Genomic DNA, 115,343 nt, shown 5'->3' on the forward strand with positions numbered 1-115,343 from the left:
TGGGGAGGCAGAAGGTGATGATGCTTCCAATAGTTAGCAGCCATGCGTTTCAAATGTTTTTCATTGGGGATAGTATCTACATAGTTTATCCAGGAACGTCCATCGCTCTCAATGCAATGTACTGCTGGGCAACCGCGCACATTATAAAAGACCAGGCTCGTCCGGGGACGATCTAGCCAATAGATTGTTGCATGATAAGTCCCCAGTAATAAGATAGAAAAAAGACAAATCAATAAATTCCGGTATCGACGGTTCATAAAATAATAGGTTAACAAAGAGCCAACGATATAGATACCCAATATTTCTGACTGATAAAGCCAGATTCCATCTATAGAAGCGTAAGGAAGCTGTTCCACCCATCGGACGAAGAAATTAAGTCCTTCCAATAGTTTCTTAACACCTTCGGCCACTACGGTCTGAAGCCACGAAAGAGGAGTCAGAAGAAGCATAATGACAGCAGCATACAGGATAATCGTAATGAAAGGAATAACAACCAAGTTCGTCAATAGAAAATGTACAGAGAACCGGGAGAAATAAAACATGACAAGCGGAGCTGTTCCTACCTGTGCAGCAATAGACACACTCATCAGTCCCCAAATATATTTCCCTATTCTACCTTTCACCGTAATCAGGTGATAAACTGGCTTTTGAATCAATAGGATGGAAGCAACAGCAAGGAAAGAGAGCTGGAAACCAACATCAAACAACCATGCCGGATTACAGAATAGCATCAACCATGCAGCTGCCGCCAATGTATTTAAAGATAGCGGTTGGCGACCAACCATATCTGCCATTGCTAAAATCGAAAACATACTGACCGAGCGTACTACCGAAGGGGAAAGTCCTGTGAAAAAGGCAAAAGCCCATAATAGGATAAGAAGAAGAACAGAACGTATAGCTCTACCTATATTTCCTCTTCGGGCAACAGGTTTCAGAATGAAGAAGAGCAATGTATATAAAAGCCCGATATGCAAACCGGATAAAGCTAAAATATGACTTGCTCCGGCTACCGAATAACTCTCACGAACCGAATCACTTAATTCCGTTTTGTCTCCTATGGTCAGTGCTGAAAGTACAGCCAGTTCATTGCCGGAAAATCCTAGTTCCCGATAAAGTGAAATCATCTTTCTTCGACAAGAACCGGCTATACTTTTGAGACCAAGGTTATTCATTCCGTCCTGTTTTGCCCATTTCCCGGATGCAACATATCCTGTTCCGCTGATTCCTTTCCGCATCAGGAAGCGGGCATAATCAAATTCATCAAAGTTCCGATTGTTGAGAGGAGGAGAAATACGGGCAGAAACCAGCAGTTCATCTCCACTTTTTAATCGGGTGACGGCCGAATCTTGCTGTAGATAAAGGATTGCAGCACGTTCTATCGGATATGTGCCGGCAGTATCACGACGTCCCTTTAATAATGTCTGGCAGAGGTAGATATGTTCTTTCACCTGAGGTGCATCCGTTATAAAAACCCGATACACTGTTTCTTCTTCCGGAAAAGAGTAGACAGCGTGCTGTAATTGCCAAGTTATTCCAAGCCACCCTCCTATAAAACAAAGGATAGAGACAGCTAATCCAAAGCACCATCGCAATGAATGGCGTTTCAGGAAATAAAGAACAAACAATAAAGCAATACAAAGTCCAAGAGCTAGAACACTCCCAAAAGGTTCCCATGAACGGTCAAAAAAATGATCTCCACAAAAAACGCCTGTTATCCAAGGGATAATCAGGCGTATATAGGGATATCGATGGATGTAAAAAGTACTCAACAGATGAGTTACAGTTCGTGCAACTGACGAATCATCGCTTCCGGATCCGGTGCCGCAAAGACAGCATTACCCGCCACTAACGCATCGGCTCCCGCCTCAACCAAACGGGCACCTGTTTCCAGATTTACCCCACCGTCTACTTCAATCAGCGCTTTCGAACCTGTCCGTTCAATCAGGGCACGCAGCTCACGAACTTTTTCTACTGAATGTTCGATAAACTTCTGTCCTCCAAATCCCGGATTCACGCTCATGATAAGCACCATATATACATCCCGGATAATATCTTGTAAAAGAGCTACAGGAGTGGCCGGATTGATAGTTACAGCAGGCTGCATCCCGGCTTCTCTGATTTGTTGAATCACCCGATGCAGATGCGGGCAAGCTTCATAATGCACATTCATCGTATGAGCGCCCAACGCTTTTACCTCCGGAATAAACTTTTCCGGATTCACAATCATCAAATGCACATCCAACGGTTTCCGGCTTAACTTCGCTACATATTTCAGTACCGGAAAGCCAAATGAAATGTTCGGAACAAATACTCCGTCCATAATATCAATATGTACCCACTCCGCTTCACTGCGGTTTACCATTTCAATATCCTTTGCCAAATATCCAAAATCGGCAGAAAGAATGGAAGGAGCGATAATCGGTTTCATAATTCTTCTATTTTAAGTTCTAGCCGTCTCTTATTCGGGACGGTTTTATTCTATTTATAATCTAATGGCTTGCTCGTTTTAATCTGTTTATCCGATTAATTACTTCATCAGACAACCATCTTCCAAGTGATATCCACGAAGCAATTCATCTATTTTCAAACGTTTTTTACCGGGAAGCTGTAAAGAAAGAATAGATACAAATCCATCCGGTATAGCTACTTTCATGAATTTCTTCCCATCGGTCACAATTGTTCCTATAGCTAATTGATGTGATTCATAAATCTTCTCACTTTCAAAGATCTTCACGGCCACTGGTGCTCCTTTTTCAGAAGTAATCAGTTCACTCCAAGCAGCAGGATAAGGTGATAATCCACGGATAAAATCGTATATCTTCTTCACCGACTGATTCCAGTCAATCCGGCAGGTTTCTTTAAAGATCTTCGGAGCAGGACGAAGTTCACCGACAACCGCCATTTCTTCTTGAGGAATCGGTTTTACCGTTCCATTCAATATAGCGTCTACCGTTTCAAGAACCAGTTTTCCTCCCAGCATCATCAACTTATCATGTACCACTTCCACATTATCCGTATCTGCGATAGGCACACGCACTTGCTGAATGACTTCTCCGGTGTCTATCTCGTGTTTCAAAAAGAAAGTAGTAATTCCGGTTTCCGTATCACCATTGATTACTGCCCAATTAATGGGGGCAGCTCCACGGTATTGAGGAAGCAAAGAAGCATGAAGATTGAACGTACCCAGTCGTGGCATATTCCATACCACTTCCGGCAACATACGAAAAGCAACTACAATCTGTAAGTCCGCCTTCCATTCACGCAATGCTTCTACAAAAGCTTCATCTTTCAACCTTTCCGGTTGAAGTAACGGCAAATTTTGTTCAAGCGCATATTGCTTTACAGGAGAATACTGAATCTTATGTCCTCGTCCGGCAGGCTTATCGGGCATTGTAATCACACCCACTACATTATAACCGCCTTCTACTAATTGACGCAGGGCCTCTACCGCAAAATCGGGAGTCCCCATATATACTATTCTTAAATCTTCTTTTTTCATCATTCAATATGTTATCGCTACTTAGGCACGGATTACACGGATTTCACGGTTTCCTGAATTAGGTCTACATAAAACAACAGCGTAAGCTGTGTAATCCGTGCCTAATAAATTATCCCTTACGGTTGTTAGTCTTCAGAGAAATGTACCAATACTTGCCGGTATGAATTAAATATCTTCGATTTAGAGACAAATCCCTGGTATCGCCCTTCTTCATCCACTACCGGAAGATTCCAGGCTTTCGTATCATCAAATGTCTGCATCACCTGTTCCATTCCATCCGTATCGAATATCTTGGCAGGGGCAGATGTCATTAATTTATTAACAGTGAAACGATGATAAAGTTCTTGTCGGAACATGATGTTACGAATGTCGTCGAGAAGTACAATTCCCAGCAATTCACCCGTTTTCTTATCTGTCACCGGGAACACATTTCGATGGGAAGCAGCTATTGCTTTCACTAATTCGCCCAAATCCATTTCCGGATGTACGACAACGAAATCTTTCTCCACCACATTTTCCATTTTCATCAACGTCAACACGGCTTTATCCTTATGGTGTGTAAGCAACTGTCCCTTCTTGGCCAGACGCATCGAATAGATACTATGAGGCTCGAAAGCAATAATGGTCAGATATGAACTTACGGATACAATCATCAACGGAAGGAATAAATCATATCCACCAGTCAGTTCGGCTATCAGAAACACCCCTGTCAAAGGAGCGTGCATAACGCCACTCATCACTCCCGCCATTCCCATCAACGCGAAATTCTTCTCCGGCAAATAAGCAGAGAAAGCAAAATCATTGCTAAAATGAGAGAAAACAAACCCTGCAATACACCCCAAATAAAGAGAAGGTGCAAAGATTCCACCACAACCGCCACCACCGTTCGTTGCACTGGAGGCAAATACTTTCAACAAAATTATCAGCACCAGATAAACCAGCAGCAGATTACCATAACCATAAAACATAGAATTGTTCATGACCGTATCCCACTCTGCCGCAGACGTTCCGTTCAGCAAAAGATCAATCGTATCATATCCTTCACCATAAAGAGGCGGAAAAAGGAAAATCAGCACACTCAACATCACACCACCGAAAGCCAATTTCTTATAAGGGTTATTAAGTTTACCAAAGACGCCTTCCACCGAATTCATGGCACGCGTAAAGTATAGCGAAATCAGTCCGCAAAAGATTCCCAACAAGATAACGAAAGGAATACGTTCCAGTTCGAATGCCTGATCAAGATGAAACTTAAACATAGCTTCCGTACCGGTAGTGATATAAGATACGGTAGCTGCGGTCACTGCAGAAATCAGCAGCGGAAGCAAAGAAGACATAGTCAGGTCAATCATCAGGACTTCCAATGTAAACACGAGTCCGGCAATCGGAGCTTTGAAAATACCGGCAATGGCACCTGCCGCTCCACATCCTACGAGCAGCATCAGCGTGCGGTGTTCCATCTTGAAGACGCTACCCAAATTGGAACCGATAGCTGAACCAGTCAGTACAATCGGCGCCTCCGCCCCGACCGATCCTCCAAATCCGATAGTAATAGCACTGGCGATAGTAGATGACCAAATATTATGTCGTTTGATACGTCCCTGCCTGCGGGAAATGGCATATAAAATCTTGGTGACTCCATGACTGATGTCGTCCTTGACTATATTGCGCACAAACCAGCCTGCCAAAAAGATTCCGACTACCGGATATACCAAATACAGGTAGTTGGCCTGCGTCGCACTGAAGTTATCGGTCAGAAAATTCTGTATCTGATGGATAAAGAATTTCAATATTAATGCGGCAAACGCTGTAAAGATCCCAACAAGAAAACTTAATATCAGGATAAATTGCTTCTCCTTTATATTCGCTTCCCGCCATTTGATGCAACGCTGTAATAAACTAAGTTTTTCTCCCTTCATTTATTCGCGAATTATCTTTATCACTCCACCTTTTTCCAACTTAATAATACTTGAGGGTCTCGGCCGGCTCATATCGTCCTGGCGAAAGCCAACGATATAATCTACCGCCGATTTGATTTCATCACTGATTTCACTAAAATTAGCCGCACCCGGCTGCCCGCTGACATTAGCCGAAGTAGAAACGATTGCTTTACGGAACTGCTGACAGAGTCGTCTGGAAAAGTCTTCATTCGTCACCCGAATCCCTACACTGCCATCCTCGGCCAGCAAATTCGATGCTAAGTTACGTGCTCCGGAATAAATAATCGTCAACGGCTTGTCGGCAACTTCAATCAAATCCCATGCAACATCTGGCACATCCTGTACATAAAAATCTACTTTAACCGGAGAGTCTACCAAGACCAGCATAGCCTTGCTATCAGCGCGTTTCTTAATCTCATACACGCGGCGTACAGCCTCTTCATTAGTCGCATCACAGCCTATACCCCATACGGTATCGGTGGGATAAAGGATCACTCCTCCTTCATTCATCACCTGACAGGCTTTTTTAATATCTTCTATCATTTCTTGATTAATTTCCGTTAAGAACAAGACGCAAAAATAACACTTTTATTCCATTTAGTGAAATCTATCCTGACGTTTTTAAGTCCCTCAAAAATATAGATTGACACAACAAACCATACAAAAAAGAAAGAACGATGTAAATTAAGAGATAACCTACATCGTTCTATAAAAAACAGATCATTCAAAAAATCAACCCCTAACGCTATTTGTTCTTCCAACTATTATCCAGATTCGGGTTCAAAATCACATCTTCATAGGGATAAGGAACATACATCTTACTGTCATCCCAAGTTCCGGTGACTGCTACTGCTTCTTTCCTGAAAACTCCGGGCGCCACTTCAATAGGCTCATTTTTCTTACGGAATTCAAAATGATCCTTATACCGGTACATTCTGAACATATCCCTGGCTCTGCTCGCAATACCGCCCCAATAATAACCGGCCATTTCCCAACCATGTTCATTGTAGGCTGCTTCCGCCAGTTCATCAGGAGACATATCCGTCGTATATCTATTTGTTTTTTCACCGTCTGCCCTGTTGCGCACTTCGTTCAACACTTTAACCGCCTGTTCATTGATTTCTCCTGCACGACCTGTTGCTTCGGCATACCAGCAATATACTTGCGAAAGACGTAATAACTGGAATGTTTTCTCCCCCGATGCATTGACTACGGCAGGATTTGTATAATCAAATTCAGTTCCGCGTACAGCACCTTCCACGGTCTTCATAAAGACAGGCGCCACTACTTCGCGGGAAGCAGGATCGGTATCATACCACCAATCATATAGTTTCCCGTCGCTAAGCATGATTTTCGGGAAATACGTAGCATCTTTACGAGGACCTTCGGGGAAGTTCATCCAGAAATTAATTTCTCCATTCGTATCTCCCCAACCGGCCTGTTTCATATCTTGCAGGAAATCGGTCAAGGGAGCGGATTGTCCTGCTGCATCCCTATTATAATAGATACCCAACAGAAGTTCCGTATTCTTATTATTGTATTCCCATGAATATACCTGGCTATATTCCGGCAGCAGTTTATAATAGTAGCTACCACCATCTGCACCGTCTATCACTTCTTTGGCTTTGGCGGCAGCCAGTTTGTAATATTCTACTCCTTTATTAAGCGGCCATCCTGCCATACACATATAGACATAAGCCATCGTTGCTTTTACGGCTCCCTCACTTACAGCAATGTTCATTCCATTTCTGCCATACGGTTCCTTCGTGTACAATGCGGGGCAATCGGTTTCTGCTATTTTCAGGTCAGACAGAATCAATTCGTACACTTCTTCTTCCGTCTTCAACGGAGCATTATAATCTATTTCTTCTTTCAGCATGATGGGAACCCGTCCCCAAGTGGTCACCAGATAAAAATAAGAGTAGGCCCTCCAATAATGTGCTTGTGCAATAGCCACTTTTATATCGTCTTTTGATACCTCCGGCGTACGCTCCGCATTATTTATGATAAAATTGGCAGCCTTGATGACTTTGAAACGCTGCTCCCACATACTGGACAACCACGAGTTATTGTCTTTCACATCAAACTGGTCGTGTTCACGAAGAGGTTGTTTATTACTGGAAGGATGAGTGGAGATATCATCTCCCACCAGGAAGTTCGTTCCACAAAGATTATTACTAGCCTGTGAACTTGCGATCACGGAATAGAGAGCCGTCAGCGAAGCGTCCAAGTCTTCTTTATTACTGAAATAGGTATCCGAAGGTAACTGCCCTTTCGGATCTTCTTCCAGAAAATCACTACACGAAGTCCAACACAAAGCTGTCAGAAGCACAGGCAAGGCTTTCATTATAAAGGTATATGCTGTTTTCATACGGTTATTGTCTTAATACACGGTTTAAAATCTGAATTTGGCTCCAAAGGTGATTGTCCGAGGAATCGGATAAGCACCGTAATCCAGTCCGTCATAACTGGTGTACACTTCAGGATCCATTCCTTTGTAGCGGGTGATTGTAAAGAGATCCTGTGCGCTGACAGACAGTTGTACACTTGCAAACTTCAGTACACGGCGAGGAATGCGGTACGAGAGGCTGATATTCTTCAACTTGATAAAAGAAGCATCTTCAAGCCAGAAATCCGAATTAGCATAACTCTTGTTGTCGGTATTGGTAAGGCTCGGATAAAGAGCGTCCGCTTTGTTGGCAACATGATCCCATCCTTTGAAGTAGGCATCACGCAAGGTTACGAAACGAGAAACACCAGTCATGGATGCCGCCATAAAACGGCTGATATTCAACCGGTCATATCCGGTGGCAGCATTGAAAAATACATTCAGCGTCCAGTTTTTCCAAGTAACAGTGTTGTTCCAACCTACTGTCCATTTGGGACTTGCCTGTCCTTTCACAACCAAATCATCGGAAGTCGGATTCGTTGTCAGACTACCATCTGCTTTCTGATAAAGATTAGCGCCTTTATCATCGAATCCTTTCCATTGATAGACATAGAAAGATCCCATAGGATAACCGGGCTTCATAATCTGCAGAGGACCTCCCAAATCGCTATAGTTAGCAGTGAGTACAAAGTCATCTCCTGCGAGGTCTGCTACTTCATTCTTCACATAAGAAGCATTCAGGCTGGTTTCCCATGTCACAGCTCCCTTTACAGGGAAAGTGGTAAGGGATAATTCGACTCCGGTATTGTTCAGTTTTCCTTGATTCACCCAATAAGTACCACCTCCGTTATATTTAGGCACCTGTTTCTGAAAGAGCAGATCTTTCGTTTGTTTCTTGAACCAGTCCACTGTAATATTAAAGCCTCCGATACTCATATCCAATCCCAAATCATATTGGTAAGTCTTTTCCCAGGTAATGCCGGGTGTAGCAAACTGATATCCCCAATATCCTGTAGAGGAAGTGGAAGTTCCCCAGCCGTAAGATGCTCCCGACAACATACCCAATGTGCTGTAAGCAGCAATATCCTGATTTCCGGTGACACCAAAGCTGGCACGCAGTTTCAACTGATCGAGCACATGCTGGTTGCTCATGAAAGATTCTTGTGCAATATCCCAAGCCACAGCTGCGGAAGGGAAATATCCCCATTTGTTGTCTCCCTGAAATTTAGAAGAACCGTCAGCTCTTAATGCAGCAGTAATAAAATATCGTTTCTTATAATCGTAATTAGCACGCACGATACCGGAAGCCAAAGAAAATTCCGTGTATGAATTGCTCGCATCTCTGATAGCAGCATTGCCAAGATTCCAGTACCCAACACTCTCATTGTTCAGATTGGAACCGGTTCCCTTTAGTTGTGAGTCCCACGAACGACTTATTTCCCATACGCCCATGGCAGTGAAGCTATGATCTCCGAATTGCTTTTGCCAGGTCAGATTGTTAGTATTCTGCCAATAGTTATGCAATGCGTTGGCATTGCTTGCGCTATTGATAGCACCCGGTGAATCCAGTTTCGACCGGAAAGAATAAGAAGGACTATTATCGTAGTCATAACCTCCCTGAACGGAAAGCGTCAGTCCTTTCATGATCTTAAACAGCAATGTCAGGTTGGCGTTTAAATTATAGCTATAGCTATCGCTATTGTTCACTATCATTTCACCGTAAGGGCTGGAACCGATCATATTATACGGGTCTGTATTGTACACGCCGGTTTCGGGATCTTTCAGCTCCATGGTAGGCGAAAAGTTAGTGACATGCAACCAGTTCGCCCCACCTTCATTGTGTTTGTGAAGACTGGATGCGTTTAATTTTGCAGAGATTGTCAACCAGGGTTTCACTTCCGAGTCGATGTTTGCCCGAATTCCATAGCGTTTATAATCGGACATGATGGTGATGGCTTCCTGATCGAGTACATTTCCCGAAATAAGGTATTTCACTTTTTCATTTCCTCCGGATATGGCGAGCCGATAATCCTGGGTGATACCTGTACGAGTCAGAAGATCAGTCCAGTTAATTCCTTTCGTTCCATTTTTATAAGCCTCAAGATCTTCGGCGGAGATAGTAGACGATCCGCGAATGTCATTCAGTGCAGTTGCATATTCGTAAGCGCTCAACAGGTCATACTGTTTTCTGACAGTCGAAAGCCCTACCGATGCATCGAACGTTACCTGTGCTTTTCCCTCACTACCCTGTTTGGTGGTTATCAGGATAACGCCATTCGAACCACGGGAACCGTAAATGGCAGTGGAGGAAGCGTCTTTCAGTATTTCCATCGACTGGATATCAGAAGGGTTAATACCGTCCAAGCCACTGGAAGAGATGATACCATCAATCACATATAAAGGATCACTGCTTTTATTAATAGAGGTAGTTCCACGAACGCGCACCTTCATACTTGCTCCGGGCATACCACTCGTAGCAGTGACTTCTACACCGGGAGTACGACCCTGGAGTATATTTTCAACCCGTTGTACAGGTTGATTTTTGTATTGTCTGTTGGATACACCGGACACAGCACCCGTAAGGTCACTCTTTTTGACGGTTCCGTATCCTACCACTACCACTTCATCCAATAACTGATTGTCTTCTTTCAACACAACACGAAGAAGAGATCTCTTTCTGACTTTCACTTCCTGCGTATGATAGCCGATATAAGAGATCACTAAAATCGCTCCTTCCGGAGCTTCGAGAGTAAACCTACCATCCATATCACTGGTAGTTCCGGTATCTTCGCCTTTGATAATGACGGAAGCACCAATGATTGTCTCTCCCTGTTCATCGTTAATCACTCCTTTGATTGTCTTTCCAGCATCCCCGTCGGTGGTAGTATCGCTGTTTATCGTAACTTCATTGTTATTTTCCGGGGCTTCCTGTATTTCTGTCTTCTGTTCTTCAAGAGGAGGAGCAACCTGCGCGAATAATCCGAAAGGCAGAAACTGCATTAAAAAAATGCATAATAGCCATTTGTTTTTCATTATTACTTCCATTATTGTTCTAAAATTAGAATAGTTATTAGGATAGATTACCATCAATATTAGGCAATTTATGTGCCAAAAGCATAACAAAAGACTGATACATCGAGACTTATCGAGTTTAATCAAAGAGAACATATCATTCATTTTCAAACACATAAATAATTTGTAATAAAGAAAAAAGCATTAATAGCCAGATTAAGTTTCAAGCACGATCCTGTGCAAAAATTCCACAAAAATGTGGATATATTCCACAAGATAATAAGTTAAGAATAATCCGTATTTAAAAGTCCCTTTCCATCCTTCTGATTGTTTCCACACATCAGAAGTCAGAATAAACGTCCCAAGACTACAGTTTAAACGATTATTAACTAATTTCTCCCCCGTCTCCAAGAATAGAATCGTCAGAAATATCTATCTTTGCCCCAATTTCAAGCAAGAAAGTAAAAGTGCTATTTTTGTGTCGAATTTAAAACGTTTAAGAGAAAACAATGGAAGAAATCGTATTTCATCACACATTACCTATCCAATTGCGATTCAATGATGTAGACAAATTTGGTCACGTCAACAACACGGTTTACTTCTCCTTTTACGACTTGGGAAAGACTGAATACTTCGGTTCGGTATGCCCGGGAGTAGATTGGGAAAAGATTGGTATTGTCGTTGTTCATATCGAAGCGAATTTCGTTAAGCAAATTTTCGCATCGGACCACATAGCTGTACAAACAGCCGTCTCTAAGATAGGTACCAAAAGCTTTCATCTGGTTCAACAAGTCATTGACACGAAAACCAATGAAGTGAAATGCGTTTGCAAGTCCATCATGGTTACTTTCGATCTTGAAAGACATGAGTCCATGCCACTGACCAAGGAATGGATAGAAGCGATCTGCAAGTATGAAGGACGGGATTTGCAAAAAGCATAGATTGATTTTTCTCCCCACCGATGAAGACACCCTCCGGCACCAATGAAGGCATCGAGCGGTACCGGGGAACAAATCTCCCACGAATGAGAAACAAAACAAGCAAAACCAACTTCTCTGAAAAAGTTTTATCCTGATTCATGTCCGCTATATAACAGAAATTGCCTATTTTTGCATCTTATTATTAAGGCATAAAATATCTAGTACAGAAAATGATAGCTGAGAAAAGTATAAATTTAGATACCCTTCATAAAGTATTGTTTGATAATGAAAAGCTGGAACTCTCTGAAGAATGTATTCGAAAAGTAGAGGAAAGCTTCGATTTTCTGCAATCCTTTTCCAGCGATAAGATTATTTATGGTATCAATACGGGATTCGGCCCAATGGCACAATACAGAATAGAAGATCAGTCATTGATCGACCTTCAGTATAATATCATCCGAAGCCATTCCACCGGTGCCGGCAAACCGCTTCCCGAACTTTATGTAAAAGCAGCTATGATTGCCCGTTTGTACACTTTTCTACAAGGGAAGTCAGGAGTGCATCTGGAACTGGTTTCTCTCCTCTGTGAATTTATCAACCGCGGAATTTATCCGTTCATACCCGAACACGGAAGTGTAGGTGCCAGCGGCGATCTCGTACAACTGGCCCATATCGCCCTGACGTTAATAGGGGAAGGGGAAGTTTTTTATCAGGGTAAATTGTGTAACGCAGCTACGGTACTTCAGGAAAACGGCCTGAAACCTTTTTCCATGCGTATTCGTGAAGGTTTATCCGTTACAAACGGTACTTCTGTAATGACAGGCATCGGTATTGTCAATCTGATTTATGCAAAAAAACTACTCCGTTGGTCGGTGGCTGCCTCTGTAATGATGAATGAGATTGCCGCCTCTTATGATGATTTTATGGCACAGGCATTAAACGAGGCCAAGCATCATAAAGGTCAACAAGAGATAGCTGCTATGATGAGAGAATGGGTGGCAGGCAGTAAATGCGTGCTTCAAAGGGAGAACGAGCTATACAACCAGGTGCATAAAGAGAAAATCTTCGAACACAAAGTACAGCCCTATTATTCCTTGCGATGTGTTCCGCAAATACTCGGTCCTATTTACGATGAACTGGAGAATGCGGAAGAAGTATTAATAAACGAAATAAATTCCGCCTGTGACAATCCGATTGTCGATCCGGATACACAAAATATTTATCATGGCGGCAACTTCCACGGAGATTACATTTCTTTCGAAATGGACAAGTTGAAAATTGCCGTGACCAAACTGACTATGCTTTGCGAAAGACAGATTAACTATCTGTTCCACGACCGTATCAATGGCATCCTGCCTCCGTTTGTAAATTTGGGAGTGCTTGGATTGAACTATGGTTTACAGGCTTCGCAATTCACTGCAACCTCCACCACAGCGGAATGTCAGACATTATCAAATCCGATGTATGTACACAGTATCCCCAACAACAATGATAATCAGGATATTGTCAGCATGGGAACCAACTCGGCTCTATTAGCAAAAACAGTCATTGAGAATTCTTATCAGGTGATGGCTATCCAGTTCATGGGAATAGCACAAGCTATCGACTACCTGAAAATACAGGATCGCCTAAGTTCCAAAAGCAGGCAGGTTTATGAAGAAATACGCAGTTTCTTCCCTGTATTTACCAATGACACACCTAAATACAAAGAGATAGAAAGGATGATAGGCTATCTCAAAAAAGAAGAGATATAAAATGAAATATGCATTAGTAACCGGAGGAAGCCGAGGTATCGGCCGTGCTGTCAGTTGTAAACTGGCGGAAATGGGCTACTTTATACTGATAAATTATCAGAATAACGACGCAGAAGCGGAGAAAACGTTGCAGTTAGTACAGGAAAAAGGAAGTAATGGCGAGTTGATGAAGTTCGATGTGACCGACCCTGCCGCTATCACACTTGCTTTGGGCAACTGGGCTTCCCAACACCCTGATGAATATATCGAGGTACTGATAAACAATGCAGGTATCCGCAAAGACAACCTGATGCTCTGGATGACAGGAGAAGAATGGAGCAAAGTACTCGATATCAGCCTGAACGGATTCTTCAACGTGACACAGCCTTTATTGAAGAATATGCTGGTCAAACGTTATGGACGTATCGTAAATATCGTGTCATTGTCGGGCATTCAGGGAATGCCCGGCCAAGCCAATTACTCCGCAGCCAAAGGTGGCGTAATAGCCGCTACCAAAGCACTGGCACAGGAAGTTGCCAAGAAGAAAGTAACAGTCAATGCAGTAGCTCCGGGATTCATCCGTACGGATATGACGGAAGGAATTGATGAGAACGAATGGAAGAAACATATTCCCGCGGGACGTTTCGGCACTCCGGAAGAGGTTGCCGACCTGGTCGGTTTTCTGGCATCCCCAGCTTCATCCTACATCACAGGAGAAGTGATTTCCATCAACGGAGGACTATATACTTAAAATAAAAGCATAGAATAGACAAAATAATGAAAAGAGTTGTTATCACGGGAATGGGGATTTACTCTTGCATCGGCAAGAATCTGGATGAAGTAAAAGACTCACTATATCATGGGAAATCGGGAATTGGCATAGACCCGGTACGGAAAGAATTGGGCTATTTTTCTGCATTAACGGGGATATTGGAACGTCCCGACTTGAAGAAGTTGTTGGACCGCCGTAAACGTCTCTGTCTACCGGAGCAGGGAGAATATGCTTATCTCGCTACATTAGAAGCTTTCCGTAATGCCGGTATTGATGAGGATTTTCTTGAAGCCAATGAAGTGGGTATCTTGTATGGCAATGATAGTAGTGCCGCTCCTGTTATTAATGCAGTGGACATCATTCGTGAAAAGAAAAATACAGCGCTAGTGGGTTCCGGTTCTATTTTCCAGTCGATGAATTCCACCGTGACAATGAACCTGTCGGTTATTTTCAAACTTAGAGGAGTCAACTTCACCATTGCCGGGGCCTGTGCAAGCGGTTCTCACGCTATTGGCATGGGCTACCTGCTTATAAAATCGGGATTGCAGGATTGTATTCTTTGCGGTGGCGCACAAGAAGTCAATCCTTATGCAGTAGGAAGCTTCGACGGACTAAGCGCATTTTCCACCCAGGAAGCAGTCCCCGAGAAAGCCTCGAAACCTTTTGATAAACGACGTGACGGACTGATTCCGAGTGGAGGAGCCGCTAGTCTGGTATTAGAGAGTTATGAATCGGCTGTAAAAAGGGGAGCTCCCATTCTGGCCGAAGTCATCGGTTACGGTTTTTCATCCAATGGAGATCACATCTCCGTGCCTAATGTGGACGGTCCGAAACGTTCTCTTCAAATGGCTATCAAAGATGCAGGGATTGCACTCGAACAGATCAGTTATATCAATGCACACGCCACCTCAACTCCGGTAGGTGACTTGAACGAGGCGAAAGCCATTGCGGAAGTATTTGAAGGGCATCACCCGTATGTGACTTCCACGAAGTCTATGACAGGACATGAAATGTGGATGGCCGGGGCCAGTGAAGTGATTTATTCCACCCTCATGATGAACAACGGTTTCATCGCTCCCAACCTCAATTTCGAGGAACCGGACGAGGCCTCTGCACAATTAAATATACCTACCCAACGGGTAAACCTGGAATTTGATACGTTCCTTTCCAACTCATTCGGATTCGGAGGAACCAATTCCACGCTAATCATACGCAAAATCAATCCATAATTTACTAAAGAAAACAGATATATGACAAACGAAGAAATCATCGAGAAAATAAGAACCACTCTGGCAGAAGAGTTTGAAGTAGACATCGACGTTATCCAGCCGGATGCACCGTTAATGGAAACTCTTGAACTGGACAGCCTGGACTTGGTCGATATGGTGGTACTGGTAGAAAAGAACTTCGGTTTCAACGTAACCGGACAAGATTTTGCGGGTATCAAAACCTTCCAGGACTTCTACGATCTCGTTATCACCCGTATGCAGGAAGCCAAGTAAATATGTCGACGTGGAAAGGCAAAACCCGGGGAGGAACATTCGGATATTTATTCTTTATTTACCTGATTAAGTATCTGGGCATTACTGCCGCTTATATATTTCTAAGTCTGGTAGTATTGTACTTCATACCGTTTGCTCCGAAAGCCACCAAAAGCACCTGGTTTTATGCCCGCCACATTCTGAAATACAACCGAATACGCTCTTTGGGTATATTGCTACGCAACTATTATCGGTTAGGGCAAATCCTGATTGACAAAGTAGCTATTGGCAACGGAAAAGTCGATCAATACCGGTTCGAGTTCGAACGGTATCCGGAATTTCTGCAATTGCTGAACAGCGAACAGGGAGTGATTATGATTGGCGCCCATGTGGGAAACTGGGAAATAGGCGTTCCTTTCTTCGACGATTACGGAAAGAAAATCAATATCGTGATGTATGATGCCGAACATCGTAGAATCAAAGAGATATTGGAGAAAAATGGTCAGGACAAGGATTTTAAGATTATCCCCGTCAACGAAGATAACCTGACACACGTTTTCCGTATTACCGAGGCGTTAAACAAGAAAGAATATGTATGCTTCCAGGGCGACCGTTATCTGAATAAAGAGAAACTGCTGACAGGAACACTCCTGGGACAGAAAGCTCCTTTCCCTGCCGGTCCTTTCCTGCTTGGTTCGCGAATGAAAGTTCCAGTAGTATTCTACTTTGCCATGAGAGAGCCGGGCAGAACCTACCGTTTTCATTTTATAAGGACGGAACCAGTCATACGAACCAAAGAAAAGAAAGCAGAGACAGCTCTGCTCGAACAATATACGGCCGCTTTGGACCAGATACTGAAACGCTATCCGGAACAATGGTTCAATTATTACTCATTCTGGGAAACCACAAGTGACGGTTCGCTCTCAAAGGATTAAAATAGAAAGATATAACAAAATAAAGATGCAACAGAATCAATATGATAAGGAACCGTTGACCGCGATAGAAGCACAACGCCTGGCACAAGAAATAGCTTTCGGGCCCGTCGTGTTTCAGGTATCACGCCTTATGCTCAAATTCGGTATTTTTCAGTTACTGGCCGACGAACGCGCTGGCATGACACAAGAAGAAATCAGCAAGGCTTGTGGGTTGTCTTCCTATGCGACACAAGTTTTGTTGGAAGCCTCATTAACCATCGGTACCGTATTGCAGCACGAAAACCGTTACCGCCTTGCCAAAGCCGGATGGTTCCTGCTCAACGACAAGATGGTACGTGTCAATATGGATTTCAACCACGATGTCAACTATCTGGGAATGTTCCATCTTGAAGAGGCTCTCACCAACGGACGTCCCGAAGGGCTGAAAGTATTCGGCGAATGGAGTACCATCTATGAAGGACTGTCAAGCTTACCCTCACAAGTACAAAAGAGCTGGTTCGGTTTCGATCATTATTACTCGGATTGCTCGTTTGACGAAGCTTTGGCGATTGTTTTCGCCCGTCATCCCACGACTTTACTGGATGTGGGAGGTAATACCGGTCGATGGGCAACCAAGTGCGTAAGCTATGACAACGCGGTGGAAGTAACTATTATGGATCTTCCGCAACAATTGGAGATGATGCGTCAACAAACTAAAGGACTGCCTGGGGCAGCACGTATCCACGGGTATGGCGCCAATCTGCTCGATCCCGAAGTACCTTTCCCGACAGGGTTCGATGCTATCTGGATGAGCCAGTTCCTTGATTGTTTCTCGGAAGAAGAAGTAACCAGCATACTGACCCGTGCAGCCCGCTCTATGAACCGGGAGAGCCGCCTCTATATCATGGAAACTTTCTGGAATCGGCAAAAGTTTGACACAGCCGCTTATTGCCTGACACAAATCAGTCTTTATTTCACAGCCATGGCAAATGGTAACAGCAAAATGTATCATTCGGATGATATGGAACGGTGCATCAAAGCAGCGGGATTGGAAGTCGAAAAGATAGATGACCATTTAGGAATGGGACACAGCATTGTACAATGTAGATTGAAATGAACAACAGGGAAGTTATCATACAAGGAGAAGGAATACTCAATCTGATTCCACAGCGTCCGCCCATCGTGATGGTGGACAGTTTCTTTGGTATCGAAGAGAATCATTCTTATTCCGGACTGACTGTTACTGCTGATAATATTTTCTGCGAAACCGGAGAACAGCAAGAAGGAGAGCAACCGGAAACCGGAAAACTGCAAGAGGCAGGAATTATTGAACATATCGCTCAATCAGCAGCAGCACGTATCGGATTTCTTTATACCCGGCAGGGTGAAAAAGTACCGTTAGGGTTTATCGGCTCGGTGGACAAACTTAAAATCTACGATTTGCCAAAGAACGGGATGAAACTATTTACGGAGATTACCGTTGTACAGGAGGTATTCGACATTACATTGATTTCTGCACAAGTGAAAGTGGAAGACAAGCTGATAGCTGAATGCAGGATGAAAATATTTATAAAAAAAGAATGAAACGGAAAACGAATCAACAGGTTGCAGCTTTGACTAACCGGACTACCTTCAGAGTGCGGTTCAGCGAAATAGACTCCATGCAGATTGTATGGCATGGTGAGTATGTGCGCTACTTTGAAGATGGAAGAGAAGCTTTTGGCAAACAGTATGGTTTGGATTATATGAGTATTTACCGGGAGGGATACATGGTTCCTATCGTGGATCTCACCTGTCAGTTCAAACAATCACTATCTTTTGGTGAAGAAGCGATTGTCGAGACGCGCTATATTGCCTGTGAGGCAGCCAAGATAAAATTTGAATACGTTATCTACCGGGCTACCGACCAGAGTATAGTAGCTACCGGAAGCACCATACAAGTGTTCCTGAACCTGAATAAAGAATTGGAGCTTATGAATCCTCCGTTTTATCTGGAATGGAAAAAGAAATGGAATATCCTTTAAATATATACATCACAGCCCATACGCTGATTAGTTCGTTAGGTTTCGGCATCCCGGAAAATCTGGAGGCCATCCATAACTACCGAAGCGGAATCCGTATGCAAGAAGCCGGCCTAATTTCCGATCATCCCCTATTGGCGGGAATGATTGATTCTGTGGAATTGGAAAAACGGGCGAAACTGATGCAGATTACGGATTATACCCGGATGGAGCAATTATTCATACTGGCTATCCAAGAGGTTATTTCTCAATCGGGAGCCGACTTGCGGGAGCCGGATTGCGCCTTGTTATTATCTACCACTAAAGGAAATATAGATTTATTGAGTGACCGGACAAAACAATCGGCCTTTCCACAGCAAATCTCTGCTGACAGTCCGGTTTTTCTTTGGAAAATGGCGGAACGAATCGGAGATTTCTTTAGAGCGACAAATCAGGTAGAGGTCATCTCTAATGCCTGTATATCAGGAGTCTCGGCACTAATCGTCGCTAAGAGATGGATAGAATCAGGACGTTACAAACGAGTGATTGTGGCAGGTGGGGATATTCTTTCTCATTTCATTACCAGCGGCTTTCTATCGTTCCGTTCTGTAAGCGTACACCCCTGCCGACCATACGATATACAACGGGATGGATTAAGCCTGGGCGAAGCCTGTGGAGCTGTTCTTTTAGAAACTCAAGGAAACGCGAATCATATTATTCTCTCCGGAGGAGCAATCAGTAATGACGCCAACCATATATCCGGTCCTTCCCGAACAGGGGATGGTTTAGCTCTAGCTATTAATCAGGCAATGGAAGAAGCCGGAGCACTCCCCGAAGACATTAGCTTTATCAATGCACACGGAACAGCCACGGTTTACAATGACGAAATGGAATCCAAAGCCATACATCTGGCGGGATTAGCCACAGTCCCGGTGAATAGCCTTAAACCCTATTTCGGTCATACATTAGGGGCTTCGGGCATTATTGAAACCATACTTTGCATAGAACAACTAAAAGAAGGAAGATACTACGGAACTTTAGGGTATGAAACACTCGGTGTTCCCATGCCTATCACTGTCTATGCCACTCATCAACCGATGCCGATGAAATGCTGCATCAAAACCGCTTCCGGTTTCGGAGGCTGTAATGCCGCACTGGTATTATCCCTCCCCGATGCTCATCTGAAACAGAAAGCAAACTTGCAGGCCACAGACAAAGCGAGTACTCCGCCAGCTTGCAAAGCAGTGGTGGAATCGGGCAACACGGTCACAATCAGACCGGGAGCAATAGAAAGTAAAGGAACAACTGTATTCAGTTCTTTGGAAACTGACTTTGCACCATTCATCCGGGAAGCATACAAACATCTGGGAGAAAACAATATGAAGTTCTATAAGATGGACAACCTCTGTAAGCTGGGATATGTAGCTGCCGAATATTTACTGAAAGATACACACTACCGTCCGGAAGAGATTGGAATCATTCTTGCCAATGCTTCTTCCTCTCTGGATACGGACTGCAAACATCAAGCGATCATCAGTAAAGAAGGAGACAAAGCAGCCAGTCCTGCCGTGTTTGTCTACACTCTCCCCAATGTAGTATTGGGAGAAATCTGTATCCGGCACAAGATTCAGGGAGAGAATACATTCTTTGTCCGTCGACAATCCGATACTGCCTCATTAGAGGATTATGCAAGGATTGTGATGGCGAAAGGCAAGTTACATACCTGTATCATAGGCTGGTGCGAACTACTGGACGGACATTATCAAGCAGAATTTAAACAACTTAATAATATATCAACGATTTATGGATAATTTAGATCAAACCAAAAGAGAACTGATGAACGAAGTGAAAGGGAAACTAATCGAAGAGTTGAACCTTGAAGAAATCACTCCGGAAGATATTGACAATGAAGCCCCTCTGTTTGGCGACGAAGGTCTTGGCCTTGACTCCATTGACGCACTCGAAATCATCCTGATTCTGGAACGCGAATACGGTATAAAGATAGAGAACCCCAGTGAAGGAAAACAAATCTTCTACTCGGTACGTACACTGGCAGACTACATCATTGCTAATCGCAAAGCTTAACCGATGAAGATATACGTCACCGGATTGGGAGTTGTTTCGGGCATCGGTATCGGAGTTTCCAAAAATATAGAAGCGTTGAGACAAAGAAAGCATGGCATCGGAAAAGTAACTCTTTTTCCGACTGCTCTCGATGTGCCCGTATCCGAAGTGAAACGTAGCAATGAGGAACTGAAACAACTATTATCTTTACCTCCACAACGCACTGTATCACGTACGGCCTTGTTGGGAATGATGGCAGCCAAAGAAGCAATGGATGACGCGGGATTAAACTTGCGCATATCGCCCAACCGACCAGAAAATCAGCTACTAAATCAGCCGCTAACCTCGCAAAAAGACCAGCGATCATTACGTATCGGTTTTATTTCCGCCACTTCCGTTGGCGGTATGGATTTGAGCGAGCACTTCTATGAATCTTTCAAGAAAAACCCAGGACAGGGACGATTACGGGAAGTGATTTCACACGACTGCGGAGCCAGTACGGAATTGATTGCTTCGTATTTAGGTATCAATGATTTTATAACCACCATCAGTACAGCCTGTTCGTCAGCAGCCAATGCCATCATGCTGGGAGCAAGAATGATTAAACACGGGCTACTGGATGCCGCTATCGTGGGAGGCACAGATGCACTTTGCCGGTTTACGCTCAATGGATTCAACTCCCTGATGATTTTGGACAAAACACATTGCCGTCCCTTTGACCGCTCACGTACCGGATTAAATCTGGGAGAAGGCGCCGGTTACTTAGTGCTTCAACCGGAAAGTTCACTCCAAAGAACTCCTTATTGTGAACTTAGCGGTTACGCCAATACGAATGAGGCTTATCATCAAACAGGAAGTTCTCCCGAAGGGAACGGTGCTTTTCTGTCAATGAGCGAAGCTATCGCTTCCAGTGGCGTTTCTCCTGAAGAAATCGATTATATCAATGTACATGGAACAGGTACTCCCGGCAATGATGCGTCAGAAGGTATGGCACTCCGAAGAATCTTTGGAGAACACGTTCCTCCATTTAGTTCGGTAAAAGCCTTTATCGGACATACCTTAGGAGCTTCCGAAGGAATTGAAGCTGTTTACTCCGTTCTTTCAATAGATAAAGGTATGATTTATCCTAATCTGAATTTTACGGAGGCGATGCCGGAAACGGAACAGAAATCAGGAATAGGACTGATACCGGAAACTTCTTTTCAAGAAGGAATCCCCATCCGACATGTGTTATCCAACTCTTTCGGTTTCGGAGGAAATGATTCATCGCTCCTCTTTTCCGCAACGAATTTTCCAGCATGAACGCACCTTTAAGTATTTAAGCCTATGCAGCCAGTTTATATTCAACGCATCGCTTCCATTCATCCGCAAAAGGATCATTCACCAGAAAATAATCGCCCTTATCTTCAGGCTTGCGAACCCGATTATAAGGATATTATCACCAATGCGACCTTGCGCAGACGCATGAGCCGTATCGTAAAAATGGGGGTGGCCTGCGGATTGGAATGTATGGGTGAACTATCTCCTGAAAAGATACAAGGAATCATCACAGCAACAGGATTGGGCTGCCTGACAGACACGGAAAAATTCCTGAACAACCTATTGGATAATGAAGAGCGGATGCTGAATCCTACTCCTTTCATCCAGTCGACATTCAATACAATCGGTGCACAAATAGCTCTGATTCATCAAATACATGCCTACAACATGACTTATGTCCACCGTGGACTTAGTTTTGAAAGTGCTTTATTGGACGCTATGATGAAAATAGGAGAAGGAAGCGAGAATATACTTGTGGGAGCCATCGATGAAATGACAGAAACCAGTTACACGATTCAGCAACGGCTGGGAATGCTGAAAGGGATAGCAGCCGGAGAAGGTGCTCAATTCTTCCTGTTAAGTCGGGAAGCCGGAGAGCATCCGTTGGCTGAAATACAGGGAATCGAAACTTTCATCGGGAAACAGACTACAGAAGAAATCAGCTCCCGAATCATCCGTTTTTTGCAACGAAATGGTTTAGAATGTCAGGATATTCAGTGGTTGGTTACCGGGAAAAACAAGAAGCAACACAATCAAGATGACTCTCACGAGCAAACTGTCGACAATGACAACTCTATTTATGAAGAGCTTGAAACAAACCTTTTCCCGGAAAGTGTTCATCTTAGTTTTAAGAATGAATGTGGTGAATATCCTACCGCAACATCGTATGCGGTATGGAAAGCAGTGAACGAATCGGTCAACTGCACTACCTCGACCCATATATTGATTTACAATCATCACCACTCCATCAATCATTCATTGATTCTAATCCGGAAAAGCGTATGATAATCGTTTGCCTCCTTCTTTGCTTGCTCTTGCTCCTGTCTTTTCTCGTTTATGCTTCTTATAGCATTCAATCGGGAATTTACCTCCGGTCATTTTGCAAAAAGCATACTGCGGAAAAGATTGTCGCCCTGACTTTTGATGACGGCCCCGACTCCCTACAGACTCCCAAAGTTCTTCAGGTACTAAAAGAATATCAGGTAACCGCCTGTTTCTTCTGTATCGGTCAAAAGATAAAAGGGAATGAAGCAATCTTGCAAAAAATGGTAGCAGAAGGTCATCTGATTGGAAATCATTCGTATACCCATTCCGGTTTATTCCCACTATACGGGCTCTCCAAGATGAAAAAAGACTTGCAAACTTGTCAGTGTGAACTAGAACGAGTAACTTCGCAACCGGTTAGTTTGTTTCGTCCACCGTTCGGTGTCACTAATCCAACGATTGCGAAAGCCGTTCGACAGCTAGGATATACCTCTATAGGATGGAGCATCCGTACACTGGATACACAACAGTCAACACCGGATAAAGTCCTTGCCAGAATTCGGAAACGTCTTGAACCGGGAGCCATCATTCTGTTGCACGACCGGATGCCGGACAGCGACCAGCTAGTGAAACAAATCTTGGATTTGCTGAAAGAACAAGGATATACAGTTGTTCGTCCGGACAAACTATTGGCATAAAATAAAAAAAGGTATGAGAACTTTATTAATATATTTATCGCTTATCTTCTTGTCTATAGCCTCTATCCATGCCCAGAGCATGAAAAAGATGCCACAAAAGACAGAGTTTGAAAGCCGCCTGGCAAAGGAGGCGCAAACCGTAGAGTCCATCGAAAGCGATTTCACCCAAGTGAAATATCTCGATGTATTCGATGAGAAGGTTACTTCCAAAGGGAAGTTCTACTACCAAAAAAGCAATAAAATCTGCATGGAATATTTCCGCCCGATGGATTATCTCATCGTGATAAACGGCAGTAAGCTCAAAATCGTTTCAGATGGCAAGAAAAGCATCATGAACCTTAGTTCGAACAAAATGATGGCACAGATTCAGGATATGCTGACCGCGTGTATGATAGGCGACCTGTCTAAAATGTCGTCCAACTACCAGCTGGAGTATTTTGAAGATGCACGATACTATCTGGTTAAAATAAAACCGACCAACAAAGCAGTACAAGCCTATATTGCCGGTATAGAAATCTATCTGGACAAGAAAGACATGTCGGTACACAAACTCCGTCTGTCCGAAACAGCCACAAACTATACAGAATACGAATTCTATAATAAAAAGTTCAACTCCCTGAAGAATGAGACGAAGTTTGCGATTCGTTAGTCTGACGGTTCTGCTATTCTTATGGATACAGATCCAGACTTCCTGCTCTCCACGAATGGGCGGGGAAGGCAGCACCGTACCTCCCGCTATCGAACTGACACAAGGAGAAAGCTCGCAAAAATACAATATCCAACTGGATTTCATGAAACATCACATGAGCGGTATGCTAATAGTACGCCGTATGCCTGATAACGAAATCCGGATCGTAGCGTCTACCTACTTCGGACTAAGCCTTTTCGATTTTTCTCTTCGCAACGATCAGTTTACTGTCAACAGTTGCATTGAACCCATGAAAAAGGAAAAGGTGCTGAAACTTCTGGAGATGGATTTCAGACGTCTGTTCTTAAGTGGGAAAGATATTCGTGTGAAAGCGACCAAAGACAGTGCTACTGAAAAAAGAACCAGTGGAAAAGGCTTTGGAAAGTCAGTGGTCTACATCACTGGCAATACTCCGGGCGATCCCGCACAAATAAAAATCAAACATCCGTGGATTCGGTTAACGATCCGTCTGGACAAACTATCTAAAGAGATTTAATATATGCTACTTGATAACTTCTATACCATCCTTTCCTCCGAATCATCGGACTCAACGATCTGGACTATCCAGATAAAGTTGAATCCCGGGCATCCTGTTTATCAGGGACATTTCCCCGAACATCCGGTAGTTCCGGGAGTTTGCCTGTTACAACTTATCAAGGAATGTGTAGAAGACATTCGCCAGCAAAAGTTGCAAATAGCACAAGTGTCTTCCTGCAAGTTTCTTTCGGCTATCAATCCTATAGAAACACCGTACATTTCGGTTGCACTGACTTTTAAAGAGACAGAAGAAGGTACACTTCAATTGCAGGCGGAGGGGAGTGTAAAAGAAGGAGCTGTGAAAAAGAACATTGTAAAAGAAAGCAGTATAAAGGACAGCAGTATAGAAGAGAACTGTGCAGAAGGGCATACCGTAAAGAGCGAATATTTCATTAAACTAAAAGCTGCACTTACCCCGAAAGCATGAAAGAACAAATAAGTACAGCCTATTGGCACGAGAAGTTGAACCAATTAGGGAGCATCGTTATCATCCCAAGTTACAACAATGGAAAGACACTGGCGGACGTCATAGAAAGTGTACGTTTCTACGCCCCCGATATCCTTGTTGTCAACGACGGTTCTACAGATGAAACTGCCGGAATACTTAGCCGGGAATCTAACTTACATATCATCACCCACCCTGTCAATCAAGGAAAAGGAGTAGCTTTGAGACATGGACTATCCTTTGCCAAAAAGCAAGGATTTCGGTATGCAATCACCATTGATTCTGACGGACAGCATTTCGCTTCGGATATTCCCGCATTGATCGAAGCCATAGAAAAGGAACCGGACACATTATTGGTAGGTGCCCGTAACCTCGCCTCGGACAATATGCCGGGAAAGAATACATTTGCCAATAAGTTTTCCAACTTCTGGTTTACCCTCGAAACAGGTATCAAACTGCAAGATACACAATCCGGCTACCGCCTGTACCCCATCCAACGAATGAATGTAGACAAGTGGTATTACACCGCCAAATACGAATTTGAGTTGGAAGCACTTGTCTTTGCAGCCTGGGGCGGCATTACCGTTAAAAACATTCCGGTACATGTTTATTATCCGCCACAGGAAGAGCGGGTTTCTCATTTCCGACCGTTCCGTGATTTCACCCGTATCAGTATCCTGAATACAATATTGGTACTCGTCACTTTCCTTTGGATCATCCCCCGAAACTTCTTCCGTAAACTGACCTGGAAGAACTGCAAGCAGTTTTTCTCGGATCATGTCACCCACTCCCCCGAATCTAATCTGCGGATCACGGCTGCCATCACACTCGGCGTATTCATGGGTATCGTTCCGGTATGGGGATATCAAATGCTAATCACGTTATTTCTGGCACATTTGTTCAGACTGAATAAAGTCATAGCTATTGTAGCAGCCAATATCAGTATCCCTCCGATGATTCCATTTTTGCTGTACGGCAGTTACGTAACCGGCTGCAAAGTGCTGGGAGATCCTGTCAATCTGCATTTAAACGAACTTTCTTTTGAAAATGTAAAATCAGTCATAGAGCAATATTTAATAGGAAGTGTTATCTTTGCAGTCGTATGCAGCATACTGGCAGGAACCATCGCGTTCATTCTGCTCACGGCGTGTAGGAAAAAAAAGATATGACCCAGTTTTTTATCGGACTATATGATTATTTCGAGAGGCACAAGATTCTGTTCTATTTGTCACTCATCAGTTGTGTCCTGTTAATGGGATTCTTTGCCCTGCAAGTAAGGTTCGAAGAGAACATCACACAATTTTTCCCCGACACTAAAGATTCCCAGAACACAATCAAAGTGTTCGACAATCTCAAGATTAAGGATAAGATTATCATTATGTTATCCTCGGCAGATACCTGCCACCGCGTAGAACCCGACTCCCTGATAGAAGCAGCCGGACAACTGCAACAAACCCTGACTGAAAAAGCCGGAGGAAAACTGATTAAAGGAATTTTCGCACAGGTAGACCAAAGCCTCATCCAAGGAGCCACAGACTTCGTTTATGAACATCTTCCGCTTTTCCTGACCGATACGGACTATCAACGCTTCGATTCCTTACTGACGGATAAAGGGATACAGGCTGTCATGCAGAAGAATTATACCAACCTCCTCTCTCCTGCCGGAATTGCATTAAGAAGCTATATTCTCCGGGACCCGCTCGGACTGGGAAGCGAAACCTTGAAACATTTGCAAGATTTCCAGTTGGAAGCCAACTACGAGATTTATGACGAACATATCTTCTCCAAAGACGGTTCCACCTTACTTATGTTCATTACCCCGGTATTCAGTACAGGAAGTACCGGAAAGAACGACGAACTGATAAAGATACTCGAAGAAGAGCTCAAACACGTACAGGGAGCATCTCCTACCATTCGAGCTGAATATTTCGGCGGTCCCTCCGTGGGAGTCTACAACGCCCGTCAGATTAAGAAAGATACCATCCTGACTTCCTCCCTGGCACTGCTTATCATCATTGTATTTATCTCACTCGTTTTTAAACGAAAGAGATCGATACCGTTGATTATTACTCCGGTACTGTTCGGAGGATTATTCGCCCTGTTTCTCATTTTCTTTATTAAAGGAAGTATCTCCGCCATTGCAGTGGGAGCCGGTTCGGCAGTGATGGGTATTGCACTAAGCTATTCCATTCACATGCTGGCACATCAGAACCATGTTTCCACCGTGCAACAACTTATTAAAGAGATAGCCTATCCGCTTACGGTAGGTAGTTTCACCACCATCGGCGCATTTCTGGGATTGATATTCACCAGTTCCGATCTGTTACGCGACTTCGGTTTGTTTGCCTCTCTGGCATTGGTGGGCACTACCCTCTTCTGCCTCATTTACCTGCCTCATTTTCTGAAAGGACAGGCAGACGTCAAACAGGGACGCATACTACGCATCATCGAGAAAATAAACGCTTATTCTTACGAAAAGAATAAATGGCTGGTAGGCGGCATCCTACTCATTACAGTGATCTGTTTGTTTACTTCGCAAAAGGTAGGCTTCAACAACGATATGATGAGTCTCAACTATGAGCCCCGCCATCTCCAACAATCGGAAGAAAAATTACTGCAACTCTTCGACAACGACGAAAAGACCGTGCTTTTTGTCAGTGTGGGCAAAGACATGAATCAGGCTACCGAAACTTATGCAACGACCAATCAGAAGTTATCGGCACTGAAAGAGCAGGGACTCATCAAAGAGTATGCCTCCGCCTCACAGTTTCTGATCTCTCCGCAAGAACAGCAGAAACGCCTGAAGAAATGGAAAGATTACTGGACGGATGAAAAACAGCAACAAGTCCGGGAACAGCTGGAAACAGCTGCTGCCGAATATCGTTTCCGTCCGGGAAGCTTTGATTCTTTTTATCAATGGATGAACCAACCTTTCGATGAATATCATTACACCGCGCAAGGAGACGATTTATCCGGCAAGCTATTGAATGAATGGCAAACCTCTGCCGATTCCATCACCATGCTTATCAGCCAGATACGGATCAGCGAACCGAATAAGGAAGCTGTGTACCAGAACTTTAATAAAGATCCGAATGTAGTCATCTTCGACCGTTCCTACTTTGCCAACAAATGGGTATCGGCCATCAATGACGACTTTTACCTGATTCTGTACATCTCTTCTTTCCTGATATTCTTTGCACTATGGTTCTCCTACGGACGTATCGAGCTTACCTTGATGAGTTTTCTCCCGATGCTAATCAGCTGGGTAATCATCTTGGGATTGATGGGAATTCTGGGAATTGAGTTCAATATTATCAACATCATCCTGTCCACCTTTATCTTTGGCATTGGAGATGACTTCAGTATCTTCATTATGGACGGGCTACAAAACAAATACCGTACAGGTCAGAAGGTGTTGAATTCCCATAAAACAGCCATCTTCTTCTCCGCCTTCACCACAGTGGTCGGTATGGGAGCACTTGTGTTTGCCAAACACCCGGCTTTGCAATCCATTTCACTGATTTCCATTCTGGGTATGATAGCAGTGGTACTGGTGGCCTATACTATTCAGCCACTCATTTTCCGATTCTTCATCGCAGGCCCCGCTTCCAAAGGATTGCCGCCTTATACGCTTATCGGATTGATACGTACCGTATTGCTCTTCCTGCTTTTCTTTATCGGCTGCATCGTCCTCCGTATATTGATTATCCTGCTTTATCCGGTGCCTGTGCGCAAAAGCAGCAAGCAGCGTTTGGTATGCCGCCTGATACAAATCACCTGCAAAGGAATTTTGCTACTGGCCACTGCCGTCAAAAAAGAACATATCAACAAAGCCAACGAACGCTTCCGGCATCCGGCAATTATCATTGCCAACCACCAGTCGTTCATCGACATTCTGGTATTGCTGTCTCTTTCGTCTAAAATCCTGATGGTAACCAATCATTGGGTATGGCACTCTCCTTTCTTCGGAGCCATCATTCGTTATGTCGACTTCTATTATATAGGCGAAGGATACGAGCAATATATGGAACGGATGCGGAAAAAAGTGAAGGAGGGCTACTCCATCGCCATTTTCCCGGAAGGCACACGTACCTATAACGGAAAGATGAAACGTTTCCACAAAGGAGCATTCTATCTGGCAGAAGCATTGAAACTGGATATTCTCCCGATCCTGCTTTACGGTAATAACAAAATCATTGCCAAAGCACAACCTTTCAATATCCGGAAAGGAATCATCTATACGGAAATACTTCCCCGTATACCATTAGACGACCTGTCTTTCGGAAGTACTTATCAGGAGCGTACCAAACGCATATCCGCTTACATGAAAGAGGTTTATGCCCGTATCTGCCGTGAACAGAACACGACGGACAATCCGGCGTTCTACGAAGCTCTTATCCAGAACTATATCTATAAAGGTCCCGTCGTAGAATGGTATATCCGTATCAAAGTAAAGATGGAAAAGAATTACCGGCTATTCAACCGGTTGATTCCCGTCCAAGGGCAAATCACAGACATCGGTTGCGGATTCGGCCCGTTATGCTATATGCTGTCTCTGCTTTCCGAGGACCGGGAAATCCTGGGTATTGATTACGATGAAGACAAGATAGCGCTGGCGCAGCACGGATGGTTACGCAACGAGCATCTCCAGTTCAAGCATGGCAATGCATTGGAATATCCCCTGCCGGAAAGTGATGTCTTTATCCTGAACGACATGCTTCACTATATGAGCTACGAACATCAACAAACCCTATTGTTGAAATGTGCCGGTCGCTTACGTTCAGAAGGAATGATTATCATACGCGACGGAAATTCAGCCAACGCTTCCAAGCACCGGTTAACCCGGTTCACGGAATTACTATCCACCCGTATTTTCAACTTTAACCGGACGGTCGGAGAATTACACTTCACCACCGAAACTCAACTACGGGAAATAGCAGTCGCCTGTGGAATGGATGTCGAAATCATTCCTAATGACAAATATACATCGAACACTATTTACATATTCAGAAAACCGGACTAGTATGAGCAAATATGATATCATCATTATCGGCAGTGGCCTTGGCGGACTGGAATGCGGAGCGATTCTTAGCAAAGAGGGATTCAACGTATGCGTAGTAGAAAAAAATGCGCAATTCGGTGGATGCTTCCAGACTTACCAACGAAAAGGGCATTTGTTGGATACGGGTATTCATTATGTAGGAAGCTTGGATGAGGGTCAAGTGATGAACCAGTATTTCCGCTATTTCGGTATCATGGACAAGCTGAAAATTAAACGCTTGGACGATGCTGCTTTTGATACGATCTACTATAAAGGAAAAACATACGATTATGCAATGGGATACCCGCAGTTTATTGAAACCATCTGCCGGTCCTTCCCGCATGAGAAAGAAAACTTGAAATGCTATGCCGAACAGCTTCAGGCTGTCGGAAACCTGATTAGCGTAGACCACCTGAAACAAGGCACACTCGCTTTAGAGGGTATGAAATACTTTTGTACCTCTGCCGCCCACCTGATTGCGGATATCACTCCGGACCCCGCCTTACGAAATGTACTGGCAGGTTCAGCTTTACTCTACGGAGGTTTGAAAGATGTCTCCACTTTCTACCAGCATGCCATGATTAACCACTCTTATATTGAAGGGGCCTACCGTTTTGTAGACGGAAGTATGCAAGTCAGTCTGGAGCTAATCAATGTAATCCGGGCAAACGGAGGGACCGTGCTCAATAACAGTGAAGCCACCCGCATCATCGTTGAAAATGAAAAGGTACAGGGGGTTATCATCAACGGAGAAGAGCGACTGGAAAGCGACTTCGTCATCTCCAATATGCATCCCCAACGGACATTGGAGATACTGGATAAAAACCGTAGCATCAAGAATGCCTATATTTCCCGCATCCGTTCGCTGGAAAACACCTACGGCATCTTTACGCTCTACCTGGTAATGAAGAAAAAAAGCACTCCCTATCAGAACCGCAACCTGTATCTGCATGCGAACAATAAAGTGTGGTATGATAAACTGCTCTATCCGGGACGGACCACCAACTGTATGATTTCCATGCAAGCGTCTTCCGAGGACAGTCAATATGCCAGTGTCATTTCCATCCTGACACCGATGTATATGGATGAACTGTCTGCCTGGAAGGACACGACTCCCGAACATCGGGGAGAAAGCTACCAATCCTTCAAAAAGGAGAAAGCAGAACAGATTCTCCGCTTCATCCGAGGACATGGCATTGATCTTTCAGAAAACATAGAAGAGATGTATACCACTACTCCATTAAGCTATCGGGACTATACAGGAACAGTGGATGGTTCCGCGTATGGGATTATCAAAGATTATAAATGTCCGCAAATTGGCTTCGTATCTACAAGAAGCCGCTTGGGAAATCTCTTTCTCACCGGGCAAAACCTGAATGTGCATGGTGCATTAGGGGTAACACTAACTGCCATGCTGACTTGTGCGGAGTTTGTAGGACAAGAATATCTGGCTAAAAAAGTAGGAAATGCATAGAATAGTCAAAAAAACAATCAAGTACGCAGGTTACATTTTCTTGTTACTCATCATCGGATTGATAGTCGGCATCAGCTACCTCTACTTTTCTGCGGATATGATGCAACCCAAGCATGAGCCCATGATACCCTTGAGGGAAATGCCTTATGCAGACACTATCATCATGGCTCCGGCAGAGGTTATCTACAACGACACTCTTGACCTCCGGTTTTATGCCGACAACTTCCTGCGTCACAGCGAAAGCGGGCTGTGGGAATTGTTCGTTAGAGGGGATGCTCTTGAAAGGGGGGATGCCATCGGCAAACTGTCTGCCGATCTGCTCCATCATCAGGAGAAAGTATTTATCGACCAGATTCGCGAAATTATTCCTTCGGACAGTTATCTGAAATTTCTGCGGTTCTTCATTGTACTATTCAACCGTAATCTGGGTGCGAATGTCCCTGAAGAATATCGAGAAGAGATTTATGGAATATCGCAATCGTGTACCCATGAATACGATTTTATCGGCACTCCTTACGAACGCCAATTAAATTATCATTCGGCACATGATCTGGGACATGCCATGCAAGATTATATGTTAGTGGGATGCAGTTCATTCGCTGTTTGGGGAACACAAAGTGCAGATTCATCCCTGCTCATCGGACGTAATTTTGATTTCTACGTAGGAGATGCTTTTGCAGAAAACAAGCAAGTTGCTTTCTATGCACCGGAGAAGGGCTATAAGTTTGCTTCCGTCGGATGGCCCGGCATGATAGGTGTACTGTCCGGTATGAATGAAGCAGGGCTCACCGTCACGATTAATGCAGCAAAATCCGCTGTCCCCACAGGCTCCGCCACCCCTATTTCCATCCTGACCAGAGAAATCCTGCAATACGCATCAACGATTGAAGAAGCCTTTGCCATCGCCGAAAAGCGGAAAACATTCGTCTCCGAATCTATATTGATAGGTTCTGCCAAAGACGGAAAAGCCGCCATTATCGAGAAATCGCCCGAGAAGACCGTACTTTTCACCGGTAAAGAGCCCGACCGCCTCATCTGCACCAATCACTATCAATCGGAAGCATTCAGCGAGGACGAACGGAATCTCGAGAATATCCGTACTTCCGACAGCCCTTATCGTTTTGCCCGATTGGAGGAACTCATCAACGAGAATCAGCCTCTGGACACCAAGGCAGCCGCCTCTATCCTGCGCAATCGCAAAGGTCTGCAAGATATCGATTTGGGACTGGCCAACGAAATGGCTGTCAACCAGTTTATAGCCCATCACTCCGTTATCTTCCAACCGGAAAAGCGGTTGATGTGGGTTTCCACCTCTCCTTGGCAATGTGGAAAGTATGTAGCTTACGACTTGAACAAGGTATTCAAAGACTACATCCTGCTGAAACAAGAAATATTCATCCCGGAATTAACTATTCCGGCAGATAAATTCATCGACACACCGGAGTTCCAGCATCTTCTCACTTATAAGAAACTGACTCCGCTTTTATTGAAGAAAATCAGAAAAAAGGAAAAGATAGAGGAATCTGTTTTAAAAACATACCAAGCCTCCAATCCTTCCTTATACTATGTATATGAAGTAATAGGAGATTACTACGAGGCCATGCAACAACCTCACCAAGCTATTGCATACTGGCAACAGGCATTGAAGAGACCTATTCCCAAGTTGCAAGAGAAAGAACGTATCCAGCAAAAAATTCAAAAACAATCCAAAGATGGAAAAGAATCCTGAAATTCAGTTCCGCTCACCGGAAGATATCAAAAGCTATCAGGAAGAACAGTTAGCCAAAGCGTTAGCCTACCTGCAAGCACATTCCAAGTTCTATCAACAGATGTTTGCCGAACATCACATTGATATCAATCAAATAAAGACGATTGAAGACTTGCAACAGATCCCCGTCACTACCAAGACGGACTTGCAACTCCATAACGATGATTTCATCTGCGTAGACAAAGAGGAAATTATCGACTATGTGACGACTTCGGGCACATTGGGAGATCCGGTCACTTTCGTTCTCACCTCTGAAGACCTGGACCGTCTCTCTTACAACGAATACCTATCTTTCACCACCACCGGATGCACCAAGCAGGATATTCTTCAATTGATGACTACCATCGACCGCCGTTTCATGGCAGGCTTGGCTTATTATATGGGAGCCCGCGAACTGGGTATGGGAGTGATCCGTGTAGGCAACGGCATCCCGGAACTGCAATGGGACACGATTCGACGGATACATCCGACTTGTGGAATGGTGGTTCCCTCTTTCCTTATCAAACTGATAGAGTTTGCCGAAAAGAATCATATCGACCATAATACCTGTTCCATGCAGAAGTGTATCTGTATCGGAGAAGCATTGCGCAATCAGGAATTCCAGTTGAATACGCTCGGACAGAAGATACACGATAAATGGCCTGCCTTGCAGTTGTATTCCACTTATGCCTCCACCGAAATGCAGTCGTCCTTTACCGAGTGTAATGAATTCCACGGAGGACATTTGCAACCGGAACTTATCATTGTAGAGTTTCTGGATGATAACAATCGTCCCGTGGAAGAGGGAGAAGCAGGGGAAGTAACGATCACGACGCTCGGAGTCAAAGGGATGCCGTTGCTCCGTTTCAAAACAGGCGATATTTGTTACCACCACACCGAGCCCTGTGGTTGCGGGAGAAATACCATCCGCCTAAGCTCCATCCTCGGCCGGAAAGGACAAATGATTAAATACAAAGGAACGACGTTATATCCGCCTGCATTATTCGACATTCTGGATAATATACCTTCGGTAAAAAACTATATCATTGAAGTTTATACCAATGAATTGGGAACGGATGAGATTCTGATTCGTATCGGAAGCGAGAACCGTAGCGAAGCCTTTGCCAAAGAGATTAAAGATCTGTTCCGTTCGAAAGTCAGAGTGGCGCCAAGCATCAATTTTGAATCGGCAGAGTACATTGCCAAGATACAAATGCCTCCAATGAGTCGAAAAACGATAAAATTCATTGATTTACGATAATTATTTTCTACTTTTGGAAGTTAGTAACCAACTATATCACTTTAACATTAACGTATATGAAAAAACTTATTCTATTCTTATTCTTGAGCACGAGCCTGTTCTGTTTCGGACAAGGCAAGAGTGCATTAAAAGACATTCAGTCTATTAAGTTCTATGGGGTAGACTACTCCCAAGTAAAAGTTTTCGGTGCAGATGAATCACCGGCACAATTCAAAGATGCTTTCAGACGTATCAATGAGCTGTTCATCACAGAAGCTAAGAAGTATAACGTAGGAAAACAATTGAAAAAAGAAGTGACAGAGATTTCACTGGATGCCGTCAATCAGGTGAACGAAAACATCGACCTGGCCGAGCTAATGACTGCTAAAAGAGAATATACTCTTAGTAAAGAGCAAATCAAAGCAGCCATCAACGCATTGCCTATCCAAAAAACACCCGGAGTAGGTATGGTGTTTATCGCACAGTTCCTGGACAAATCAAACAATAGAGGTACGTATGAAGTCGTATTCTTCAATACCGAAACAAAGGAAATCATTGAAGAATGGATCACCGACGGCAAGGCACGTGGTTTCGGATTGCGCAACTATTGGGCAGGCTCTATCTATAGCGCACTCAAGAAACTATAAACAATAAAAATACAAGTATGAGGTTATATGGAGTAGGTATTAGATTCGGATTTGAATTCTAAGTCTGTTTGCAATACAGATAAATTTCTTGCCCTACTATTGCTTTTCACTAATTAATTTTGTATCTTTAGTAATTTTCATCCTTTTGGAGATAGCTAGTCACCTTATAGAATGATAAATGTCACCTTATAAGGTGACATTCGTCTTTTTACAAAGTGCCCATTGTCCCGTTACAACGGGACGACTACCCGACTGCACAAAAAGTCACTAGTTTCTGCACTGAAAAGTCTTAATCTATGCACTGAAAGACCTTAAATACAATGAAGAATAATGGAAACGTTATTGATGCGTTATATAAAGAATATTAGGAACTTTCCGTTCTCCGGCATGGTCAAACCGCCCATTGTCACAAGGATAATTAACGACTCCATTATCCGATGCACCGTACAACCAAAGAGTAGTAGATCCACCTCCATCCAAATTTAATGCATCCTCACCTCCTAAAACCCGGATCAGATGTGCCAATTCCGGGATATTCACTCCTCCTGCTTGTTCAGGAAAACGTCCGTCTACCGTTATCAACAGTATTTTTCCATCCTTAGTAGTAGCAACAGCACTGCGAGGATGCTTGTTTCGGATAAAATTCGCATTACAGGAGCTCCAGTCGCAAACCTGTCCGTCTTTCAACATTAACGGACCGGAAGCTAATACTGTACCCGTTTCTTCCTTATATTCCTTTTCTATCTGCCTGTTCCAGAGAATTAACTTCATTTTTCCCTTATGTAGATGTATGGCTCCAGTAACACGCCATTTAGATTCACTCAAAGTGGTCGTATCAACGACCTGGTCACCAACTTTCAGAAAACAAACCGAATTTCCCCGCTTCATATCAAAGTAAGAACCATTAATGGCTGCAATGGCATGATGTTCAGAAGCAATCCGACTCGTCTCCTTCATTTCACCCGAAACCGCTACATCAACTTTCAAGCCTGCGCCGGGATCAACTTCTATTAGACTAACAGACTGGGGTCCCTGATACAATCGGGGGATAGAAGCATACTTATGAATAAGTCCTTTTTGAGGACTTTCCACCTTCCATTGGGCAGAGACAATTGCCAGTGAATCCGATACTGTTTGCCCTTTTATTATTCCGATAGAGCATAAAATCAAGATAGCAATTAACAGGTTTCTTTTTATCATAGACAGAGAAATGAATCATTTAAGCCGCTAAAGCTAGTCAATAATCAACATTCATCCAAAGATTCCCGTACTTTTCCACTCTCTCACTCCATTTTCTCTATCGGTCCTTCTCTACTATCCAGATAATCAATATCCTCCGACGACTTCCGATACAGAATGACCAGTAGCCCCTTAAGCCAACTTTTGGCAGCTTCTTACTTTTAATATGGTGGCGTTTTTCCTGTCTTCGTTTTCTATGGTCTTGAAATATTTTCGTCTTATCTACTATACACTTCCGCTTTTTTTCGTACTTTTACCCCTTGTTGGAAAGAAGTGCCTTTCCGACCCTTGAGAAAAGAAAAAGAAAAAACAATATATAAAATGAATCACAAATGGAATTATCGACCCATTACACCCGAACAGGCAGAGACAAGCCAGACATTGGCCCAGGAACTAGGGATTAGCCCGATACTTGGACAACTTTTGGTGCAGCGGGGAATTACGAAGGCAGCAGATGCCAAGAAGTTTTTCCGCCCGCAATTGCCCGACCTGCATGATCCGTTCCTGATGAAGGATATGGATATTGCAGTGGAACGTCTGAACAGGGCGATGGGAAAGAAAGAACGTATTCTAATTTATGGAGATTATGACGTAGACGGTACTACTGCCGTAGCATTGGTCTACAAGTTTATTCAACAGTTCTATTCGAACCTTGATTATTACATACCCGACCGATACAATGAAGGGTATGGCATTTCTAAAAAAGGAGTGGACTATGCCGCAGAAACCGGTGTAGGACTGATTATTGTACTCGATTGTGGAATTAAAGCAGTAGAAGAAATCACTTATGCCAAAGAGAAAGGGATTGATTTCATCATCTGCGATCATCATGTACCGGATGATGTGCTTCCGCCTGCCGTAGCTATTCTGAATGCCAAACGCCTGGACAATACGTATCCGTACACTCACCTTTCCGGTTGTGGAGTCGGTTTCAAGTTTATGCAGGCATTCGCTATCAGTAACGGTATCGAGTTCCACCACCTGATTCCTTTGCTGGATATTGTAGCTGTGAGTATTGCATCGGACATCGTTCCGATTATGGGTGAAAACCGTATCCTCGCCTACCACGGTCTGAAGCAACTGAACAGTAACCCGAGCATTGGTATGAAGGCTATTATCGACGTATGCGGACTTTCTGAAAAGGAAATCACCGTCAGCGATATTGTGTTTAAAATCGGACCGCGCATCAATGCATCAGGACGTATTCAAAACGGAAAAGAAGCCGTAGACCTGCTGACGGAAAAAGATTTCTCGGTAGCACTTGAGAAAGCCGGACAAATCAACCAGTACAACGAAACCCGGAAAGACCTCGACAAGAGTATGACGGAAGAGGCAAACAACATCGTTGCCAATCTGGAAGGATTAGCGGATCGCCGCTCCATCGTGCTCTACAACGAAGAATGGCACAAAGGCGTGATCGGCATCGTAGCTTCCCGTCTGACAGAAGTGTACTACCGCCCTGCCGTGGTACTGACCCGGACGGATGATATGGCAACAGGTTCCGCACGTTCAGTTTCCGGCTTCGATGTATATAAAGCAATCGAGCATTGCCGCGACCTGCTGGAAAACTTCGGGGGACATACATACGCCGCCGGACTGTCGATGAAAGTGGAAAACGTGAATGCCTTTACCAAACGGTTCGAAGAATACGTTTCACAGCATATCTTGCCGGAACAAACCAGTGCTGTGATCGAAATTGATGCTGAAATTGATTTCAGGGATATTTCGTCAAAGTTCTTCAACGACCTGAAAAAGTTTAATCCTTTCGGTCCTGATAACACGAAACCTATTTTCTGCACTCACCATGTCTATGACTACGGAACAAGTAAAGTGGTGGGACGCGATCAGGAACATATCAAACTCGAACTGGTCGATAATAAATCGAATAATGTAATGAACGGTATCGCGTTCGGACAGAGCTCACACGTACGTTATATCAAAACGAAACGCTCGTTCGACATCTGTTACACCATTGAAGAAAACACGCACAAGCGTGGTGAAGTACAACTTCAAATCGAGGATATAAAGCCGATTGAATAAGTATCAGGAGATATTAAAACAATATTGGGGATATGACTCCTTCCGCGACTTGCAGGAGGAGATCATCACCAGTATCGGCGAAGGCAAAGATACACTGGGACTTATGCCGACCGGAGGCGGTAAGTCCATCACTTTTCAAGTGCCTGCTCTCGCCCAGGAAGGGATTTGCATTGTCATTACTCCTCTCATCGCCCTGATGAAAGATCAGGTGCAAAACCTGCGTAAACGCGGCATCAAGGCGCTTGCCGTCTATTCAGGCATGACACGGCAGGAGATTCTCACTGCTCTTGAAAATTGCATCTTCGGTAATTATAAATTCCTCTATATTTCTCCGGAACGTCTGGACACGGACATATTCCGTGCCAAACTGCGATCAATGAAAGTCTCCATGATTACGGTCGACGAAAGTCACTGTATCTCACAATGGGGATATGACTTCCGTCCTGCTTACCTGAAAATTGCCGAAATACGGACATTGCTACCGGGAATTCCGGTACTGGCACTTACGGCGACCGCCACTCCGGAAGTAGTGAAGGATATTCAAGCTCGCTTGGATTTCCGTGAAGAGAATGTTTTCCGCATGAGTTTCGAACGGAAAAACCTGGCGTATATCGTCCGGCAAACGGATAACAAAACTCAAGAACTGTTGCATATCTTACGAAAGATACCCGGCAGTGCCATTATCTATGTACGCAACAGACGACGCACCAAAGAAATCACCGAGTTACTGGTAAACGAAGATATTACCGCCGACTTCTATCACGCCGGACTGGATAATGCCGTAAAAGACCTCCGGCAAAAACGCTGGCAAAGCGGAGAAGTTCGTGTAATGGTAGCGACAAACGCCTTTGGAATGGGGATTGATAAACCCGACGTGCGCATCGTATTGCATCTCGATCTCCCCGACTCTCTCGAAGCTTACTTCCAGGAGGCCGGTCGTGCAGGAAGAGACGGTGAAAAAGCGTATGCTGTGATCTTATACACCAAAACGGACAGAACGACGCTGCACAGGCGCGTTGTGGATACTTTTCCCGACAAAGAGTATATTCTCAGTGTCTACGAACATCTGCAGTATTACTATCAGATGGCAATGGGCGACGGTTTCCAATGTGTCCGCGAATTTAATCTGGAAGAGTTTTGCCGGAAGTTCAAATACTTCCCGGTTCCGGTGGACAGTGCACTGAAAATACTGACTCAAGCCGGTTATCTGGAATATACGGACGAACAGGATAATGCCTCCCGTATTCTTTTCACGATTCGCCGGGACGAACTATACAAATTGCGGGAAATGGGAACGGAAGCCGAAGCACTGATACAGACGATTCTCCGCTCTTACACCGGAGTATTCACCGACTATGCCTATATCAGCGAAGCAACCCTGTCCATACGTACCGGACTGACCCGTGAACAAATTTACAATATACTGGTCACGCTTACCAAACGTCGCATCGTGGATTACATCCCGCACAAAAAGACACCTTATATTATATACACCCGCGAACGACAGGAACTTCGTTTTGTGCATATTCCTCCTTCCGTCTACGAAGAACGCAAAGCCCGGTATGAAGCCCGCATCAAAGCGATGGAAGAGTATGTCACTTCGGAGAATGTGTGCCGGAGCCGGATGCTGCTCCGTTACTTCGGAGAGAAGAACGAGCACAACTGCGGACAATGCGATGTTTGTCTTAGTCACCGTGCAACTGGTGCCCTGACCGAGAATTCTTTCGATTTCGAGGAACTGAAAAAGAAAATATCAGAATTACTTACCCAGAAACCGCTGACACCGGTAGAAATAGCCGATAAGATAGAAGCGGAGAAAGAGAGCATCAGCGAAGTCATCCAATATTTATTGGAGGAAGGTGAATGGAAGATGCAGGATGGAATGATACATATTTCAAAATAAGTTACTACCTTTGCAAGGTAACTCAAAAATAACACACCATGCCGAACTTTTTTAAATCTTTCTTCTCCGGTAAGTCGGAAACTCCGGAAAGTGAAAAACAGAAAAACGATCAGAAAAATTTCGAGATCTTCAAATACGACGGTTTACGTGCGCAACGCATGGGACGTCCGGATTATGCAGTAAAATGTTTTATTGAAGCTCTTGCCATCAAGGAAGAGTTTGAAACAATGGGCTATCTTAGCCAACTCTATATCCAGATGGGGGAAACGGCAAAGGCCCGCGAGCTATTGGAAAAGATGGCTGCTATGGAACCTGATGTCACAAGTACTTTCCTGACACTGGCCAATGTATGCTTCATCCAGGAAGATTATCAGGCTATGGAAGAAGCTGCCAATAAAGCGATTGCCATCGAAGAAGGAAATGCCGTGGCTCATTATCTGTTAGGAAAGGCCCGCAAGGGACAGGATGACGACCTGATGACTATTGCCCATCTCACCAAAGCAATCACTTTGAAAGATGATTTCATTGAAGCTCGCCTATTACGTGCGGAAGCATTGATGAACCTGAAACAGTATAAAGATATGATGGAAGATATAGATGCTGTGCTCGCCCAGAATCCGGAAGAAGAGACAGCCATGCTCCTGCGCGGAAAAGTGAAAGAAGCAGACGGCAAGGACGAAGAGGCAGAAGAGGACTACAAACTGGTGACGGAAATAAACCCGTTCAACGAACAGGCATACCTTTATTTAGGGCAACTTTATATCAACCAGAAAAAACTGACGGAAGCTATCGGCCTGTTTGATGAAGCCATCGAGCTGAATCCGAACTTTGCAGAAGCCTACAAAGAACGTGGACGTGCTAAATTACTGAATGGTGATAAGGACGGTTCTGTAGAGGACATGAAGAAATCTCTGGAACTGAATCCGAAGGATGAAGCTAACCTGAACGGTGAATTCAAGAATCTGGGACCAAAGCCTGAAGCACTTCCCGGCATCTTTTAAGTATCCTTTTCATGTATTTTAGGCAAGAAAACAAAAAAAGTATCGTTTTTTGTTTGCATCTAACAGAAAATTATTACTTTTGCCCCAGAATTAAAAACCAAAGCAAAAAATAAAGATTCGAATGAAATCATTTACTTATGCATATTACTTCTTTTTTTACTTTTACTTTAGCAACAAAGTAGAGCGGGAGTTTGTATGTATCAAGTGACAGTGATGCTTAAGGACTGAATAGAGAAATCAATCATATGAATCCCGCTCCAATATGGACGCGGGATTTTTTTATATAATATATTTAGAACAATGAAAAAGATAGCAATTCAAGGAACACTCGGCTCATATCATGATATCGCCGCACACAAGTACTTCGAGGGAGAAGAAATAGAGTTAATCTGTTGTGCCAACTTCGAAGACGTGTTTACTTCGATACGGAAAGACAGCCAGGTTATCGGAATGCTAGCCATCGAGAATACGATTGCGGGAAGTTTGTTGCACAACAATGAATTGTTGAGACAAAGCGGCACACAGATTATCGGTGAATACAAACTGCGCATCTCGCACAGCTTTGTCTGTCTCCCCGATGAGAACTGGGAAGATCTGACAGAAGTCAACTCCCACCCTATCGCCCTGATGCAGTGTCGCGAATTTCTGAATCAACATCCGCAGTTGAAAGTGGTGGAAGGTGAAGATACGGCCCGCAGCGCAGAAATCATCAAGAATGAAAATCTGAAAGGACACGCTGCCATCTGCTCCAAAGCAGCAGCCGAACGTTACGGCATGAAAGTCCTTCAGGAAGGTATCGAAACGAACAAGCACAACTTCACCCGTTTTCTGGTTGTTGCCGATCCCTGGCAAGTAGACGAACTCCGCCAACATCATGCCAATGCAACCAACAAGGCAAGTATTGTATTCACTCTTCCACACACGGAAGGCAGCCTGTCACAGGTTTTATCCATTCTATCGTTCTATAATATCAATCTGACCAAAATTCAATCGTTGCCTATCATCGGACGGGAATGGGAATACCAGTTTTACGTAGATGTAGCTTTCAACGATTATCTAAGATACAAGCAGTCTATTGCTGCAATCACTCCATTAACCAAAGAACTTAAATTATTAGGCGAATATGCAGAAGGAAAGTCAAACGTATAAAATCGCTCCTGCCGACAGATTGGCAAGTGTTAGCGAATACTACTTCTCAAAGAAGCTAAAAGAGGTAGCACAGATGAATGCAGAGGGAAAGGATGTTATCAGCCTCGGCATCGGAAGTCCTGATATGCCTCCCTCAAGGGAAACCATCGAAACATTGTGCAACAATGCTCATGATCCCAACGGACACGGTTATCAACCGTATATAGGTATCCCCGAACTACGCAAAGGCTTCGCTGCCTGGTATCAACGCTGGTATGGAGTGGAACTGAATCCGAATACGGAGATACAGCCTTTAATCGGCTCGAAAGAAGGAATTCTCCATGTTACGCTGGCATTCGTCAATCCGGGTGAGCAGGTGCTAGTCCCGAATCCGGGATACCCGACCTATACATCTTTGAGTAAAATACTCGGAGCGGAAGTTATCAACTACGACCTGAAAGAAGAGGATGGCTGGATGCCTGACTTCGAGGCACTGGAAAAAATGGATCTTAGTCGCGTAAAACTGATGTGGACCAATTATCCCAACATGCCGACGGGAGCCAATGCAACTCCGGAAATCTATGAACGTCTCGTTGATTTTGCCCGTCGCAAGAATATCGTAATTGTGAATGATAATCCATACAGCTTCATTCTGAACGAAAAGCCTATCAGTATCCTAAGTGTACCGGGAGCCAAAGACTGTTGCATCGAGTTCAATTCTATGAGTAAGAGCCACAATATGCCGGGCTGGCGTATTGGTATGCTGGCATCGAATGCTGAATTCGTACAATGGATATTGAAGGTGAAAAGCAATATCGACAGCGGTATGTTCCGTGCCATGCAACTGGCTGCAGCTACCGCCCTTGAGGCTGAAACAGACTGGTATGAAGGTAATAATAAGAATTACCGCAACCGTCGTCATCTTGCCGGTGAGATCATGAAAGCATTGGGATGCACCTACGATGAGAAACAAGTAGGCATGTTCCTCTGGGGGAAGATTCCTGCTTCCTGCAAGGATGTAGAGGAACTGACAGAAAAGGTGCTGCATGAAGCAAGAGTGTTTATCACTCCGGGATTTATCTTCGGCAGTAACGGAGCAAGGTATATTCGTATCTCACTTTGTTGCAAGGACAATAAGCTGGCGGAAGCACTGGAAAGAATTAAAAGAATCTAACCTCTTCCAAAGAGAGGACGACAGCAAGATGAGACAGAATAAGTTCAATAAAAACAAGTTATTAAAAGAATAAAAAACAAATAAGAATATGGAACTCGAATCAATTTTATTACCGGGCATTGAGGCTAAAAGACCAATTGTCATTGCCGGCCCATGTAGCGCAGAAACGGAAGAACAAGTAATGGATACAGCCAAACAACTGGCTGCTAAAGGACAGAAAATATATCGTGCCGGAATCTGGAAGCCGCGTACCAAACCGGGAGGTTTCGAAGGTATCGGTGTAGAAGGTCTTGCCTGGTTGAAAGAGGTGAAGAAAGAAACTGGAATGTATGTTTCTACGGAGGTAGCAACAGCCAAACACGTTTACGAATGTCTGAAAGCGGGAATCGATATTCTTTGGGTAGGTGCACGCACCACTGCCAATCCTTTCGCCGTACAGGAAATCGCTGACGCACTGAAAGGTGTTGATATCCCTGTGTTAGTCAAGAACCCGGTGAATCCGGATCTCGAATTGTGGATCGGAGCACTGGAACGCATCAATAACGCAGGATTGAAGCGTCTGGGTGCTATCCATCGCGGTTTCAGCAGTTATGACAAAAAGCTCTACCGGAATCTTCCCCAATGGCATATTCCTATCGAACTGCGCCGTCGCATCCCTAATCTTCCGATTTTCTGTGATCCGAGCCATATCGGTGGAAAACGTGAGTTAGTTGCACCGCTTTGCCAACAGGCTATGGACTTGAATTTCGACGGTCTGATTATAGAAAGCCACTGCAACCCGGATTGCGCATGGAGCGATGCTTCTCAACAGGTTACTCCGGACGTACTCGACTATATCCTCAATCTGTTGGTAATCCGTACGGAAACACAATCTACCGAAAGTCTGGCACAGCTCCGTAAACAGATTGACGAATGTGACGACAATATCATTCAGGAATTAGCAAAAAGAATGCGTGTGGCACGTGAAATCGGTACTTACAAAAAAGAGCACGGAATCACAGTTCTTCAAGCCGGACGTTACAATGAGATTCTGGAAAAACGTGGCGCGCAGGGCGAACAATGCGGTATGGACAGCGAGTTTATGAAGAAGATTTTCGAAGCCATCCACGAAGAATCAGTTCGTCAACAGATGGAAATTATTAATAAGTAGTTAGAGTGAAGGTGTGTCATAATGAATAATAAAACGCAGATTAACGCAAATTATCGCAGATTATTTCAATTATATTGATATATTAATCAACGACTTATAAAATTATTTCTGCAATAATTTGTGTTAATCTGCGTTTTGACACACTCTCACTAAAAATAAACATTATGAGAATATTAATCCTTGGAGCCGGTAAAATGGGCTCCTTCTTTACTGATATTTTGAGCTTTCAACACGAGACGGCCGTGTTCGACGTCAACCCGCACCAGTTGCGTTTCGTCTATAACACGTATCGTTTCACCACATTGGAGGAAATTAAGGAATTTGAGCCGGAATTGGTTATTAATGCCGCTACAGTAAAGTACACGTTGGATGCCTTTCGCAAAATACTGCCTGTACTACCGAAAGACTGCATCATTAGTGACATTGCCTCTGTAAAAACCGGACTAAAGAAGTTCTACGAAGAGAGTGGTTTCCGCTACGTTTCCAGTCACCCTATGTTTGGCCCGACTTTCGCAAGTCTTAGCAATCTAAGCAGCGAAAATGCCATCATCATCAGTGAAGGCGACCACCTGGGAAAAATATTCTTCAAAGACCTCTATCAGACATTGCGTTTGAACATCTTCGAATATACATTCGATGAGCACGACGAAACAGTAGCCTACTCGCTTTCTATTCCGTTCGTATCGACTTTCGTATTTGCTGCCGTAATGAAACATCAGGAAGCCCCGGGAACTACGTTCAAAAAGCACATGGCAATCGCCAAAGGGCTGCTAAGCGAAGATGATTACCTGCTTCAGGAAATTCTGTTCAACCCACGCACTCCGGGACAAGTGACTAATATCCGGACAGAGTTGAAAAACCTTCTCGAAATCATCGAAAACAAGGATGCGGAAGGTATGAAAAAGTATCTGACGAAGATTCGGGAAAAGATTAAATAATCAATACCGGTGCCAAGATTTAACGATCCCCTGCAAAAAAGTTCTTTGCAGGGGATTTTTTTATGTGTACCTTTGTATCCGCAAAAACGGATTCACAGGAGAAAGAATGATAGATCAAATTACCATAGACCGGATATTAGATGCGGCACAAATTATAGATGTCGTTTCAGATTTTGTCACCCTGCGCAAACGTGGTGTCAATTACGTCGGTTTGTGTCCGTTCCACAGTGATAAAACCCCTTCTTTTTATGTCTCTCCCGCCAAAGGATTATGCAAGTGTTTTGCTTGTGGAAAAGGTGGAAATGCCGTGCATTTCATTATGGAGCACGAGCAGATGTCTTATCCGGAAGCATTGAAGTACCTTGCCAAGAAATATAATATCGAAATCAAGGAACGGGAATTAAGTGACGAGGAGAAGTTTGTGCAAAGCGAACGTGAAAGTCTGTTTATTGTCAACAACTTTGCACGCGATTATTTCCAGAATATACTAAAGAATCATATAGACGGCCGTAGCATCGGTATGGCCTATTTCCGTAATCGTGGCTTTCGCGATGACATTATTGAGAAATTCCAGTTAGGCTACTGCACCGAAAGTCATGATGCATTTTCCAAAGAGGCAATCCAAAAAGGATATAAGAAAGAGTATCTGGTAAAGACCGGACTTTGTTATGAAACGGATGACCACCGGTTACGGGATCGTTTTTGGGGACGTGTTATCTTTCCTGTCCACACGCTTTCCGGCAAAGTGGTGGCTTTTGGCGGACGTGTACTTGCCAGTGCAACGAAAGGGGTTAAAGTTAAATACGTCAATTCGCCCGAATCGGAAATTTACCACAAAAGCAACGAATTATACGGTATATATTTCGCCAAACAGGCTATTGTAAAGCAAGACCGCTGCTTTCTAGTTGAAGGTTACACGGATGTGATCTCCATGCATCAATCCGGCATAGAGAATGTGGTTGCTTCTTCGGGAACAGCCCTCACGCCAGGACAAATCCGTATGATCCATCGGTTCACCAACAATATGACGGTGCTTTATGACGGTGACGCAGCAGGTATCAAGGCTTCTATCCGGGGAATTGATATGTTATTGGAGGAAGGGATGAATATCAAAGTCTGTCTTCTTCCCGATGGGGACGACCCGGACTCTTTTGCCCGTAAACATAACTCTACGGAGTTTCAAGCCTTCATCTCGGAACATGAAACGGACTTTATCCGCTTCAAAACGAACTTATTGCTGGAGGATGCAGGAAAAGACCCTATCAAGCGTGCGGAACTGATTGGCAACCTGGTGCAAAGTATCTCTGTCATTCCGGAAGCGATTGTTAGAGATGTCTATATCAAAGAATGTGCCCAACTACTTCATGTAGAAGACAAACTGCTTGTATCGGAAGTTGCCAAGAGGCGGGAAACTCAAGCGGAAAAGCGAGCTGAGCAAACGGAACGGGAACGCCGGATGGCTGAAAGAACAGCTATGATGTCACAGGGTAGCACACCTCCTGAAGATGTTCCAATGCCTAATGGAGATATCCCGTTGCCTCCTGAAGTGGATGGCGGATATACAGATGTTCCTCCTGCTCTGCAGGAAGACAGCTATGCTTCCTTTATTCCACAGGAAGGAAAGGAAGGGCAGGAATTCTACAAATTCGAACGGCTGATATTACAGGCGGTAGTTCGTTATGGAGAGAAAATCATGTGTAACCTGACCGATGAAGAAGGAAATGAAATTCCGGTAACCGTCATAGAATATGTGGTTAATGATCTGAAAGAGGATGAATTGGCCTTCCATAATCCGCTGCACCGCCAAATGTTATCGGAAGCTGCCGCACACATGCACGATGCCAACTTCATTGCCGAACGTTATTTCCTGGCACATCCTGATCCGGTAATCAGTAAATTGAGTGTAGACTTGATTAATGTGCGTTATCAGCTTAGTAAATATCACTCCAAGTCCCAAAAGATCGTGACGGATGAAGAACGGCTCTATGAACTGGTTCCGATGTTAATGATTAACTTCAAGTATGCAATCGTAACAGAGGAATTAAAACACATGCTTTATGCCCTACAAGATCCTGCTCTTGCCCATGATAATGAGAAATGTGACTCACTTATGCAACGCTATAATGAGTTGAGAACCGTACAAAGCATCATGGCAAAACGCTTGGGAGACCGGGTTGTTCTGCGATAAATCTTCATCGGTGCGAAGCCATGCCTTCACCGGTGCCGCACACCCTCCTCATTGATGCCGAAGCCTACGTTCCCCGGTGCTGGAACAAAATCGCATTTTTTAGAGGTTTTCTCTATAAAGTTCCGTGTTGAATCAGATTCATAAACTCTTCACGAGTCTTTGCCTGATTGAAAGCTCCGGTAAAGTCAGAAGTAGTAGTAATAGAGTTTTGTTTTTCTACACCACGCATCTGCATGCACATGTGTTTGGCTTCCACCACTACCATTACACCCAGTGGATTCAGGGTTTCCTGAATGCACTCTTTGATTTGCAGTGTCATGCGTTCCTGCACTTGCAGACGATGAGAGAATATATCGACTACACGGGCAATCTTACTCAACCCCGTGATATAGCCGTTAGGAATATAAGCCACGTGCGCCTTTCCGTAGAACGGCAACATATGATGTTCGCAAAGAGAGAAGAAATCGATATCTTTCACAATCACCATCTGACTATATTCTTCCTGGAATTTAGCGGAACGAAGCACTTCATGAGGATCCATATGATACCCTTTCGTCAAGCTTAACATTGCCTTAGCCACCCGTTCCGGAGTTTTTAATAACCCTTCCCTTTCGGCATCTTCACCCAACAAAGTTATAATACTACGATAATGACTCTTCAACTCCTCCAGATTCGGAGAAACAATTTCTTCTTTTTCTAACATGATACAATTATAAAGGGATATTGATCTGGTCTCTTACAATAGAAACCTCTTTGAACACACCGGTAGCTTTCAACCGACGCATCATTGCGTCCGCTTCTTCAATGCTACGGAAATCACCTACACGACAAAGCCAACGAGGTGGATTGAACGAAGTATATACCGTCAATTCAGGAAAATACTCTTTCACACGTGATGCCACATGATAAGCATCATTCTTCGCCTGACGAGTATTGTTACCGGCATACGCCTGAATTCTGAACCCGGAAGTCTTTATTACTTTCTGTTCACCTGTTGCAGGACGTTCCATACCTATGAGAGCCTCAATGCGGGGGTCTTGATGGATAGTCACCTTTCCTTGCCCCGGAATGTTACGTTCCAGACTCTTGATAATACTTTGCGCTTGTATGCCAACACTTGCCAAAGCCAGCAACAAAGTAAGTAAGGCTATTTTCTTCATTTAATAAACAGTATTTAGGCACGGATTACGCGGACTACACGGTTTTTAAGATTTCATAGACAAAAACACCGTGTAATCCGTGAAATCCGTGCCTGAAAAAAGTTTTAATTATGCGTTGAAGGCATCAATGATACCTTTGAAATCAGATACTTTCAAAGCAGCACCACCAATCAAACCACCATCAACGTCCGGGTTAGCGAACAGTTCTTTAGCGTTAGAAGGTTTACAGCTACCACCGTAAAGGATAGAAGTATTGTCTGCGATTTCTTTACCATACTTGTCAGCTACGATAGAACGGATGAAAGCATGGATTTCCTGTGCTTGTTCAGGAGAAGCAGTTTTACCTGTACCGATAGCCCAAACCGGTTCGTAAGCCAATACAATCTTAGAGAAGTCTTCAGCAGACAGAGAGAATACAGATTCCATCTGTGCAGCTACCACTTCGTTCTGCTTGTTAGCTTCGCGTTCTTCCAACACTTCACCGATACAGAAAATCGGAGTCAGGCCGTTAGCCAAAGCCAATTTTACTTTTTCTTCCAGGATAGCAACTGTTTCACCGTAGTATGCACGACGTTCAGAGTGTCCCAGAATTACATATTTTGCACCTGTAGAAGCAACCATTTCAGCTGAAACTTCACCTGTATATGCACCTGATGCTTTGTCTGCACAGTTTTCAGCACCTACACCGATCTTTGCAGCGTCTACCAACGGAGTAACAGAAGCCAGGTGGATAAACGGAGTACAGATGATTACATCACAGTTAGGCTTTTCGTTAGCCAATGCTTCGTTCAGTTCTTTAGCCAAAGCGATACCCTCTTGAAGGGTTTTGTTCATTTTCCAGTTTCCTGCAACAATGTTCTTTCTCATTTTGTTTTTTATTTTAAAGGGTTAATAAATTTACGATTGGACGATTGACGATTGAACGATTGAAATTAGTGTTCGTTACAGAGGGTCGATCGTTATCATTCATTTCTTATTCTCGTTCTTCTATTCCTTGGTTCTTTATTTCCATTTCTTTGTTTTTCACCTCTTCCTCTCGTTGCTTCCGCTCCGCGTTTTTCCGTTCTCTGCGGCGAACGACCAAAACATCCACTCCAAGCACTAACAACAACGGAATGACAAACCATAAGAATACATATCCCACCGTATGAGTATCACTGCTCACTTTCTGCTTTCCTAACGGCAGATTTTCCAGCTTGTCCGTCAGCACATATTCATCCGGTATATCCTCATCGCTCCATTTATTCAGAATTGTTCCGTTCTTAATCAGTATCAATCCCGGATTGGAACGAACCATCGTCTTTAATGTAATATCATCCATCTGACAGAAAGGATATTCGGCTCCCGTCTTGTCCTTCCACAATTCGATCTGCTCTTCCGGTGAAGAAGTGAGGCAGTAAAACTTATAGCCATGCTCCACCGAATAGTCATATATCTCATTAATCAAATCAATGTTACTATCATCCGCCTCTTCAATCCGATGGGCAACCAACAGGAAGGTGTATCCTATATCCGTCAAGACATCGTCTGTTATATCTTCACCCGTATTCAGATCAATCATAGAGAAATCGTGAATAGCCGGTTCATATCCTTTTTCCTTTAAGACTGTCCGCGTGTCGATAAATGTCCAGGTACTATCCGGATAGTTATCCAACGTAAATTCTTTCTTCTCTCCGTTCTTTTCCAAGATAAAGATGCTTTCATATACACTCGGTTTCGCTCCTTCGGGCATTGTCATCCCTTCCAGAATATTCTTTCCGATCTTGTAAGGACGAAAATCTAAAACAGGCAGACGGTCCAAACAATAGAATGACAAAGTAAACACAAAAAACAGCGTATAGAGAGAAACCAACCATTCCATCTTCACACTGATAAAACGAATCAGCATCCTTCTGTGACGGAAAGCCATCATTGCTGCAAACAGCAGAACTATATTCTTCCCGAATGTCTCCCAGTTTGTCAACACCCAGGCATCTCCAAAACAGCCACAATCCGAAACCGGATCAAAGATGGCAAGATACAAAGTCAGTGGTGTCATGAAAATCATCAGCATCAAAGCCAATGAAGTAGCCAAGGTTCTTCTGGTAGCAAAGAATAAGGAGATACCGATAAAAAACTCAATAGCTGATAAAGTGATGCCTCCCAATAAAGGGAAGAATGAAGGAAACCAGGAATCCATTCCGAATGCGGTCAGATAATCCTGTATCTTATACTGGAACCCCAGTGGATCAACTGCCTTTACAAATCCGGAAAAGATGAACGATGCCGCCAAAAGAAAGCGACACATATTCGCCACTACCTCCTGAATGATATGTAAGTTCTTATCCTTCAAATTCTATCTTAATCAGTCCGAAAACAGAGTAATTAATCATATCCATATAATTGGCATCAATTCCCTCTGACACCAATGTGTTGCCGGCCAGGCTCTCAATCTGCTTGGTACGGTAAATCTTCATCAAGATCAAGTCTGTGTAAGAGCTGACACGCATGCTCCGCCAGGCTTCATCATAATCATGGTTTTTGGCAAGCATCAGGTCTAATGCCTCTTTTGCATACTTATCGTATAAAGCCATCGCTTCTTCATTGCTGATGTCGGCAGATTCGGCATACCCCAGCTCCAACTGGATGAGTCCGACAATGCCATAATTGACAATCGCAATAAACTCTGCACGGATTCCCTCATCAATCAAGGTCACTCCTTTGGTTTCAATACTACGAATCCGATTGGCTTTAATAAAAATCTGGTCAGTCACCGAAGCCGGACGCAGGATACGCCATGCAGGCCCGTAATCGTGCAGCTTCTTAGAAAATAAGTCACGGCACAAGGCGATGACATGTTCAAATTGTTGCTTGGTATCTTTCATCTTCTTCCAAATAGTGCGCAAAGGTAACAATAATTAAGTAAAAACAGAAAGAGGGCACTCTAAATTATATTAAAGTGCCCTCTTCTAAAGATATTGTATTACTGTTTTATAAGCTATCTATTTTATGAACAACGCAAAACCTGTCCGATACGCAAAGTCGTGGTCGGTTTGATGCGGTTCAGTTTGCAAAGCGTGCTGACTGATACGCCGCGTAACTTAGCAATGCGGGACAATGTATCGCCACTCTTCACCTTGTGATAACGGATAGCACCGTCAGCCACCTGAGTGTCATGAGAACCTGCACGATTCACGCCTTTTGCTTTGCGGAACGTATAAGTATCGGCAACGATATCCTGTTTCGGGAAGTCGAACATATAAATCGGATTAATGGCAATTCCCAGGAAGCGGGTTTCGAAATGAAGATGCGAACCAGTAGAACGTCCGGTGTTACCACCCAGACCAATCGGTTCACCGGCTTTCACCAGCTGATTATCTTCAACCAATTGTTTAGACAAGTGTCCGTATACAGTTTCCAATCCATTATCATGACGGATAACAACGTACTTACCATAACCTCTGCGCTCATACTTCACTACACGCACTTTACCGTCAAAAGCAGCAACGATTGTATCACCGATATTAACCTTCAAGTCGAGGCCATTATGCATTCTTCTCCAACGAGGCCCGAAAGGCGAAGTAATTTTAGTACTCGGAGTTGGCATATGGAAACCAGTCAGGTCAATTGTATACGTTTCAGGGATAATAGCATTTCCGTAAGCATGCACATACTGGTTGTTCCAGTTTGGATAAAGACTTAGGGCGGGATATTCGGACTGTTCGGCGCGGATTTGCTTCTGCAAGGCCAAAGAGTCTACTGATTTTAATTTCTTGTCTATCGGTGCTTGGCGGGCAATCAGGTCTTGCGAGAAAGAGCTCAGACTGACCATAGCCGCAACAGCGACCAATCCTGTTTTAATAATGCTAAAATTCATTCGTTCTTTGTCAATTCAATTAATATTCGTCGTTTGCGTACAGGTAGTCAAATGTTGCCTGCTTGTAATCGAATATTTCTTCCGGTTTAAAAAATCTCGTTAATTCAATAGCTGCCGTCTCCGGAGAATCGGATGTATGAACTATATTCTCTTGAAAGCTCATACTATAATCCCCACGAATGGTGCCTGGGGCAGCTAAACGTCCATTAGTCGGTCCCGCCAACGTACGGACTGTTTGAATAGCATCCACACCTTCGAAACAACAAACAATGACAGGAGCTGTCATCATCGAATCTTTCACACGCTGAAAGAAAGGTTTGCCGCTAAGGTGGGCATAATGTTCGCTTAACAATTCATCAGTCAGTTGCACCATCTTCATGCCGGCCAACCGCAATCCTTTACGTTCAAAGCGGTGAGTAATCTCACCAACCAATCCCCGTTGAAGGGTACACGGTTTTAAAATGACCAGCGTTTTTTCAAGCATAATACTCGACTTTACAAATGGTTAAACAATACATTTACTAAAAAAATTCCTCCAAAGATAGTATTTTCCAATGAAAAGGCAAGGGAGTTATTAACTATTTTTCAGATGCTTAGTACGGAAAGAAGGGACAATCAGGGCGTTAAACTCCTATAAATAGGGAGGATAGAGACGAAATATGTTTTGCAACACATTTACGCAAATAAACTGCATGTTTAACCGTTTTTCAACTTATGGCAGCCCAGTTAACATTCGTTTTCCGTAAGGCTTTAAGCTGTCGCCATAAGATTTCGTTCTCCGGACTTTGTGCTGCAGGGTCTTGTTCTACAATACTTTCAGCTATAGCACGAACGTATTGCAACAGTTGCCCGTCGCGGACAATATCCGCAATCTTCAAATCGAAAGCAATGCCACTTTGCTGTGTACCTTCAAGATCACCGGGACCACGCAATTTCAAATCGGCTTCTGCTATTTCAAAGCCATCATTGGTGCGCACCATGATTTCCAATCGCTTCCGGGTGTCCTCCGTCAACTTGTAATTCGTCACCAGAATACAATAAGACTGTTCTGCTCCACGCCCCACCCGGCCGCGCAACTGATGTAACTGCGATAACCCGAAACGTTCTGCATTTTCTATAATCATCACCGAAGCATTCGGAACGTTCACTCCCACTTCGATGACGGTGGTAGCTACCATGATCTGTGCTTTACCCGAAACAAAAAGTTGCATTTGTTCGTCTTTCTCGGCAGGCTTCATTTTGCCATGCACTTTGCAAACCGTACACTTCGGAAACTCTTCCAGAATATGCTGATATCCTTCTTCAAGATTCTTCAAATCAATCTTTTCGCTCTCTTTAATCAGCGGATAGACAATATAAACCTGACGTCCTTCGTCGATCTGCTTACGCACCGAACGATACATGCTTTCCCGGCGATTGTCGAATTGATGGATGGTAGTAATCGGTTTTCTTCCGGGAGGAAGTTCATCAATCACAGACACGTCCAAGTCGCCATACAAGGTCATCGCCAACGTACGGGGAATGGGAGTGGCAGTCATTACAAGTACATGCGGAGGTTGAACATTCTTACTCCAAAGACGGGCACGCTGAGCCACGCCAAAACGATGTTGTTCGTCAATCACAACGAAACCTAAAGAGGAGAAATTGACAGTATCTTCAATAACGGCATGGGTTCCTATTAATATCTGCACATCTCCGGTCAGCAATCCGGTCAGAATCGCTTCTCTCCTTTTTCCTTTAATAGAACCTGTCAGTAGCTCAACACGAATGTCCATGCCAAAAAGCAATTCCTTGATGGTTTCGTAGTGCTGGTTTGCCAGGATTTCGGTAGGTGCCATCATACAAGCCTGATAGCCATTATCCAATGCCAGCAACATACTCATCAAGGCAACCAGTGTTTTTCCGCTTCCTACATCTCCCTGCAAAAGACGATTCATCTGCCTGCCACTGCCGACATCGTTCCGTATCTCTTTCAATACCCGTTTCTGCGCACCCGTCAGTTGGAAAGGAAGATTCTTTGCATAAAATGTATTGAACACATCTCCCACTCTTTCAAAGATGTATCCACGATACCTTTTCTGCCTGTCTTTGGCATATCGGAGAATGTTTAACTGAACATAAAACAGTTCTTCAAATTTAAGACGGTATTGTGCCCGACGAAGGACATCGGGATTGGTCGGGAAGTGGATATTCCGGAGCGCTTCCGTCAAAGGCATCAAATGATGCTCCGTCAGCAACTTGGGAGAAAGTGTTTCAGGCAGAGGTTCCTGTATCTGCTGAATCACCGTTGCCATCATCTTCTCAATCGCGTGAGAGTTGAGGAAACTGCGTTTCATCTTCTCCGTCGTACTGTAATAAGGTTGCAGTCCCACCGAGGAAAGTTTCAAATCATCCGGTTTATCTATATCGGGATGCGCCACATTGATACGTCCGTTAAAAACAGTCGGTTTGCCAAAGATGATATATTCCTCGTGAAGTTTATACTTTCCCAAGATGTACTTTATGCCTTGAAACCACACCAAATCAACGACTCCTGTGCCATCCGAAAAATGCGCTGTCAGACGGCGTTGCCGTCCTTCACCAATAGTCTCAAAACCGAGGATTTCTCCTTTCAACTGAATATACGGCATATTGCCATCTATTTCATGAATGTAATAGATGCGGCTCCGGTCAATATATTTATAAGGGAAATAATAAATTAAATCGTGCAAGGAGTAGATTTCCAACTCCTTATTTAATACAGCGGCTTTTTGAGGGCCTACACCGGAGATAAATTTTATGTCGCGTGTGGCTAAATCAAACATTTATAAAAGAGCACTCCCCACTTTTAAATCGAAAGGAGTTGTTATTTTTATATTTTCACGGTTGCCTTCTGCCAGATAAACGGGCATTCCCATCGCTTCCACAACGGAAGCATCATCTGTAAAGAAGGGGGTAAATTCCTGTGCGTAGGCTTGTTTCAGCAACTCTACATCGAACACTTGCGGCGTTTGCACCAGTTTGTAATCCATCCGGCTGACTGTTTCACTTCCGGCATCTGTCAAATGGCGAAGTGTCTCTACTACATCCACCACAGGAATCACGGCTTTCTGCACCTCTGCCAACTCATAACAACGGCGAATCACTTCTAGTGATACAAACGGGCGTACTCCATCATGCACCCCCACCAATCCCGGCTCTTGCACCAATGCCAGCCCATTCTTTACGGAATGGAAACGTGTTTCACCTCCTTCCGCAAGGACATGTTTCACCGTAAAATGATGTTTATCACAAAGTTGCTTCCAGAAACTTTGTTGCTCCTGCGGAAGCACCAATATGATTTGAAGTGTCTCGTCATATCTCCTGAAGACTTCCAGGGTATGCATCAACACAGGTTTATCACCCATGGGAAGGAATTGTTTGGGGAGATCACTTCCCATTCGCAAGCCCTTTCCACCGGCGACAATGATTACATATTTCTTCATGGGCGGTTTAGCGTTTAACGCACATCGCTTCTACCAGTTCGCCTACTTTTTCTTTACCTGCCAACAGATCAACGATTGCCAAGGCAAATTCCATAGCAGCACCCGGTCCCATCCCCGTAATGATGTTTCCATCACGTACGACATGTGCATTTACACATTCGGCGCCATCCAGATATTGTTCGAAACTCGGATAACAGGTAGCCTTCTTTCCTTTCAGCAGCCCCAGTTTACCCAACACCATCGGAGCAGCACAAATGGCAGCAATAGGTTTACCTTTTGCAGCAAAATCAAGAATCAATTTACGCAATCCTTCGTGCTTGTCAAGTGTAGCAGCTCCCGGCATTCCTCCCGGCAACAACAAAAGTTCAGCATCGAAGAAATCGCAATTCTCGAAATTGATATCGCAAAGAACAGATACATCATGTGCTCCCACTACAATTTCATCCGGTGTAACGGATACGATTTCTACATTCAGTCCGGCACGTCTCAACGTGTCAATAGCAGTAAAGGCTTCAATTTCTTCAAAACCATCTGCAAAAAAAGCGTATACAGTTCCCATAATGCTTAATATATTTGGTTAATGATACTATCTCAAGTTAAAATAATAGGTGATTGTCCCTGTCTGGTTATTCACTCCATCGATCGTATTAAAACGGGCTTTCTTAGCTGCATCCTCCGCTGCTTTACGTAAAGCAGAGTTTACAGTGTTCGTTTGAGGGCTAATGCTGGTCGACACTACTTGTCCTGCGGGATTCACGGTGATATTCACCACTACACGTCCTTCTTCCTGCACGTTATATACAGGCTTCGGCAAACTACCCGTACCTAAAGAACGTCCGCCAAGGTCAAATGTTCCATAACCACCAGTTCCGGTCTTCGCTCCGGTAGAAGAATTACCTTCTTTGCTACCTTCGGTTCCCGTGCCACTATCTGCTGTTCCTTTATTACCTGTCATTTGCGCTCCTTTTCCGAACGCACCGGCCACCCTCTTTTTAGCAGCCTCTTCGGCAGCTTTACGTTCACGTTCCGCTTTTTCCTCCGCCAGTCGTTTCGCCTCCGCAGCTTTTTCCGCTTCCGTTTTTTCCGGCTTCTTCACCGGCTCTTTCGGCTTGACCACCTCTTTAGGTTTCACCGTTTCTTTTTTCGGTTCTTCCGCTTTAGGTTTCAAAGTGACCGTTTCCTCTTCAGTCTGTGTCAGTAAATCCTGTTCCGAAGGAAGTTGCGGTTCTGTTTCTGCAGGCGGTGCTGCCGCATCTTCATCCATAATATCCACATCTACCAGAGAAGGATCATCAAAACCGCTCGCTGCGTCCACATTCCCCAGCATCACGGGCACTCCACCTGCATCTTCATCCGGTTGGGGGACAGTAAAGCTCACCAGAATCAAAAGAGCAATCACTGCCACATGCACCAATAGTGCACCGAGCGCTCCTATGTATTCACCCTTTTTTCTTCTGTCCATTGTTTCTTATTTTTTTTCAGGCGGGCGGGTAGCCAGCACCATCTTAAAATGATTCTCGTTTGCAATGTTCAATACCCTTACAATCTCACGGTAAGGTACCGATTCATCCGCATACAATGCCACATACATTTCCGGTTCCTTCTCTGCACAACTCTGCAAAAAAGAGGTCAGATCGTTCAGCGCCACCGGCTGCTCTTTTTCATTGCCGAAAGCGGCATAGAAATTCAAGTCCTTATCGATAACCACTCTTGTCAGCGGTTTGGCCGAAGTCTGCTGCTTGCCTTGAGGCAACAATACCTTGATGGCATTGGGCGACACCACCGTAGAGGTTATCATAAAGAATATCAGCAACAGGAAAATGACGTCCGTCATGGAGGCCATGCTGAAATTGGGCGATACTCTATTTCTTCTTTTTAATCCCATCTGCCAATTATTTTGCAGGCTCGTTCAACAGGTCCATGAACTCCATTGTACGAGATTCCATTTTATTTACCACACGGTCTACCAGCATCACCAGATAATTGTAGGCAAACATAGCGATGATACCGACAATCAGACCACCGACCGTTGTAATCATAGCTTCATAGATACCTCCGGAAAGCAAAGTGATATCAATGTTTCCGCTTCCGGCATTCGCCATTTCGTAGAAAGCACGTACCATACCGGTCACCGTACCGAGAAATCCGAGCATCGGAGCGCCTCCGGAAATAGTTGCCATCACAGTCAGTCCTTTTTCCAGCTTTGCAACTTCAATATTACCCACATTCTCAATAGCTACCTGCACATCGTTAATAGGACGTCCCAAACGGCTGATTCCTTTTTCTATCATACGTGCCGAAGGAGTATTCATCGTGCGGCAATAGTTAATAGCCGCTTTGATCTCTCCACTATGAATATAGTCTTTAATCCGTTCCATAAACATGGGGTCCTCTTTTCCTGCCTTGCGAATCATGTAGTTACGTTCAAACAGGATATAGAAGCAGACAACCGACAGTACGCCCAACACAATCATAATCCATCCACCCTTGACAGCCATATCAAGCATGTTCATTTCAGGAGTGTTTACCTCCGTCAGCACGGGGTTGGCAGTAGCCAGTGAGTCGGCCATATTCATAGCCCCTTGGGCTAACAAGATCATTGCATTCATGAGCGTAGACAGTTTTTATATTCCTGAATGGTACGTTCGAGTCCCAGATACAGTGCATCGCTAATCAACGCATGTCCGATAGACACTTCATCCACCCAAGGAATGTTTTTATAGAAATAATTTAAATTCACCAGACTTAAATCATGACCGGCGTTCAATCCGATCCCCAGTTTACGGGCAGTCTTCGCAGCTTCGATAAAAGGAGCGATGGCCGCTTCCGGATTCTTAGGATAGTTTGTTGCATAAGGTTCTGTATACAGTTCGACACGATCCGCCCCTGCTTTTGCCGCATATTCCACCATTCCAGGATCAGCCGCTACAAAAACGGAAGTACGGATGCCGGCACTGTTAAATTGATCGAGAACTTCAGTCAGAAATTCCAGATTTGCTTTCGTATCCCAACCGGAATTGGAGGTGATCTGTGAAGGATCATCGGGAACTAAAGTAACCTGATGAGGTTTTACTTTCAACACTAAGTCAATAAATTCCGGGGACGGATAACCTTCAATATTGAATTCTGTCCGCAACAGAGGACGCAAATCATATACATCCGAACGACGAATGTGACGCTCGTCAGGACGGGGATGAACGGTGATACCATCAGCACCAAAAGATTCACAATCAAGCGCCACCTTTACTACATCGGGCACATTTCCCCCGCGAGCATTTCTTAGTGTAGCAATCTTGTTTATGTTTACACTTAATTTAGTCATAGTTCTACGTTATATTTGCCGCAAAAATACAAATATTATTATTAGTTGCCTAATAATACGAAACGCATTCTCTACTCTTTTTTGGTTATTTAAAGTAGAAATCCAAGAAAAAATGCCAAATTTGCATCCTGAACTAATGATGTTGCTTATGAAATTTGCCATTTTCGGAAATACTTATCAGGCTAAAAAGTCTTCTCATGCTGTCACCTTGTTTAAACTTTTAAAGAAACAGGGAGCAGAGATTGGTATGTGCAGGGAATTTTACCAATTCCTAGTTTCAGAAAATATGGATATTGAAGCAGATCTATTATTTGATGGTGATGATTTTACTGCCGATATGGTAATCAGTATCGGAGGCGACGGAACATTTCTGAAAGCTGCCCGCCGCGTAGGAAGAAAAGGGATCCCTATTCTGGGAATTAACACAGGACGTCTAGGGTTTCTAGCTGATATTTCACCGGAAGAAATGGAGGAAACATTCGATGAAATCCAAGCCGGAAGATATAGTGTAGAGGAACGAAGTGTACTTCAGTTGATCTGCAACGACAAACATCTTCAAGATTCTCCGTATGCCCTCAACGAAATTGCCATTCTTAAACGGGACAGTTCATCAATGATTAGTATCCGAACAGCTATTAATGGTGCGTATCTGAATACTTATCAGGCTGACGGGCTGGTAATTGCGACTCCTACCGGCTCCACAGCCTATTCTTTGAGTGTAGGTGGTCCGATTATGGTTCCCCATTCCAACACGGTTGTCATCACTCCGGTAGCTCCGCATAGTCTCAACGTCCGCCCTATCGTTATTCGGGATGATTGGGAGATTACATTAGACGTAGAAAGCAGAAGTCACAACTTCCTCGTCGCCATTGACGGGAGGAGCGAAACCTGCAAAGAAACGACTCAACTAACCATTCGCCGGGCAGATTACAGTGTAAAGGTGGTGAAACGTTTTAATCACATTTTTTTCGATACACTCCGCAGCAAGATGATGTGGGGAGCTGATGGAAGACGGTAAGCAGTTCACATTATACAACCGTTATTCCTCATCGCCTGATTCAACTATACGGTACTTAAAAATAGAACTTCTAAAAAAAGGGACATTCAAGCTGTTGAGAATGCAACAATTTGGGTATAGGATTCCAACTAAAGACAAAAAAGGCCGGGATTTACTATCTTCAGAAATCACATTGACATTATTTTCCCCTATATTTACCCGATAAGATTAAAATACCCTGATTGCATTTACAAATCATTCTTTTATAGACAAGAGTCATTCATTTTATCAGTTTCTCCTTATCTTTATTCGCATACAAACTAGAGAAAAAAACAGTTTCCAATCATTCCTATATGAATTCCTCACCGAGAAAAGAGATGTCCCTCACCGAGGAACTTATCCTTCCTCGGTGAGGGACATCTCGTTGGTTTTAATCCAATGAAGGCTTCTATGATTAAAAAGCGGCATATTGTATGCAAATTCATGCTACGCTCGCCCTATTTTCTGTATATTATTGCAATTATTTATGCAGTTCTTTCTCCAGTTCATCCATAAAAGAACAACTGTTACCCGAAGAAATATTAAAAACAGACCATCGGGTTAGTTAATATAGAAGGAAATTAAAATATCGGTAGAGAGAAAAATACCCCGATATTAATTTAATGTAAACGACTGCGAACCTATCAGGTTCCCGCCTTCAAAAATATCTACCCGATAATTTCCGGCATATAGAAACTCTTCTACATCCCAAAACACATTGATATTCTGTTCTTCTCCATTATATTCAATATACTTCTTAATTGAATAAACCAATGTACGGTTTTCATAAGGGAAAGTATTGGATGCACTCTTGGTCAGTACATCATTATCGGGTTTGGTAATACGTATATAGATGGTACGTTCACCGTTTTCAGCGGTTATATTCTTCACGACCGTGAAACTGATAGCCAGCTTCACCACGTCTTTCACTTTCTTTGCAGCTTTGCCACGTTTATTGCGTGGTTCGATACGAATATTAGTTGCATCGAGTTGTGCGGCTAACGTCACCTTTTTATTCAGATTCTTCTTTTCTTCAGAAAGGTTATCGATCTGTCGTGAAGCCTGATTATACTTTTGAGTCACTTCAGCTATGACCTGTTTCTGCTGTGCAGTCAGTTTATTCAAAGAGTCGATCTGATTGATATAGCCAACCATTACCTTACGCAAAGTAGCCAATTCTTTCTTTAAACGACGAATCTCTGTCGCATTCGAGCTCTTCACAGTACGAAGTTCCTCCAATAGACGTTGAGTTTTCAATTGTTCCTGTTCCAGTAATTGAGATAAAGAGTCATTAGAAATCGTCATCTTTAACTCATCATATTGTTGTGCAAAACGGGCATATTCGTTTTCCAGATCTTCCTTGTCTAATTGGAATTCCTGCACTAACTCCCGGTTAGCTTGTTTTTCGGTAAACAATAAATAAGTAATACCAATAATAGCTATCACCAAGATAGCCACGGCCGCAATAAGAAGGCTTTTTTTACTCATAGTTTCAGTTGTGAATTGATAACGTGCGCAAAAGTAATCATTTCGCAACAGAAGTCAAGTATAAAAAGTGAGAGTTTTTGAAATAATCTGCGAAAATCTGCATTAATCTGCGTTTCAATAAATATCCATTCAGCTCATGTCCGTACGCTAAGCGGTAGCCCGAGAAATAATATAGCATTTACCTAACGGACAAACGTATGTTATCTACCGTGTGAATGTCCGTTACCCACCGGACGAGCATCAACAACCTACCAGACGAAAGCCGGTCATCTGCCGGACGAACAACTCATGAGGGACGCGGGAACAGAAACAGCACCGGCGAAGTGATCCGAACCGACAGCGGCAGCAGCAAAAGCTGTCTTCTCTGCCCAGTATTATTGCTGTTGTTTATAACAGAAATAATACTTTTACTTACTCTTCTTTTCTCTACTCTTCTCTACTCTACTGGTTTCCATTGGGTTTTCCCCCTTTACTGGCGGGCGTTTCAGCGCTTTGTGCACCCCTCTTCGGACACCCTCGTTTTTGTATCGTTTTCGTTGCTTATTCTCCGCTTCTTTTCCACGCTTGCCAACGGCTTGTCCGACCACTTTTTTTCCATTATAGCTGTCCATTCGGGAGAACTTAGACCTTTAACTAAAATTATTACGGAAAAATTTCTTTAATCAGGATTATCGTTGTAATTTTGTCGCGCTAAAAGATAAAACAAATTATCAACTTTTTAAATATATAGTATTATGTCAAAAGTAACCGTAGTAGGCGCAGGTAACGTAGGTGCTACATGTGCAAATGTACTTGCTTTTAATGAAGTAGCAGACGAAGTAGTAATGCTGGACGTTAAAGAAGGCGTTTCAGAAGGTAAAGCAATGGATATGATGCAGACAGCTCAATTGTTGGGTTTCGACACTACATTGATAGGCTGCACGAACGACTATGCTCAGACTGCTAACTCTGACGTTGTTGTGATTACTTCAGGTATTCCTCGTAAACCGGGTATGACTCGTGAAGAACTGATCGGTGTGAACGCTGGTATCGTTAAATCGGTAGCAGAAAACCTGTTGAAATATTCTCCTAACGCTATCATCGTTGTTATCTCTAACCCAATGGATACAATGACTTATTTGGCATTGAAAGCTCTGGGCCTGCCGAAAAACCGTGTTATCGGTATGGGTGGTGCTCTGGATAGCTCTCGTTTCAAATATTTCTTGTCTCAAGCTATCGGTTGCAACGCTAACGAAGTAGAAGGTATGGTTATCGGCGGTCACGGTGATACTACTATGATTCCTTTGACTCGTTTCGCTACTTACAAAGGTATGCCTGTATCCAACTTCATCTCTGCCGAAAAACTGGAAGAAGTTGCCGCTGCTACAATGGTAGGTGGTGCTACACTGACTAAATTGTTGGGTACTTCTGCATGGTATGCACCGGGTGCAGCGGGAGCATTCGTAGTTGAATCTATCCTTCACGACCAAAAGAAGATGGTTCCTTGTTCTGTATTATTGGAAGGTGAATACGGCGAATCAGATCTTTGCATCGGCGTTCCTGTAATCCTTGGCAAGAACGGTATCGAAAAGATCGTTGAACTGAACCTGAACGAAGACGAAAAAGCTAAGTTCGCAGCTAGCGCAAAAGCTGTTCACGGAACGAACGCTGCTTTGAAAGAAGTAGGTGCTCTGTAATTAAAATCCCCTTACTTTATATATCAAGAAAGGCTGTTCCTCGTCATGAGAAACAGCCTTCTTTCTTTTCAACAGAATCCAACCCCACTATATTTCTAAAAAAAGCTAATTCGTTTTGAGTTCTCACAGAAAGCATATACATTTGCATCGTTGTTTATGCAATTATTGTTTAAGTAAACAAGTACAAAAAAACTGACTACTTTAATAAACAAATTACATAAGAACAGGGTTATTTAAAATAGAAGTATCACCTTATTAATATGCAAGATGCGATGAAAAAAGTTTTTTTTCTGACATTTCTGTTAAGTTTCACTTTTACAGTAAAAGCGCAGAGCTTTCTAAGTCTGGATAGTTGCCGCGCATTAGCTCTTGCCAACAACAAAGATTTGTTGATAAGCAATGAAAAAATAAATGCTGCTCATTATCAACGGAAAGCTGCATTTACAAATTATTTGCCAAATTTCTCGGCAACGGGAGCTTACATGAGGAACCAGAAAGAGTTTTCATTATTAAATAATGACCAGAAAGCTGCGCTTTCAGGATTAGGAACGAATCTGGCTGTGCCTTTCCAACAGGCCGCACACGAGATTGTAACAGCATACCCAGACTTGGCGCCACTTATTTCTTCTTTAAGTGGAGCTCTACCCGCTCTCGATCAAGCGGGAAACTCTTTAGTGGATGCGCTCCGCACAGACACCCGAAATGTCTATGCAGGTGCCATTACATTGACACAGCCCTTATATATGGGTGGGAAGATCCGTGCATACAACAAAATTACAAAGTATGCCGAAGAGTTGGCCCAAGAACAACATCACGGCGGTATGCAGGAAGTGATCATGAGTACGGACCAAGCCTACTGGCAAGTTATTTCGCTGGTTAACAAAAAGAAGTTGGCGGAAGGTTATCTAAAGCTTTTGCAACAGCTGGACAGCGATGTAGAGAAAATGATTAATGAAGGAGTAGCTACGAAAGCAGACGGTTTGTCTGTACGCGTCAAGGTAAATGAAGCGGAAATGACACTGACTAAAGTGGAAGACGGATTGAGTCTTGCGCGAATGTTGTTGTGTCAACTATGTGGCATTGATCTTAGTTCTCCCATCACACTGGCAGACGAAAATATGGAAGACATTCCATTACTGACAACGGACCCTCATTTCGATCTATCCACCGCTTATGAGAATCGTCCGGAAATACGTAGCCTCGAATTGGCAACGCAGATTTATAAACAGAAAGTAAATGTAACCCGTGCAGAACATCTTCCATCCATCGCATTGATGGGAAATTATATGGTAACCAATCCCTCGGTTTTCAATAGCTTTGAAAACAAGTTCAAAGGTATGTGGAATGTGGGAGTGATGGTACAGATACCTATATGGCACTGGGGAGAAGGTATTTATAAAACCAGAGCGGCAAAAGCCGAAGCTCGTATTGCACAGTATCAACTTCAGGATGCTCGTGAAAAAATAGAATTACAGGTCAATCAAGCCGCATTCAAGGTAAAAGAAGCCGGTAAGAAATTGGTAATGTCTTCTAAAAACATGGAAAAAGCGGAAGAAAATCTACGCTATGCAACACTTGGTTTTAAAGAAGGAGTGATTGCCACCAGCAATGTTCTTGAAGCACAAACAGCATGGTTGTCTGCTCATTCAGAAAAGATTGACGCGCAAATAGATGTGAAGCTGACGGAAATCTATCTGAAGAAATCTTTGGGAACTCTGAAATAGTTGATAGTTGATAAATGATAGTTATCAGTTATCATCTATCAACTATCATTTATCACCTATCACTTATCATTTATCACTTATCATTTATCAACTATCATTTAAATTCATATTAATATGGCACCTATAAAATCACAAAACAGCAATATGCTGCTTGCATTCCTTACTCTGTTGGGAGTTATTGCAATCGTTGCAGTCGTTGGCTTCTTCATGCTCCGCAAAGGTCCTGAAATTATACAGGGACAGGCTGAAGTTACCGAATATCGCGTTTCAAGTAAAGTTCCGGGACGTATACTGGAATTTCGCGTGAAAGAAGGGCAAAGTGTCAATGCCGGGGATACACTAGCCATTTTGGAAGCTCCTGACGTGGTAGCAAAAATGGAACAGGCACGTGCTGCTGAAGCAGCTGCACAGGCACAAAATGAAAAAGCAATCAAAGGCGCACGGGAGGAACAAATCCAGGCAGCTTATGAAATGTGGCAAAAAGCCCAAGCAGGCGTTACCATTGCCGAGAAATCATACCAACGCATCAAGAATCTCTATGAACAGGGAGTGATGCCTGCACAGAAGCTGGATGAAGTGACTGCGCAACGGGATGCAAGTATTGCAACAGAGAAAGCTGCCAAAGCACAATATACCATGGCGAAGAATGGAGCCGAACGTGAAGATAAGATGGCTGCGGAAGCTTTGGTAAACCGGGCGAAAGGAGCTGTTGCCGAAGTTGAATCGTATATTAAGGAAACTTATCTCATCGCTCCGGCTGCCGGGGAAGTTTCTGAAATATTCCCGAAGGTAGGCGAATTGGTTGGTACCGGTGCTCCTATCATGAATATCGCTGAACTCAACGATATGTGGGTAACATTCAATGTACGCGAAGATCTGCTGAAGAACCTGACGATGGGTTCGGAGTTCGAGGCTGTCATTCCTGCTTTGGATAATAAAAAGATCCAACTCAAAGTATACTATCTGAAAGATTTAGGCACTTATGCTGCTTGGAAAGCAACCAAAACCACCGGACAGTTCGATCTGAAAACATTCGAGGTGAAAGCTTCTCCGGTAGAAAAGGTGGAAAATCTCCGTCCGGGTATGTCTGTTATCATTGACAAGTAAATGACCATGAAAGAGAGAGAAAAGAAATATATAGCTTTGTGGCAGGTCATGCAAAGAGAGTGCCGGCGGTTGGTATCACGTCCGCTCTATCTCTTCTGTATGGTCATCGCCCCGCTGTTTTGCTATATATTCTTCACCACTTTAATGGATTCGGGGCTTCCCAAGGATTTGCCTGCGGGAGTGGTGGACATGGATGATTCGTCTACTTCCCGTAATATTGTCCGCAACCTGGATGCTTTTTCGCAGACAGGGGTTGTAGCTCATTACAGCAATGTAACAGATGCACGTATTGCCATGCAGGAGGGAAAAATCTACGGATTCTTCTATCTCCCCAAGGGTTTATCGGCAGAGGCACAAAGCCAACGGCAGCCAACGATCTCTTTCTACACCAATTACTCATACCTGATTGCAGGCTCTCTATTGTTCAGGGACATGAAAATGATGGGAGAACTCACCTCCGGAGCTGCGGCCCGGACGATGCTGTATGCCAAAGGTGCGACAGAGGATCAGGCTATGGCTTATCTGCAACCGATCGTAATTGATACACACCCACTAAATAATCCGTGGCTGAACTATTCGGTATACTTATGCAATACACTGATACCGGGGGTACTCATGCTATTAATATTTATGGTTACCGTTTATTCAATCGGTGTGGAAATCAAGGATCGTACTGCCCGAGAATGGCTACGGATGAGCAACAACTCCATTTACATTGCATTGGCTGGGAAACTGCTTCCCCATACAATAGTCTTTTTCATTATGGGTATATTTTATAATGTATACCTGTATGGATTCCTGCATTTTCCTTGCAATAGCGGCATATTCCCGATGATATTCGCCACACTGTGTCTCGTATTGGCATCTCAATGTTGTGGCATTGTCATGATAGGAACTCTGCCGACTCTACGACTCGGATTAAGTTTCGCCTCCCTGTGGGGAGTCATATCATTCTCCATTTCCGGATTTTCATTCCCGGTCATGGCTATGCACCCTGTTCTACAGGCTTTGAGTAACCTATTCCCGTTGCGGCATTATTTCCTTATTTACGTCGATCAAGCGCTCAACGGATATAGCATGGCTTACTCATGGACCAACTATATGGCACTATTAATATTTATGATGCTCCCTTTCTTTGTGGTTCATCGCCTGAAGGAAGCATTGGTTTACTATAAATATATACCCTAAATGAAAGATATAAAATTAAAAGACAAGATAGCCCAAGGCATCAATGACCTGTTTTATATCTGGAAGCGGGAGTTTCAGACAACTTTCCGCGACCAGGGGGTACTGATATTTTTCATACTCGTCCCACTAGGTTATCCGTTGTTGTATAGTTTCATTTATGACAACGAAGTAGTGCGTGAAGTTCCTGCTGTTGTTGTAGACGATTCGCATTCATCTCTTAGCCGTGAATATCTACGCAAGGTAGATGCCACACCCGATATTCAAATCGTCTCTTACTGTGCCGATATGGAAGAGGCCAAACAAATGCTGAAGAACCGGCGTGCGTATGGTATCATTTATATCCCTTCGGATTTCAGCGACAATATCGCAAAAGGAAAGCAGACACAGGTCAGCATCTATTGCGATATGAGCGGATTGTTATACTATAAATCGATGCTTCTTGCCAACACTGCCGTTTCTCTGGATATGAACAAGGACATCAAAATTGCACGTAGCGGAAACACGACCGATCGTCAGGATGAAATCACCGCTTATCCGATAGAATATGAAGAGATTTCCATCTTCAACCCTACTGCCGGATTCGCCGCTTTTCTGATTCCTGCTGTATTGGTATTGATTATCCAACAGACATTATTGCTCGGCATCGGTCTCGCCGCAGGAACTGCTCGTGAGAACAACAGATTTAGGGATCTTGTACCTATCAACCGTCATTACAACGGAACGTTACGAATTGTATTAGGAAAAGGATTGAGTTATTTTCTGGTTTATATATTGGTAGCTTTCTACGTACTTTATGTAGTTCCAAGATTGTTTAGCCTCAACCAAATAGGACAACCCGGTTCATTAATATTATTCGTTGTCCCCTATCTTGCGGCTTGTATTTTCTTTGCGATGACAGCTTCCATTGCCATTCGCAACCGGGAAACGTGTATGCTGATTTTTGTATTCACATCAGTCCCCTTGTTATTTATTTCCGGTATTTCCTGGCCGGGGGCAGCTATTCCTCCGTTTTGGAAGTATGTATCCTACATCTTCCCCTCAACGTTTGGAATTAACGGCTTTGTAAAAATCAACAATATGGGAGCCACTCTTAGTGAAGTAGCTTTTGAATATAAAGCTTTATGGCTACAAGCTGGTATTTATTTCCTGACCACCTGTTGGGTATACCGCTGGCAAATACTAATGAGTCGCAAACATGCAATAGAGAGATACAAAGAATTAAAAGAGAAAGCAAACTTATCCAAGCAGATAAGTGATTAATGAGTAAGAATTGCAAGAGAGAGAATTAACGGTGTATCCTTTCAATGGAGATATGCCGTTTTTCTTTTTATATAAAGACAGAAAAATCCCCCGTTCCAAGAGAGTATAGAACGAGGGATTTTAGAGATATTATAAAGAGAGTATAATAAGTTTAGAACTTGTAACCTACACCAATAGAGAAGTTCATGTTCTTAGGATTACTTACCCCGTCTGATTTGAAATCAACTACATTAGTAAAGCCGAATTCACCATCCAGACCTACAAAGAATTTACCGATTTCATAAGCAACACCTACACCAATACCACAATCAAATCTTTTTCCACCAAATTGATCATCACCATCACCAAAGAAATCAGCTTTGTCATCACCAACTTTTACCTTTCCGGCAACACCAAATGCAAAATAAGGACCAGCTTTCACAACGATGTTCTGATTGTCAGCAACAGCAAATCTTGCAGCTGCCAAAACAGGAATCTCAAGATACATAGGATTAAACTTCATAGTCTCACCATCTTCTTTTATTTTTGCACCTTTTTGAGTAAGCATCAAAGAAGGTTGGATAGACCACATATCAGAGAACTGATATTCCATACCAACACCTACATTAAATCCAATCTTCATGTCAGTATCCATATCCCCAGTGTAGTTACTCATGTTCATACCCACTTTGGCATTCCAAGAAATTTGAGAATAAGAAACGATAGAAACAAGTGCAAATAGCACAAAAATCAAACCTTTTTTCATATCATTCATTTTTTAGTTTGCCTCCCTCTTCCCTTTGGTTGGCATTATTAGTTAATAGTCCTGTTTGAGGTGCGGGGAATTATTCGTAACTGATTAAAGTATTGAAACGCACCCTTCCATATTTAACGTATGTTTCGTAGCCGCAAATATATTTCATTTATTTTATATAAAAAAATCCTTGATAGTCTATTTTTTGCATAAAGGTTATTAAAGAGTGACTATATAGAAAAAAATAATGTTTATCCGGTCTTTTTTTATGCTTAACTAATTTCCAGGCAACAATGCAATCAAAATATTCTTGCAAAATTTACACATTCACAATTATTAACCAACTATCTACTGGCTGTTTACGAAATATTCGTAGATTTGCGAAGTATTCGTAATTAAACAACATCTCCATGGAAAAGTTAACTATACAAGAAGAAGAAGTAATGATCTACATTTGGGAGTTACAATGCTGTTTCGTAAAAGACATTGTTGCAAAGTATACGCAACCGGCACCTCCTTATACCACAGTAGCATCTATCGTGAAGAACCTCGAGCGAAAAGGATATGTCACACCGAAACGTGTGGGTAATACCTACCAATATACTCCTGCCATTCGCGAAAATGAATATAAACGCCATTTTATGAGTGGTGTAGTTCGTAACTACTTTGAGAACTCTTACAAAGAGATGGTTTCTTTCTTTGCCAAAGACCAGAAAATTTCGACCGATGATCTCAAAGATATTATCGAACTCATTGAAAAAGGAAAAGAAAATTAATAGAAAACATTCATCACCATGACTCCGGAACTGGCTTATTTTCTAAAGATAAATGTAGCGATAGCTCTGTTCTACGCATTCTATCGGTTGTTTTTTCATAAAGACACCTTCTTCCATTGGCGCAGGATGGCTTTGCTATGTTTCTTCGCTATCTCCTTGCTTTATCCTTTGCTGAATATTCAGGGATGGATAAAAGCTCACGAACCAATGGTGGCAATGGCAGATCTTTATGCAACCATCATACTTCCGGAGCAAGTAGTTACTCCTTTACAAGAGCCTGCAATGAACTGGCAAGAGGTTATCATACAGTTCGCAAAAATTATCTATTGGAGCGGAATGTTATCACTAGCTACACGCTTCTTTGTACAACTGGGTAGCATCATCCGGTTACACTTCCAATGCTCAAAAAGCAAGATACAAGGAGTACGCGTACATCTATTAAAGAAGGAAACCGGCCCTTTTTCTTTCTTCCACTGGATATTCATACACCCACAATCACATACGGAATCTGAAATCAGTGAAATCATTACTCATGAAGAGACACACGTCCGTCAATACCATTCGGTAGACGTACTTATCAGCGAGATAATGTGTATCTTTTGCTGGTTCAATCCATTTATCTGGCTGATGAAACGGGAAGTCAGAGGAAACCTCGAATACCTGGCAGATCACCATGTATTGGAGACGGGACATGATAGTAAATCATACCAGTACCATTTATTGGGACTGGCACATCACAAGGCTGCAGCAAATTTATCAAATAGTTTCAATGTTTTACCACTCAAAAATCGTATTAAAATGATGAATAAACGAAGAACGAAAGAAATAGGAAGAACAAAATATCTGATGTTTCTTCCCTTGGCTGCTATCTTAATGATTGTCAGTAACATCGAAATGGTGGCACGTACTACTGAAAAATTTGCCAAAGAAATGATGGGGCAAGCAACAGAAGAAGCTGCCACACAAGCTGAAACCACGGATATTCCGGAACTTCCTATAGAAGAAATTCAAGGAACTACACTTCCACTGGATAAGCAAGGAAAGGAAATGACGGAAACTCAAATCAAAAGTGTACCAGATTCCGTTGTCTTCCAAGTTGTAGAAGAAATGCCAGATTTTCCGGGAGGAGCACAGGCACTGATGGATTACTTGTCGAAGAATGTCAAATATCCGGCTGAAGCACATGCAATCGGCGCACAAGGACGCGTGATTGTAAGCTTTACTGTTAAAAAGGACGGAACTATAGCCGATACGAAAGTGGAACGAAGTGTCAATCCGTATCTCGACAAAGAAGCCATGCGTGTAATTGCCGCCATGCCTAAATGGAAACCCGGTAAACAAAGGGGAGAAGCGGTGAACGTGAAATTTACAGTTCCTGTTGCTTTCAGACTTACTGGTCCGGAGCTTCCCAAAGCGGAAGAGGTAAAGCAGTCCGACATGGATGAAGTAGTGGTGGTGGGCTATGCTGCAAAAGATGATCCAACTCCAGAGGGAGGCAGTGTAAAAGGAGAAAATGAGGATGAAGTATTCACCGTGGTAGAAGCAATGCCCAAATTTCCGGGAGGACAAGCCGGCCTGTTCCAATATCTGGCTAGAAGTATCAAATATCCCGTCATCGCTCAAAAAAGTAAAGAGCAAGGCAGAGTCATCATACAGATGGTTATTGGTAAAGACGGAAGTTTGTCGAATATCAAAGTCTTACGCAGTGTATCTCCGTCACTGGATGCAGAGGCTGTACGCGTAGTAGGTAATATGCCTAAATGGGAACCAGGAATGCAAAAAGGACAGCCTGTTTCTGTCAAGTATACCATTCCTATCGTATTCAGATTACAGTAAATTCTTTCCCCGGTACCGCTCCCTTTCCTCATCGGTAAGGAAAGGGGCGTTCATCGGTGGGGAGCACCCTCCTCCCCCAGTGCCGAACGTATCCTTCCCCGGTGCTCAAAAAAACATTTCTTTTTCAGCTGTTTACAAGGATAGTTATAAAAAGATCCTTATATTTGCTCATGTAACAAAACATTATTCACATGAAAAGATTCGTATGGATTATTGGTTTGATATGCTGCATGACCTGCATCATACAAGCCAAAGACAGAGTGATCGAGCGTCCTCCTTTTCTAGCATGGAGCTCCAACAGTATCGAGGTCGATAAAATTGTCATGAGTGATACAGTGACAACAGTGTATATAAAGGCTTTCTATCATCCTAAATATTGGATAAAAATAGCAACGGGCAGTTTCCTGAAAGACAACAATGGAATGCTTTATCCCATTCGAAGAGGAATTGGAATCACATTAGACAAGGAGTTCTGGATGCCGGAATCAGGAGAAGCGGAATTCCAATTGTTATTTCCTCCCATACCCGAAAATGTGACCAGTCTGGATTTCTCGGAAGGGGATTTTGACGGAGCATATAAGATATGGGGCATACAACTGGATAAGGATGCATTCTATAAACAGAAACTTCCCAAAGAAGCAGTCGTACACAAAATAAATAAGAAAGCGATATTGCCGACTCCTAAGTTGGCCTACGGAACTGCTACTCTTAAAGGAAAAATACTGGACTATCAAAAAGAGATGATAAAGCAAGTGAAGATGCACATAGAAAGTCCTGCACTGAATATCCACAACGAACAGAATATCATAAAAATCAAGGAAGACGGCACTTTCCTGGCGGAATTAAAAGTGGTATCTGTTACAAGCGTAGCATTGGAATTTCCTTTTGGTTGGATTGAATGTCTGATAGCTCCCAATGAAGAGACATCACTCATTATAAATACGAAAGAACTTTGCCGCAGACAAGCACATCTACAAAGAAAAGATAAAACATATGGAGAGCCTGTATACTTCAATGGTTATCTGGCTAGCCTACAACAAGAATTAGCTTCAGTAGATATAAACATTATATTAAAAAGCGTTTATTACATGGATATGTACAACGACATTGTCGGGAAAAGTGCAGATGAATATAAAGCTTATGTACTTGAGCGCCTTCCATCTATTCGAAAAGAAATCGCGCAATCCCAATACAGTAATGCGTGCAAAGAGCTATTAAATATCCTGGTAGATCTGGATGCGACTGGCAAAATCGCTATGACGGAGAGAGAACTAAAATCAGCACATATTGCTGTCAATAAACTGAATAGGGAACAGACAGACGATTATTTTTATAATACCCGCATCAATACTCCTAAAGGATACTATGACATATTAAAGGAATTCAGTTCTATCAACACTCTTAAAGCTCTATACGGCAAATATTACGCATCGACGATTTATTTGATAAGCTTCCTGCCAGATTCTCAAAAGGTACTTGAGGAGACACTAGGAACAGGACAGGGACCCTTATTTGATAATATTAAATTTAATAAGCTGTATCAATCCATCAAAAATTTCACCCCGTTAACAACAGAACAGCATGCCGAATTAAAAACTTTTTCTTCTCCGGTTTATGCCGAGATGCTTAACCAAACGAACAAAGAAATCATAAAGAAAATTGAATTGAACAAAAGAAAGACAGGATTCACAGTGAACGAAGCCGGACAAGTCTCCAATGAGGATTTATTTCCCTCCATTATCTCTAAATTCCGGGGACACACATTGTTAGTTGATTTCTGGGCAACATGGTGTGGTCCTTGCCGCACGGCTAATAAAGCTATTCTTCCCATGAAAGAGGAATTAAAAGATATGGATATTATCTACCTTTACATCACAGGCGAGACTTCTCCCAAAGGTACTTGGGAAAATATGATTACCGATATTCATGGTGAACATTTCCGTGTGACAAATGAGCAATGGAGTTTTCTGATGTCCAATTTCAACATACAGGGAGTTCCTACCTACTTTGTTGTTGATCCGGAGGGTAATATCACCTTTAAGCAAACAGGTTTTCCGGGAGTAGACACGATGAAAGAACAGTTAATGAAGGCTATGAATAAGTAATTCAAACCTAATAAATCAATAAAGAAAAAGGGCTGTCTAACAAGTCCCTCATTTACAATTTCACCCACGCTACAGATAGTTATAGCGTGGGTGATTTTCAATATTCAGGACTCGTTAGACAGCTCCTTTTTATATCCTACGAGTGGGAGGCCAAAAGTCCTCCAAACTCCCCACCATCTTTATTTATGCATTTCTACAATTTGAGTTGGAGCCATCTCTACATTCCGGCGATCTACCTGACGAACGACACTGGCAGCCAGGGATAAGAAAGCACGTCCGGTCACGGAGTCTTCATCCAACGCAACAGGAGTACCATTATCTCCTCCTTCACAGATGCTTTGCACGATAGGAATCTGTCCCAACAAAGGAACATTCATTTCTTCAGCCAGTTTCTTGGCACCTTCTTTACCAAAGATATAGTATTTATTCTCGGGAAGTTCAGCGGGAGTAAACCAAGCCATATTCTCAACCAAACCGAGAATAGGTACATTTACCTTATCATTGGTGAACATATTGATTCCCTTACGAGCATCTGCCAAAGCAACCGCTTGCGGAGTGCTGACAACAATCGCTCCTGTCATGGCTAATGTTTGAACAACCGTCAAATGAATGTCACTGGTTCCGGGAGGAAGGTCTATCAGGAAATAATCCAAATCTCCCCAGGCTGCATCAGCTATCAACTGTTTCAATGCATTACTTGCCATTCCACCACGCCACAAAGTTGCCTGATCCGGATCGACAAAGAAACCGATAGACAATAATTTCACTCCATATTTCTCTACCGGAATAATCATGTCACGACCATCTATACGTTCAGCATAGGGGCGTGCATCCTCCACCTGAAACATCTTAGGCATGGAAGGACCGAAAATATCTGCATCGAGCAAACCAACCTTATAGCCTAATTTAGCCAGAGCAACTGCCAGGTTCGCAGACACCGTAGACTTACCCACGCCACCTTTACCGGAAGATATACCGACTATATTCTTCACTTGCGGAAGGAGCTTGCCAACTTCCGGACGAGCGGCTTGCTTACTCTCTGTTGTGATTGTTACCTGCACATCAGGAGAGACATACGTATGAATAGCTGTTTCCGCAGCTTTCAACATTGATTTCATAAACGGATCAGTCGGTTTCTCAAAAATCAATGAAAAGCTGACAGTCATACCATCAATACGAAGATTATCGGCAACCATCTCCGCTTCCACCAAATTCTTTCCCGTACCAGGATAACGCACCGTTGCCAATGCATCCAATATCAATTTAGGATAGAGAGTCATTTTATTTACTATTTGACGATTTACAATTATACGATTTAATTACTATTTACTGCTGGAGAATTATTTGCTTGTATTCAATCCGCTACGCTTGCTACGGTTATAGCTACGATAGGGATCAAGCTCTATTTCCACATCCGGTTCTTGTAGTTTACCTTCCTGCGGAAGCCGGAATTTGATATACTTAATATCTAAACCACGATCCAGCCATTGTTGTTCATAATAGGTCTTAATACCGAGAATATTATCTACCAGACCAGAATGATATAAATCTTCAGTCATAAACTCAACGGGAAGTTTGTTTGCCTCAATCATGTATTTCGTATAGGTAAACATGAAGTTGCTGTCCGTTTTCAGGTGGATAATGCCATTCGGCTGCAAGAATTTACGATACCGTTCCATAAAATAGGTAGAGGTCAGTCGTTTGGTTGCTTTCTTCATTTGCGGATCAGAGAAAGTAAGCCATATTTCACTCACTTCGCCTTCGGCAAAAAAACGTTCGATGATTTCAATATTGGTACGCAGGAAAGCGACATTCTTCATTCCGGCCTGTAATGACTCCGTCGCTCCCGTCCACATACGGGCGCCTTTTATATCCACTGCTATAAAGTTCTTTTCGGGAAACATCTTACCCAGACCGACGGTATACTCACCACGTCCACAACCCAGTTCGAGCACAATCGGATGATCGTTTTTAAAAAACTCTTTATGCCATTTCCCCTTCATATCAAAAGGCACATTATCTACCGCCGAATAAGGATATTCGAATACGTGCGGATAACTTGCCATATCGGCAAACTTTTCTAATTTATTCTTTCCCATATCAATCCTGATTAGATCGCAAAGGTACTGATTTTGATGCAACCGACAAAAAGAAATGGAGCACAGATTTCTCCATGCTCCATTCTTCTATAGTGCTGAATGATTCGTCTTATCAAATCTCAACATTCACTTCAACGTCTACTTCCACATTTCCGCCTTGTTGTGCTTTCAAATCTTCATAGAAAGCAGCACGGGAAATAGCAACATACGGTTGCAGGAAAAGAAATCCAATACCAAAAGTAAAGATACAAAGGATGGCCCAGCCAATGAAGCTTAAATCAAGCATGAACAACTTCATCTTGTTTCCTTCCATCATAGCCATACTTTTCTCAATAGCTGCATTGTTTTTCATTTCCGGTTCATCTTTCAAGATAAAGTCGGTCATTGCATAAGAATAAGCCTTAATGATACCCGGTATAAGCAGCAACAGTGACCACAAAACTGTATAGACCATCTGAAGCAACTTAGTGACAAAAATACGTCCATAATCTTGGAAACCTTCGAACAAAGTACCAAAGTCAATGTCTTTGCCTCTACATACGCCAAGCATTACAATAGTAAAACCGTACGCAACCGGTAGTCCGACAAATAATGAGCATAACCCTCCAATCAAAGGAATAGCTGATAAACCGCCGGCTATAACTGAATAAATAAGTGCAGCAACAGCTGCCATAGGCCACTTGCCTCGAAGTGCCTCACGTGCCTGCGCACGCAATTCTGAATTTTGTTTTAACATAATGAATAATATTAATTGATAAATGTGTCATTTCAAAAATATAGTTATTCCACTATTGTTACCCAGCCATGCGTATCCGGTTCGTCGCCATACTGAATTCCACGGAGCTTATTATACAATTTTGTACAGATTGGTCCCGGCTTACCGTCTTTAGAGATCACATAAGATTTTCCGTTTTCCAAATCATCGATACGTTGAATCGGGCTGATTACTGCAGCAGTACCACAAGCACCTGCTTCCTCAAATGTTTCCAGTTCTTCTTCCGGTATCGGACGGCGTTCTACCTTGATACCCATATCTTCTGCCAACTGCATCAAACTCTTATTGGTAATAGAAGGCAAGATAGAAGATGATTTCGGAGTGATATACGTATTATCCTTAATACCGAAGAAATTGGCAGCACCACATTCATCGATATATTTCTTTTCTTTCGCATCAAGATAGAACTCGCAGGAATAGCCCAAATCGTGCGCTTTCTTGTTAGCACGAAGACTGGCTGCATAGTTACCACCCACTTTATAAATACCTGTTCCATGAGGAGCGGCACGGTCAAACTCACGAATGATAACGTACGGATTGGTAGAGAAGCCACCTTTGAAATACGGTCCTACCGGAGTTACAAATACTACAAACATATACTCATCTGCAGGATGTACGCCTACCTGGGCACTTGTTCCAATCAATAGCGGACGAATGTAAAGAGAAGCACCGGTTTCATAAGGAGGAATAAAGCGTTCATTCAGCTTCACCACTTTCAAGATTGCTTCTTTGAATCGTTCTGTCGGAAGTTCTGCCATCAGAATTCCCTGGCAAGTAGATTGCAAACGGGCAGCATTTTCTTCCAAACGGAAAATACGAACTTTACCATCTTTTCCACGGAATGCTTTCAGTCCTTCAAAGGCTTCCTGACCATAATGTAAACAGGTTGCCGCCATGTGCAAATTAAGGTGTTCTTCACTGCTTACCTCCAGTTCTCCCCATGCACCATTACGGAAATTGATTCTCACATTGTAATCTGTCTTCATATATCCAAACGACAGATTCGCCCAGTCTATTTCTTTCATATTGTTATGTATTAGTTTATTTTCTATGCATTGAAACGCAAAAATAACTTTTATTCTTCAGATTGCCTCTTTTCTTGCAATAATTTTTCGACTTCCCGGTCGGCTTTTGTCAGTTTATCCTTGCAAAAGGCAATAATTTCATTGGCTTCTTTTATTTTCTCACTCAAAATGTCGATATCCAGTTCGTTGTTATCTATCTGGCGAACGATCTTTTCAAGACGTTCCATCGCTTGGGAATATGTTTCTTTTTTTGCTGCCACGATGATTGATATTTAATGATTAATGTTTTTACAAATACACGTTTGGTGGATAGTTACTTTTCTACCACCGATCGAACTTCTCCTTTCGATAACCGGGTTATCAAATGGTCTCCCGGCTTCAGTGAAGATACATCCGTCACCGCTTTCCCGTCTTTTATTGTAATACTATATCCACGACTCAAGAGTTTATCCGGAGAAGCGTCCGCTATTCGTTGTTGCAAAAGTTCCAGACGGTGAGATTGACGGGCCACTAATGCTTTCGTCACCTGTGACAAATCTTTCTTTGCTACCAGCAAAAAAAAACGAGCGTCCGCAAGTTTGCGATGAACAAGATTGGGAATACGGGTTTGGAGAGTTTCCAACCTTCGTCGTTCCAGATCAAGAAGCATATAAGCTCCTTGTTGAATACGCATAGATAATTCTTCCAGATGCTCCGCAACTTCCCCTACCCGGTGAATCAGGAGTTCGGCAGCAGCCGTAGGAGTTTTTACCCGGGTATGAGCAACGGAATCAAGCACTGTATCATCGCGTTCATGCCCAATACCAGTAATGATAGGTAACGGAAATTGCGCACATGCAGCTGCCAATAGATAAGTATCAAAGCCGGACAAATCGGAAGTAGCTCCACCACCACGAATGATGACTACTACATCAAATTCATTGATGCGGGCATTAATACGATCCAAAGCCGCCAACACTGATTCTTCTACCTGATTTCCCTGCATTAAAGCCGGAAAAAGCTCCGTATAGAAAAAGAACCCGCCCGGATTATGCTGCAACTGATGACAGAAATCTCCATATCCGGCCGCAGTAGCCGAAGAGATGACAGCAATACGCTGGGGAAGAACCGGTATCTCAAGCTCTTTATTCAGCGTCAACACTCCCTCCTCTTCCAACTGTAATAATATTTCCCGGCGACGACGAGCCATATCTCCCAATGTATAAGCAGGATCAATGTCAAGCACTGTCAGACTGTAACCGTACAGTTCATGAAACTGAACTGTTACTTTCACCAACACCTTAATGCCGGAAGTAAATAGCTGCCCTGTAGTTTCCTCAAAATAAGGCTTCAACAAACGGTAGATATTATTCCAAATCATACCGCGTGCCTTGGCTACGAGATTATTGCTACGAGGATCTTTCTGCACGAATTCCAGATAGCAATGCCCTGTCGTATTGGAACGGACATCGCTCAACTCTGCCTGTATCCAATATTCATCAGGCAGGCATTGCTCCAGACTACGGCGGACGAGTGCATTCAGCTCTAAAAGAGAAAGCCTCTCCCCACCCTCTCCCAAAGAGAGGGAGTCAGATTGCTTCGACTTATTCATAGCGTTTATCATACAGCAGTCACATTATTTCTTTTCCTTGGAAGAAAAGTTAAGATAAGCCTTCCACAAATCGGGAATACCATATCCATATATGTTATCCGGGAAATCGGCTCTATCACCCGATTGACGTACCAAATCTATAATCTGCTTCGCTGTCAGCTTCGGACAAGCCTGCCACAGACAAGCTACCATACCACACATAATCGGAGAAGAGAAAGAGGTTCCGTTGGCACGGCGAAGATTACCATCTGTTCCCATCACATCCGAATTCAGACCGACAGCCACTACATCCGGTTTCACACGTCCGTCAGCCGTATTTCCAACAGAAGAAAATGGTGCCAGCTCCCCCCTTTTATTTACAGCTCCTACCGTTATTATATTCTCTGCGTCTCCCGGAGGGGTAATTTTCTTCCACGAACCTGCCCCCGAATTTCCGGCACTGCAAACAACGACCATTCCTTTATCGGCTGCCTTCGCAGCTTCACGAGACATCAACGCATAATGACCATTCAAGTCACGATATCTATAATTCTTCGCAGGATCGTCAAATGAATAATATCCAAGCGATGTATTCACCAAATCCACTCCTACACTATCGGCAAACTCAATGGCTGCCGCCCAGTAATCCTGTTCTACCAGATTCTCCGAATATTCGTCCTCACTACGCAGCAACCAATAAGAAGCTTCAGGAGCTGTGCCAATCATCACATTCGGCTGATTCATGGCCATACAGGATAATACAGACATTCCATGGCTACTTTCAGCATAAATATCCGCTTCCGGATTCACAAAGTCACGCACCCCAAGAATACGGATATTTTTCATTGCATCAATCTTATCCACATTATGGAATCCGGCATCAATTACGGCAATAGTCATTCCCTGTCCCTTAAAGCCCGCATCATGCAGAAGATTGACACGGCTCATTGCCGCCTGTGTGATTGCAGGACCGTAAAGGCTATCGGTACGCACCGGTTTATTTATTAACGAATCTCTTTGAAGGGCTCTTTGTGTGATACCTTTCCACACTCTTTCCGTGGAACGTACAAAAGGCAACTTTGCTATTTCGTCAATCAAAGTACTATCATTGCAAGAAACAGTAACAAAATTATCCCACTTCCCGGTAACGAGTACATGGACACCTGTCTTCCGTATGGCATCTACATATTTCTTACAGACCGGCAAATCCGTGGAATCAATGGGTAATCCTTGTTTCTTTCGACGCTCTATAGATTTCATAGACAAATACTTTTCCGGTTTCTGCAAGGAATAGTCTGTAGCCGCCTTGTCTTTCAGGCTAATTCGATATTTTAAGGTATCCTCCGGAGTAAACTGTGCAAACACACCCAAATACATATTTAAAGCGAGAATCAATACTATAAACTTCTTCATAAGTTATCTTTCTTTTTAATCAATCATAATCCTTCATTTTCTATAATCACCAACCCGATTCCTCTTTGAGAAGCAATGAAAGCTCCTCCCAGCACTCGTCTCCCGTCATAAAACACGGCAGATTGTCCCGGGGCAATGGCCGAAGCCGTTTCGAGGAAACGTACTAACAGACGTCCGTCTTCCAATCTTTTCACCCGGCAGGGGATAGGACGACTGCGATAACGAATCCGTACTGTCAGATTCTCACATCCGAACAGTTCCTGTTCATCCACAATCTTATCCTGCTCCGCCAACATGTATTCTGTTTTTAATTGGTCGGCATCCCCAAGCATCACGGTATTTTTCTGCGGGTTGATTTTCAATACATAGGCCGGCTTTCCTAAAGCAATCTCCAATCCCTTACGCTGACCGATTGTATAATAAGGCGCCCCTTTATGTTGCCCCAACTTCACCCCTTCAGAGTTGACAAACCATCCCGGCCCGATTTCACTATCCAGTTCAGGACACTGTTCACGAAGAAAATCACGATAATCTCCTTTAATAAAGCAGACTTCCATACTTTCCCCTTCTTTCGACTTTGCCTCATATCCTTTCTCCGCAAGATACTCGCGAACTTTCACTTTCGTATAATCTCCCAACGGAAAGATACAACGCTTCAGCACTTCCTGTCCCAATCTCCAAAGGAAATACGACTGGTCTTTCTTATCATCATCTCCGGCTACTATATACGTGTATCCGTTTTTCTCTTCCAACCGTGAATAATGTCCGGTAGCAATCCATGCACAATTCAACTTGTCCGCCCACTCTGTCAAAACACGGAACTTAAACAACGGATTGCACATCACGCACGGATTCGGCGTACGCCCCTGCTTATATTCGTCTATGAAGTTTTTTACAATGGTCTCTTTAAAAGGAATACGTTCATCTGCCACATAATGTTCAATCCCCATCCGTGCAGCCAACTCTCTGGCATCCTGCGGTTCATCTCCCCACACACGCATAGTAACTCCCACGATCTCGTATCCTTGTTCTTGCAGCATCAAGCAAGTAGCGGTGCTGTCTATGCCACCACTCATACCTACCAATACTCTCTTATTTCGTTCTTCCATTCGAATTTTGAAAATTTACATGGATACAAATGTACGAGATTTCAAAGAGAAAAATTGCTTTTCTGAAAGAAAATCCTTATATTTGAAATATACCAAAAGCGAGAACAATTATGGCTAACCCAAGATTACCGGGCATTTCCGAAAACGAGCAAGCCTTATTGTATGCCAAATTGAATGAGTACAACCGGGGCAGAGCCTCTTTTAAAGAGGTAGGAGTCTACCTGGTGGTGTTGCCCCGACCGGGGAAACCAAACTATTCCCTTTGGCTGTACTCTCCCCTGCCCGAAAAACAATCCATTCTTTATATACATGACCTGTCACCGGACATCAACGACTCCCTGCGGATGGCCAGCACGATGTTTTATTATTCGAGACGTTGTATCATCCTGGTAGATTACAATGAGAAAAGAATGCAGAGTAATGGTGACGACCTTATCTTCTTCGGAAAATACCGGGGACATTTTCTCCATGAAATCCTCAAGATAGATCCCGCTTACCTAAGTTGGGTAGCGTACAAATTCATTCCCAAAATACCTAAACAGGAACGTTTCGTCAAAATAGCACAAGCTTATTATTCCATACATTTGGACATAATGATAAGAAAGTCGAGGGAGAAGCGTTCACCCAGCCGCTATCTGGGAGAATTAGGAGAAAAGCTGACAGACTTAAAATTAAAAGTCACTCGGGTAAGATTGGAAGATGATCCATACAAAACAAGAGTGAACGGCACTACCCCACAGTTTTTTGTCAAGCAAATACTGACTTTGACCGATGCCAGTGGAAACTTAGTCATTATGAGTATTCCATCAAAAAATCCCAGTGCGATTTCATGCACTCTATCTGGGATAGAACATGAATACCGACTGGGAGATATTATCTACGTCGCATCAGCGAAAGTATCACGCCAATATGAAAGCTATGGTTCAAAATACACGCGCCTTAGCCACGTGAAGTTCGCAAGTCTCAACGTTTAGTCCAATCGTCCTTGACAAAACTTGCCGGATAAGAGATTTTATCCACCACACCGTCTTTCTGACGAATCCAGGATGTGAATGTACGGGTACCCTCATCCAATACAATAATACGGGCTCCATTCGGCAAATGGTTATATTCCGTATTTCCACCGGTAAAGCGTCCGTAAGCCAAAAGGATATCTTTCCACATCACAGCATAATCATTATCATGGTCGTGTCCTACAAACATACCCATCACATCGCCAGCTTCTTTCATCGCTGCAAACATTCCTGTATTCAATTTAGGTGCACAGGCTTCCTCCATACGAGTTCCACGAAGAATTGCATTTTCGCTACGGGCAGCTTCATTGTATTCAGGAAGAGGAATATGAAAAAAAGCAAGAGCCGGCAAAGGTTGTCCGCCGTTTTGCTCTTTATAAGCCGCACTCTGTTGACGATACCAATTTATCTGGTCGAATGTAAGCCATGCATACCCTTTCACATCTTTCAAAGGAGAATAAGAATGAGAATCCATGCAATAAAGCAAAGCAGCATCTTTCTTTAGATTAGAAGACGATTTCACTGTCAATACATAATCCGGTGACAAAACAGTTCCGCGATCAGGCAATAAATTGCCGGGAACTTTACGGATGATATCATATAACTGTTCCCGTGTCATTCCCTGTTCATTGTCATGATTACCAAAAGTAACCACAAAAGGCAGTTTACGCTTAACTACCGGTTCAAGTACCTGCAACATTCCGGAATCCGCCGGAGCAGAATAAACGACATCACCGGTAAATATCACTAAATCCGGACGTTCGTCATCAAGCACCTGATTAATACGTTCCAAAGCTATATCTGAAGCCCGATTTCCATATTTAAAATGCACATCGGTAAATTGTACAATCTTGAATTTACCATCTTTACTAAATTTCAGTTCACTCTTCTGAGCCATACAAAAAGTCGTTACCAATAAAAAGGCAAGTGTTAAGTAGATTTTTAAAAGACGAATCATAATTATTTGTTTTAGGGGGTTAAGAAATCTTTTCTATCAGTACAGTAGCATAAGCCGATATACCTTCTTCACGACCTGTAAAACCGAGTTTCTCAGTAGTAGTCGCCTTAATGGAAATATCATCCATGTCAATCCCCATAACAGTTGCCATTGTCTCCTGCATCAAAGGAATGTGCGCTTTTAACTTCGGGCGTTCGGCACAAATGGTTGCATCGATATTGCCCACTTTATATCCTTTGGTAGCAATCAACTCCACAGTTTTCTTCAGCAGTATCTTGCTATCTATATTTTTAAATTCTCCCGCAGTATCAGGGAAATGATAGCCAATATCACGCATATTCGCCGCCCCCAACAGAGCATCGCAAACAGCATGCAATAATACATCAGCATCCGAATGCCCTAACAATCCTTTTGTGTGTTCCAAAAGAATGCCACCCAGCCATAACTCACGTCCTTCGACCAACTGATGTACGTCAAAACCAAAGCCTACTCTTATCTTCATATTTTGTATAACAAATGAGTACTAATGAATAAAAAAAGATCAACGAATATAGAAATCCAGCAGTTTTTCTTCCTCCAGATAACCTTGCAAACGCTGTCCGATACTAACAGGGCCTACACCTACAGGAGTCCCTGTAAAGAGCAAGTCACCTATTTTCAAAGTTACAAACTGGCTGACATAAGCGATTATATCATCTATCTTGAAAAGCATATCTGCCGTACAGCCACGCTGCACTTCCTGTCCGTCGATCAACAAATGAAAGTCAAGATTCTGAATATCCTTATAGTGCTCCACCGGAACAAAAGTTCCAATAGCAGCCGACGAGTCAAAACCTTTGCAAAGCTCCCAAGGATTACCCTGCTCACGGAATTTTCGCTGAAGGTCACGAGCCGTAAAGTCGATACCTACAGTCACTGCATCATAATAGCGGTTAGCAAAACGGGGAGCGATATTTTTCCCCAATCGGTTGATACGGACTACCAATTCCGTTTCATAATGTATCTCTTTAGAAAAGTCGGGAATGAAAAACGGTTTGCCATCCTTCAGAATAGCAGAATCAGGCTTCATAAAAATCACCGGCTCCATATTTACTTGTGTATGTCCCAGTTCTTTGTTATGCTGGGCGTAGTTCATTCCTACTGCAATAATCTTCATTATTTCTCGTTAAAATTCAATCGGTTAAACATAACAGCCAAATGAGCATATAGAGACGTATTCTGCACCACTATATTCTCAGGCACACGAATTCGGAAAGGAGTAAAGTTCCATACGGCTTTTATGCCTCCGTCTACCATCTTATCTGTAATTTCCTGAGCAATATTAATAGGTACGGTCAATACACCGATATTTACATCGTATTCTTTCATCTTTGCTTCAAAGTCATCGGAATGAAAAATAGGAATGCCATTCAGGTCTTTTCCCACCAGTTCCGGATTCACATCAAAAGCAGCCACAATCTCCAGTCCGAAATGATGCAAACCAGAATCCCGAAGCAAAGCAGCCCCCAGGCTACCTACACCAAACAAGAAGGCTTTGTGCATATTGGTAAATCCAAGAAAGCTCTCTAACACCTCAATCAACGCATCAATATTGTATCCCACTCTCGTACGCCCCGAGATATTGACGTATGACAAATCCTTGGCGATTTGAGAAGCGTCAATATTTATTTCCTTAGAGATTTGTGTAGAAGAGACATACTGCTCCCCTTTTTCTTTCATTAGTTTTATATTGGACAGATACCAGGGAAGTCTGCGCAAGGTAGGCTCCGGCACTTTATCCGCCTCTTTTCGTATATAAGTGCTCATACTTCTTACAAAATTTGGTATTTTGCAAAAGTACATTATTTTTTGAGACTGACAACCCTATAACAGAAAACCTTAATAGAGATTAAACAAAACGATGAAAAGAGACTCAAATTTTGCTCTTTTCGATAAGTTTAATACTTTTGAAAAGGATTAAAAATAACAAGTATGAAAAATAATGATTGGAAAGATAGATTGAACGTTGTGTACTCCACGAATCCGGACTTCGGCTATGAAATGGATAACGATGAAGAACAGGTTACCCTCGACAAAGACAAGCAAAACCTGCGGGTTTCCATTGACAAAAAGAACCGGGGTGGTAAAGTGGTAACATTAATTACCGGATTTGTGGGTACGGATAATGATTTGAAAGAGCTGGGCAAGTTACTGAAAAGCAAATGTGGAGTAGGCGGTTCAGCTAAAGACGGAGAGATAATGGTACAAGGAGATTTCAAGACCAAGATCATAGATCTACTCATCAAAGAAGGATATACTAAAACCAAAGGCATAGGAGGTTAAATTAAATAATACAAGAAATGAGAAAAGTAATATTATTCTGTGCGGCAACACTATTCTCACTGTTGTCATTCGCACAAGAAAGTGATGCGGATATTGTAAAGGTAGGTGACAATATGCCTGCTTTCACCCTTCATTCAACAGCAAACGGTACTGTAAACTCTGCAGATCTAAAAGGGAAAGTTGTATTAATCAATATTTTCGCCACCTGGTGCGGTCCTTGCCAAAGCGAACTGGCTGAAGTTCAGAAAACACTCTGGCCTAAATATAAAAACAACAAGGATTTCTGTATGTTAGTAATCGGTCGCGAGCATACAGACGACCAATTAGCGGAATACAATAAAAGAAAAGGGTTTACATTTCCCCTCTACCCGGATCCCAAACGGGAAGTTACAGGTAAATTTGCCACCAAAATGATTCCCAGAAGTTATTTAATAGACAAAGAAGGAAAAGTAATATCAGCTACTACCGGCTATGAAGATGGAGCCATAGATACGCTAATGAAGCAAATAGATAAAGCACTGAAATAGTCCCTATCCCTAAGATATGCCTTAAAGAAAAAGAGTCCGGTGCAATACCGAACTCTTTTCCTGAATTTTAAATGTAAAAAATGACTTGGCAAGTAAGTAATACTTAACAAGATTTGAATCAGATTATTCAGCTTTCAAAGTGAAACGCTTGAAGTCAACAATCTTCAGTTCAGGATCAGCAGCAGCCAACACTTCTCTTACAGTCTTCTTAGCGTCCATAATATCTTCTTGGTTCAGCAGGCAAACTTCTTTCAAGAACTTAGCCAGACGACCCTTAGCGATGTTCTGAATCATTTGTTCAGGCAGATGTGCAGCCTTTTCAGCAGAAACAGTAGCAATGATTTCTTTTGCTCTCGCTACATCTTCAGCTGTAATCCAACCTTTAGCCATATTGCTTTCCATGTGGTCTTCACTGTCTACATGAGCCGGGTTGATGTTAGCTTTCTTCAGAGCAGCTTCTACAGCCTTCTGTACCTGTTCAGCCTTTGTCTTTTCGATAGCTACTTCGATTTCTTTTTGCTTCACTTCTTCAGAAACACCATCCTCATCAATAGCGATCGGATTCATGGCAGCAATCTGCATAGCTACTTGCTTAGCCAACTGCTCGTCAACGTTCTTGTTAAAAGCAACAATCGTACAAAGACCATTTCTGTTCATGTGGTTGTAAACAGCAGTGCTTGCACCTTCTACAGTCATGTAACCATCAAGTTCCATTTTTTCACCTGTGATACCGCTACGGTCAGTCACTGCATCCTGCACAGTACCGTTACCCATCGGCAATGCTTTTACTTCGTCCAATGTCTTGCATTTGTTAGCCACAGCAAGATCAAGAATATCCTGAGTCAGTTTCACAAAGTCAGCATTCTGAGCTACGAAGTCAGTTTCACACTTCAAAGCAATGACAACGGCATAGTCACCGGTAGTCTTAGCCAGAACGCAACCTTCAGAAGCCTCACGTTCAGAACGCTTAGCAGCAACAGCTTGTCCTTTCTTACGGATAATCTCCATTGCCTTGTCGTAATCGCCATCAGCCTCTGTTAATGCATTCTTGCAATCCATCATACCAGCTCCGGTCATTTTGCGCAGCTTGGTAATATCAGCCATAGTTACAGCCATAATAATTTCCTTTATTTAAATGAATAATAATTTTCGAAACAAAAAAATGTGCCAATCTGCCAATCAAGATGCAAGTGTATAACAATACCCTTGCACATTAGCAAATTGGCACATTTTATATATTAAGCCTCTTCGTCTTCCTTGATGAAAGCAGCAGCTTTAGCTGCGTTGATAGCTTCTTCGTCAGACTTGTCGAGTCTAGCTTTTACTGATTTCTTCTTGCCTTTGTTAGCAGGAGCCTCACCAGCTGCTTCCATGTCGATCTTTTCAGCTTTTCTTTCTTCCAAACCTTCGATCATTGCAGCGCAACAAGCATCCAGGATAACTTCTATTGATTTAGTAGCGTCATCATTAGCAGGAATTACGAAATCCACGTTTGAAGGATCAGAGTTAGTATCAACGATACCAAATACAGGGATACCCAAACGGTTAGCTTCGCGAACTGCGATATTTTCTTTCATTACGTCGATTACGAACAATGCAGACGGCAGACGAGTCAGGTCAGCGATAGATCCCAAAGTCTTGTCTAATTTTGCACGTTGACGAGAAATCTGAAGAACTTCTCTCTTAGAGAGGTTAGAATATGTACCATCGTTAGTCAATTTATCGATAGTAGCCATCTTCTTCACAGCCTTACGGATAGTCGGGAAGTTAGTCAACATACCACCCGGCCAACGCTCGATTACATAAGGCATATTAACAGATTGAGCTTTCTCAGCCACAACTTGTTTAGCTTGTTTTTTAGTAGCAACAAAAAGAACTTTCTTGCCAGATTTGGCAATCTGTTTCAAAGCTTCAGCAGCTTCGTCTACTTTTGCAACTGTTTTGTGGAGGTCAATGATATGAATACCATTGCGTTCCATGAAAATATAAGGAGCCATTGCAGGGTTCCACTTTCTCTTAAGGTGTCCGAAGTGGCAACCAGCCTCCAATAATGTATCAAAATTTGTTCTTGACATCTTCTTTTTTCTTTAAATCGTTTACTTTCTTTTTTGTTTTTTCTAAACCAACCGCTGGGTAGTCTATGAGCAGAGTCCCAGTAGTTTAGATACTAAACATATTCCTCTATCAGGCAGCACATTAACGCTTGCTGAACTGGAATCTTCTACGAGCTTTCGGCTGTCCCGGTTTCTTACGTTCAACAGAACGAGGGTCACGAGTCATGAAGCCTTCTGCACGAAGAGCAGCTTTATCTTCAGCGTTCATCTTAACCAGTGCACGAGCGATTGCCAAACGCAATGCCTGAGACTGACCTGTGAAACCACCACCACACAAGTTAACCTTGATGTCATACTTCTCAGCAGCACCCAGCTTGTTCAATGGTTGTTTTACAACATACTGAAGAATAGTTGATGGAAAGTACTCTGCAAGGTCTCTCTTGTTAATAGTAATCTTTCCTGTACCTTCGCTTACGAATATGCGTGCAATAGCACGTTTACGTCTGCCTAATGCATTTACTACTTCCATTATATCTTATTTATATGAATTAATATCAATCATTTTCGGGTTCTGTGCAGCCTGTTTGTGTTCGCTACCAGCGTAAACATACAAGTTGTTCAGCAATTTAGCTCCCAGAATATTCTTAGGAAGCATGCCCTTCACTACTTTTTTCAGTAATCTCTCTTCACCGTTCGGTTTTGTAATCAAACGGGCAGGAGTCATTTCTCTCTGACCACCAGGATAACCAGTATATGACAAATATACTCTGTCATTCCATTTGTTACCAGTCAGTTTTACTTTGTCTGCATTGATGATGATAACGTTATCACCGCAGTCTACGTGAGGAGTAAAGTTTGGTTTGTACTTTCCTCTCAGCAATTTTGCAACTTTTGCTCCCAGACGACCTAAAGTCTGGTCTGTAGCGTCAACGATAACCCATTCTTTGGTTACAGTCGCTTTGTTTGCAGAAATGGTCTTGTAACTTAAAGTATCCACTCTAATTTTGTTTTTTAAATGTTACTACTAAAATTGTCTTCACCACTTATTAGTCTTCCCCGGACAAAGGAATACTAACTAGCTATGAATTAATCTCTTATCATTTTGTGATAATAATCGGCTTGCAAAAGTACGGCTTTTCTTTGAATTGGCAAACAATTTCTTCCTTTTTTTGGATTTATCCGGTTGAATAACAAGAGATATAAAGATATTATCGGAAAACAAAAAGTCATCTCTGGAAGATTTCAAAGTAAATTATAATTCAGACTATTATATAAATAAGGTGTAACAGAGATCTGCCACCTTCCCTACAAGCATCACAACAGGTATCGGGATAAATTCTAAAGGGTTTTAGACGATTTCAAAAGCCCTCTATCTGTTTTCAAAAAAAGGAAAAACAATACTAAAATAGTAATAGAAAGAAAAGCATCTATCTTTGCCATAGATTCTTAATCCAGAAAACAACGAATAGAATTGATATGAAAAACATTCAAAAACTTCTCTTTCTTGCGGTTTGCCTTTGCACCGCACTTACGGTCAAAGCACAAAACCTGACTGTCACCGGAAAGGTCATAGACTCGGAAGGTCTTGAGGTGATCGGTGCCAACATTACCCTGAAAGGTACTCCCGGCGTCGGTGCAATCAGTGATTTAAGCGGAAATTATAAGATTCAGGTAAACAATGCCGCTAAAGACATTCTCGTATTCTCTTATATAGGAATGAAAACACAGGAAGTACACGTAAAAGGAAAAACGGTCGTCAATGTCACGCTGCAAAGTGATGCCAAAGCATTGGACGAGGTGGTTGTGGTAGGTTACGGAACCAGTAAGCGTAGTGACCTGACCGGTTCTGTGGTTTCCGTAAAAAGCGAAGATTTGATGAGAATGCCTACTTCCGACGTCACCCAAGCATTGGCGGGACGGGTGGCAGGTGTACAAATAACCCAAAGTGAAGGTGCCCCGGGTTCTACCATTTCCATACGTGTACGTGGTGGGATTTCCATTACGCAAAGTAATGAACCTCTTTATATTATCGACGGCTTCCCCAGCGAAGACGGAATGTCTACTATCGACCCTGCCGAGATTGAAACGATTGATATCCTGAAAGATGCCTCGGCAACTGCCATTTACGGTGCACGCGGAGCAAACGGGGTAGTGGTAATCACTACAAAGCAAGGAAACAAAGACGGTTCCAAGATGAGTATCAGTTTCGACAGTTATGTAGGCGTGAAGACTCTGGCACGCAAACTGCCGGTACTCTCTACCAAGGAGTTTGTCCTGCTGGATTATGAGCGCAGATTACAATTCAACGGTGAAACAGGAGTGAAAAGTTTCCAGTCTATCTACGGTTCTTTCCTGGATATTGATGAAAACTACGGCAACTACGCCGGAATCGACTGGCAGGAAGAGACTTTAGGAAGAGTAGCCACTTCACAAAATTACCGTGTACGCATCTCCGGGGGAAACAAGGAACTGCAATACTCCCTGAACTATACTTATTTCAAAGACCTTGGAGCTATGCAGTACAGCGGAAACGACAAGCATAATATTTCATTCAGCCTTTCCCACAAACCTACCAAGCGTATTTCTGTCAATGCCCGTGTAAACTACGACCAGACCTATATATATGGTATGGGGACTTCCGACCAGTCCACCCGTTTCAACAAGATGGAGCATATCCTGCAATATCGCCCCACCAAAGGGATCTATGGAGATGACGAGAGCCTGCTGAAGAATGAAGAAGACAATATCACCGACGAAGAAGGCAATCCGATGCAGAATCCGCTCACCTCTGCCGCCCAAGAAATAAACAAAAGGCAATTGCGTACTTTCCAAGCCAATGGAGGGCTGACTTTCAATATTGCCAAAGGATTCAGTTTCCGCAACAATACCGGTATGCGTTACCAAACCACGCGCTTTGATGTCTTTTATGGAGAGAAATCCAGCATCGGAAAACGTTCCAGTGCCAACGGATATATCCAATACGCGGAAAACAACAGCTTCCAGACTTCCAATGTGCTCAACTATGAATACAAGAAGAAAAAGCATAAATTAGTCGCTATGCTCGGACAGGAATGGGTATCACGATGGACACGCAATATGCGCGCCAGTGCCACCAATTTCCCCAATAACGATATTAACCTGGATGATATGAACCTCGGCATTCCGGGTTCCATTACTTCCAATGCCAATTACGATGACAAATTACTGTCCTTCTTCACCCGGTTCAATTACAATTTCGGAGAAAAATATCTGGTGACCGCTACTTTACGTGCCGACGGTTCTTCCAAATTCAGTGAGGACAAGAAATGGGGACTTTTCCCTTCCGTTTCTGCCGCATGGCGTATGGGCGAGGAGAAGTTTATCAAGAACCTGAACTTGTTTTCCGACCTGAAGTTACGTGTCGGGTATGGTATGTCGGGCAACAACCGCATCGGCAGTTATGCTTCACTGAACCTGCTGAATTCCGTGAAATATCCGAATGGTGAAAGTAATATGCCCGGATACGTACCGACCGCTATCCCGAACGAAATGCTTCAATGGGAATCCAACAACACACTCAATATCGGACTGGATTTAGGTTTTCTGGAACAACGCCTGACTATATCCCCGGAGTTTTACGTGAACGAAAGTACCCACTTACTCCTGAACTCACGCATACCCAGCTCTTCAGGATACAGCAATATGATTCGCAATATCGGAAAGACGCAGAACATCGGCGTCGACCTGACCATCAGTTCCGTCAACATACAAAAACGCAACTTCACATGGAATACCAACTTCAACTTGTCTCACAACAAGAATACGATCAAAGCATTGTCCGGAGAGCAATACTTCCTCGAAGAAGCCAAATTCGGTTATAACCAAAAGACACACAAGATAGAAGTAGGCAAGTCAATCGGACAGTTCTACGGATACCGTACCCTCGGACTTTATCAGGTAGAGGACTTTGATTATGACCCGAACACTAAAAAATACACATTGAAAGAAGGAATCCCTTACAGAGGTTCCCGCAGTGAAACGCAACCGGGTATGTGGAAATTTGCCGATACCGACGGGAACAAAGTGATTGATGAAAACGACCAGACGGTTATCGGTGAAGCCAATCCGAAATTCTTCGGCGGATTGAACAACACTTTCACTTATAAGAATTTCGACCTGAGCATATTCTTTACCTTCTCCTACGGAGGCGAAGTATTGAATGCCACCAAACTGACCAATACCCAAGCCGGCAAATCCGGATACAACGTACTGGATGCAGTGAACAGCAGCAAGCGCTGGATGACCATCAACCGGAATGGTGACATTATAACAGACCCGCAAGAGCTTGCCGCATTAAATGCAGGCAAAAGCGCAGCCGTTGTCAACGATATGGAACAGGGAGACACCTATATCCACTCATGGGCAGTAGAAGATGCCTCTTACCTGCGGCTAAGCAACGTGACTATCGGGTACAACTTCCCCAGAAAATGGATACGGAAAGCCGGCATCCAGAAACTCCGCCTGTATGCGACAGGCAGCAACCTGTTTGTCTGGACTCCCTATACCGGATTCGACCCGGAAGTTTCTACCAAAGGCAGCAACCTGACTCCCGGAGTAGACTACGGAGCATATCCGAGAAGCCATTCCTACGTATTCGGTCTGAATGTGACCTTTTAATTCACCTTAAAATAACGGAAAAATGAAAATCTACAAAACATATCTTTATGCGCTCGGTATACTGGCAGGAGGCCTGCTCAATACTTCCTGTGCCGACCTGTTGACTGAAGACCCCAACTCTTATTACGAGAAAAAGGACATATTCTCCACAAAGGCAAAGGCCGCCATGGCCGTTACCGGAGTATACGAACGACTTCCGGAACTTTATGGGTATATGGACATGGCGTTTCCCTGTTCGGACGATACTTATTATGTGTCGGGAGTGACTTCGGACAAAGGCCGGCGGGACATCGCCCACTACAAAGTGACCAGTTCAAACACATGGGTAAATAGCGTCTGGCAAGGCAACTACACCGGAATTGAACGTGCCAATTATACCGTTGAAGGTATTGAAGGCATGGCTGATTATGAGAAAGACAAAGAGCTGCAATCACTGGTCGGAGAAGCTAAATTCCTGAGAGCCTTGTATGCATTCAATCTGGTGCGTTACTGGGGAGATGTTCCCTTCAAAACGACTTCTACGAATGTAGACAAAAATGTCTTCCAACCACGTTGCAGCAGAGAAATAATCTACGACCAGATTATTGACGACCTGAATTTTGCCAAGACTCATTTATCGTGGGCTACCCCGGCCGTTACCCCGGAGAAAATCACCCAAGGCGCTGCACGCGGATTGCTTATGCGCGTACTATTGCAACGTGCCGGATACAGTCTTCAAATGAACGGAAGTATTACCCGCCCGGACGATGCCAAGCGCAAAGAATATTTTGAAGCTGTCATCGAAGAGTGGGAAGAGTTCAAAGCAAACGGCTATCATGATTTCTATCCCGAAGGTTACAGAGAGCTGTTCAAAGGTTTCTCGGCAGGAACACTTAACTCTGTAGAAAGCATCTTTGAAATCGCATTTTATAGTCCGGACGGAAATACAGGAGCCAAAGGATACTGGGGGACTTACATCGGCCCGCTGGTTGCGCATCCCGGCATCTCCGTCACTGAAGTCAACCAGTTCATGGGACGTGCCAATGCGATGTTCCGGGTGGTTCCCGAATGGAAAGCATTCTTTGACGTACAGGAAGAAGACGCAGACGGTAATGTAATAACGGGGGACGAACGCCGTGACGTGATGATTTGCGACTACAAATACAACTGGGACAAAGAAATCTACAATCACGTGAAAGTGGTTAACAAGAACGGAAAAGACTGGTATCCCGGTAAATGGCGCCGCGAATGGATGCCTATCGGATACAAGAACCCGAACGTTACCGATGTCAACTTCTGCTATCTGCGCTATGCGGATGTCGTACTGATGGCAGCCGAAGCCTACAATGAAACGGGTGATACATCCGAAGCATGGAAACTGCTCAACAGCGTACGCAAACGTGCCGGAGCCAGAGAAATTACCACAGAAAATTACACCGAACTGATGAAAGAGAAAGTGTACAAACTCAACTTTATTTCCGATGCTGACGATGCCGGCAAGTTCCGTACGGCACTTTATTGGGAGCGTGGTTTTGAACTCGCTTTTGAAGGGCAACGTAAATACGACCTTATCCGCTGGGGAGTTATCAAAGAGGCATTAACCTTGTTCAGCAACCGTTCATCAGTGAAGAGTTCTTATCCTGCCGGAGACAATTTCCAAAAGGGCAAACATGAATTATTCCCTATTCCGCTGGACGAACTACAGTTGAATCCGATGTTTGAAAGCAAAAACAATCCTAATTATTAAATAATACCATGAAGAAATTAATCAGCAGCATACTACTTTGTTGTCTGGTGTCCGGTGTACAGGCACAAGAGAAGCCGGCACGGATCAGACTTACGGACGTAACGCTTATGCACGAGATGCGTGCCACCCCGTCGCCGTTGGACAAAGCAACGGTGTCCGACCGTGCAGTCTCGTTCCAATGGCCTTTGCAGGCAGATATAGATACTTCCGAAGAAGTATTGGACGGAATGAAGTCCCGCAAGAAGAAAGTAGACAAGTCCCGTTTGAAATACCAGTTACGCTACTCGCAAGATGCAGCGCTGAAAAGTAATGTGATTCAGGAAGAGACCCGCTGGCCTTTCTTCAATCCGGAGAAAGATTTAGCTCCCGGTGTATGGTACTGGCAATACGGATATGTGAATGAAGGAGGAAAGACTCAATGGTCTTCCGTTTTGCAGTTCACGGTTGAAGCCCATCCGGACAAGTTCTGCCCGCCATCATTCAAGACGATGCAGGCAAACCTTTCCAAAAGTCATCCGCGTATATTGGTGCAGAAAGACCAATGGGCGGACTTTATGAAAAACAGCCGGTCGAAACCGGAGTACCAGTGGTATTTGGAACAAGCCGATAAAGTATTGAAGACTCCGATGCAGTCTGTCAATAACATCAATACCAAACTGGCTGACGGTCTGGACAACGCCATGCAGCGCAGTGCCATGTTAACCAGGGAAAGCCGCCGCATCATCGATCAGGAAGAAGCCAATGTAGAGCTGCTGATACGTGCCTATCTGCTGACACAGGACACGAAATATAGCAAAGAAGCTATAAAGCGTGTGATAGAAATGGTCGGCTGGGATGAGAACAAAAATGTCATGGGCGACTTCAACGCTTTTACCATGCTTTCGCTCAGCTCATTGGCTTATGATTCATTCTACGACCTGCTGGACGAAGGGCAGAAGCAAACTTTGCTGAAAGAGATTAAAAAACGTGGCAGTGAATCCTACAATAACTTCAACAACCGGTTGGAAAATCATATAGCCGACAATCACGTATGGCAGATGACCCTGCGCATTTTCACATTTGCAGCATTCAGCGTGTACGGTGAGCTCCCTGAAGCGGATACATGGGCGGATTACTGCTACAACGTTTGGCTGGCACGTTTTCCCGGTCTGAACAAAGATGGAGCCTGGCACAATGGCGACGGTTACTTTGCGGTCAATTTCCGCACGCTTGTCGAAGTGCCCTACTTCTATACCACCGTCACAGGATTCAACTTCTTCAACGACCCGTGGTATCAGGGTTCCGTGATGTACACCCTCTACCAGCAGCCCCCTTTCTCCAAATCAGCCGGCAACGGTAGCGGACACCAGGGAAATATGAAGCCGAACTCTATCCGTGTGGGATATGCCGACGCATTAGCCCGCATGACCGGCAATACGTATGCCGCCGATTATGTGCGCCGCATCGCCACTACTCCCGACTTCCACAAACGTTTCCTGACTTCCAAATCCGGCAGCCTGGCATGGTTCCGCCTGCAATGCGACAGACCGTTGCCCGAAGGCGAAGGGCTTGCCAATCTCCCGATGGGGTATGTTTTCCCGGAAAGCGGACTGGCTTCCTTCATGACCAACTGGGAGCGTGTGGGTGGAAACGCCATGTTCAGTTTCCGAAGCAGCCCTTACGGCAGCACCTCGCACGCCATTGCCAACCAGAACGCATTCAACACATTCTTCGGCGGAAGCTCGCTCTTTTACAGTAGCGGTCACCACATCGCATTTGTAGACAAGCATAGTATGCTTTGCCACCGTTCCACCCGCGCTCACAACACTATTCTGGTGAACGGCATGGGACAGCGTATCGGTACGGAAGGGTACGGTTGGATTCCCCGTTACTATATAGGCGAAAAAATCGGATACCTCTTGGGGGACGCTTCCAACGCTTACGGCGAAGAAATCTCCCCTATCTGGCTGGAACGCGGAAAAGAAGGCGGAATAGAATACACTCCTGCCAACGGCTGGGACAAGAACCACCTGAAAACTTTCAGACGTCACACCGTCGCTTTAGGCAAGACCGGATTAGTATTCATCTACGACGAACTGGAAGCCGACGAACCTGTCACCTGGGACTATCTGCTGCATACGGTCATCCATCCGATGAATGTCACCAAGAAAGATAAGTTCGTACACATACAGGCTACCAACAAAAACGGAGCTTCCGACGCTTATCTTTTTTCAAGCGGCACATTAAAGACCGATACGACCAGCCAGTTCTTCGCTCCGGCTGTAAACTGGTTGCGCGCAGACGCCAAAGGACAGTTTGCCGCTTATCCCAACCACTGGCATTTCACAGCGACTTCCGAGAAACAGAAGACGTACCGTTTTACCACCATTATAAACACACATCTTCTCTCCCGCCCTGTCGCCGACCCGGAGATACTTCCCGACGGACGCATCAAAGTGGGGAGCTGGATTATCAAGGTGAATGTCTCGGCAGAGGGTGCTCCTTCGTTTTTCATCCGCTCTACCCGGAAAGGGGAAGATGTAAACATCACCTATAAAGGCGGAGCGACGATAGTACGTGAAGACGGCTATGAAACGACTCTTGTAGACAAACGTCCGGAACTGGAAATCTAACCGATTATAAGAAACATATGAAAACAAAAAGATACTTAGTACAAGGATTCCTGCTGCTGTTCTGCTCCATGACAGCCATAGCCGGTTCTCCTTCCGAAGAACTGCAACATCCGCAGCATCCACAGAAACAGGAAGGTAAACGTCCGCGCATACAGACTTCCGCAAGCGAGAAAGAAATTGTGTTCAAACCCAATGCGGAAACGGGAAAAGTGGAGACAGCAAAGACCCAAGCAGTCAAAGCCATCGGGAAGGAGCGGAAAGAAACGGCAGCCAAGCCTAAAAAGAAGCCTCATCCGAAGAAAACTTCCGAACGCTACCGGGCGTTCAAGACCAATATTGCTTATGATGCAATCGCCGTGCCGAATCTGGCTTTCGAGATACAATGCAGCGAGCATATTTCCGTAGAGCTTCCCGTCATGTTCAGCGGCTGGGACATCAGTGACAAACACGCAGTCCGTACTTTTGCCGTTCAGCCGGAAGGACGCTGGTGGTTGGAAAAAGCAGGGACAGGCCATTTCTTCGGTGTACACGCACACATGGCATTGTTCAACGTGAAATGGGACGAAAACCGTTATCAGAACACGGGGCGTCCGTTATTGGGCGCAGGTGTCAGCTACGGATACAAACTCCCTTTTTCCAAACATTGGGGAGCGGAATTTACCTTGGGAGCCGGCTATGCCAACATGAAGTATAATACCTATTATAATATAGACAACGGTGCTCTGATTGAAACAAAAAGCCGGAATTACTGGGGAATCACCCGTCTCGGTCTATCACTGTCCTATCATTTTTAAGCCTGTTTGATTATGAAAAAGAATACCTATATATCCATTATCCGCACGTTGGGCTGTTTGCTGTTACTGTCGGTTTTCGTAAGCAGTTGCCTTTATGAAGAACCGGAATTGACAGCCGACGGTGAACTCGGAGTAGACCCCACCGCTGTCAACATCATGACGAACCTGACACTGGAAACGTCGTTTGACCCCGTGAATGTGAATCGCGGTACACGCGCGGCAGCCACCACCTACTTGCATCGTTTTGTCGTTGCCGTTTACGAAGGCTCGCAAAAAGTAGCCGGTCAGGTTATCTATCAGGAGATGCAGAGCGGTGAAACAACTGTCAATATCCCGCTTAGCATGAAGTTACATGCCCGTAAGTATCAGCTTGCCGTATGGGCAGACTATGTGGAAAAGCCGGAAGAGGAAACTTATCAGACTTTCTATGATGCAACGGACATGGCATTCATACTACGTGCCACACCCTACAAGGGAAACTCCCGATACCACGACGCTTTCTACGGAAATACCCCATTGGATTTGAGTGCCTATCGCGACCAGTGGAACGTAACCGTTCCCGTAGATGTCAAGATGCTTCGTCCGATGGCATCGTACAACCTGATAGCAACGGATGTAGCCAAATTCCTGAAGAAAGTGACCGACAAGGAAATCACCGGAAAAAGATTTACCATGACTGTCAAATACAACTACTATCTGCCCACAGGGTTTGATGTGTTCACCGGCAGACTGAAAAACTCTTTGCAATATATAGAGTACAATAAGACGGTTGACCTGGCAACTCTCCAGAAAGAGGAAAACAAAGAAGAGTTCAACATCGGTTTCGACTATCTGCTTATCAACAATGAATCCGCATCGTCCATTCCGGTGACTATCGAGATAACGAATGAGAGTAAAACCGTGGTAGCCCGTTACCAGAATCTGAAAATCCCCTATCAACGGAACAAAGAAACAAACATCCGGGGATATTTCCTGACAGCCAGTCCGGGTATCAGTTTCGACCCTGACTTCAACGACGAGGACATCATCATAGATGTAACTCCTATTGTAAAAAACAACTAATAATTATTATACACTTTAATCATTACCATTATGAAAAAGAACTTTGCCTATTTAGCGATTACGCTATTCATGGGATTATTCGCCTCATGTAGTCAGGAGAATGACCCAACTACTTCGGACAGCCGGAACAAGCTGGTCAATATCTCCGCCGAACTACCGAAGGAATTTGCCCAAACACGTGCCGTTCCGTCAGCAGACGGACATTACCTGCGTTGCATCCTCGAAATAACGAATGAAAACGGTGACCGGGTGTATAGAGAAGAGAAACTGGGAACTGAAGGCAATGCGGATGGTAAACTCTCCTTTACTTTTGCCCTTGAAGAAGCTGGTACGTACAACTACAAGATGTGGGCTGACTTCATTGAAGCCAACGGACAGGAAAAAGATCCTGTGACAGGCCGCTACACCGACAAGTTTTATAACACGGAAGACCTTACAAAGATTACAATCAAAGATCCGGCTTTGCTTTATAACACCGATGCGTGTGACGCATTCTCCGGCAACGGAACTTTCGAGAAAAGTCAGGCAACATTAGAGAATCCGCTTAGTGTCACATTGATTCGTCCGTTTGCCAAACTGATTGTATCGGACAAGAGTAAGGAGAATTTCGCTAAATGTACTTCTGTCAGTATCAGTCAGGAAATTCCTGGCGGATTCGATGTATCGACAGGTAAGATTTCTACGGAAACAGTGGAAGCCGTTCTTCCGGCTACTGCTCCTATCGGCACAGGAGAACAAGAAGGAGAAGGATTTGATTTAAGACTCTTCTCATGCTATATCTTTGCAGACAACGACGCTCTGGGAGAAATCGGACTGACTTTTGTAACTACCGACGGTGGCCGTACAGTCGCCATTCCCGCCAATGTGCCGGTGAAAAAGAACACACGCACACTGGTAAGAGGATACCTTGTAGCCGAATCACAAAACAACGGACAGATTGATACTGATTTCGGTGATTGGAATCCGGATATAAACGGAGGAGACGTTGAACCGACAGAACCTACTATCGACCCGAAAATTGGTGATTACTATTATAAGAACGGTGAATATTCTTCGGAACTGAGGACGGATGCCGAAAACCCATGTATCGGAGTTGTATTTGCCACTAAAGCTATAAACGGCGATGAAGCAAGCAATTATGGTGAATATACCCGTATCAAAGGATATGTGATGGCTTTGGAAAGCGCACCGAGCAATACACGTAAAGAGTTCTGTGATAAAGCTATGAATGGTACAATTGATTTCACCGGTATGGAATTGGTAAAAACAGGCTATGAAAATACGAAAGCCTTTTTAGCGGACAGTCGCTATACAGACAACAGTACCTCTTATCCACTACTTCTCGACTTTATCGCATTCAAAGAAAAAACAGCCACTCCCGAAAAGTCCAGTGGATGGTATATACCTTCTATCGAAGAGTTAAAAGAAACAATGATTAAATATCACGGTTTTGAGGAAACTCCAGCCAACAATGTATTCGTTGAAGCCGTAAATGCCATAGAGGGTGCCAACCAGTTTGTTCACACTACATCTGCACGTTACTTACTTTCCAGCAGTATCAGTAATAAAACAATTACCCCTGTAACGTTAACCGACGGTGTATTAGATACCAATACCAGAACGCAGGCAATATTTAATTCAGATCCGCAAAAAGCCGGTGTGCAAGGACAAATCCGTCCTATCCTCACTATCTTGGAATAAACAGCCAAAAGCGAAACACAATAGAAGAGCCAAGATAAGCAAGGCATCCCCTGCAAGCCTTGCTTATCGGCTTTCCCTCTTTATTTGCTATTTAATTTCGTTTTATTTCCGATTTATCTCCCAATCAATCTTTTATTTAATTCATCCTTATGAAAACAACTCTCCGCTTCAGCACTCTTTTCTTCATGCTTGCCTGCCTGTTTTTAGGCACTGCTTGCAGCGACGATGCACTTCCCGAACCGACAGACACGGGAACGGAACAGCCGGGAGAATCTCCCGATGCCTTACACGACAAGACACGGGAAAAGCCCTATCCTAAAGCGGACAATGAACTCTACATCAATCCCGCTCCGTTCATCGTGCCCCAAGCCATGAAGACCGGAGACAAACTTCAATTTGCCTTTTCACAGTCGAAAGACTTTCCTGATACGGAAACCACCGTATCCACTCCCCGGCAATGGTGCATGTACAATGCGCACCGGATACTCAAAAGCGGTACATGGTACTGGCGCTTCCGCTCTGTCGGCAATGACGGAACCGAACAGGCATGGAGCGAAACCTACTCTTTTGAAGTAAAAGACGAAACGCCCAAATTCGTAACTCCTACCTTTGAGACATTGCTCAAGAATGCTCCCCGCACTCATCCCCGCCTGTTCTGTTTTCTCGACAACGGACTGGAACAGGCACGACGTAATGTCAAGTCGCATCCCGAATACAAACAATTAACAGGTCGTGCACAAACGGCATTGGGCACGGATTACTCTCTTCTTCCCAACCCTTACGACGCAGCCGCCCAAATAAAAAACTCCGTCCAACATCTGTATCAAGCCTATCACCTGATACAAGACAAAAAATATGCAGACAAACTGCACGAGATACTGACCATTCTGCTGGCATATCCCGTATCGGACTCCCAACTGTTTGCCAGTAATTTCGGCGCTACGGATATCGCCATCAGCTTTATCGAAATCTACGACTTACTCTACAACGAACTGGCTCCGGAAGAAAAGCTCGGAATTGAAGAACTGTTGATGCGTGTTTCGCGCTACTATTTCCAATCAAACTGCGGAAGACAGGAAAACCATATTTTCGATAACCACTTCTGGCAACACAATATGCGCATATTGTTCCAGGCTTGCTTCATCCTTTACGATAAAGCAGCCTATGCGGACGAAATTCTCCCGATGCTGGAATACTATTATGAAATATGGAGTGCCCGCGCACCGGCTTCGGGGTTCAACCGGGACGGAATATGGCATAACGGAACGGGCTATATCGCCACCAACATAAAGACACTGTATTATATTCCTTCCCTCTTCTCGCACATTACGCGAAGTGATTTCCTGAAACATCCGTGGTATCTGAACGCAGGGAAAGCACTGGTCTATACCAGTCCACCCCACTCCAAAAGTATCGGATTCGGTGACGGAAGCGAGAGCGGAGAAGAGCCGAGCCGGGTATTAGCCGCTTTTGCCGACTTTCTGGCTAAAGAGAACGCCGACCCGTATTCGGGCTGGTATGCCGACCAATGCAAGGAGTTGGTACAGCAAGACTATGAGTTCAGGCTCTACCGCATGGTACGCACTCAAAGCTATGCCACCGAACTGCCATCGAACACTCCCAAGCTCATCTGGTATAAAGATGCGGGAGAAGTTGCCATACATACCCATCTGGCGAATCCGGAACAGGATATGGCTATCGGCTTCCGTTCCAGCACCTTTGCTTCGGGCAGCCATACGGTAGCCAATCAAAACAGTTTCAATCTCCTTTACAAAGGAGTGGATGTGTACCGCAGCAGCGGATACTACCAGAACTTCAGCGACGCGCACAACTTGATGTCTTACCGCCATACCCGTGCCCACAACACTATTTTAGTCAACGGCATCGGCCAGCCTTATTCCTTGAAAGGATACGGCAACATCACCCGTGCCATGGGCGGCGACCACATTTCCTATTGTCTCGGAGATGCCTCCCACGCTTATAGCGGCATCAGCGACGACCCGATGTGGGTGACCGCCTTTGCAGCCGCAGGCATCACCCAAACCCCGGAAAACGGATTCGGCAAAACTCCGCTTACCAAATACCTGCGCCACCTGTTGTTGCTGCATCCTTATACCGTAGTCATCTACGACGAACTGGAGGCTTCCGAAGCTGTCCGCTGGGACTGGCTCCTGCACAGCCCCACGCAATTCCAACCAGACAAGGACAGGAACATGAGTGTCACCGAAAACACGACGAAAGGATTCAAAACCGTTGTTCGGCAATTCAGCAATTCTTCTTTTGAATACTCGCAAACCGACCAGTTTGTTGTACCGCCTGCCACCCCCGCTCCTGCCCAATGGCATCTGACTGCAACCTACAGTCCTTGCGCCCAAAACCGTATCCTGACTATTATTCAGATTACGCCGGATTCGGAACAGACTCCGGCAATCGTACGTACCGGAGACAGTTTCCAATGTGACGACTGGAGCATCCAAGCCGTCCTAAGTCCCTCCCAACCGGCCGAACTGATAGTCACCAACCGGACAAACAGCGCGCTATTCAGCTATTCGGCAGACAACCCGGTCATCGACGGAAGTATGTATCTCCGGAAGTCTCCCCGTTCTTCTTTACTCTACGACCAATCGAACGGCAGATATGGCGTGACGGAACAAACGGATTATATCCCGGCTTCCACACGGGCTGTCGGCTATGAACATAAAACAAATCCCTAATTGACTATTATGAATATGAAACAAGTATCTATCTTTCTAATTCTACTGTTCGCTTATTGCGGCGCTTACTCTCAAAGCTCCAAAGAAACCATATCGGCTTTTTACACTTTCGACAACGAAGAAGAAATTGCCGACTGGCTGGTGGAAGGAGAAGGCAAAGCGTATATCGAAAACGGAAAGCTGATTCTGGAACCTCTGTTCTTTCCACTTATGGAAACGTTGATGAAAGCCGGAGCAATCTCCGACGACAACCGCATGAAAGAATACGAGCCTTATCTCTATGCAGCCATGAAAGCCAAATACGGAAAGGACGTCAGAAACTATTTTCTTTTAGGAAAAGGAAAGCCCGTATTCATGGGCGGCCATTTCAACGTATGGAACCGGCGCATCCGGACATCCGATAACTTTGCCATCGAATTTGATTTCACCCCGCTTTCACCCGCTCCCTTGCACATGCTGATGTTCTGCGGCTCCGGCTTGGAAGGAGAAAGCGTTTTCGATGCTTCCCTACCCGCACGCTACGGAGTGGAAGACGAAACGATGTACGACATGGCAATGTATCGCGTCTCATTCTTCCATAAGTCACGCCGGAAGGCTAACTTGCGCCGTGCTCCCGGCAAGATTATGGTTGCGCAGGGAGCAGATGTGGTGGTTTCGGAAGACTGGACGACAACCAGCCGTTGCCGGGTGGAAAGAATCGACGGGACAGTACGATTCCTGATAAACGGAAAAGAAAGTTTCTCCTTCAAGGACGAGCAGCCGTTGAAAGGCGACAACTGGGGATTCAGACTAATGGCTTGTGCCAAAGGAGCGTATGACAATATTAAAGTACTCACAATTAAATAAGGTATCCTTATGCATATCAGACAGACATTTATATGGCTGCTTTTACTGCTCGCTTATAGCAGCATTCATGCGCAAATTCCGAAGGAAGCCATAAATCCGAAAGAAACCGTATCCGCAACCTACACGTTCGATACGGAAGAAGAGCTTGCCGACTGGTTGGTGGAAGGAGAGGGCAAAGCATCCATAGAAAACGGGAAACTGATTCTGGAACCTCTGTATTTCCCGCTTATGGACTCTTTGATGAAAGCCGGAGTAATCTCCGAAGATAACATCATGGAAGAATACAACCCCTATCTCTATACGGCAATGAAAGCCAAATATGGAAAGGACATCGGCAGGTATTTCCTGCAGGAAAAGGAAGAAGCGATATTTACAGGCGGACACTTCAATATCTGGAACCGGAAAATCAAAACAGCCGGAAACTTCGCCATCGAATTTGATTTCACTCCCCTTTCGCCCGCCCCCTTGCACATGGTTCTGTTTTGTGCTTCCGGACTGAAAGAAGAAAGCATCTTTGCTCCTTCCCTGCCCGCACGCTACGGTCTGGGCGAAGAACTGATGTATGACATGAAAACCTACCGCCTTTCATTCTTTCATCAGTCACGCCGGAAAGCCAATTTGCGCCGGGCTCCAGGCAAAGTCATGATTGCCCAAGGAACAGATGTAGTTACTTCGGAAGACTGGCGTACAACCAGCCATTGCCGGGTGGAAAGAATCGACGGAACCATACGCTTTCTGATTAATGGAAAAGAAAGTTTCTCCTATAAAGACGAGGAACCATTGAAAGGCAACAACTGGGGATTCAGACTAATGGCTTGTGCGAAAGGAGCGTATGACAATATACGGATTATCACAATCTATCAATAGCCAACTCCAGTCGGCTATGTGGTCAAGTAGAGTTGTCTATTCAGCCAACTACTGTCAGCTATGTGGCCGACTGCATTTGGCTAACCCCATCTTACCTGTTTCCACCCGGTATTCAATCGTATTCGCCTTCTTATGTCCTTTCAGATTAAGGAAGCACCTACGCTTTTGTCTTAACCGGGACTTCTTTCTTAAAAGTGTGAACAGAGTGAAGGGTGTGAAAGGCTAAAAAGAGAACCTTAAATCACAGTATACATCTGTCATACTACAACTTACGGATTGGTGAAACTTGTGAAAAGCAAAAGTGAATTATAAAACCAGAATGAATCAGAATCAGTTTTGATTTCGTCTTTTACAGCTTATTGTCAGAAAATGAAATTCTTTAAATAGAATCTGAAAGTCATTTAATGTCCAGTTACCTATCTTTGCCCCCATGATAAGCATAATCAGCGTTAAAGAATTAAATAACACAATACCATGAAAAAAGATTTTCTACCTTTTTTAATTGCATGTTTCATCTGTTCATGCATCAGTTTTCAGGCATACGCACAGGAAAAAGTGTTTGCCACTTATTTTGATATTCCTGTCAATAGCCCGGAAGGAACGGAAGTTACCGGACGCATTCATCTGGAAAGGAATAAAGATGTACTGACTTCTCCTATTCCCAAGGGATATAAGTTCGAGATTGTCACACAGCCTGCGGAAGCACTGTTCAAGATAGAAACCCGCTACGATTTATCCCAGCGTATCATGGGAATATTGAGCGTTGACAAAAAGAAAAAGACCGGCCCCAAAGCCATCTCCTATCCCATGACAATCGCCCTGAAAGACGGGAACAGGGAAATAGAGAAATTCGATATTACGGTTCATATCGCTAAAAGCACTTTATGGACGTTATTATACGACCGCTACCTTCCCCATGCCATCGGCAACAGCCGACTGTATGGCCGGATGAAATACTCGGACAAAGAAGTAGCGGAGATAATAGATGAATTAGAAAAGAACAACGGACGTTTCAGCGGATTCAGATGTTATACTGCCCGTCCACAGGATTATAAAGCGGAATTCAATCCTAAGAACGACCATCTCAACACAAAAACCATTGAATATGACTGGGAAAAAGTAGCCAACCGGATTGGAGGACTCGGCTATGCGTATGCCACATCGAAAGTCTATGGTCCGGAAGGTTCGCCGGAGAAAAGGAAAGAATTGCGCGATGCTTTATACAAAGCAATATTAGCCTATACCCTGTCTGTTCCAGTGGAAGGGAAAGAGGTGGAAATAAACGGGAAGCCTATCGGCAATTGCACCGGCGACGCTTTCAGCCTGCTTCAAGCCAACAAGCTGTCGGGCGTTCAGATACCGACTCATCAGTGGGTGCTGACAGACCCGTTGGTGGTGCCTGCACTCTACCTTATGCCTGACATTCTGAAAGGGATGCAGGAAAATGACGAGACCTGCCTCAAAGTGCATAATGCACTGGTACGTTATAATCAGTTATTTATGTCCATCATAAAGGGGCGCAGAGCTATTGACAACCCCAAAGAACGCTGGGGGGAAATACAGGATACCCTTTATTCGTCCGGAGCGTGGACAGATGCCAATCTGGGACATCGCTCGCGCACCATGTTGGCTCTCCCGCTTATCTGGGCGGACTACAACCGTCCGCTGACGTACGTACAATACTGGTATAGCGACTTCTATAAGGATAAGCCTTTCAAGAATTTCAGTTTCTCTCCCGGATGGAGTCCGCAAGGAGTGATAGCCGACGTCAGCCGATGGATGACGAAATACAACATTCCCGCACACAAGTATATCCAGTCGGGATTTCAACCGGATGGCACCATATCCCACCACATTGGCCGTGCTACTGACGCAGCTATGGTAGCCTACGGCTTTGAATGGCTGACGGATTGCAACGTGGGATACCAATATTTCAAGAACACGCCCTTCAAAGTAGCTGCCCCGCAGTATCAGTTCCAGTTAGACCATTTATTGAATGTATATCCCAAGTTAATCTATAAGCAGCACATGGACTTCCTCGTCGCCGGACGTTCTTATCTGGACGATTTGAAAGGATTTGCAACCAAGCGCTATCCCAGAGCGGTCAATGAAATGCTGAAAGCCCGAAGCAAAAATACCCAATTGAGTGGAGTGGAAGAATTGCAGACAGTAATCAAAGCAATCAAAGCGAATACTCATGAATATTCGGGTACGGATGCTTATTGGGTGAATGAATATCTCGTGCACCGCCGGGGCGAAAACGAACCTGCGTTCTATGCGTCCCTGAAACTGAAATCGGAACGTACGGTAGGAGCCGAAGATTTCAGCAAGATACGCAAGTCCTGGCATCTGGGATATGGCATCCTGCAACTTAAAGTACGCGGAGATGAATACGCCAGCCGCGTTTTGAAGAATTATGACTGGCACGCCGTGCCGGGACTGACGGAAGAATGGCGTACCGACGCCCTGCCCGCCGAAGGTGGCGCACAGGCTTCTTTGCCCGGATTAAACAAAATATCCGGTGTACTGGCCGACGGCAAAACGGGTATGGGAATCTACCACCATCTGCCGAAAGAGAAATACAGTTCCTCAACCGCATTCAAAACGTACCATTTCATCGAGGATAAAATCATCGCACTGGGAAGCGGCATCTCCCGTCTCCGTCCGGGACAGGGAAAGGAAATCACCACATTCCTCGACCAGTCTGCCTTCAACCGCGAACTGACCTGGTGCGTCAACAGTAAAGAGCAAACTGTGAATCCGGGTGAATCGGTGAATATCACCGAAAATATAGAATCTGTCTGCTGGCTTCACCAAGGAGAGAAAGGATATATCATTCTGCCGAAAAAGAGGCTGCAACTGGTGATTAAAACCGGAAAAGAAATCAATATCACCGACCGGGCAATAGCCGACAAACAGCCTAACTTTATTATCGCCCTCAATCACGGAATCACTCCGGGAAGCGGTCTGGATGATAGTTATGCCTATTACCTGATACCCAATATCGGCAAAGAGGAGATGAAAGCCCGCGTGGCAAACCTGCAAAAAGAGATTACGACCGTAGAAAACACGGCTTCCGCCCATGCGGTATATTCCGCTGCCGACAAGACCTGGCAATATGCTTTCTTCAAGCCCGGAACGATTTCTGCAGGAAAGACTGAAGTGACTTCCGACGATGTGGCATTAATCATGCTGCGCGATAACGGCGACAGTTGGACTTTATCTGCTTCCAATCCGATGCCGGACGGCAAAAAGCAGAGACTGACATTCCGTGTCAGCACTCCTCTGGCGGCAGGTACTTATACTTACCGGACAAAAGGTGTTTATCCGCTGGAAGGAGAAACCGTGACTGTTTCTCCGGATAAAGGGGGTGCAAAGGTGGTGGTTGAGCTGCCGGACATCAGAGATGAGAAACAGTACAATTATCAGTCCGACTTATACGCGGCAACCCCGATTGTAGTTACTATTCCTAAATAAATCGTTTTCAATATAATACACCAGCATCATAAGAAGATGCACTTATCATCATTGGTTGAGATATGAAATCACTTCAAAAAAGAAATATACTTATTCTTCTACTCCTGACCGCCTGTTTCTGCGGAAACTCGCAGAGCTTTGCCGCCGAACCGGGAAAGAAGGTTCCGCAATGGGTTCAACACGCTTTTTCCGTGATTGAGAAACAGGCACAGAAGATGTCTGCCAAAGTAGAAAAAACATCTTGCCTTCCCCGTTCCATCCAACGGGGAATGGTAAGTCCGACCGACTGGACCAGCGGCTTTTTTCCGGGAATGTTGTGGTATGTGTACGAATATACCGGAAAAGAAGAATGGAAAGCGCGTGCCGAACGTGCCACTGCCTTACTGGAAATGGAACAGTTCAATGCTTTCGACCACGACATAGGTTTCAAAATGTATTGCAGCTACGGTAACGGATGGCGGCTGACCCGGAATCCGGACTATAGCAAAATTATTTTCCGTTCTGCCAAGACTTTAAGTTCACGCTATTCATACAAGACAGGGCTTATCATGTCTTGGGAAGAAGACAGCACACGTGACTGGCAGTTCCCGGTTATTATCGACAACATGATGAATCTGGAATTACTGATGGAAGCCTATAAATTATCCGGAGACACCACATTGCGCCACATCGCCCTTTCCCATGCCGACAAAACAATGAAATGCCAATACCGCGAAAACTATTCATGCCCCCATGTGGTAGACTATGATGCGGAAACGGGCGAAGTCCGCAAATTCGACTGGAACAACGGCTCCGATGATGTCCGTGTTTCGACCTGGGCACGCGGACAGGCATGGGGACTTTATGGGTTCACGATGATGTACAGGGAAACAAAGAACCCGAAATACCTGCGCCATGCCGAACATATCGCCGACTTTCTCATACAGCATCCCAACCTGCCGGCAGACGGAATTCCTTATTGGGACTATTCCGGCAGCCAGGTTTCAACGATACGGGATGCTTCCGCCGCTTCCGTGACGGCATCGGCGCTCATTGAGCTAAGCACCTACTCTCCCCATAAAGGCTACTTCAAAACCGGAGAAAAAATGCTGAAAAGTCTCTCTTCCGATGCGTATCTCGCCAAACCGGGAAAACATTCTTTCTTTATTATAAAGCAGGCTATCGGAAATTATCTCCGAAACAGCGAACTGGAAGGTGGATTGTCATACGCCGACTACTACTATGTGGAAGGGTTGCTGCGCTACTTAAAACAAATCAACCCATCCATGGAACAGAAGTAAAAACATCGAATAGGCTGGAAATGTGAGATGAATAATCCGAAAGTATATTTGGCTATTGAATGAAAGATGATTATCTTTACCTTACATTTGTAGTATTCACATTTATCATTCAGCACACATGAGAAACCGATATTTGCAAACAAGCCTCATCTCCGGCCTCTTCCTCTGTTTACTATCCGTTTCGTTCTGCCATGCGGCGACCGGCGGATCGGAACACATTCATTTCCGGCGTCTGTCGGTCAATAACGGAATGTCGCAAAATACGGTTCTCGCCCTCACGCAAGACCATAACGGTAAAATCTGGGTGGGAACCATGGATGGTCTGAACTGGTATGACGGATACCGTTTCGCTCTCCTCTACAAGAATCTGAACGACAGCACCAGTTTATCCAACAATCATGTTTACTCACTCTGTACCGACGCAGAAGGTACTGTGTGGGTAGGCACTTTAACCGGACTATCCAGATATAACATTGTAGGAAACAACTTCACCAATTTCTACTTACCCGGAAAATTACCCATACAAATATTCGCCATAGAAGACCTGAACGACAAGAACCAGCTCTTATTGGGAACCAATAGCGGGCTTGTTGTCTTTGATAAAAAAACGGGGTACATGAACCTGCATCCCCTTCTGCGGAAAGTCAACGTTTATTCCATTTGTAAAATAAAAGATGAAGTGTTGCTTGGAACTTCATCCGGTCTCTACCATTACCATCCCCATGACAATTCTGCCGTGCAACTGCTTCCGGAATTGAAAGAAGAAGTGTTCTCGTCCATTCTCCACGACCCGAGAAAACAGGTCAGCTGGCTGGGGTCGCTGACCAACGGAGTCTATTGCATAGATGAAAAATTCCGGATAAAGAAACATTATTATGACAAAAGCCCGCAGCAACTAGCTGAAAAGGCCGTCCGCACATTGGCACAGGATGACAAGGGAAGAATCTGGATCGGTACCATAAATGCCTTATTCATATTGGAACCTGAAACCGAAAAAATACAGAGACACGCCTTCTCCCATGAGGATCAAAATTCATTGGGACATAACTCTGTACGTTCCATTCTAAAAGATAATCAGGGAGGAATGTGGGTAGGTACTTTCTATGGCGGACTGAACTATCATCATCCCATGGCTCCGGCATTCGGAACGTTAGTTTATTCAGCCTACAAAAATTCCATCAGCGACAACACGGTCAGTTGCATCGTCGAAGACCCGCATACCGGCAATCTCTGGATAGGAACCAACGATGGCGGGCTGAACGAGTATGACCGTAAGAACAACCATTTCTCGGTTTATCGGGCCAATCATCACAACGCCCGCGCATTGCAATCGGACAATATCAAATGTGTATTGCCAGACGCGGACGGCATTTATATAGGAAGCCACGGCGGTGGATTGAGTTATTTATCCGCCCGCACCAAGCAAATTGAGAACTATACTTTCCCCGAAGCTGTCTCTTTCAGCAACAGTTGTTACTCTTTACTGGACGGACAGGACGGAACACTTTGGGTAGGTTCCATCATCGGATTGTACCGTTTCGATAAAAAGACCGGGCAGCTATCCCTGCATCCTCTGGCACAAGAATATCCCCGGCTGAACTCCATCCTCATATCCGTCCTATACCGCGATTCGGCAAACCGGATATGGATTGGAACGGAAGAAAGCTTGTTCGTATATGCCAACGGCAAACTGGAAGAATGGAAAGACGGCACATCCGGCGTTCCGGCTCTGATACAGGCTTTCTGCATACAGGAAGACAGCAATCATCGTATCTGGATAGGCTCCTCCGACGGCCTGTATAAGTCGGATGACGGAAGTGTCGGACAGCAAGTCCGCTATTCTACACAGAACGGATTGCCTAACAATTTCATCTATGGCATACTGGAAGACGGACGGGGACGGCTCTGGCTCACGACCAACCGAGGTTTATCCTGTTTTGACCCTGCCGAAGAGACGTTCCTCAATTATACCGTACAAGACGGATTGAGCCACGGGCAGTTTAACACTTACGGAGCGTGTAAGACCAAGGACGGCATCTTCTTTCTGGGAAGCCTGCAAGGAATTACCTATTTCAATCCGTATGAGTTTGTAGACAATCCGTATTCTCCGAATGCTGTCATTACGGGAGCCAGCATCCAGAACCAGCCTGTGGCAAAAATAAAAGATGGCGTTTCCAAGTTTTTCCAGGCAGATGACGGGAAACTATTAGGAATGTCCTTTCCTTCCAACCGCAAGTTATTCAGCGTCCATTTCTCCGTAATCAATTATCTTTCCGGCAGACGGAATCTGTTTGCCTACAAACTGGAAGGATTTGATGAGGACTGGATTTATTCGAGGCAGATTGTTCCGTCGAGAGGTGTCGCCTATTCCAATCTGCCGCCGGGGAAATATGTATTCAAGGTAAAAGCCTGCAACAACAATGGCCGCTGGAGTATTACTCCGACCGAATTCTTTGTACATATCACTCCTATGTGGTATCAGACATGGTGGGCAAAGATGCTCTATGTCTTATTTACATTGGGCGGACTTACTTTCATCTTCTATTTCTTCATTGCCCGCGCGAAGATGAAAATGCAGATGCAGATTGAACATCTGGAACGCAATAAGATTGAAGAAATCAGCCAAGAGAAAGTACGCTTCTACATCAATATGTCCCACGAACTGCGTACTCCGTTGAGCTTAATATTGGCTCCTCTGGAAGAACTGGTAGAAGAGAAGAATAAGTTTGACGACCGGATTCAGCAGAAACTTTCGTATGTGTACAGAAACGGACGCAAATTACTTCACCTTGTCAACCAGTTACTGGATTTCAGAAGGGCAGAGTCGGGAGCGCTTCCCATTCATGTTGCCATGAATAACGTGGATGAACTGGCCGGAAATGTCTTTACGATGTTCAAGGAGAACGCGCAGAAAAGAAACATTGCCTATCAGTACCGGTCGGAACTGGATGCGAGCCTGCTCCCGATAGACAGAACATATGTGGAGATGATACTAACCAACCTGCTTTCCAATGCGTTCAAATTCACTCCGGACGGTGGAGAGATAACGCTCTCTGTCTGGAAGAAGGAGAATTGTTTCGGATTCACGGTCAAAGATACCGGCGTCGGAATCGCGCCGGAGAAATTAGCACGCATCTTCGAGCGTTTCTATCAGGCGAGCGAAGGCAGGAAGGGAAGCGGAATCGGACTTTCATTAGTCAAATGCCTAGTCGAAAAGCATCACGGAAGTATCAGTGTGGAGAGTAAGCCGAACCAAGGCAGTGAATTCCGTATCGAGTTGCCGTCCGATCTGTCAGTATATGCTCCGGAAGAAATAGAGAACCCGCATGAACAGCATATCCCCGAACTACAAACGGCTTCATTAGCCACTGAAACAATGGTGGAGGACGGAGAGTTCCGGGCAGTAGAGGAATCTGCCGCACCGACGGAAAATGAGTCATCGGATGAGATTACAGAAACAATCCTGCTGGTGGATGATAATAAAGAGATGGTGGACTATTTGAAGAATAACTTTAAATCCAAATACATCACATTGACCGCCGGAAACGGGGAAGAGGCACTGGCCATCCTGAAAGAACAGAAAGTGGACATTGTATTGTCCGATGTCATGATGCCGGGTATTGACGGGATAAAGTTGTGCGAACTGATAAAAAAGAATATGCAGACCTGCCATATTCCTGTCATTCTCTTATCGGCCAAAGGTAGT

At 43.9% G+C, this 115,343-nt stretch carries 96 protein-coding genes (2 of these 96 cut by a window edge); 55 read left to right on the plus strand and 41 right to left on the minus strand.

Going from position 1 to position 115,343, the window contains the following annotated elements; genetic code table 11:
* The 7 genes from I2I13_RS01895 to I2I13_RS01925 all read right to left on the minus strand — a co-directional run.
* Positions 1 to 1,769, minus strand: the 5' portion of a protein-coding gene (locus I2I13_RS01895) for a ComEC/Rec2 family competence protein (protein ID WP_195648600.1). 325 nt of this gene lie to the left of the window's left edge; 1,769 of the gene's 2,094 nt are visible here — the first part of the coding sequence; its start codon is at positions 1,767 to 1,769; the stop codon falls past the left edge of the window.
* A gap of 8 nt (positions 1,770 to 1,777) precedes the next feature.
* Positions 1,778 to 2,428, minus strand: coding sequence for a ribulose-phosphate 3-epimerase (gene rpe / locus I2I13_RS01900; protein WP_148366500.1), 651 nt, complete (start codon positions 2,426 to 2,428; stop codon positions 1,778 to 1,780).
* A gap of 99 nt (positions 2,429 to 2,527) precedes the next feature.
* A complete protein-coding gene (gene fmt / locus I2I13_RS01905) occupies positions 2,528 to 3,499 on the minus strand; it encodes a methionyl-tRNA formyltransferase (protein ID WP_195648669.1) in 972 nt (323 codons plus the stop codon).
* A 125-nt stretch (positions 3,500 to 3,624) separates the two neighbouring features.
* Positions 3,625 to 5,418 (minus strand): chloride channel protein, encoded by a 1,794-nt coding sequence (locus tag I2I13_RS01910; protein ID WP_074636713.1) that lies wholly within the window; start codon positions 5,416 to 5,418, stop codon positions 3,625 to 3,627.
* Entirely contained in the window at positions 5,419 to 5,982 is a 564-nt protein-coding gene (locus tag I2I13_RS01915; RefSeq protein WP_004297304.1) for an L-threonylcarbamoyladenylate synthase, read from the minus strand. It abuts the gene before it with no gap.
* Between the two features lie 202 nt (positions 5,983 to 6,184).
* Entirely contained in the window at positions 6,185 to 7,810 is a 1,626-nt protein-coding gene (locus I2I13_RS01920; RefSeq protein WP_195648601.1) for a RagB/SusD family nutrient uptake outer membrane protein, read from the minus strand.
* Positions 7,811 to 7,834: 24 nt separating this feature from the next.
* Positions 7,835 to 10,861 carry a TonB-dependent receptor gene (locus I2I13_RS01925; protein WP_229128546.1) on the minus strand — a complete coding sequence of 1,009 codons (3,027 nt, stop codon included), beginning with the start codon at positions 10,859 to 10,861 and terminating at the stop codon, positions 7,835 to 7,837.
* A 488-nt stretch (positions 10,862 to 11,349) separates the two neighbouring features.
* Between I2I13_RS01925 and I2I13_RS01930 the strand changes: the two genes are divergently transcribed.
* The 23 genes from I2I13_RS01930 (at position 11,350) to I2I13_RS02040 (ending at position 35,545) form a co-directional block, all read left to right on the plus strand.
* Entirely contained in the window at positions 11,350 to 11,781 is a 432-nt protein-coding gene (locus tag I2I13_RS01930) for a thioesterase family protein (protein WP_004324741.1), read from the plus strand.
* Between the two features lie 209 nt (positions 11,782 to 11,990).
* Positions 11,991 to 13,514: a histidine ammonia-lyase gene (gene hutH, locus I2I13_RS01935; protein ID WP_195648603.1), complete on the plus strand. Its 1,524-nt coding sequence runs from the start codon at positions 11,991 to 11,993 to the stop codon at positions 13,512 to 13,514.
* A gap of 1 nt (position 13,515) precedes the next feature.
* Positions 13,516 to 14,244 (plus strand): 3-oxoacyl-ACP reductase FabG, encoded by a 729-nt coding sequence (gene fabG / locus I2I13_RS01940; protein ID WP_004297297.1) that lies wholly within the window; start codon positions 13,516 to 13,518, stop codon positions 14,242 to 14,244.
* Between the two features lie 26 nt (positions 14,245 to 14,270).
* A complete protein-coding gene (locus tag I2I13_RS01945; protein ID WP_195648604.1) occupies positions 14,271 to 15,494 on the plus strand; it encodes a beta-ketoacyl synthase in 1,224 nt (407 codons plus the stop codon).
* Positions 15,495 to 15,515: 21 nt separating this feature from the next.
* A complete protein-coding gene (locus tag I2I13_RS01950; RefSeq protein ID WP_004305450.1) occupies positions 15,516 to 15,767 on the plus strand; it encodes an acyl carrier protein in 252 nt (83 codons plus the stop codon).
* Between the two features lie 2 nt (positions 15,768 to 15,769).
* A complete protein-coding gene (locus tag I2I13_RS01955; RefSeq protein ID WP_195648605.1) occupies positions 15,770 to 16,681 on the plus strand; it encodes an acyltransferase in 912 nt (303 codons plus the stop codon).
* Positions 16,682 to 16,706: 25 nt separating this feature from the next.
* Positions 16,707 to 17,777 carry a class I SAM-dependent methyltransferase gene (locus I2I13_RS01960; protein WP_195648606.1) on the plus strand — a complete coding sequence of 357 codons (1,071 nt, stop codon included), beginning with the start codon at positions 16,707 to 16,709 and terminating at the stop codon, positions 17,775 to 17,777.
* Positions 17,774 to 18,244 (plus strand): hydroxymyristoyl-ACP dehydratase, encoded by a 471-nt coding sequence (locus tag I2I13_RS01965; protein ID WP_195648607.1) that lies wholly within the window; start codon positions 17,774 to 17,776, stop codon positions 18,242 to 18,244. Before I2I13_RS01960 ends, I2I13_RS01965 begins: the two co-directional genes overlap by 4 nt.
* A complete protein-coding gene (locus I2I13_RS01970; protein WP_004305454.1) occupies positions 18,241 to 18,684 on the plus strand; it encodes a thioesterase family protein in 444 nt (147 codons plus the stop codon). The genes I2I13_RS01965 and I2I13_RS01970 overlap by 4 nt, the downstream gene beginning before the upstream one ends.
* Positions 18,669 to 20,471, plus strand: a complete 1,803-nt coding sequence (locus I2I13_RS01975) for a beta-ketoacyl-[acyl-carrier-protein] synthase family protein (RefSeq protein ID WP_148366508.1) — start codon at positions 18,669 to 18,671, stop codon at positions 20,469 to 20,471. The genes I2I13_RS01970 and I2I13_RS01975 overlap by 16 nt, the downstream gene beginning before the upstream one ends.
* Positions 20,464 to 20,745: a phosphopantetheine-binding protein gene (locus I2I13_RS01980; protein ID WP_195648608.1), complete on the plus strand. Its 282-nt coding sequence runs from the start codon at positions 20,464 to 20,466 to the stop codon at positions 20,743 to 20,745. Before I2I13_RS01975 ends, I2I13_RS01980 begins: the two co-directional genes overlap by 8 nt.
* A gap of 3 nt (positions 20,746 to 20,748) precedes the next feature.
* Positions 20,749 to 22,026 (plus strand): beta-ketoacyl-[acyl-carrier-protein] synthase family protein, encoded by a 1,278-nt coding sequence (locus I2I13_RS01985; RefSeq protein WP_195648609.1) that lies wholly within the window; start codon positions 20,749 to 20,751, stop codon positions 22,024 to 22,026.
* A gap of 24 nt (positions 22,027 to 22,050) precedes the next feature.
* Positions 22,051 to 23,049: a beta-ketoacyl synthase chain length factor gene (locus I2I13_RS01990; RefSeq protein WP_195648610.1), complete on the plus strand. Its 999-nt coding sequence runs from the start codon at positions 22,051 to 22,053 to the stop codon at positions 23,047 to 23,049.
* Positions 23,046 to 23,726, plus strand: a complete 681-nt coding sequence (locus tag I2I13_RS01995) for a polysaccharide deacetylase family protein (protein ID WP_195648611.1) — start codon at positions 23,046 to 23,048, stop codon at positions 23,724 to 23,726. Before I2I13_RS01990 ends, I2I13_RS01995 begins: the two co-directional genes overlap by 4 nt.
* A gap of 13 nt (positions 23,727 to 23,739) precedes the next feature.
* Positions 23,740 to 24,375, plus strand: a complete 636-nt coding sequence (locus I2I13_RS02000) for an outer membrane lipoprotein carrier protein LolA (protein ID WP_195648612.1) — start codon at positions 23,740 to 23,742, stop codon at positions 24,373 to 24,375.
* Positions 24,350 to 24,910: a hypothetical protein gene (locus I2I13_RS02005; RefSeq protein WP_195648613.1), complete on the plus strand. Its 561-nt coding sequence runs from the start codon at positions 24,350 to 24,352 to the stop codon at positions 24,908 to 24,910. The genes I2I13_RS02000 and I2I13_RS02005 overlap by 26 nt, the downstream gene beginning before the upstream one ends.
* Positions 24,911 to 24,913: 3 nt before the next feature.
* Positions 24,914 to 25,378, plus strand: coding sequence for a 3-hydroxylacyl-ACP dehydratase (locus I2I13_RS02010; protein ID WP_195648614.1), 465 nt, complete (start codon positions 24,914 to 24,916; stop codon positions 25,376 to 25,378).
* The gene (locus I2I13_RS02015; protein ID WP_195648615.1) at positions 25,375 to 26,565 is read left to right on the plus strand and encodes a DUF2062 domain-containing protein; all 1,191 of its coding nucleotides are present in this window, start codon (positions 25,375 to 25,377) and stop codon (positions 26,563 to 26,565) included. Before I2I13_RS02010 ends, I2I13_RS02015 begins: the two co-directional genes overlap by 4 nt.
* Complete coding sequence (locus I2I13_RS02020; protein ID WP_195648616.1) at positions 26,562 to 30,419, plus strand: trifunctional MMPL family transporter/lysophospholipid acyltransferase/class I SAM-dependent methyltransferase; 3,858 nt, start codon at positions 26,562 to 26,564, stop codon at positions 30,417 to 30,419. Before I2I13_RS02015 ends, I2I13_RS02020 begins: the two co-directional genes overlap by 4 nt.
* A 1-nt stretch (position 30,420) precedes the next feature.
* Positions 30,421 to 31,911: an NAD(P)/FAD-dependent oxidoreductase gene (locus tag I2I13_RS02025; protein ID WP_195648617.1), complete on the plus strand. Its 1,491-nt coding sequence runs from the start codon at positions 30,421 to 30,423 to the stop codon at positions 31,909 to 31,911.
* Entirely contained in the window at positions 31,904 to 33,640 is a 1,737-nt protein-coding gene (locus I2I13_RS02030; protein WP_148366518.1) for a C45 family peptidase, read from the plus strand. Before I2I13_RS02025 ends, I2I13_RS02030 begins: the two co-directional genes overlap by 8 nt.
* Positions 33,624 to 34,919 carry a phenylacetate--CoA ligase family protein gene (locus tag I2I13_RS02035; protein WP_004324722.1) on the plus strand — a complete coding sequence of 432 codons (1,296 nt, stop codon included), beginning with the start codon at positions 33,624 to 33,626 and terminating at the stop codon, positions 34,917 to 34,919. The genes I2I13_RS02030 and I2I13_RS02035 overlap by 17 nt, the downstream gene beginning before the upstream one ends.
* A gap of 56 nt (positions 34,920 to 34,975) precedes the next feature.
* On the plus strand, positions 34,976 to 35,545 hold the full coding sequence (locus I2I13_RS02040; protein WP_004324721.1) for a hypothetical protein: 570 nt from the start codon (positions 34,976 to 34,978) through the stop codon (positions 35,543 to 35,545).
* A 339-nt stretch (positions 35,546 to 35,884) separates the two neighbouring features.
* Here the strand turns inward: I2I13_RS02040 and I2I13_RS02045 are convergent, their stop codons facing one another.
* Positions 35,885 to 36,745: a phosphodiester glycosidase family protein gene (locus I2I13_RS02045; protein WP_195648618.1), complete on the minus strand. Its 861-nt coding sequence runs from the start codon at positions 36,743 to 36,745 to the stop codon at positions 35,885 to 35,887.
* Positions 36,746 to 37,105: 360 nt separating this feature from the next.
* Here I2I13_RS02045 and recJ point away from each other — a divergent pair, with 360 nt between their 5' ends.
* The 8 genes from recJ to dnaG all read left to right on the plus strand — a co-directional run bounded on the left by recJ (position 37,106) and on the right by dnaG (position 48,306).
* The gene (recJ, locus tag I2I13_RS02050; RefSeq protein WP_008650492.1) at positions 37,106 to 38,824 is read left to right on the plus strand and encodes a single-stranded-DNA-specific exonuclease RecJ; all 1,719 of its coding nucleotides are present in this window, start codon (positions 37,106 to 37,108) and stop codon (positions 38,822 to 38,824) included.
* Entirely contained in the window at positions 38,817 to 40,727 is a 1,911-nt protein-coding gene (locus I2I13_RS02055; RefSeq protein ID WP_195648619.1) for an ATP-dependent DNA helicase RecQ, read from the plus strand. The genes recJ and I2I13_RS02055 overlap by 8 nt, the downstream gene beginning before the upstream one ends.
* Before the next feature lie 38 nt (positions 40,728 to 40,765).
* Positions 40,766 to 41,728: a lipopolysaccharide assembly protein LapB gene (locus I2I13_RS02060; RefSeq protein WP_195648620.1), complete on the plus strand. Its 963-nt coding sequence runs from the start codon at positions 40,766 to 40,768 to the stop codon at positions 41,726 to 41,728.
* 300 nt (positions 41,729 to 42,028) lie between these two features.
* Positions 42,029 to 42,877, plus strand: coding sequence for a prephenate dehydratase (locus tag I2I13_RS02065; RefSeq protein ID WP_004297266.1), 849 nt, complete (start codon positions 42,029 to 42,031; stop codon positions 42,875 to 42,877).
* The gene (locus tag I2I13_RS02070) at positions 42,852 to 44,030 is read left to right on the plus strand and encodes a pyridoxal phosphate-dependent aminotransferase (protein WP_195648621.1); all 1,179 of its coding nucleotides are present in this window, start codon (positions 42,852 to 42,854) and stop codon (positions 44,028 to 44,030) included. The genes I2I13_RS02065 and I2I13_RS02070 overlap by 26 nt, the downstream gene beginning before the upstream one ends.
* 88 nt (positions 44,031 to 44,118) lie before the next feature.
* On the plus strand, positions 44,119 to 45,180 hold the full coding sequence (locus I2I13_RS02075; RefSeq protein ID WP_074636687.1) for a bifunctional 3-deoxy-7-phosphoheptulonate synthase/chorismate mutase type II: 1,062 nt from the start codon (positions 44,119 to 44,121) through the stop codon (positions 45,178 to 45,180).
* A 164-nt stretch (positions 45,181 to 45,344) separates the two neighbouring features.
* Complete coding sequence (locus I2I13_RS02080; protein WP_055167702.1) at positions 45,345 to 46,118, plus strand: prephenate dehydrogenase/arogenate dehydrogenase family protein; 774 nt, start codon at positions 45,345 to 45,347, stop codon at positions 46,116 to 46,118.
* A 106-nt stretch (positions 46,119 to 46,224) separates the two neighbouring features.
* On the plus strand, positions 46,225 to 48,306 hold the full coding sequence (dnaG, locus tag I2I13_RS02085; RefSeq protein WP_148366524.1) for a DNA primase: 2,082 nt from the start codon (positions 46,225 to 46,227) through the stop codon (positions 48,304 to 48,306).
* A 112-nt stretch (positions 48,307 to 48,418) separates the two neighbouring features.
* Here the strand turns inward: dnaG and folE are convergent, their stop codons facing one another.
* The 14 genes from folE to I2I13_RS02155 all read right to left on the minus strand — a co-directional run bounded on the left by folE (position 48,419) and on the right by I2I13_RS02155 (position 60,108).
* Positions 48,419 to 49,009 (minus strand): GTP cyclohydrolase I FolE, encoded by a 591-nt coding sequence (folE, locus tag I2I13_RS02090; RefSeq protein ID WP_004324710.1) that lies wholly within the window; start codon positions 49,007 to 49,009, stop codon positions 48,419 to 48,421.
* A gap of 7 nt (positions 49,010 to 49,016) precedes the next feature.
* Positions 49,017 to 49,466 (minus strand): SPOR domain-containing protein, encoded by a 450-nt coding sequence (locus I2I13_RS02095; protein WP_148366525.1) that lies wholly within the window; start codon positions 49,464 to 49,466, stop codon positions 49,017 to 49,019.
* A 108-nt stretch (positions 49,467 to 49,574) separates the two neighbouring features.
* Positions 49,575 to 50,333 carry a triose-phosphate isomerase gene (gene tpiA, locus I2I13_RS02100; protein ID WP_004307847.1) on the minus strand — a complete coding sequence of 253 codons (759 nt, stop codon included), beginning with the start codon at positions 50,331 to 50,333 and terminating at the stop codon, positions 49,575 to 49,577.
* Between the two features lie 106 nt (positions 50,334 to 50,439).
* A complete protein-coding gene (locus I2I13_RS02105) occupies positions 50,440 to 51,798 on the minus strand; it encodes a BT_3928 family protein (RefSeq protein ID WP_195648622.1) in 1,359 nt (452 codons plus the stop codon).
* On the minus strand, positions 51,788 to 52,330 hold the full coding sequence (locus I2I13_RS02110) for a DUF1599 domain-containing protein (protein ID WP_004297257.1): 543 nt from the start codon (positions 52,328 to 52,330) through the stop codon (positions 51,788 to 51,790). Before I2I13_RS02110 ends, I2I13_RS02105 begins: the two co-directional genes overlap by 11 nt.
* A 122-nt stretch (positions 52,331 to 52,452) precedes the next feature.
* Positions 52,453 to 53,322 (minus strand): peptidoglycan DD-metalloendopeptidase family protein, encoded by an 870-nt coding sequence (locus tag I2I13_RS02115; RefSeq protein ID WP_148366528.1) that lies wholly within the window; start codon positions 53,320 to 53,322, stop codon positions 52,453 to 52,455.
* 19 nt (positions 53,323 to 53,341) lie between these two features.
* A complete protein-coding gene (ndk, locus tag I2I13_RS02120; RefSeq protein WP_148366529.1) occupies positions 53,342 to 53,806 on the minus strand; it encodes a nucleoside-diphosphate kinase in 465 nt (154 codons plus the stop codon).
* Between the two features lie 223 nt (positions 53,807 to 54,029).
* Positions 54,030 to 56,126 (minus strand): ATP-dependent DNA helicase RecG, encoded by a 2,097-nt coding sequence (gene recG, locus I2I13_RS02125; RefSeq protein ID WP_195648623.1) that lies wholly within the window; start codon positions 56,124 to 56,126, stop codon positions 54,030 to 54,032.
* Entirely contained in the window at positions 56,127 to 56,786 is a 660-nt protein-coding gene (locus I2I13_RS02130) for a 2-C-methyl-D-erythritol 4-phosphate cytidylyltransferase (RefSeq protein WP_195648624.1), read from the minus strand.
* Between the two features lie 7 nt (positions 56,787 to 56,793).
* Positions 56,794 to 57,345 carry a DJ-1 family glyoxalase III gene (locus tag I2I13_RS02135; protein WP_148366532.1) on the minus strand — a complete coding sequence of 184 codons (552 nt, stop codon included), beginning with the start codon at positions 57,343 to 57,345 and terminating at the stop codon, positions 56,794 to 56,796.
* Positions 57,346 to 57,372: 27 nt separating this feature from the next.
* Positions 57,373 to 58,248 carry a cell envelope integrity protein TolA gene (locus I2I13_RS02140; RefSeq protein ID WP_148366533.1) on the minus strand — a complete coding sequence of 292 codons (876 nt, stop codon included), beginning with the start codon at positions 58,246 to 58,248 and terminating at the stop codon, positions 57,373 to 57,375.
* A gap of 6 nt (positions 58,249 to 58,254) precedes the next feature.
* Complete coding sequence (locus I2I13_RS02145) at positions 58,255 to 58,671, minus strand: biopolymer transporter ExbD (protein ID WP_148366534.1); 417 nt, start codon at positions 58,669 to 58,671, stop codon at positions 58,255 to 58,257.
* A 7-nt stretch (positions 58,672 to 58,678) separates the two neighbouring features.
* The gene (locus tag I2I13_RS02150) at positions 58,679 to 59,395 is read right to left on the minus strand and encodes a MotA/TolQ/ExbB proton channel family protein (RefSeq protein WP_148366535.1); all 717 of its coding nucleotides are present in this window, start codon (positions 59,393 to 59,395) and stop codon (positions 58,679 to 58,681) included.
* Positions 59,392 to 60,108: a pyridoxine 5'-phosphate synthase gene (locus tag I2I13_RS02155; protein WP_148366536.1), complete on the minus strand. Its 717-nt coding sequence runs from the start codon at positions 60,106 to 60,108 to the stop codon at positions 59,392 to 59,394. The genes I2I13_RS02150 and I2I13_RS02155 overlap by 4 nt, the downstream gene beginning before the upstream one ends.
* Positions 60,109 to 60,256: 148 nt before the next feature.
* Here I2I13_RS02155 and I2I13_RS02160 point away from each other — a divergent pair, with 148 nt between their 5' ends.
* Positions 60,257 to 61,126 (plus strand): NAD kinase, encoded by an 870-nt coding sequence (locus tag I2I13_RS02160; RefSeq protein ID WP_148366537.1) that lies wholly within the window; start codon positions 60,257 to 60,259, stop codon positions 61,124 to 61,126.
* 633 nt (positions 61,127 to 61,759) lie between these two features.
* Here the strand turns inward: I2I13_RS02160 and I2I13_RS02165 are convergent.
* Both I2I13_RS02165 and I2I13_RS02170 read right to left on the minus strand, forming a co-directional pair.
* Positions 61,760 to 62,632, minus strand: a complete 873-nt coding sequence (locus I2I13_RS02165) for a hypothetical protein (protein WP_148366538.1) — start codon at positions 62,630 to 62,632, stop codon at positions 61,760 to 61,762.
* 407 nt (positions 62,633 to 63,039) lie between these two features.
* On the minus strand, positions 63,040 to 63,243 hold the full coding sequence (locus I2I13_RS02170; protein WP_195648625.1) for a hypothetical protein: 204 nt from the start codon (positions 63,241 to 63,243) through the stop codon (positions 63,040 to 63,042).
* 123 nt (positions 63,244 to 63,366) lie between these two features.
* Here I2I13_RS02170 and mdh point away from each other — a divergent pair, with 123 nt between their 5' ends.
* The 5 genes from mdh to I2I13_RS02195 all read left to right on the plus strand — a co-directional run bounded on the left by mdh (position 63,367) and on the right by I2I13_RS02195 (position 69,587).
* Entirely contained in the window at positions 63,367 to 64,308 is a 942-nt protein-coding gene (gene mdh / locus I2I13_RS02175) for a malate dehydrogenase (RefSeq protein WP_148366539.1), read from the plus strand.
* A 272-nt stretch (positions 64,309 to 64,580) separates the two neighbouring features.
* The gene (locus I2I13_RS02180) at positions 64,581 to 66,032 is read left to right on the plus strand and encodes a TolC family protein (RefSeq protein ID WP_195648626.1); all 1,452 of its coding nucleotides are present in this window, start codon (positions 64,581 to 64,583) and stop codon (positions 66,030 to 66,032) included.
* Positions 66,033 to 66,146: 114 nt separating this feature from the next.
* A complete protein-coding gene (locus I2I13_RS02185; protein ID WP_148366541.1) occupies positions 66,147 to 67,139 on the plus strand; it encodes an HlyD family secretion protein in 993 nt (330 codons plus the stop codon).
* A gap of 6 nt (positions 67,140 to 67,145) precedes the next feature.
* On the plus strand, positions 67,146 to 68,327 hold the full coding sequence (locus tag I2I13_RS02190; protein WP_004297230.1) for an ABC transporter permease: 1,182 nt from the start codon (positions 67,146 to 67,148) through the stop codon (positions 68,325 to 68,327).
* Positions 68,328 to 69,587: an ABC transporter permease gene (locus I2I13_RS02195; RefSeq protein ID WP_195648627.1), complete on the plus strand. Its 1,260-nt coding sequence runs from the start codon at positions 68,328 to 68,330 to the stop codon at positions 69,585 to 69,587.
* A gap of 151 nt (positions 69,588 to 69,738) precedes the next feature.
* Here the strand turns inward: I2I13_RS02195 and I2I13_RS02200 are convergent, their stop codons facing one another.
* Positions 69,739 to 70,332: a porin family protein gene (locus I2I13_RS02200; protein WP_195648628.1), complete on the minus strand. Its 594-nt coding sequence runs from the start codon at positions 70,330 to 70,332 to the stop codon at positions 69,739 to 69,741.
* Positions 70,333 to 70,730: 398 nt separating this feature from the next.
* On the opposite strand from I2I13_RS02200, the gene I2I13_RS02205 reads away from it, so the two are divergent.
* The 3 genes from I2I13_RS02205 (at position 70,731) to I2I13_RS02215 (ending at position 75,037) form a co-directional block, all read left to right on the plus strand.
* A complete protein-coding gene (locus tag I2I13_RS02205) occupies positions 70,731 to 71,096 on the plus strand; it encodes a BlaI/MecI/CopY family transcriptional regulator (protein ID WP_004305524.1) in 366 nt (121 codons plus the stop codon).
* Between the two features lie 18 nt (positions 71,097 to 71,114).
* Positions 71,115 to 72,932, plus strand: coding sequence for a M56 family metallopeptidase (locus I2I13_RS02210; protein ID WP_195648629.1), 1,818 nt, complete (start codon positions 71,115 to 71,117; stop codon positions 72,930 to 72,932).
* A 191-nt stretch (positions 72,933 to 73,123) separates the two neighbouring features.
* Positions 73,124 to 75,037 (plus strand): TlpA disulfide reductase family protein, encoded by a 1,914-nt coding sequence (locus I2I13_RS02215; protein ID WP_195648630.1) that lies wholly within the window; start codon positions 73,124 to 73,126, stop codon positions 75,035 to 75,037.
* A 179-nt stretch (positions 75,038 to 75,216) separates the two neighbouring features.
* Here the strand turns inward: I2I13_RS02215 and I2I13_RS02220 are convergent, their stop codons facing one another.
* From I2I13_RS02220 to mnmA, 8 genes are all read right to left on the minus strand, one after another.
* Positions 75,217 to 76,317: an Mrp/NBP35 family ATP-binding protein gene (locus I2I13_RS02220; protein ID WP_148366546.1), complete on the minus strand. Its 1,101-nt coding sequence runs from the start codon at positions 76,315 to 76,317 to the stop codon at positions 75,217 to 75,219.
* 60 nt (positions 76,318 to 76,377) lie between these two features.
* Complete coding sequence (trmB, locus tag I2I13_RS02225) at positions 76,378 to 77,136, minus strand: tRNA (guanosine(46)-N7)-methyltransferase TrmB (protein ID WP_148366547.1); 759 nt, start codon at positions 77,134 to 77,136, stop codon at positions 76,378 to 76,380.
* A gap of 112 nt (positions 77,137 to 77,248) precedes the next feature.
* Positions 77,249 to 77,872: a DUF975 family protein gene (locus I2I13_RS02230; protein WP_148366548.1), complete on the minus strand. Its 624-nt coding sequence runs from the start codon at positions 77,870 to 77,872 to the stop codon at positions 77,249 to 77,251.
* Between the two features lie 44 nt (positions 77,873 to 77,916).
* Positions 77,917 to 78,948: a branched-chain amino acid aminotransferase gene (locus tag I2I13_RS02235; protein ID WP_258981928.1), complete on the minus strand. Its 1,032-nt coding sequence runs from the start codon at positions 78,946 to 78,948 to the stop codon at positions 77,917 to 77,919.
* A 38-nt stretch (positions 78,949 to 78,986) separates the two neighbouring features.
* Complete coding sequence (xseB, locus tag I2I13_RS02240) at positions 78,987 to 79,196, minus strand: exodeoxyribonuclease VII small subunit (RefSeq protein WP_004297216.1); 210 nt, start codon at positions 79,194 to 79,196, stop codon at positions 78,987 to 78,989.
* A 53-nt stretch (positions 79,197 to 79,249) separates the two neighbouring features.
* Positions 79,250 to 80,539, minus strand: coding sequence for an exodeoxyribonuclease VII large subunit (gene xseA, locus I2I13_RS02245; RefSeq protein WP_370540790.1), 1,290 nt, complete (start codon positions 80,537 to 80,539; stop codon positions 79,250 to 79,252).
* A 12-nt stretch (positions 80,540 to 80,551) separates the two neighbouring features.
* On the minus strand, positions 80,552 to 81,919 hold the full coding sequence (locus I2I13_RS02250; protein ID WP_195648632.1) for a S8 family serine peptidase: 1,368 nt from the start codon (positions 81,917 to 81,919) through the stop codon (positions 80,552 to 80,554).
* A gap of 23 nt (positions 81,920 to 81,942) precedes the next feature.
* Positions 81,943 to 83,028: a tRNA 2-thiouridine(34) synthase MnmA gene (mnmA, locus tag I2I13_RS02255; RefSeq protein WP_148366552.1), complete on the minus strand. Its 1,086-nt coding sequence runs from the start codon at positions 83,026 to 83,028 to the stop codon at positions 81,943 to 81,945.
* A 110-nt stretch (positions 83,029 to 83,138) separates the two neighbouring features.
* Here mnmA and I2I13_RS02260 point away from each other — a divergent pair, with 110 nt between their 5' ends.
* A complete protein-coding gene (locus tag I2I13_RS02260; RefSeq protein WP_148366553.1) occupies positions 83,139 to 84,002 on the plus strand; it encodes a hypothetical protein in 864 nt (287 codons plus the stop codon).
* On the opposite strand, the gene I2I13_RS02265 is transcribed toward I2I13_RS02260, so the two are convergent.
* The 4 genes from I2I13_RS02265 to I2I13_RS02280 are packed head-to-tail and all read right to left on the minus strand — an operon-like array spanning position 83,992 to position 86,805.
* Positions 83,992 to 84,999, minus strand: coding sequence for a metallophosphoesterase family protein (locus I2I13_RS02265; protein ID WP_195648633.1), 1,008 nt, complete (start codon positions 84,997 to 84,999; stop codon positions 83,992 to 83,994). The two genes, I2I13_RS02260 and I2I13_RS02265, sit on opposite strands and share 11 nt — an antisense overlap.
* Before the next feature lie 19 nt (positions 85,000 to 85,018).
* Positions 85,019 to 85,501 carry a 2-C-methyl-D-erythritol 2,4-cyclodiphosphate synthase gene (gene ispF / locus I2I13_RS02270; RefSeq protein WP_004297210.1) on the minus strand — a complete coding sequence of 161 codons (483 nt, stop codon included), beginning with the start codon at positions 85,499 to 85,501 and terminating at the stop codon, positions 85,019 to 85,021.
* A gap of 39 nt (positions 85,502 to 85,540) precedes the next feature.
* Positions 85,541 to 86,155, minus strand: coding sequence for a fumarylacetoacetate hydrolase family protein (locus tag I2I13_RS02275; protein WP_195648634.1), 615 nt, complete (start codon positions 86,153 to 86,155; stop codon positions 85,541 to 85,543).
* Positions 86,155 to 86,805 (minus strand): redox-sensing transcriptional repressor Rex, encoded by a 651-nt coding sequence (locus I2I13_RS02280; protein ID WP_008650453.1) that lies wholly within the window; start codon positions 86,803 to 86,805, stop codon positions 86,155 to 86,157. Before I2I13_RS02280 ends, I2I13_RS02275 begins: the two co-directional genes overlap by 1 nt.
* Positions 86,806 to 86,970: 165 nt before the next feature.
* On the opposite strand from I2I13_RS02280, the gene I2I13_RS02285 reads away from it, so the two are divergent.
* Both I2I13_RS02285 and I2I13_RS02290 read left to right on the plus strand, forming a co-directional pair.
* Positions 86,971 to 87,321 carry a translation initiation factor gene (locus I2I13_RS02285; RefSeq protein WP_004305562.1) on the plus strand — a complete coding sequence of 117 codons (351 nt, stop codon included), beginning with the start codon at positions 86,971 to 86,973 and terminating at the stop codon, positions 87,319 to 87,321.
* A gap of 17 nt (positions 87,322 to 87,338) precedes the next feature.
* Positions 87,339 to 87,848 (plus strand): redoxin family protein, encoded by a 510-nt coding sequence (locus I2I13_RS02290; protein ID WP_122137998.1) that lies wholly within the window; start codon positions 87,339 to 87,341, stop codon positions 87,846 to 87,848.
* Between the two features lie 123 nt (positions 87,849 to 87,971).
* Here the strand turns inward: I2I13_RS02290 and tsf are convergent, their stop codons facing one another.
* From tsf to rplM, 4 genes are all read right to left on the minus strand, one after another.
* Positions 87,972 to 88,964, minus strand: a complete 993-nt coding sequence (gene tsf, locus I2I13_RS02295) for a translation elongation factor Ts (protein ID WP_148366558.1) — start codon at positions 88,962 to 88,964, stop codon at positions 87,972 to 87,974.
* Positions 88,965 to 89,086: 122 nt separating this feature from the next.
* Positions 89,087 to 89,923, minus strand: coding sequence for a 30S ribosomal protein S2 (gene rpsB, locus I2I13_RS02300; protein ID WP_004305566.1), 837 nt, complete (start codon positions 89,921 to 89,923; stop codon positions 89,087 to 89,089).
* 121 nt (positions 89,924 to 90,044) lie between these two features.
* Positions 90,045 to 90,431, minus strand: coding sequence for a 30S ribosomal protein S9 (gene rpsI / locus I2I13_RS02305; protein WP_004297203.1), 387 nt, complete (start codon positions 90,429 to 90,431; stop codon positions 90,045 to 90,047).
* A 6-nt stretch (positions 90,432 to 90,437) separates the two neighbouring features.
* Positions 90,438 to 90,899, minus strand: a complete 462-nt coding sequence (rplM, locus tag I2I13_RS02310) for a 50S ribosomal protein L13 (RefSeq protein WP_004297202.1) — start codon at positions 90,897 to 90,899, stop codon at positions 90,438 to 90,440.
* A 479-nt stretch (positions 90,900 to 91,378) separates the two neighbouring features.
* Between rplM and I2I13_RS02315 the strand changes: the two genes are divergently transcribed.
* From I2I13_RS02315 to I2I13_RS02370, 12 genes are all read left to right on the plus strand, one after another.
* The gene (locus tag I2I13_RS02315) at positions 91,379 to 94,558 is read left to right on the plus strand and encodes a TonB-dependent receptor (protein WP_195648635.1); all 3,180 of its coding nucleotides are present in this window, start codon (positions 91,379 to 91,381) and stop codon (positions 94,556 to 94,558) included.
* A gap of 22 nt (positions 94,559 to 94,580) precedes the next feature.
* Positions 94,581 to 96,284 (plus strand): RagB/SusD family nutrient uptake outer membrane protein, encoded by a 1,704-nt coding sequence (locus tag I2I13_RS02320; RefSeq protein ID WP_195648636.1) that lies wholly within the window; start codon positions 94,581 to 94,583, stop codon positions 96,282 to 96,284.
* Between the two features lie 8 nt (positions 96,285 to 96,292).
* Positions 96,293 to 98,896 (plus strand): DUF4962 domain-containing protein, encoded by a 2,604-nt coding sequence (locus I2I13_RS02325; RefSeq protein ID WP_195648637.1) that lies wholly within the window; start codon positions 96,293 to 96,295, stop codon positions 98,894 to 98,896.
* Positions 98,897 to 98,913: 17 nt separating this feature from the next.
* Positions 98,914 to 99,690 (plus strand): DUF3575 domain-containing protein, encoded by a 777-nt coding sequence (locus I2I13_RS02330; protein ID WP_195648638.1) that lies wholly within the window; start codon positions 98,914 to 98,916, stop codon positions 99,688 to 99,690.
* A gap of 12 nt (positions 99,691 to 99,702) precedes the next feature.
* On the plus strand, positions 99,703 to 100,752 hold the full coding sequence (locus tag I2I13_RS02335; RefSeq protein WP_195630349.1) for a DUF6562 domain-containing protein: 1,050 nt from the start codon (positions 99,703 to 99,705) through the stop codon (positions 100,750 to 100,752).
* A gap of 30 nt (positions 100,753 to 100,782) precedes the next feature.
* Positions 100,783 to 102,453 carry a DUF6562 domain-containing protein gene (locus I2I13_RS02340; protein WP_195648639.1) on the plus strand — a complete coding sequence of 557 codons (1,671 nt, stop codon included), beginning with the start codon at positions 100,783 to 100,785 and terminating at the stop codon, positions 102,451 to 102,453.
* A gap of 149 nt (positions 102,454 to 102,602) precedes the next feature.
* Positions 102,603 to 105,167 (plus strand): DUF4962 domain-containing protein, encoded by a 2,565-nt coding sequence (locus I2I13_RS02345; protein WP_195648640.1) that lies wholly within the window; start codon positions 102,603 to 102,605, stop codon positions 105,165 to 105,167.
* Positions 105,168 to 105,182: 15 nt separating this feature from the next.
* Positions 105,183 to 106,013, plus strand: coding sequence for a DUF1961 family protein (locus tag I2I13_RS02350; protein ID WP_229118797.1), 831 nt, complete (start codon positions 105,183 to 105,185; stop codon positions 106,011 to 106,013).
* A gap of 9 nt (positions 106,014 to 106,022) precedes the next feature.
* Positions 106,023 to 106,880 (plus strand): DUF1961 family protein, encoded by an 858-nt coding sequence (locus tag I2I13_RS02355; protein WP_195648641.1) that lies wholly within the window; start codon positions 106,023 to 106,025, stop codon positions 106,878 to 106,880.
* Positions 106,881 to 107,354: 474 nt separating this feature from the next.
* Positions 107,355 to 110,357 (plus strand): polysaccharide lyase family 8 super-sandwich domain-containing protein, encoded by a 3,003-nt coding sequence (locus I2I13_RS02360; RefSeq protein ID WP_195648642.1) that lies wholly within the window; start codon positions 107,355 to 107,357, stop codon positions 110,355 to 110,357.
* Between the two features lie 62 nt (positions 110,358 to 110,419).
* On the plus strand, positions 110,420 to 111,637 hold the full coding sequence (locus tag I2I13_RS02365) for a glycoside hydrolase family 88 protein (protein ID WP_195648643.1): 1,218 nt from the start codon (positions 110,420 to 110,422) through the stop codon (positions 111,635 to 111,637).
* A gap of 118 nt (positions 111,638 to 111,755) precedes the next feature.
* Positions 111,756 to 115,343, plus strand: the 5' portion of a protein-coding gene (locus tag I2I13_RS02370; protein ID WP_195648644.1) for a hybrid sensor histidine kinase/response regulator transcription factor. Its footprint extends 516 nt past the window's final position; 3,588 of the gene's 4,104 nt are visible here — the first part of the coding sequence; its start codon is at positions 111,756 to 111,758; the stop codon falls past the right edge of the window.

The organism is Bacteroides sp. D55t1_190419_B8 (genome assembly GCF_015558905.1).
Classification (GTDB): domain Bacteria; phylum Bacteroidota; class Bacteroidia; order Bacteroidales; family Bacteroidaceae; genus Bacteroides; species Bacteroides vicugnae.

Excerpts from the sequence above, each read along its gene's own strand:
- I2I13_RS02325 (WP_195648637.1), top strand. The coding sequence starts at position 96,293 with ATGAAGAAATTAATCAGCAGCATACTACTTTGTTGTCTGGTGTCCGGT.
- I2I13_RS02315 (WP_195648635.1), top strand. The coding sequence starts at position 91,379 with ATGAAAAACATTCAAAAACTTCTCTTTCTTGCGGTTTGCCTTTGCACC.
- hutH (WP_195648603.1), top strand. The coding sequence starts at position 11,991 with ATGATAGCTGAGAAAAGTATAAATTTAGATACCCTTCATAAAGTATTG.
- rpsB (WP_004305566.1), bottom strand. The coding sequence starts at position 89,923 with ATGTCAAGAACAAATTTTGATACATTATTGGAGGCTGGTTGCCACTTC.
- I2I13_RS02260 (WP_148366553.1), top strand. The coding sequence starts at position 83,139 with ATGGCTAACCCAAGATTACCGGGCATTTCCGAAAACGAGCAAGCCTTA.
- I2I13_RS02330 (WP_195648638.1), top strand. The coding sequence starts at position 98,914 with ATGAAAACAAAAAGATACTTAGTACAAGGATTCCTGCTGCTGTTCTGC.
- I2I13_RS02365 (WP_195648643.1), top strand. The coding sequence starts at position 110,420 with ATGAAATCACTTCAAAAAAGAAATATACTTATTCTTCTACTCCTGACC.
- I2I13_RS02010 (WP_195648614.1), top strand. The coding sequence starts at position 24,914 with ATGCTACTTGATAACTTCTATACCATCCTTTCCTCCGAATCATCGGAC.
- I2I13_RS02345 (WP_195648640.1), top strand. The coding sequence starts at position 102,603 with ATGAAAACAACTCTCCGCTTCAGCACTCTTTTCTTCATGCTTGCCTGC.
- folE (WP_004324710.1), bottom strand. The coding sequence starts at position 49,009 with ATGTTAGAAAAAGAAGAAATTGTTTCTCCGAATCTGGAGGAGTTGAAG.
- I2I13_RS02005 (WP_195648613.1), top strand. The coding sequence starts at position 24,350 with ATGAGACGAAGTTTGCGATTCGTTAGTCTGACGGTTCTGCTATTCTTA.
- I2I13_RS02145 (WP_148366534.1), bottom strand. The coding sequence starts at position 58,671 with ATGGGATTAAAAAGAAGAAATAGAGTATCGCCCAATTTCAGCATGGCC.
- I2I13_RS02025 (WP_195648617.1), top strand. The coding sequence starts at position 30,421 with ATGAGCAAATATGATATCATCATTATCGGCAGTGGCCTTGGCGGACTG.
- dnaG (WP_148366524.1), top strand. The coding sequence starts at position 46,225 with ATGATAGATCAAATTACCATAGACCGGATATTAGATGCGGCACAAATT.
- I2I13_RS02060 (WP_195648620.1), top strand. The coding sequence starts at position 40,766 with ATGCCGAACTTTTTTAAATCTTTCTTCTCCGGTAAGTCGGAAACTCCG.
- I2I13_RS02360 (WP_195648642.1), top strand. The coding sequence starts at position 107,355 with ATGAAAAAAGATTTTCTACCTTTTTTAATTGCATGTTTCATCTGTTCA.
- I2I13_RS02230 (WP_148366548.1), bottom strand. The coding sequence starts at position 77,872 with ATGTTAAAACAAAATTCAGAATTGCGTGCGCAGGCACGTGAGGCACTT.
- recG (WP_195648623.1), bottom strand. The coding sequence starts at position 56,126 with ATGTTTGATTTAGCCACACGCGACATAAAATTTATCTCCGGTGTAGGC.
- I2I13_RS02130 (WP_195648624.1), bottom strand. The coding sequence starts at position 56,786 with ATGAAGAAATATGTAATCATTGTCGCCGGTGGAAAGGGCTTGCGAATG.
- I2I13_RS02150 (WP_148366535.1), bottom strand. The coding sequence starts at position 59,395 with ATGAATGCAATGATCTTGTTAGCCCAAGGGGCTATGAATATGGCCGAC.
- I2I13_RS01950 (WP_004305450.1), top strand. The coding sequence starts at position 15,516 with ATGACAAACGAAGAAATCATCGAGAAAATAAGAACCACTCTGGCAGAA.
- I2I13_RS02110 (WP_004297257.1), bottom strand. The coding sequence starts at position 52,330 with ATGAAAGATACCAAGCAACAATTTGAACATGTCATCGCCTTGTGCCGT.
- I2I13_RS02000 (WP_195648612.1), top strand. The coding sequence starts at position 23,740 with ATGAGAACTTTATTAATATATTTATCGCTTATCTTCTTGTCTATAGCC.
- I2I13_RS01975 (WP_148366508.1), top strand. The coding sequence starts at position 18,669 with ATGGAATATCCTTTAAATATATACATCACAGCCCATACGCTGATTAGT.
- mnmA (WP_148366552.1), bottom strand. The coding sequence starts at position 83,028 with ATGGAAGAACGAAATAAGAGAGTATTGGTAGGTATGAGTGGTGGCATA.
- I2I13_RS02075 (WP_074636687.1), top strand. The coding sequence starts at position 44,119 with ATGGAACTCGAATCAATTTTATTACCGGGCATTGAGGCTAAAAGACCA.
- I2I13_RS02095 (WP_148366525.1), bottom strand. The coding sequence starts at position 49,466 with ATGAAGAAAATAGCCTTACTTACTTTGTTGCTGGCTTTGGCAAGTGTT.
- I2I13_RS02335 (WP_195630349.1), top strand. The coding sequence starts at position 99,703 with ATGAAAAAGAATACCTATATATCCATTATCCGCACGTTGGGCTGTTTG.
- I2I13_RS02140 (WP_148366533.1), bottom strand. The coding sequence starts at position 58,248 with ATGGACAGAAGAAAAAAGGGTGAATACATAGGAGCGCTCGGTGCACTA.
- I2I13_RS02320 (WP_195648636.1), top strand. The coding sequence starts at position 94,581 with ATGAAAATCTACAAAACATATCTTTATGCGCTCGGTATACTGGCAGGA.
- I2I13_RS02205 (WP_004305524.1), top strand. The coding sequence starts at position 70,731 with ATGGAAAAGTTAACTATACAAGAAGAAGAAGTAATGATCTACATTTGG.
- I2I13_RS02215 (WP_195648630.1), top strand. The coding sequence starts at position 73,124 with ATGAAAAGATTCGTATGGATTATTGGTTTGATATGCTGCATGACCTGC.
- I2I13_RS02135 (WP_148366532.1), bottom strand. The coding sequence starts at position 57,345 with ATGGGAACTGTATACGCTTTTTTTGCAGATGGTTTTGAAGAAATTGAA.
- I2I13_RS02290 (WP_122137998.1), top strand. The coding sequence starts at position 87,339 with ATGAGAAAAGTAATATTATTCTGTGCGGCAACACTATTCTCACTGTTG.
- I2I13_RS02035 (WP_004324722.1), top strand. The coding sequence starts at position 33,624 with ATGGAAAAGAATCCTGAAATTCAGTTCCGCTCACCGGAAGATATCAAA.
- I2I13_RS01920 (WP_195648601.1), bottom strand. The coding sequence starts at position 7,810 with ATGAAAACAGCATATACCTTTATAATGAAAGCCTTGCCTGTGCTTCTG.
- I2I13_RS02285 (WP_004305562.1), top strand. The coding sequence starts at position 86,971 with ATGAAAAATAATGATTGGAAAGATAGATTGAACGTTGTGTACTCCACG.
- I2I13_RS02165 (WP_148366538.1), bottom strand. The coding sequence starts at position 62,632 with ATGAGTAAAAAAAGCCTTCTTATTGCGGCCGTGGCTATCTTGGTGATA.
- fmt (WP_195648669.1), bottom strand. The coding sequence starts at position 3,499 with ATGAAAAAAGAAGATTTAAGAATAGTATATATGGGGACTCCCGATTTT.
- I2I13_RS02200 (WP_195648628.1), bottom strand. The coding sequence starts at position 70,332 with ATGAAAAAAGGTTTGATTTTTGTGCTATTTGCACTTGTTTCTATCGTT.
- I2I13_RS01910 (WP_074636713.1), bottom strand. The coding sequence starts at position 5,418 with ATGAAGGGAGAAAAACTTAGTTTATTACAGCGTTGCATCAAATGGCGG.
- tsf (WP_148366558.1), bottom strand. The coding sequence starts at position 88,964 with ATGGCTGTAACTATGGCTGATATTACCAAGCTGCGCAAAATGACCGGA.
- I2I13_RS01945 (WP_195648604.1), top strand. The coding sequence starts at position 14,271 with ATGAAAAGAGTTGTTATCACGGGAATGGGGATTTACTCTTGCATCGGC.
- trmB (WP_148366547.1), bottom strand. The coding sequence starts at position 77,136 with ATGGGAAAGAATAAATTAGAAAAGTTTGCCGATATGGCAAGTTATCCG.
- I2I13_RS01960 (WP_195648606.1), top strand. The coding sequence starts at position 16,707 with ATGCAACAGAATCAATATGATAAGGAACCGTTGACCGCGATAGAAGCA.
- I2I13_RS01995 (WP_195648611.1), top strand. The coding sequence starts at position 23,046 with ATGATAATCGTTTGCCTCCTTCTTTGCTTGCTCTTGCTCCTGTCTTTT.
- fabG (WP_004297297.1), top strand. The coding sequence starts at position 13,516 with ATGAAATATGCATTAGTAACCGGAGGAAGCCGAGGTATCGGCCGTGCT.
- I2I13_RS02030 (WP_148366518.1), top strand. The coding sequence starts at position 31,904 with ATGCATAGAATAGTCAAAAAAACAATCAAGTACGCAGGTTACATTTTC.
- I2I13_RS02115 (WP_148366528.1), bottom strand. The coding sequence starts at position 53,322 with ATGAATTTTAGCATTATTAAAACAGGATTGGTCGCTGTTGCGGCTATG.
- I2I13_RS02275 (WP_195648634.1), bottom strand. The coding sequence starts at position 86,155 with ATGAAGATTATTGCAGTAGGAATGAACTACGCCCAGCATAACAAAGAA.
- I2I13_RS02265 (WP_195648633.1), bottom strand. The coding sequence starts at position 84,999 with ATGATTCGTCTTTTAAAAATCTACTTAACACTTGCCTTTTTATTGGTA.
- I2I13_RS01965 (WP_195648607.1), top strand. The coding sequence starts at position 17,774 with ATGAACAACAGGGAAGTTATCATACAAGGAGAAGGAATACTCAATCTG.
- ndk (WP_148366529.1), bottom strand. The coding sequence starts at position 53,806 with ATGCTTGAAAAAACGCTGGTCATTTTAAAACCGTGTACCCTTCAACGG.
- I2I13_RS01915 (WP_004297304.1), bottom strand. The coding sequence starts at position 5,982 with ATGATAGAAGATATTAAAAAAGCCTGTCAGGTGATGAATGAAGGAGGA.
- I2I13_RS02355 (WP_195648641.1), top strand. The coding sequence starts at position 106,023 with ATGCATATCAGACAGACATTTATATGGCTGCTTTTACTGCTCGCTTAT.
- I2I13_RS01925 (WP_229128546.1), bottom strand. The coding sequence starts at position 10,861 with ATGAAAAACAAATGGCTATTATGCATTTTTTTAATGCAGTTTCTGCCT.
- I2I13_RS02210 (WP_195648629.1), top strand. The coding sequence starts at position 71,115 with ATGACTCCGGAACTGGCTTATTTTCTAAAGATAAATGTAGCGATAGCT.
- I2I13_RS02040 (WP_004324721.1), top strand. The coding sequence starts at position 34,976 with ATGAAAAAACTTATTCTATTCTTATTCTTGAGCACGAGCCTGTTCTGT.
- I2I13_RS02340 (WP_195648639.1), top strand. The coding sequence starts at position 100,783 with ATGAAAAAGAACTTTGCCTATTTAGCGATTACGCTATTCATGGGATTA.
- I2I13_RS02350 (WP_229118797.1), top strand. The coding sequence starts at position 105,183 with ATGAAACAAGTATCTATCTTTCTAATTCTACTGTTCGCTTATTGCGGC.
- I2I13_RS01955 (WP_195648605.1), top strand. The coding sequence starts at position 15,770 with ATGTCGACGTGGAAAGGCAAAACCCGGGGAGGAACATTCGGATATTTA.
- mdh (WP_148366539.1), top strand. The coding sequence starts at position 63,367 with ATGTCAAAAGTAACCGTAGTAGGCGCAGGTAACGTAGGTGCTACATGT.
- I2I13_RS01980 (WP_195648608.1), top strand. The coding sequence starts at position 20,464 with ATGGATAATTTAGATCAAACCAAAAGAGAACTGATGAACGAAGTGAAA.
- I2I13_RS01930 (WP_004324741.1), top strand. The coding sequence starts at position 11,350 with ATGGAAGAAATCGTATTTCATCACACATTACCTATCCAATTGCGATTC.
- I2I13_RS02190 (WP_004297230.1), top strand. The coding sequence starts at position 67,146 with ATGAAAGAGAGAGAAAAGAAATATATAGCTTTGTGGCAGGTCATGCAA.
- tpiA (WP_004307847.1), bottom strand. The coding sequence starts at position 50,333 with ATGAGAAAGAACATTGTTGCAGGAAACTGGAAAATGAACAAAACCCTT.
- I2I13_RS02080 (WP_055167702.1), top strand. The coding sequence starts at position 45,345 with ATGAGAATATTAATCCTTGGAGCCGGTAAAATGGGCTCCTTCTTTACT.
- rpe (WP_148366500.1), bottom strand. The coding sequence starts at position 2,428 with ATGAAACCGATTATCGCTCCTTCCATTCTTTCTGCCGATTTTGGATAT.
- recJ (WP_008650492.1), top strand. The coding sequence starts at position 37,106 with ATGAATCACAAATGGAATTATCGACCCATTACACCCGAACAGGCAGAG.
- I2I13_RS02155 (WP_148366536.1), bottom strand. The coding sequence starts at position 60,108 with ATGACTAAATTAAGTGTAAACATAAACAAGATTGCTACACTAAGAAAT.
- I2I13_RS02015 (WP_195648615.1), top strand. The coding sequence starts at position 25,375 with ATGAAAGAACAAATAAGTACAGCCTATTGGCACGAGAAGTTGAACCAA.
- I2I13_RS02180 (WP_195648626.1), top strand. The coding sequence starts at position 64,581 with ATGAAAAAAGTTTTTTTTCTGACATTTCTGTTAAGTTTCACTTTTACA.
- I2I13_RS01990 (WP_195648610.1), top strand. The coding sequence starts at position 22,051 with ATGCAGCCAGTTTATATTCAACGCATCGCTTCCATTCATCCGCAAAAG.
- I2I13_RS02185 (WP_148366541.1), top strand. The coding sequence starts at position 66,147 with ATGGCACCTATAAAATCACAAAACAGCAATATGCTGCTTGCATTCCTT.
- rpsI (WP_004297203.1), bottom strand. The coding sequence starts at position 90,431 with ATGGAAGTAGTAAATGCATTAGGCAGACGTAAACGTGCTATTGCACGC.
- I2I13_RS02065 (WP_004297266.1), top strand. The coding sequence starts at position 42,029 with ATGAAAAAGATAGCAATTCAAGGAACACTCGGCTCATATCATGATATC.
- xseA (WP_370540790.1), bottom strand. The coding sequence starts at position 80,539 with ATGATAAACGCTATGAATAAGTCGAAGCAATCTGACTCCCTCTCTTTG.
- I2I13_RS02020 (WP_195648616.1), top strand. The coding sequence starts at position 26,562 with ATGACCCAGTTTTTTATCGGACTATATGATTATTTCGAGAGGCACAAG.
- I2I13_RS02195 (WP_195648627.1), top strand. The coding sequence starts at position 68,328 with ATGAAAGATATAAAATTAAAAGACAAGATAGCCCAAGGCATCAATGAC.
- I2I13_RS02070 (WP_195648621.1), top strand. The coding sequence starts at position 42,852 with ATGCAGAAGGAAAGTCAAACGTATAAAATCGCTCCTGCCGACAGATTG.
- I2I13_RS02045 (WP_195648618.1), bottom strand. The coding sequence starts at position 36,745 with ATGATAAAAAGAAACCTGTTAATTGCTATCTTGATTTTATGCTCTATC.
- I2I13_RS02160 (WP_148366537.1), top strand. The coding sequence starts at position 60,257 with ATGAAATTTGCCATTTTCGGAAATACTTATCAGGCTAAAAAGTCTTCT.
- ispF (WP_004297210.1), bottom strand. The coding sequence starts at position 85,501 with ATGAAGATAAGAGTAGGCTTTGGTTTTGACGTACATCAGTTGGTCGAA.
- I2I13_RS01985 (WP_195648609.1), top strand. The coding sequence starts at position 20,749 with ATGAAGATATACGTCACCGGATTGGGAGTTGTTTCGGGCATCGGTATC.
- I2I13_RS01970 (WP_004305454.1), top strand. The coding sequence starts at position 18,241 with ATGAAACGGAAAACGAATCAACAGGTTGCAGCTTTGACTAACCGGACT.
- I2I13_RS02250 (WP_195648632.1), bottom strand. The coding sequence starts at position 81,919 with ATGAAGAAGTTTATAGTATTGATTCTCGCTTTAAATATGTATTTGGGT.
- I2I13_RS02280 (WP_008650453.1), bottom strand. The coding sequence starts at position 86,805 with ATGAGCACTTATATACGAAAAGAGGCGGATAAAGTGCCGGAGCCTACC.
- I2I13_RS02220 (WP_148366546.1), bottom strand. The coding sequence starts at position 76,317 with ATGACTCTCTATCCTAAATTGATATTGGATGCATTGGCAACGGTGCGT.
- I2I13_RS02170 (WP_195648625.1), bottom strand. The coding sequence starts at position 63,243 with ATGGACAGCTATAATGGAAAAAAAGTGGTCGGACAAGCCGTTGGCAAG.